The organism is Sulfuricurvum sp. (genome assembly GCF_041651515.1).
Classification (GTDB): Bacteria; Campylobacterota; Campylobacteria; order Campylobacterales; family Sulfurimonadaceae; genus Sulfuricurvum.
In genome coordinates this window covers 1-115,343 of the sequence record NZ_JBAZJF010000002.1, presented here as the reverse complement: position 1 = coordinate 115,343, position 115,343 = coordinate 1, and the positions used below count along the sequence as shown (strand labels likewise).

Sequence of the window (115,343 nt, the reverse complement as noted above, 5' to 3'; positions counted from 1 at the left end):
TAATTTCAACCTCTACGAAAACCTTGGTGAAAAAGGTGCTGTATTGTTCTTCTATCCATTGGACTTTACCTTCGTATGCCCTTCTGAATTGATCGCGTTTGATCACCGTTTAGAGTCATTCACAGAACGCGGAATCAACGTTATCGGTGTATCCGTTGACTCACAATTCAGCCACTTTGCATGGAAAAACACTCCGGTAAAAGAGGGGGGCATCGGTCAAGTTCGTTACCCATTGGTCGCTGACCTTAACAAACAAATTTCACGTGATTACGATGTATTGCTCGGTGATTCGGTAGCACTTCGCGGGTCATTCTTGATCGACAAAGACGGAACAGTACGTCACGCGGTAATCAACGACCTTCCACTTGGACGTAACATCGATGAAATGCTCCGTATGATCGATGCGATGTTGTTCACCAACGAGCATGGTGAAGTTTGTCCGGCTGGCTGGGCAAAAGGTGACGCAGGTATGAAAGCAAGCACTGAGGGTGTTGCTGAGTATCTTGCTGCTCACGCTGAAGAATTATAATCCTTCTTTCCCCTTCTTGGGGAAGCCTCTTCTTAATCAAAAATACTCTATTCTTTCTCCATGCAATACTCTTTTTTAGCCTCCTATCTCCTCATTATCTTTGCTCTGTGGTATTCGCGCCGTGAACAACTCGGCATGGAAAACATGATCCTCACCAATTCGATACTCGCAATGGTTCAGCTCGGACTCCTCGGATACGCCCTCGTCTATCTTTTTCAGATGAAGCACCCTGCCCTGCTCTTTTTTGTACTGCTGGGAATGATAACATTCGGTGCCTATACCGCCAAAAAACGCTCTCCGCTGGGAGAGCACAGCTTTAAAATTGCTTTTTTCACCCTCGGTGCGTCGTCGGGAATTGTTTTTTTATCGATGATGGCATTCGGAGTGATCCACATGGTTCCCCATGAGATGATCCCTATTGGAGGAATGATTATCGGCAATGCCCTCAACGTTTATACCCAAAGTACCGAACGATTCCGAGCAGAAGTCAAAAATACGATTGAGACAATCGAGGGGATGATAGCACTGGGAGCACCGCTCAAAGAAGCCCTATCGTTTGCCTCAAAAGCCTCCGTCAAAGCCTCGATGATTCCGACGCTCAATATGCTCCAGACGGTCGGAATTATCCATATCCCCGGAATCACAACGGGGATGCTCCTCGCCGGTGCCGATCCGCTCCAAGCGATCTCGTATCAGCTCGCCGTGATGTATATGATGGTGGCAGTAGCCCTTCTCGCAGCAGTGTTTAGCACGATGTTTTCGTATCGGGTGATAATCGGAGCAGCGTTTACAGCCCCTCGCTGAATCGTTTCGCTTTAGGATGAACGAAACAGAGTTTTTCCCATCCTCGATTCGGACGAATCAGCGTAACTCGATGCGCCGATACGGAACGGGAAAGTGCCACATAAAACTGCGACGGGGCGAAAATTTCGTTGGTCTCGATGACATAATCGGCCAAGCTCATCCCCTGCGATTTATGGATTGTAATAGCAAAAGCTAACGTGATTGGAAACTGACTGAGCGTGATAAGCTTCTCTTCACTCGCAGTACTCCCCTTTTCTACCCACCGTGTTTTAGTGGTATCAACCCGCTCTACTTTAACACTCACCCCATCCTCTTTTTTGACCCAAACCACATCCTCTTCGATGGAGATGATTCGTCCCCGCTCCCCGTTGTAGTAGTTCCACGCGTTGCGGGTAAAGAGGATCGGAGCACCTACTTTTAATGCTAGTGTAGGCTCGATACGGCTTTCACTCATAAATCGCTCTACCTCACGCTCCTGCATCTTTTTATCATGGATCGTGACATAGGTAGAAATGCCGAGAACCTCACCGTTAAGATGTTCCAACTGAGCGCGATTATGATTTTGAGCACTGATATTTTTCCCGTACAACAGTGTAATCGTAGATTTATCTTCATTAAGCGGTTTTACCAATGCGTCCAACGCTTCATGAGCCTCTTCATCGAGACGGGCATGACGTACTTTTTGGAGCAAGCTCAAAAACTCCGCTTCATGGGTTCGGTATGACCCTTCCAAATGCAAGGTTTCAAATCCAAGTCGCTCCCACGACGGAGATTCAAACGCGAAATAGATCGGTTCATTTCCCCGCACGACAGGGGGAAGCTGTAAAAAATCCCCCACTACGATCACTCGCCCAGTAAACTCTGATTGCAACAATCTCAGGCGAATCATATCGAGCAGCGGTGCCCCCACCATAGAAATCTCATCGATGACAATGAGCTGCATCGAGCGGATCAGTTTGATGATCTTTTTGGAGGGGTCGAGTTTACCGTTTCGCTCCAACTCTTCTTGGGACGAAGCAATCCCCAAATCAAAAAAACTGTGTAGTGTCTGTCCCCCGATCAGAGTTGCCGCCATCCCCGTCGAAGCGAGACGAGCAACCGATTTACCCTTTTGTACCGCATCCTCTATGAGCGCACGGGTGAGGGTCGTTTTTCCCGATCCCGCACCGCCGGTGATAAAGAGATTCGAATGTTCCAAAATCTTTAATGCGTTTTTAACCATTCTCATCCTTTAGTGGTATTACCCGCCCAAACGGTACTTCACCCTTCAACGGTGCAATCCATAACGTCTCGTAGTGAGGCTCATACAGCGGAAATTTGCCGTCCAAATCGGTGAAATAGAGCAACATTTTCGGTGGGGTCAATTGATTTTCTAAAACATCAAAAACAGGATTAAAATCGGTTCCCCCGCCGCCGATGAGGATATACGCGATCGATTCTCCGTTGGTAAAGCTCTGATGCGAGCGCACTCGATCATCGCATACGATCACATTAATCGTATAGGAGCCGAAAATCTCGGTGATCGACTCCACCTCGGCAATAAACTGCGCCAAAAGAGCCTCATCCACCGATCCCGAACTGTCGATCGCAATGACGAGTTCCAAATGACGCGATGTGGCACTGGGGAGATAGATACCGCTGTAAAGAAGCTTTTTGGAAGGGGGCATCATCGTGTAATCGCTGATGTAATATCCGCCAATGCAATCGCGCAATTCGCTGCGCCAGTCGATTTGGCCGCGACCGACCATAGGGATAAGCCTCTCCAGCCCTTCGGGGAGACTATCCATGCTTTGTGCTTTTTCAAGTGCGCTTTGGGCTATTTGCTCATTTTGTGCGTCTTGGAGTTTCTGATCCAGGCTCTCATCACTGCGGCGTGAATCGCTGTCTTTATCGTTCAACTCTTCACGGGTGATCGTATCTTTTAGAAACTCATAAATCTCTTCGGCATATTGCCCCCGAAAGCGGGGATCGTAGGTTATTTTACTGGGAGGGGTGAAATCGTTATCAATCAGCATATTATTGATAGCATGTTCACATGCGGTATACCACAACCACGGAGAGCGATTTCCGATACGGGAGGGGTGGGAAAGTACCGTGTGAAGCGCAGCATTGGAGAGGGAAAATGCTACCTGATCATCGCTAAGGGTATTAAAAAAGTCTTCTCGATACTCAAAACGGTTCCCCTGCAGGGTAAAGCTCTCAATGTTATCATTTACCACGATTTCAAGAGCACTGCAGAGTGTTCCGAAATAGGGATGTTCCACCAAAAGCTTGGATTTAACCCGCGAAAAATCTAACATAACAAATAGGCGTAGGCGTTGACCCATTCGCCATAACCACTCAAATGGTCCATACGGATCCCCTGACGCTGTAGATCTTGGACGATCATTACAGCAAACTCGCTTTGCAGATTTAGTGTATAGCGCAGTAAATGATCGATTTTCACCTCATCCGGATCGCTCAAAATCCGCCCGACCAGAGTCGATGAGAGGGCATACAACGCTGAAATATCACTCGGGTATTCTGCACTTTCTCCGTGTAAAATGGCATCAATATCGGGCAAAAGGTTCATCACTTTGCAAAATCCCAAAAAATCCACTGCGTTAGCTTTCCCTACTGCACCCGCAATGGTATCGAGTAATAACAGTTGTGGAATCGTACTTTGGAAAATATTATGAACCGCTTCCCAGCTTCGCGGTGTTGCAAAACTCCGCTCATTAGCGGTCGGATCAAACGTAAAAAGTGCCTCATTCTTAAATCCGATGTACGCGACAATCCGCGTATCCACTCCCCGTTTTATCGCCCATTCGCGCCAATCTTGGACATTCACCTCCATCTCGACATGGACAAAACGATTCGCCAGTGGGGAGGGGAGACGATACACTACCCCCCGATCCCCCTCACGATTTCCGGCTGCGACAATCGCCCACCCCTCAGGAAGAGTGTATTCACCGACACGACGATCCAAGATCAATTGATATGCCGAGGCTTGTACAGCGGGGGCAGCAGAATTGAGTTCATCGAGAAACAGTATCCCACGTCCCTCTCTCGGCAAAAACGACGGCGGAGCCCACAGCGCACTGTGCGATTCACGCTCGTAAAAAGGGATCCCTTTAAGATCGGTCGGGTCCATCAGGGATAAGCGCAAGTCGATACACTCTACGCCAGCATCACGGGCGATTTGTTTAACGATAGAGGATTTTCCGATCCCCGGAGGGCCCCATAAAAAGGTGGGAATTTTTGCACTGATCATTGCGCTCATCGTCGCAACGGTTTGGGAAGTTCTCACGATTGCCATCCTATGTTGTGGGTTTGAATATGATTTCCGAACGTCGGATTGGTTTTGACACTCCGTTCATAGCGACGATCGAGTGAAAGCTGATAGAGTATATCGATCGAAGTAGCAGGATTTGCCGCGAGTGCACCCAAAACAGCAGGTTCATCGCTTCGGTACAGTTTTTCGAGGATTTCGTCAGTCAATGAAGGATTTGCTGCAAGTTGCGTATTGTACTCTCCTAAATCATAGAGATATTGACACCGTTGCGGGCTCAAAACAGCGTTAGAAGCCAACGCACGATAGACCTCTTTATTTTCCATACCCATCAACTTCTCCTGCATTGCCTCGGTAAGGGTGGGGTTGGACGCAAGTTCGACAGGGTAGGCTCCAAAGAGCCGATCAAACCACTCTTCATTCAACCCTATATGTGCGGCAAGAATATGACCCTGCTTTGTTTCCAAAAGCGATGCTCCCGCATAGGAGAGACTCTCATTTTGGGCCAAAAGAGGGTGCAATTGTTCCTCTTTTAAAAGCTCTGATTCAAGGGAAAGGGGGACACGATGAACCAAAAGTTCGGAACGCTGCGCCATTAATAACCGTAAAATAGCCTCAGGGGTATCCGGATGCAGAGCAATCGCATCCAAAACTCCGTTTAGAGAACTGTTCAGAGGATGTTTAATCTCACGAGACAATGGAGAGAGCTCCGCAATCGCCCGGATTAGTTCACTGTTTCCATACCGCTCGATCAAATGCGCCAAACCGCTCATAGCGTACTGAACGTTATGATTCCGTGCCAAATCTTCATAAAAGCGTCCGATGATAGCGGCAGTAACATCACGGTTACTGTCATTATCAAAGAACCCCTCCCCTTTCCAATCGTAGAGTTTGAGCAGCTTGAAAAAGAGTTCATCGGTAATGTAGGGATTTCGGATAAAGTCGACGAGGCGTTCCTGATCACGTGAAAGTTTGAGACTCATCAAGAGACGATTGGGTTCGATGGAGCTGCACAGCCACTTCTCGATAGGGTCCATAGAGACAATCGGTGCGGCATCCATCGTATACAAACGCTCAGCCTCTTGCGATTCAAGCGGATTCATCATCCGACCCTCAATAATGAGTGCGACCCTCTCTTCATACACTTTACACAGTTCTATACCGTGAAGTTTCAAAAGTGTTTCAAACTCTTCCGTATTTAATGAGCGGGTTTTACCCAACAGCAGCACCGATTTTCCATTAAGATCACCATAATTCATACGCACATTATAATCCATCAGGCTAAAAAAACACAGCGGAGGTATAATGTCATCAATTGTTTAAAAGGATTTTAACCATGGACGAACTGTATGCTGGAATAGCTGCCTATGATGCGCAAGACTTCACAAAAGCCTATGAGCTGCTCTATCCTCTAGCCGCCTATAAACGTAATGCTGAAGCACAATTTCATCTGGGAATGATCTATTTTTATGGAGAAGGGGTAGAAAAAGATATCCCTCAAGCAATGGAATGGTGGAAAAAAGCGATGCGATCAGGCCATACCGATGCAGCCTATCGTCTCAGTGAAATTGCCACCTCGACGAAAACAACATTTTAACCTAATAGCAAAACGTACACGAAAGAATAATAAAAGGTATTATGCATGATTAATTATCTGGACACTCAACGCAAAGTATTGCAAGATAAACTTCTTGAAGAAATCGGAGACTTTGACTATCGATGTACTCGCTATAAAGTCAACTATTCAATCGCCCTCGCCTGTACAAAGGGACCGATTGATTTAACCCCCTTGTGCATCTATATTCGTAAAAGCGATCGGCATATCCCCTTGGGAGAAAATATTCATGCCGTCGTTTTTGATTGCACCGATACGGAAAAAGGGATTAAAGCAGCCAATAAGCTGTTAACCTATTTTCAGCATACCTATTTTTCACAATCTGCATTTTCCAGTGTCGTTACGGCCAGCGATTGCGGAAACCCGACACAAACCGTTTCTGAACTGTTTGATTTACTCGATTACGCACTGCGCCACAATATGGATAATCATGTGATCGATAAATCACAAATCATGAAACGAATATGATCTCTAAAAATTATTCCGCCATTTTCAAAACGGTCGAAATGGAATAGCGCATATCCTCATCGAGATTTTCCATATTGCCAAGCATCCAGGTTAGATAACCTTTATCCGTTTCGGCAATCTCCGTAAGGGTCTTTCCTTTATACTTTCCAAATTTCAAAGGCCGAGTATAAAAAACAGGGGTTTGGGTCAACTCAACCATTTTATCGATTGGATTTACCCCCTCAAACCGCTCCTGCAATCGTTTGCGCAATTCAGTCAAAAAAAGTTTTAAAACCAAAACATCTCCGATTGCATCGTGCGCTTTCACTTCGATGCCCAATGCATCGGCTTCGGCTTTCTCTATTTTATAGAGCCCCAAACGATAACGAAAATATTGTAACCGATGCGCCTCTTCATCTTCAAACAAATGCCGAGCACAACGGAGCGTATCAATCAAACGCATCTGAGAGGTAAAATTTTCTTTAGTGAGCATCCCCAAATCAAAAGGGGCATTATGGATAATTAAGACATTATCCGACGTATTAAGATCACAGAGTGCTTGAAATGCTGCTGTTTGTGTACACTCCGGCTTACCCTCGATCATATCGGGAGTAATTCCGTGTACCTCCATCGCACCATAACCGATGGGAACTTCAGAAGAACACATATCGTTATAAACATCAACTTTTTTTCCGTCCAAAACGATAAATCCAAGCTGTATGATCCGATCATTATCCCCAGCACCGGTCGTTTCAGTATCGAGTAAAACGTATTTAGCCATTAATACTGATCATCTTCATCTTCGAGATCAAATTCATCGTAATCGTCCTCGTCTTCTTCCTCTTCGTCATCATACGGAAGATCCTCTTCATCCCCTTCTCCCTCACGCATCGCGGTGAGTTCAGTATAAAGCTGTTCAGCCTCTTCTTCATCAATATCACCGCTGTTAAGTTCTCCAAGGAGCTCTTTATACTCGTCGCGAAGCGCTTGCATATCTTCAAGCTGTGCACGTTCCTGCACAGTGGCATCTTTTGCCGAAGCAATCCCTTCGAAAATATCATCAATATGCTCTTCGACATCAGGAATCAACTCGTTTTGAATCAAATGTTTTAGTTGTGCGATATAGGCCATTTTAAATCCTTTGAATGTAATACCATCATTGTAGCAAAAGTATTTATCCTAGGGATAGAGTAAATGCAAGTTTTTATTATGAACTTGATTCATTTTATAGAATTTAATTTCAAATTTATAATTACCGTTCTATACTTTAGCTTTAGCAAAGGATACTCGTATGTCTCTACCCTTACAAACCAAGATTCAAAATCTCAAACGCGATACGATTCTTGAAAAAGCTGCCATACTGTTTGAAGAACATGGTTTTCAAGCTATGAAAATAACGGACTTGGCAAAAGAGGTCGGTATCTCAATCGGAAGTATTTATGCCCTCTTTGAATCCAAAGACCAACTCTATATGGCCTACATTCATCAAAAAATCGATCTTTTTTTGGAACAGCTTATAGCAGTATCAAAAGATTCCTCACCCGAAGAGACTCTTTTGCTCTTCATCACCATGCGGTTTGAAGTGTGCGCTCAAATGCGGAAAGCTTTTGATAACCGTTTAGTCAATAATCCCGTATTTGATTCCATTCTCACCTCGGGGTTAGAAGATCCTATTGAAAAAGTGTATATTTATCTCGCATCCATTATTGCGTTAATACAACCTTCTGCACCTTCACGAACATCGATCGAACAGGCCTATCTTCTCGAAGGACTTTGCGATGCACAAATCAAACATTGGAATAACCATCCCGAAATTGATCTGATGTCCAAAATTATCCCCTTGCATCACCTCTTTATCACTCTGACAAAGGAAAATCTATGAGACGATTATGGCTGATTGCCACAGCATCCGCACTTTATGCCCAACCGCTCTCCTCTCTTATCGATTCTGCCCATACTAATGAGAAAATCATTAGCCTCAATCAGCGGGTTAATGCTGCGGGATTAAACCATGATGCCATTGAGCACTCTTATCTCCCGCGTATTGATGCGTTTACCAATGGAACCTTTGTCGATCATACCGGAGGGTTTGATGCCAAGCGTAGTGTTGCCGCCGGTCTAAAGGGGGAAGTGACCCTCTTTGACGGTTTCAAACGTGAACATGCCCTGCAACAAAGCGATGCCCTCGAAAATTCGGCCCGCTACAATCTATCAAGCGGTAAAAAAGAGATAACGCTTGACGTCATACGTCAATATTTTGAGCTTCAAAACACCCTCGATGAAATTCAGACCCAAACCCGCATGTACGATCACCTCTCGGCACAATTAACGCGCCTTGAGAAATTTCGCAGTGTCGGTCTTGCCAGTGAAGATGCTCTGATGCGGATACGTTCAGAACTTTCCCATGCACAATATCAACTTGAGGATTTACGCTACCAAAGCGACCGACAAAAAGGGGATTTGGAGACAATTTCCAATCAAAAAATCACGGATTTACAACCCTCGACTCTAATGGAGCCGAAACTCACTCAAGCCCAACAACTTGATTCACTCAAAGCACTCCAATATTCTCGCGATGCCAAACGGTATGAAGCCGAAAAAGCGGATGCCGGTTTTCTCCCTACTATCAAGATAGAAGACCAACTTGCCTATTTTGATTACTATCAAGATCCCATGGCAAGCTATCGTGTCAATACTCAAAATAAAGTGATCGCTTCACTGAGTATGAATTTACTCGATTTCTCGACCGCTTCCACAACAAAACAAGCTCTCATGGCGCAAGCGCAAGCACAGAGCTCTGAATTGGCCTATGCGTCTAAAGAGGCAAACCAGAATTTTGTTATGGCGATGCGCTACATCGAGCGTTCACGTGCACTGATCGATGCGGCGCAAAGTGCGTTTGATGCCGCTACCCAAACTTTCGATGCCGTTACCCACAAATACGAAGCACGCATCGTCGATTACGTCACCTATCTCGATGCACTTCACTCTCTTACCGATGCCACCAATCGACTCAGCCGCGCTAAACGATCGCTTCATTATGCGTATGCAACCTATTATTATTATGCAGGGCAAGACCCGAAGGAGTTTATTCAATGAACTATTTATTTTTCCTCTTTTTCCTTATAACCTCACTTATGGGGGAAGAAATTTATGCTACCTTTGACGTAGTCGCCGCAAGAGAGGCGAATCTGGCCCTCACCGCTTCAGGGGTTGTCAAAACGCTCCGAGCGGATGTCGGAAGTCATGTGCAAAAAGGGGCTATTCTCCTTGAAATCGATAACGATGATCTCGTTGCCGGAGTCGCATTAGCCGAGCAAAGTCTCAAAAAAGCGCAAGTCGAAGAACAATTCGCGCGCCAAACGTATGATCGATACAAAAAAGTCGAAAACGTCATCGATGCCGAATTGATGGATCAACAAACGTTAGGCTACCAAAAAGCATCGGCCGCTCTTGGTGAAGCAAAAGCACAGGTGCGCTACAAAAATACCCTTGTTGAAAAAACACGCTTGCGTGCCCCTTTTAGCGGTGTTATATCCGAACGAAACGTCCAACTGGGCGATGGTGTCGGAGGGGGAACCATGAGTCTGTTTAAACTGATCAGCTCACCCGATGCCAAACTGATGATCCGATTTGACGAAAAATACATCCCATCCGTAAAAAAAGGATCTGTTCTCCGCTATCGTGTCGATGGCGAAAGCGGATATCGCCGTGGAACGATCAACAAGCTCTACCCCTCTGTTGACCCCAAAACCCGCAAAGCGACTGCCGAAGTTCTCGTATCTGGAATTTCCCCCGGCCTCTTCGGTGAGGCCTATATATCATCAGAGAACGCCAAATGAGTAAAACCCATTTGTCTACGCTCGCCGCGATGGCACTAAAGCTTGTCCCAGAGGGGACAGATAGAATAGAGGGTCTAAACTAATGTACAAATTTGCCATTAACCGTCCCATCACCACTTTAATGATGGTGATGACCCTTATTGTTTTCGGGCTTCTCTCCTTTAAATCCATGCCGGTTGCCCTCTTCCCGAATATTGATTTTCCTATCGTTACGATACAGACTTATTACCACGGTGCCGATCCCGAAACGGTTGAATCGAAAGTGACCGATAAAATCGAAGAGGCAGTTTCAGGGATCGACGGAATAGATAAATTGATTTCTACCAGCTACGATGGGCTCAGTGTCGTTACCGTACAGTTCAAATTAACCAAAGATATCGAAGAAGCGGCAAATGATGTCCGTGATAAAGTCGGGACGCTCAAACTCGACAGCGACATTGAAACCCCCACCGTTAAAAAGGTGAGTGTTTCGGGAGCCGCATCCATCAAACTCTTTGTGAGTACCAAGACCGGAGATACAATTGCCCTTATGCGGCTAGCCGATGAAAAAATCAAACCGAAACTCCAACGGATACAAGGGGTAGCAAACGTTAAAATTTCCGGATACCGCAACCGTGAAATCCGTATTTTTGCCGATCCGTTTCTCTTGGGTAAATACGGCATCTCTTCTAACGAGCTCCAAAATCTCATCGCACGTGAAAATGTTCGCTCCGGCGGGGGTAAGCTGATTTCGAAAAATAATGAATTTGTCCTCAAAACACGCGGCGATGCTCAGAGTATTCAGGAGCTTAGAGAACTAATCATCCGTCCCGGATTACGGCTTGGAGAGATTGCCAAAGTTGAAGACGGCCTCAAAGACGCAAAAAGCTACTCTTCGTACAACGGCGAAGAGGGGGTACTGCTTGAAGTACAAAAAATATCGGGAGAAAATGATCTCGAAGTGATTAAAGGGGTAAAAGCAGTAATGCCGAGCCTTGTCGCCCTTTCCGGTAAAGGGTACTCACTGAAATTGATCGAAGACCAATCCGACAAGATTTTGACCAATATCGAAAATGTAAAATTCGACCTCATCTACGGTTCACTCTTAGCGGTTTTAATCGTCTTTTTCTTTTTGCGCAATCTTACTGCCACCATCATCTCCGCCCTTGCCATCCCCACCTCAATCATCGGAACCTTTGCCATGATCGATATGCTGGGCTACGATCTCAATCGGCTCACCTTGATCGGTCTTACCCTGGCCATCGGGATATTTATCGATGATGCCATCGTCGTGATTGAAAATATTTCCAAAAAGATGGAACAGGGGATGGATCGGTTTCAAGCATCCTTTGAAGGGGTTAAAGAGATTGCATTCTCCATTTTGGCTATTTCAGCGATGTTGCTTGCCGTCTTTATCCCCGTAGCCTTTATGGGGGGGATTGTCGGAAAGTTTTTTAATTCGTTCGCCATGACGGTTGCCTCTGGAGTCATCATTTCGTATTTTGTAGCGGTGATGTTCATCCCTACATTGGGTGCGCGACTTCTCAATGGGAGCGAAAGTGCCTTTTGGCATAAAACCGAACCGATATTTCAAAAAGTCGATCGCTTCTATCGTCGCCTTTTGTCCTTTTTGCTCCGATTCAAAGGGAGCGCACTTTTAGTGACGGTCGCTCTCCTTCTCTTCTCTTTTTCGCTAGCAGGCAAAGTGGGAGGAACGTTTGTCCCGATGGAAGATATGTCTGAGATGCGGGTACTCGTTAAAGCTCCCGTAGGGATATCCCTAGAAGCGATGAAACAGGAGATGAAACCTTTGGTTAGCGCACTGCAGCAAGACAAGAGGATCGAAACCGTGGTCCTCACCATCGGTTACAATGCAGCGCAAGAGTCCCATAAAGCGATGATTTATGCCAAACTTCTCCCCGTTGAACAGCGTGAAGGGCTCAATGAGATCATCCGCTTCTATCGTCAAAAGTTCAAACCCTATTCGCACCTCACTATCAGTGTCGAAAATGTCCCCCCTATCGACACGGGTGAGAGTAATTCTCCTATTCAGGTCGTTCTGACAGGGGCTGATCTTAAAATACTCGAAGCTAAATCGTTTCAACTCGTCAAACTGCTTAAAAGTAACGGCGGGACGATCGATATCGACAGTGATTTTGAACCCGGCAAGCCGGAAGTACGTATCAGTATCAACCGCGAGAGTGCACAACGCTTCGGTATAACGGCTCAGCAAATATCCGCTGCAATTAATTCAGCCTATTCGAGCGACAGCGCTATCTCCAATTTTGAACAAGAGGGGCGGCAATTCAATATTACGCTGCGCGTTTCCGATGAATATCGAACCATGACTTCGGACCTCAAAAGAATGCAAATTCAAAGCCGTTCCGGAGAGATGATATCACTGGATGGACTGGTAAAACTTGAAACCACTAAAGGGGCGGCATCAATCAATCGATTTGACCGCGAACGCAAAATTTTAATCACATCCAATCTTAACGGGGCACCGCTTGATTCGATCGTTTCCATGATCGATGAAAAACTCCCCCCTTTGTTGGACGGGGGATATCGTTACCGCTATACCGGTGATATTGAACGGATGCAGGAGACAATGCAGGCTTTCGGGTTTACCGTAGGATTAGCAGTTATTTTGATCTACCTCATCCTTGCCGCCCTCTATGAGTCACTTGTCCAACCGCTTATTATCATGGTGGCAATGCCGCTAAGTTTTACCGGAGTTATTTTTGCCTTATATCTCACCGGAAATCCTTTTAGCATCTTTGTCATGATCGGGATTATCTTATTGCTGGGGATGGTCGGAAAAAATGCCGTCTTGGTCGTCGATTTCGCGAACCAAGCGATCAAAAAAGGGTCCAATGTTCATGAAGCGCTCTTGGAAGCGGGAGAAAAACGGCTTCGTCCTATTTTGATGACGACGTTTGCGATGATCTTTGCTATGTTGCCGCTTGCTCTAGGTCAGGGGGCAGGTCATGAGAGTAATTCCCCAATGGCCATCGCGATTATCGGAGGGTTGATAAGTTCAACACTGCTTGCTTTGTTTGTCGTTCCGGTACTCTATCGAATCCTGTACCCACTTGATGCATGGTTACGACGCCATTATGAGAGGGAAATACTATAACATAGCAGCGAGTGAAGTTATCGGAACATGTTCCGATGGCGTTTCTTTCTAATTGCCAATTTTTTTATATACCGTCTCTATTCCCATCATACTACTTTTCATGGTATGCCTATCGATTATCTCGTAAACGGTTCCTGACCCTTTTTCATCCATTACTATCACTTTTTTATTTTGGATATCATAATGGACTTTATAGACAATCCCTTCCATTTCGACACTCTCTTTTTTAAATTCAATAATATTAGTAACTTTCCCCATCGCCGGAAACATGGTTTCACTTTTCCATTTCCCTATAATCGGATTTTTGGGACTATCATCCATCAAAAGCATAATGATCACCACCATCATGGAACCTATTAACATGGTCGCCAGTTTTTTTACATCCATAATTATTACTCCCGTGTGCAGCATTTAATAAATGATAGAGTTGATTACAATTTAGAGACAAAGGAAAAAGTTTCTTGAAGAAGTGCCTGAAATAGGCGTTTATAAAAGGATGGTGCGGTCGGGGGGATTTGAAAAAATACATCCCGTTTTAACCCTATTTTTCTTCCAAAAATCTTTTTAATTAATGAATTATAACATACTGCTTTTATATCCTTAAAACATTTTTCTTTGCCTCCGGGGGCTGGGGGCTGGCCCTCCAGTAAAGCGGAGCGCTGATCTCTTAACGCAATTACTCAAACACGATCAGCTCTTTCGTGGGGCCGATCACTTCGCAACTTTGGCAGATTAACCCCTCGTGCTCAATGATAAAAAAAAATAATCTAAACTTCTAAACACTATCCGCAGCGCATGGGTCAAGCCAAAATATATTTGCTTCATTTTCTTCAATTACAATTCCAAAAAGGGATTCGAACTCATGGCAAGATATTCGATTGATCGTTCCGCACGTCCCCACGACGCAGGCGTTGACTGAGTGAGGAGCGCATTAGCGACGAGCGAAGGTTCGCGTCGTAGTCGCCGCTACGCGGTGACGTCAGACGGGGGCTTCGCCCCCGTCCTTGTCAACTTATCAAAAGTTTTCAGACATTCTATGAATAGGTCATTATTTTTATTTCTCTAAATTTCTGATATACTTTCATTGTGAACAAGTTGGAAGTCTCTTTCCGATTAGCTACCGGATAAAAGATACAAGGCAGGGGCTTTATTGCCCTTGCCTTTTTTTTTGCCTATAAAATGGCAGGAAGGGTGGAAGAGGGTAGTGTCTTTGAAAGGAGACTCCAATTTGTTTCACTCACTAATGGTAGCTTTTTTGGTGTTGATGGTATTCGTACCCGCTCTGCATTAATCAAAAACGGAGAGAGTAGCTACTCTCCGGGCTATCATCTTTATGGATATTGAATATTCACATTACATGTTTCTTTCGTCTGCATTAACAATTTGTATTTTCCTTTTGGCACTCCTTGATATATCCCATATCCTGTGTAAGTCAAACTTCTTACTTTTTCATTTTGTTCTGTAAGTAAATCTATCCATCCGCATGTTGGAGGATTTAGATTTGCATTTACAAAGCCATCTTTTGTTGTTTCAAATTGTCTTATTTGTTGATCTGCTGAATAATTAAAGCGTGTTGTTCCTCTTGGTATTGTCTGAATGTATTCTCCGTTAGCTTTTTGTTGCTCGCTTCCTCTTTGACTTCCTAAATTCATTTTTCCAACTTTGTATTCAAACACCATTCTTATTGGTGTCGGCTCTTTCGGTAATGGATATTTTTTTACCGCTGCTTCACATACTCTTTTTGATAAACCATCATATCGGTTCTCATCGCTTTTCATCAAATATTTAAAATTGCTCATTGTTCCATCAGGATTTAAAATAAATTCGACTGCATTACTCTCATCGATCATCTTCGCTTTTTGTAAATCTTTGCTCTCTGCTCTCAATACATTATTTGTTTGATCTTTGATTGTGTCCATGTTGTCATTGATATAGTTTTGTTGTTGATCGGATAGCTTCTCGAATATTTCTCTGTACAATGCTTTTGTATTCATTTTCACTTCAATATCTGCATTTGCACCAGCTGCTAAGATCATCAGTCCTAAAATCAATTTCAACATGGTTATCACTCCTATTTTAATTTAAATTTTCCATTACTTGCTTCTTTTCTTATATCTTCTAGCTTTTGTAAATGTCTTTTTGTTTCTTCAATACTATCTTCAAGTGCTAGTCCTTGATTTATTAATCTTACTAAATCAGGTTTTTCTTTTTCCCAATTATCTAGAGATCGTAATGATATTCCTAACATTTCTGCCAGTTCTTTTCTTGTCATTTCATATTTCCTAATTTATTTATGCAATATTTGCATATTTTAAGCTTTTCTTTATCTATTTGCGTATATAGTTTTAAATATCTGCAAATATTGCATATCGGAGTGATAGCCATGAAACAAAATAACCGCCAAACCTTACCTCTCGGTAGATCGACTAAAGAAGAAAAAGTAGGTCTATCACTCCCAATATCTCCCTTATTTACAGTTTCGGGAAACACGTTTATCTATTATAACGAATCTTCGTTTATTGCTAATCTCAAACGAATCAAATTTAAATTTGTTCGTTTTGTTCAACCTCTCCATTTTGTTATCAATCTCGGACGTTTTCCAAAAATTGTTAGACATAACGGAATGACTGCATTTGTCTCCCGTTCAACTCATCAACTGAGTTTTAATTTCTGAATTTGAACCCCCTATTATCGGGGGGGATATAAATACGATGTCCCCGGCTGGCTATCACTCCCCGGGGTTAAAAAAGAGGAACAGATAGAAAAATTTTTCCTAAATAGGAGTGATTCAAATGGCAGTAATTAGTAAAGGTTTTTCAACCAGTTACGAAATTGTTCAAGTAGCAAGCATCAAACCCGGTGCAGCAGGTTCTATGGAAAATGGGCAATTGTATTCAGCTTCCATCAAATTCATCTCTCGTAACACAGAAGAACGAATGAACAAAGATGTTGGGCTTCAAGAAGTTGAGGAAACTATCGAATTCATCATCCCTTGCGCTTCAAACGATGAAGCTGCACTCGTCGGTGAGGCTGTTCGTAAACTTCGAGATCTTAAATCACCGTTTTACATTTTCGGTGGTCTCCCTAAAAAATACGACAAAAACCCTTATCCATTCGTCCGCTCATACGATAGTGGCTCTGAGTTTCTCAATAGGGTTGAGTCAATCACTAAAATTAAACCGGTAATAAATCCAAATCTTCCATCTGTGAAATTACCTTAAAGGCTTAATGATGAATTTGGCAGCACGTGGATCACTGAACGAACTCCGTGACGTAAGCCCAAAAATATCTTATCCTAAGGGGTTTCCCATGAATCGTATGATTAAACGTGCTGCTGAAAAAGCACAACGTGTTTCAAAAAAAGTTGCCGTAGCTACTGGTGTAGCTGTTTTCGGTGGTGCTCAAGCTTTCGCCGGTACTGGTCTTTTGACCACTGTTGATACATCTAGTGCAACTGCTGACGTTACGCTCGTAATCGTTGCTCTTGTCGGTTTTGCTCTTCTTATTATGGGCGGACGTAAAGTTCTCTCTTTGTTGGGTCACTAATATGCGGCTGATCATCTCTATTATTTTTATTTTAGGGATGATCGCCTCTAATGCTTTTGCATTGGTTCCGTCTGACGTCGATATGACTCCCGCTGTCTCTGATATTACCGTCGTTATTGTTGCTGTCGTTAGTTTGCTCGTTCTTATTATGGGCGGTCGTAAAGTTCTTTCTTTGTTAGGATATTAAAATGAGTGTTACTTTCTTTGCAGTTTTATTGATTTTAATCTCTACAAACGCCTCTGCTTCTGCTTTGGCTGACGCTGTGACTCAATCTACTGGGAGTATCCTTTCGGATCATTATCTAGTTATTACCGCGCTTGTTGCTTTGTCTATTGTACTTTTATCATTTGATAAAATTCTCTATTTAATTAGTGAAGAGGGCAAAGTAGATAAGGCTTATAAAGAAGCTTTTCCTAAAGATTCTCGCTCTCATGTTGTCAAGCTCACAAAACAAGAAAGAGCAAAACGTGTATTAGAATATAAAAAAGAGCGTTTAGCTTCTGTCGGCAAAACTGAATTTGCTCCAAAAAAAGAAAATGTTTCTTCTCTCAAATCTATTCATAAACAACAAAAACAACAACGTCAAAAAATACAACGAAAAAACCGTAATTTTCGCAAACTTTCAAAAGATCAAAAATTCAAACGACTTGATGATTTTAAATCTAAAAAAACTTCTTATGAAGATAAACATAGTCGACTATCTTCATCCCTTCAAACAGAAGAACATCAACAAAGAGTTGACGCATTTTTAGAAAGTCGTCAAGCCAAACGACAAACTCAATCCGAAAATCGCCATAACTCTGATTGGCTTAAAATTCCTGAACCTACTGCTATGGAGCAATACTTAATCGATTCACATGAGCGTAAACGTATTCAACGTGAAATGGAGGGCTCTTTTGAATGAAAACCTCCCTTTTATTCTTGCTCTTAATCAGCGCCGTTTTTATCCCTGACGCTTCGGCTTATGCTGATATGACACAGCAAGCCACAAACGCTGCTGCTCTTAATATGACGTTAAATGATTATACGTTTTCTATGGCGAACGCGGGTTTATTAACTGGTTTCATGTTTGGTATGTTTTTATGGAAGGCTAGATAATGCCTACTTTTTTAAATTTCACCATGACGGGTGATCCTACATTCGACTTCTTTTTCTCTCTTCCGGCGTCTTTGAGTATTTTGTTTTTCCTCGCGTTCTCTGCAACTGCTATGTTTAGAGGTCGTGTCTAAAATGAAAACCAAACTCATATCTATTATCCTCTCATTGGTTTTAACCTCTAACCTTTTTGCTATTTCATACCCCGCAACATCAGGCTTTTATGGTAATAGTCATTATACTATACAATCTTCTTGGCGTTATGCTACACTTCAATCTAGTCAAGTCTCAATATATCCTTATGTTTATAATGGTATTTATTACAGTGCTACTATTCTCGGTGCTGATCCTGTTTACGCTGATACATTCGATGCTTATTTAGCTACATTTGTTCCCGATTCTTCTTATCCTACTTGTTCCACTGGTCAAATTTATAATACTTCGGGAACGTGTACTACTTGTTCCTCTCCAAACGTGGTTGATCCAGTTCAAAACTTATGTACCACTCCTGACGCTCTTTGTACTGCTAGCGGTGGCGTTATGCAATCCGATGGTACGTGTTTAAATAAAGTTCAAGCTGCTAATTCTACTTTGAATTCTGTTACCGCCCGTATTGGCGCAGGTATTTTTTTATCCGGTGTTATGATTACTGCTGCGGGTTTAGTTCCTACTCCTTTTTCTCCCGCTTTGCTTGCTACTGGTTTAACTGCTATGATTCCCGGTACTTTGTCTTCGTTTTTTTGGTACTCTAACAATACTAATCTTGACGTTGGTTCTTCTACTTCTCCTTCCAATACGGTTACTGTTGACCTATCTACTTTTAAAGAATCTACTAATCCTTCAACGGGTGACACTCAAGTTACAAAAACCGATAATTCATCCGGTAAGGTTACTGAAGCTACTATTGTTCCCGAAAAAGTTGTTCAAAATTTAGAAAACGGTCAACCTCAAATGGTTAATAATGCTGGAGCTGGTCAACCACTCCCCCCCGTTGACTTGACCGGAACAACTCATACCACTTATGACTACCCTAACAACACTGCTACAACACAAACCGTTAATCCCGATCAAACCATTACCACTACAACAACACCTATCGTCGTTACTAATAACCCTGACGGCTCTACAACTGCCGCACCCTCTACCCCTAATTCTTCTGTTCCTGTTGTAAATTCAGGCGGTGGCGGTCAAGTTGTTAATAAAACCCCCGGCACTGCTCAATTGGGCGGCGGTGTTCAGGGTGGTGCTTCTTTGGATGATATTTACAATCAATTACATATGGGAGGCGATCCAGCCGGAACTTTACAAGGTACTCCCGATAACGGTTTAGATAAAGCCAATTCACTCATGGGCGATGTTCAAAACTCTTTCACTTCTTTTCAAATGGTCGATCCCCTTGGTCTTAGTGCTGTTGCTCCTCCTATCGATACTATTTCTCTTGATCTTTACGGACATCATTTCGTTGTCTTTGATCAAAACACACTCAACCAATTGCCCCTCGCAATGATCCGTTCACTGCTTTTATTTATTGCCGCTCTTATTGGGTTGCAGAATGTATTAACTGGAGGAATGTAAAATGCCCATTTTAACCGCCATTCTTAACGCCTTATTCTCATTTCTCGGTATTCTCGTTAAAAACCCTTTCGTCATAAAAATGGCTATATTTTCTCTTTTTGTCGGTTTGGTTTTAGCGGCTCTTACCTTTTTTTTCGGTCTTGTAACCCCTTATGTCGTTAATCTGCCTTTGTTGGGTATTGCCTATGCTCTTGGAATTATGGATGCGCTCAAACTTTATTTCACTATCATTATTGCGGGCTTTGGCGTTAAACAAGTCGTTGGCTTTGTGAAGGCTACCGGATGATTACTATATTAACCGGTCTTCCTCGCTCTGGTAAATCATATCGCGCGGTATGGCAAATTCAACAAACGTTCATTGATCCTAAATCTAAAGATTACGCTAAACATCGTTATCTTTATACGAATATCGGCGGCTTTAAACATGACGTTGTAAACGAAACTCTTTCTCAAAACCCTATTGTCACGGATGATGATGTAATCGTTAAAGAATCCATCTATCTCGATTGGGATGTTTTCTACTCGCATATAGAAAAGCTTTTTATGATGGCTCTCGATGATAAACCGGATGAAGAGCTTTTAAGATACGCCGCTTATCATAAACTCACTCCCGCGTATATCGTGATCGATGAGGCTTATCGGTTTTATTCTAAACGTTCCGATCCGGTTCTCGTATGGCTTAACGGTTATCACGGTCATTTAGGTCTTGATCTAGTAATTATTATCCACCGTCCCACTCTTATGCATTCCGATTATAAAGCTCACACAGAAGAGTTTATCGACGCTCAACCTAAATCGAAATCCCTCACCAATAATCAATTCCGCTATTTCTTTTATTCAACCGATTACTACACTAAAGCGGATCGATACGAAACGGATCGCCTCACCGCTAAACCTGAAATTTTTGCCCTGTATAAATCAGGAGATTTGCATAAACCTAAAAAGGTTCTTTACAAATTTATTGGTTTAGCTCTGTTTGCTGCTTTGTGCGTTTTTCTATTATTTAAATTCTTGTTCCATCGCTTTGATTCTCGCGTTAATCCAAACGGTGAAACTCCCTCTGCTTCAACTTCTCAAACCGCATCTGCTCCCGTCCCTTCGCATCCTAATTTATCCGGTAAATCTTTGCTCCGTGTTCGTTGTGACGCTACTTCATGCGCTCGTATTGATTCGTCGTTAGAGCTCCATTTTATCCCTCGTCCATTTTTTGAGGAGCTTTTAAAACTCACCGATTATAAAATGATTACCGTCTCGGAAGTTTCCGTTTTTCAGAATAAATATTTTGATTTTCTATATTTTGTGGATTCTGATTTTATAAAGCTTTTTCCCTCTTGGTCTATCCCTATTAAGTTTAAAAGTGATCCTCTCATCGGATCGGTATCCGTTAATCCCACCAATCCCATAGAATCAGGAGTAGCCCCGAAATGAAACGTATAATCTTAGCTCTAGCGTTTTCGCTTAATCTTTTTGCCTCTGCACCGCTTTTATTACCCCCTCCGAATAAGACGGTTATTGACAATCAGTTGGCTCTAAATAAGCCAGATTCCTCCCTTAATCAAATGAGCCTTAACGAGTTTGTGAAATATGCTGCCAAAGCTCTTAACAAAAATATTCTCGTATCCGGTACGCTCACCGGTTCAATTGATTTTCTCTCAAACACCGATTTAAAAAAGAAGGACATCATGCCGCTGCTAAGTGCTGCACTTGAGCTTAACAATTATGCTCTTGTCTCTTCCGGTGCTTTTCTCTCGGTCGTTCCCGCTTCTGATTTGTCAAAGTACGATTCTGCATACCTCGGTAAACGCTCGGCCGCTTCTTTTGGCTCTAAAGTAATCTCTATCCGCTATTCAAATGTGCTTCCAATACTTGACGCTATCAAACATTTACTCTCCCCCGCTGGGTCTGCTTTTGGTGTTCCCGATTCCGGTGCATTGGTTATTTCTGATTTACCCGATAATATCAAAGTGATCGCCTCTCTCGTTTCGGATATTGACAAAAAGCCTATTCCTAAAGCCTCGGCATTTAAATCGTTTCATCTTGTCAATTCTACGGCTTCCTCGGTTTTAGAGACTCTAAAAGCTATTTATAAAACCGGTGGACAATCGGATAATCATTCCGATCATAACGGTACTTCGACTTTCGTATCTTCTCCATCCGTTTCGAGTCCGCTTACCCTCTCGATCAATTCCGAATCAAACACCCTTTTAGCTATGGGAGATCCGGCATTAATTGATAAGCTTCCCTCTATCATTGATGATCTTGATCGCGAACAATATCAAGTATATATTCAAGTCCGTATCATTGAATTAAACACCGATTTATCAACACAGATCGGTTTAAAATTCGGCCTCGATGGCGGTATCGTTTCCTCATCAGATTTTTTCACCTTTACTTCTAATCTCGGCGGTGCTTCTATCGCTCCGATTGCTCCGGCTACGCTTACAAAGCTCACGGCTTCACTGGGTAACATTAAGCAGCTTATCTCTATCGGTGCCGCTCTTGATCTGCTTCACAGTTCGGGAGTGTCTAAAACAATCTCTGATCCCTCCGTTCTTTGTCTTAACAACAAAGAATCGAAAATTGTGGTCGGTAAATCTATCTCATTTTTAAAGGGTTCTACCACCGGAGCCGCCGGAACGACAAACAGTCTTGATCGCTCTGATATAGGTTTAAATCTCTCATTAAAACCCCTCGTTGCGTCTAAAGATAAATTGACGCTCTCCATCGATGCCGTTTTACAAAACATTCTCCCCTCTCTTGATTCAAACAATCAACCCATAACCTCTAAGCAGCAGATCACCACTGATTCGATTCTGCATCATGGTGAAACGATTGTTCTCGGCGGTTTTGTGAAGTCTTACGACACGGTTGTTGATGATAGCCCCGCGTTGCTCTCTGATCTGCCGTATATAGGCTCTTTTTTCAAACATTCCTCTAAATCCACACAGCAAGATAATTTGCTTCTCGTTATCACGCCTTACATCGTTGATAACTCTCAAACGCTTTCAAAGCTTCAAACCGATCTCGGAATACTCGGACAATACCAAAGAATCTACAATCGTGAACTTTCCAAAAAATGATTGATAGATTTTAAATTTAAAAAATGGAGTGATAGACCAATGACTAAATATGCAATTACCCCTCACGATCTGAAATACTGTCGAGAAAAAATCAACGGCCAAAGATCGTATCTTTCAAACAACCATTTCTCTACATCAACGGGACAAGTAAAAAGCCTCCTCGATGTTTCGTTCTCTGCGAACATATCTGAAAGATACTATTCGCAACTCTCAAATAAAATCAACACCATGCACTCTCTATCGATCTCTCAAAGCCTTAAACCCGTTTTCCTGACAATTACCCTCGATGGCTTCTTTCGTGGCTTCCTGACCGCTAATTATCGAAAATGGCACCGTCTCACCGATGTTGAAAAGTTCCAATACCTAAAACACATTCCTAATAATGAAGTTCACGGCTACCTACACGATAAGATCAATTCCGAATCAAAGTTCACAATCAAAGATTGCTACAACGTCCTCGCGTATCAATGGTATAGATATTCCTCCGGGTACTCATTCAAAAAGATCAAAAAAGACGCTAAACAATTCATGTACCTCAAAGCAGCTGAACCACACAAAGACGGTGTACCTCACTTCCATGTTCTCCTATGGATTCCTCAAGGATATTTTGAAACATTCAAAAAAGACTTCGAACGCTACTTCCCTGCACCGCAAAACCATGTTCCCATCAAAGACGGTAACGAAGGTGACACAAAAGGCTTCCAAACGGCTATACACAATCCAGTAGGCTACATTATGAAATATGCGACTAAGTCATTCATGGACTTACGTACTGGTGAGGATTTAAACCATCTTCAAGCATGGTACGTCAAACATAAAATCCGACGTATTACAACCTCTCACAGTACCGTTCCGCAATGGGTCTATCAAAAAGTTTTTGCACTCGAAAAAGATTGGTATCACCTCACAGATTTAACGATACGTGAACCTATGCTCTGCGAATGGAATAAAGAAGATGATTATTTTATCCTCATGGAAGATAACGGCCGCGTTCTTGAATACGATCAAGGGCTTTTAACTCTAAGATACATTGATGGCCCGATATTAAAACAACTCGGTGAAAAATCAGATCGACCGAAAACACAACCTCGAATCATGGAGCGTGTTCCATTAAAATGGGTTAATCAACACCTAAAACCATTTATCCCGGTTTACATAGATCAAAAATACTTCATCTTCAAAAATAATCAATTACTCTCACCAAAACCGCAACCAATGAAAATGAAAAACTACGCTTTGGTCAATTATTACAATGAGATCGATGTCGAAACCGTCAATCCTCATCATTACGCTCATGTTCGTAATGAGATGATCAAACGCAATCTTATCGACGGGGAAATTATCCCTCTCGATCAAAACACTAAATCTGAAATGTGGGGGTATTCAGAATATGACCTTTGAATACTACGCCGAAACATTCCTGAAAATCAAAAAGGCGGAATTAAAGCCCTCTACATATTATCGCTATGAGGGAACGATCCGCACAAAGATTCTTCCCTTTTTTCAGGGTCGTAATATTTCGGAAGTAAAGGCTAGTGAACTTCGTTTATGGTTGCTCAATTACCAATGCTCAAATAAGACATTAACGCATTATATTTCTATGCTCACGGGTATATTTGATGAAGCAATTTACGACGAAGTAATCTCTTCTAATCCTTGCCGTTTTTTACGTAAACCTCGAATTATGAAAAAAGACATACAACCTTTTAGCGTTTCCGAAATGCACCGTATCATCGATTATGTTGATAACTTCAATTTCAAAAGCTACTTGTACATTGCTTTTTATACTGGTATGCGTTCCGGAGAGATAATGGGATTAAAAAAAGAGGATGTTGATTTTGAGAAAAACATAATCAAGGTCAAACGTACTCGCGGTCGACATGGGGAAAACTCACCGAAAACTCAAAGCGGTTTTCGATCTGTTCCAATCCTCGATCTACTTCGTCCTCATCTTCAAGAACTATACGGTCAACATGATCACGAATATCTCTTTGTTACTCAATACGGAAAACCCTATAATCATAATGAGACGTTTTATAATAAATTTTGGCTTCCTATTTTCCCGATACTTGGAATCACATATCGACGGCTTTACAATACACGCCATACATTCGCTACGATGATGCTTTCCGGTGGCTATACCACTCCTCACAATCTCGCTCAAATACTCGGCCATAGAGATTCACAAATGGTTCATCAGGTCTACGCTAGATTTATAAACGATGGGAAGTTTGATTTTAAATTGGACATAAATCCGTATTAGGGGTGTATGCGGGTTTTTAGTGATTTTCTTTTAATGCTTTGAAAGTGGCTATTTTAGGGGTTTAAAGGGATAAATTGGTGCGGTCGGGGGGATTTGAACCCCCACACCCGTAAGGCACTACCACCTCAAGGTAGCGTGTCTACCGTTCCACCACGACCGCATAAAAAAGGTGATCAGCCGAAGCTGATCGGAAGGAAAAGTCGAACTTACGCAGCCAAATATGGGTTAGCGTAAAGAGCGATAAGAGCAATAACAAGTGTATAGATAACTTGTGCTTCGATCATAGCAAGAGCGATGAACATAGTGGTCATCAATTTTCCGCCAAGACCTGGGTTACGTGCAGTACCAGCAATAGTTGCAGCAGCAGTGCTACCCATACCGATAGCTCCACCAAGTGCAGCCAAACCAAGACCAACACCTGCAGCGATCATAGAATACGCTTTCAATGTTTGGTTAGCAACGTCTGCAGTAGCAGCAGCTACAGCAGGTGCAGCGTCAACAGCAGTTTCAACAACTGCTGCTGCTTCGTCAGCACCGAATACAGAAGCTACAAGAGCGAGCATAAGAAAAAATACTTTTTTCATGAGTAATCTCCATGATTAATATCAAAGTCCGTTCGGATAGTGTCCCTACTTATCACTTTGTGGGTGGAAGTATAGTGATGATGAGCTAAAAAATTACTTAGCTCGCCCCAAACCGATCTTATTTCCTTTGAATTCTACAATCTCAACCATAATCTCATCCCCCTCGGCAATGACGTCACTGACACGACTGATATGACCGTCGGAAAGTTTTGAAATATGGATCAATCCGTCGGTTCCACCGGGAAGTTCAATAAATGCGCCGAAATCGACGATTTTTTTCACTTTCCCTTTAACAACATCACCCACTTTATATTCAATTTTTTCTGCTGCATTAGAACCGCTGACAATCCCTTCGATATGATCACGCGCCCCTTTGAGTCCTTCACGGTTTTTACCGGTAAGTTTAACCGATCCTTTTTTCTTATCGATATCGATTGCCACATCAAAACGTTCAATTATTTCACGAATCGTTTTTCCCGCTTGTCCGATAATATCACCGATAAAACTCGGATCAATATGAAATAAATCAGTACTCGGTAATGTTCCCTCATTTAATTCAATACTATCTTCCGCCCCAAGCATAATATCAATAATATGGGCTCGTGCTTGAGCAGCTTGATAAAGAGCTTCTTTTAAAACATCCAAATGGATGCCGCCCAGTTTAATATCCATCTGCATTGCAGTAATCCCTGTTTTCGATCCTGCAACTTTAAAATCCAAATCGCCGTCATGGTCTTCCAACCCCATAATATCGGTTAGGATCGCATGGGTATCTCCTTCGGAGACCATTCCCATCGCAACACCTGCAATCGGATCACACACTTCGATATCTCCTGCGCGTAGCGCCATGTATCCGCCGCATACCGTCGCCATTGACGAAGAACCGTTTGACTCTAAAATTTCTGAAACCAAACGGATCGTTTGTCCGTTTCGGACAGTCGAACCTTCCAATGCGCGTTTGGCTAAATTACCGTGCCCCAATTCACGACGACGCGGTGCACCGATCGGGGAAGGCTCTCCGACACTGAATCCCGGAAAATTATAATGAACCATGAACCCTTCATTTTGGGTACCGTTATCGGTAAGATTTTCAAACATTTGCGCATCTTTCGGTCCACCAAGCGTCAATACTACTAAGGCCTGTGTCTGACCACGTGTAAAGAGTGCGGATGCATGGGCACTTGGCAATACATTGGTCTCAATACTGATAGGACGAACTTCGGTAAGTGCACGACCGTCAGCTCGTACTTTGTCATTCAAAATTTGCGCTCGAACCATGGAACGTTTGACTAATTCAATCGCTTTTTTAAGCTCATGCTCATTCCACTCCGGCTTCTCTGCCAAGATTGTTTTACGAATCGTCCGCAAAGCAGTGCTTCGCTCGGTTTTTGCCATTTGGCTGATCCCTCGCTTGAGATCGTCCGTGTGATTGTTGCGTACATATTCAATCATTTCCGCACTTACTTCACTGATTACCTTTTGCAACTCAAAAGGAGCTTTGGCATATGGTTTGAAGGATTCTTCATACGTTGTATTAGCCTCTTTAAGTACTTCTTGCGCCAATGCTAAAACACCGATCAGTTCATCTTCACCCATTGCATTAGAACGGCGTGTAGAGATCGATTGAGAGACCAGTGCCGGATCTACCAGCGGATCAATCATTCCAACATCGATAAATTCAACTTCATCGCTCCCGATACTTTGCATCTCAATCATCAGCATATCGTCTTTGCTTCCTGCGAGATAAAGGTCCAACGTGCTTTCTGCCATTTGACTCAATGTCGGGTTAATAACAATCTCACCCTCGATTTTACCGATACGTACGGCACTGACCGAGGTGAAGATATCAACATCCGAAAGGTACAATGCGGCTGAAGCAGCATTAAGTGCTAATACCTGCATGTCAGATTCACTGTCCGCACTCAGTACCAGAATACTGATTTGAATTGGATTGGCAAACCCTTTTGGAAAAAGGGGGCGAAGCGATCGGTCAACGATACGGGATGTAAGGGTTTCAAAATCACTCGGCTTAGTCTCTCGTTTGATAAATCCGCCCGGAAATTTCCCTGCTGCATAACTTTTTTCAATATACTGTACGGTTAATGGAAGAAAATCTTCATCCACAAAATCGGTTTCATCAATCACCACGGTAGCTAAAATAACCGTATTACCTGACTTAAGCCATACAGCTCCATTAGCTTGCGCCGCCACTTGATTTAGAGCATAAGACTCATTTCTATTGTGCAATGCACACTCAACCGTATATTTCATTTTTTCTCCATTTTTATCGTCTCATTGATGACGCGCTGCCAAAAATATATTTCAAATCATTGTCAATAAACCGAACGCCCAATCCAAAAAAGATATTTTGTGATTGTGAATTAAGGAAATTATCCCATCCGGCATAAAGTTCAAGATGTTTTAGCATCTGATAGCGAACTTGCGCTTTGAGATGCGCAGAATTCGATCGTAAATCATTTCTTGCATTCCAATCAAAAGCCTCAGCTGAAAATTTCAGCCGGTCGTGATCCATAAAATAATCGATCCCCATCCCTCCAGTAGATTCAATCGCTCCAAACCGCAGTAAAAGATCATCAAAACGTTTACCGTATTGAAGCGAGTAATAGGTTGTCCCTTTATCATGCAGTTTCGGAGGGTATTTAGTAATGTCCGAATAATCGTCCGTACTGATCAAATCAAGCATATAATAGGTCTCTGGATTTGGAAGATAGGTAACTCCCAAATAAATCTTACTGTATTGATCGCGCATCATATAGTCCGTGTGCATTGCGACTTGCAGCTCACTAGAAGAAAGAGGCGTTAGCAAAGCATCGATTTTACCTACAGCTTGATCTGCATGTTTGAAAAAAGAGTCTACCGATGTAATAGTCTCTTTAAGCGGCGTTCTGCTTTCAGCCAAAATAACGCTCACGTTATCTTCAATCGTATTAAATTTATCGACCGCATTGGGCAATGTATGCTCGACAGATCCGCTAATATTATCCAATCGCGTCGAAAGTGACGTTATACGTGCCATAATATCCGGCAAATCTTTATTGACGGTGTCTGCAGTAGTACCGAATCCGGCACTCATCTCTTTGAAATTAGCAATAGCCGCATGCAAATCTTCACGATTATCAACGATAACCCCGTTGAGATTGGTTCCTACATTTCGGAATGCAATTATGGCATCTTGAATCGCAGCCCGATGCTCTGCATCAAGTGTTGAGCGAAAATCATGAAGAAGCAATTGCAGCTCTTTGGCTGCGGCATTCACGGAATCACTCGTTTGATCAAACGATGCAAATTGTTTAGATTGTGACAATGATGTACCGCTACGAAGGGATTGGGGCGAATCCCCTACAACTATATTGAGAACTTTTGTCCCCAAAAGAGACTCTTGTGCTACCAATACCGATGAGTCATCGGGAATCTTCACCCCCTCATCAATCGAGAGATCCAGTCTTACTCGCTTCCCTTCAATGGTAATCAGTTCCACCTCTCCAATACTCACACCGTTCATAAGAACATGAGTATGCTTCTCGATGCCCGAGGCATCATTGATATACGCTTGAATGGGGTAGCCGCTGCGTCCCCATTTGCCTAATGACGTCACCTGAGTAGATAAAAACAATAAAGCGACCAAAGCCATCATGACAAAAAGACCGATTTTCGCTTCAAGTTTCATAGCTACCCCTCTAATTATTCGTTAATTTTTCAATAAATGCAGATCCGCCAAGTGGCTTGAGAATGATTGTAACATAAATGTACGAGTCACTTATCGAACCATTAAGATTAGCATTGGTCACTATCGGAAGAATAGTCTGAACGTATTTTAATCCAAAATCAAGACATCGCGTCGAGTACAAAAATCCGACTTGAGCCCATTTAACTAAATCCGCTTTATAGTCATATGCCACGAGAGTAGAGAACTTTAAATTCGGATTGTACTGATACGTTGCATCAGCCGTCCAATAGCTGGTATAAACCGGGACGTTATTGAATAAAACATCCGTATAATAATGACCCAAATTGGCCGTTACAACTCCGCCATTATAGCGCACTGTATTTTGCTCTTTTGTAACACGGTCACGATCATGGTTAAAAGCAGTCTGATTGTAATAAGATACTGCACTTGATACCTGCCATTCCAGCTCGTTTTGAAGTTCTCCATACGAATTTCCCTGTTGGTCATGGCGGAAATTTTGGGACAATCTATCTGCTACTATCTGTTTTCCATCTTTGATGAGATAGTTGTTAAGTGCCAATGCTAACGTATCACTTGGCTCATTTAAAGAGTAAAAATCACATGCCGGGTTCGTACTTCCTGCCACACATGAACCGTGATAAGTTTTGTAATAGCCGCTATAAAGACGGCTTCCCGCATTGGAATAACTCACTTCCGGTGTAATAACATGGGTCACTGTTTCATAAGGATGAACTAGCGTTGAGCTTAACTTAAAAATATGGTCAAGCTGGGCATACATCCCTTTCTCATACGTACTTCCCACTTCGTCAGTTCGTTCATTTCCGTAAAATCCGATCATTCGGACAGAACTGTTCGCTGTATAACTCGCATCAATATAATCGTCAAAAAGTGATGTCTGCAACGTCAAAGGTACATTAAAGTCACTTTGAACTGCCCTTTTTCCGTCCGGACGGTAAAAGTTACTGACACTCATATCAGCGTTAACAAGGAGATGGTCACCTAAAAAATTTTCCAAATAACGATGATACTGCAGGGTAGGCAAGGTTTGTATGGTTTGTCTGTTGCTGGCTAAATTAAGATATTGATAATATTTCACATATGCACCGAAATAATTATCTTCATCGCTGTAGTAGCTATTCACACGAGACAAAACCTGATTGGCCATTATATTGTACATTTGATCCGTATGCTGAAGGTTGAGATAATCAACATCGCTCATCCCGCCACCGGAAATGTATAATCCTGATTGACCCTTTAAATTAAGTCCAAACCATTCATTTAAAAAAGCGCTGTTACGATAGTCAATATTGTACCCGTAGTGTTTATTAAAAGCCAAGTCGTGTTTCGCCACATAGTCACTCTGTTCTTTGAAATATCCTATCTTCACAGAACCTTTCGAATAAGGGCTATCGACAAATCGAAAATCGCCGTACATTCCTGTTCCTCGTGAGGTGCGAATCTGAGGACGAAGCTCCAAATCCCACCAATTTTGAGGCGCAATATAAATCGGCTGCAGATAATAAAATCCTTCTCCGCTTGAAAAACCGAAAGTTGGCATCAACAATCCGCTACGGCGCGTTGTATCCGTCGGATATCCAAAATACGGAAGATAAAAAACAGGGGCATCTTTGATATACAAACGGGCATTAAAAAGATTCACCCACTGTTTATCCGTATCGTAATTAGCACTGCTAAAACGGATTTTCCATAAAGGATCAACCGAGTTACACCCGGAAAGAGCTCCGCTTTTTAAATCAATCACATTGGCACAACTATCCGATTCTGTCGTACTCATCCATGCACTGCTATTTTGGTCAAACATATAAAGAGGTTCAGAGTGCCGAGTATCTGTCTCTAAGTTTAACTTGGTGTAGTTACTAATCGCATGATATTGCCCAGCTTGAAAGAGATTTACATTTCCACGCGCTTCCACAATGCTTGTATTCTGGTCATAAAAAAGTTCATCCGCATTCATAATTTTATCTTGATACATCATGATAGGTTGCCCTGAGGAATGAGCCTTTGAACCGTTTGCATCAACTTGCGTTCCAATAAGTTCTACCCGTTCTTCAGCTAACAAACATCCCGAAGCAACTACACTTATGAAAAAAAGTCTACGCATCTATCACCAACGTTTTTGCACTAAGGTCATGCCAGCTACGCCGATAAGGGTCCATCATCGCCCATGCAAATCCCAAGTAAAAAAGTACTTCACTCACGACTCGAAAAACGCTTCGGTTAAATGCACTTAAAAAACGAGGATGAGAGAGGGTTGCGATTTCAATAACACGGATTTTCATCACAATTTTACCTATGGTTGCCCCATACTGCATTGTAAAAAAGGTTTGGTAAGCAATTTTAATCGCCAGATATTCCAACAAAAAGCTATTGGTCAGATTCAGAACATCTTCGATCGTTTTAGTATGCTGCATTGAATCCCATAAAATGATCAACAATAAGGTCGAAATCAGTACCTCATCAATCCCGAATGCCGCTGCACGCTTACGTATCGATGCAAGTGAAAGGTGTTCGCGCATCAGAAGCGAGTCGAGTTTTTCATCCATTATCGAAGGGCTTGATACGCTATATCGGTGCGAAGTTTTTTCCCCGCGAAATGAACCTGTCCGCAGAGCATATAGGCACGATCTCTCGCTTCTTTAATACTGCTCCCGACCCCAACACATACCAATACACGACCGCCGGAAGCATAGAGTTTTCCCTCTTCTTCAATTACTCCGGCATACGCGATATGAGTATTTTGAGCAATCTCTTCATGATGAATTTCATCAACGATAATTTCGGCAGGCTCAGAATTGTCATAGGGGTAATTACGACTTGCCATCACCACGCCGACGGCATATTTATCGTGGAATTCGACATTGAGTGTATCGAGCTGTTTGGTTGCGGCTTTGTAAAATAGTTCACTCGCCGGTGTTTTTAGAAGCGGCATCAAAATTTCGCACTCCGGATCACCGAATCGGACATTGAATTCCAAGGTGATGGGTTCACCGTTGACAATCATCAGCCCAATAAAGAGAACCCCCTCAAACGGTGCCCCCTCTTCCTGCATCCCTCTAAGAGTAGGACGGACAATTCGATCTTTTACTTTTTCGTATATCACATCATCGACCAATGGAGTTGGTGCATAAGCTCCCATTCCACCGGTATTGGGACCTTCATCATTATCGAGGAGACGTTTGTGATCTTGTGCCGCCGGAAGAAGGATAAAATCTTTTCCGTCGCAGAGGGCAAACATTGAAAGTTCGTATCCGTCCAAAAATTCTTCAACGACAACGCGTTTACCTGCATCCCCGAACGATTTGCCGCTGAGCATCTCAGAGACGGCTATCTTGGCTTCCTCATGACTAGCGGCAATAATAACACCCTTGCCTGCACACAAACCGTCAGCCTTGACCACGATCGGAGCGGTTAATGACTCTATAAATTTAAATGCGTCTCCGATGTGATCGGTTTCGATGTAGCGAGCGGTAGGGATGTTGTATTTAGCCAAAAAGTTTTTCATATAGACTTTTGAGCCTTCAAGCTGCGCCGCCGCTTTGGATGGTCCGAAAATAACCAACCCTTTGGCTTTGAATACATCAACTATACCGTCGCTTAGCGGTCCTTCCGGTCCGACTATCGTTAAATCAATCGCGTTATCCACAGCAAACTGTGCAAGTTCTTTATAATCTTGAATGGCAACATTTTCACCGAGCATTGTCGTTGCACCGTTACCCGGCGCAAAATAAAGTTTCGATACCGCATTGTCTTGGGTTAAAACTCGTCCGATTGAAAACTCGCGTCCACCGCTACCGATTACCATTACTCGCATACGTTACCTTGTAGAAAATTTTTAATTGCCTTATCTGAAATCCGCAAACGTTTCTCAAATAAAATAAAAGGCCCGGGCGGGCGTTTCGCAGTAGCTTTGGTTCTTCAAAGCTGTAATTGCGCCACAACGAGCGTCTCTTCCGGCGGCAATCTCTCACGCGTTAGCATTCAAACGAGACCACCGACACACCGAAACGACTACAGTTGTGACTAGTTGTATATGTAGAACCCTCATAGTGCGATTACTCGCTCCACCCAGAATTAATAATTATAGCCCTAAAAGCTTAAAAGGGTGATGAAATCTTGGCTAATTCATACGCTTTCTCTACTACAGAAGCGATACTAGTCTCGGTACTTACATAAGATTCAACCCCTTTTGGTAGTGCATTTTGGGTTGTTTTTCCGATTACTACAATGGTTTGTGTCTCTACTAACTCATGATGGCGCATAAAACACGCTATAGATGAGGGGGATGTAAAAATTAAAACGGCATTTTTCGCAATGTGTTCTCCCTCAATTTCCTCATTGCACTCCGTCTCATAAAGTACCGCTTCATCGATATCGACACCGGCCAATGCGATCTCTTTGACCCAAGGGGTTGCAACAAGACTTGGTCGTAAATAAAGCCATCGATATTCTCGAAATTGTTCCAAAACAATCGGTATAACCCCATTACCATATCCATTTGCTACTCCGACAACATTACACCCTGCAGAGCGAAATATCTCAGCCGTTTGCTCGGATACAGCAATGATTGGAAGTTTTTTCCAACTTTGTGGATAAGGTTCTAGTGCCTTGAAAATTTGTTTTGAGGTGACAACAAGTCCATCATAGCGGTCAAAATGAATATCGGGGGTAAAAAAACGGGTTTTAAGGATAGGGATATGGTTAACCCCGGGATAAGGGGTTTTAGAGATGAGATAGATGGGGCGCAAGACGCGTGCCCTTTATTCCCACTCGATGGTTGCAGGCGGTTTGGAGCTGATATCATAGACAACACGGTTGATTCCGTTTACCTCATTGATAATACGACGGCTGATACGTTCAAGAAGGGTATGAGGAAGATGGGCAAACGTTGCCGTCATACCGTCCACCGCTTCGACGACACGGACACATACCGTATTGTCATAGGTGCGATTATCACCCATAACTCCAACCGATTTTACGTTAAGAAGAACTGCGAATGCCTGCCATGTTTTCGTATAATAGCCGCTCGCTTTTAGCTCATCAAGCAAAATAGCATCTGCCTCACGAAGAAGATTCAAATCCGGTTTGTTCACTTCACCCATGATACGAATACCAAGACCTGGACCTGGGAACGGATGGCGATTAACCAATCCATCCGGAAGCCCAAGTTCGAGTCCGAGTTTACGTACTTCGTCTTTAAAAAGATCACGTAACGGTTCAATCAACTCGAAATCCATCCAATCGGGTAGTCCCCCGACATTATGGTGCGATTTGATCGTAACCGATGGACCGTTGACCGAAACCGATTCAATAACGTCGGGATACAATGTCCCCTGCGCCAAAAATTTAATTCCATCGTGCTTTTTCGCTTCCGCTTCAAACACTTCGATGAACGTATGACCAATGATTTTGCGTTTGGTCTCAGGATCGGTCACACCTGCAAGTTTGCCCAAGAAGTTTTCGGATGCATCCGCAACAACAAGAGGAACTTTGAGGTGAACTTTGAAAATATTCTCAACCGATTCACGCTCCCCCTTACGAAGTAACCCGTTATCGACGAATACCGGAATCAACTGATTTCCAATTGCTTCATACAACAATGCGGCAACAACGGAAGAGTCAACTCCACCGCTGAGGGCACAGAGCACTTTGCCCTCGCCTACTTGCGCACGAATTTTAATGATTTGCTCTTTGAGGAAATGTCCCATATCCCACTTTTCAGTGATGCCGCAAATTTTGCGGGCAAAGTTACGGAGCATTAAATACCCCTCTTCGGAGTGGTTAACTTCTGGGTGATACTGCATCGCATAAATACGTCGAGTTTCGTCAGCAACTGCCGCATACGGAGAGTTCGCCGAATAGGCGATCGGGGTAAAACCTTCAGGAAGAATATCCACTTTGTCCGAATGGCTCATCCATACAGTCCGCTCATCTTCACAATTATCAAATAACGGAGAATTTTTCGTCATATCGATGGTCAGTTCCGCTTTGCCGTATTCGTGATGATCGCTTCGGATAACCGAGCCGCCGAAATCGACAGCAATACGCTGCATACCGTAACAAATACCCAGCACAGGAATACCAAGAGTATAGACCCCTTGATCGACTTCGTAGGCATCTTTATTATAAACGGATGAAGGACCGCCACTGAGGATAATCCCTTTAGGATTTTTCGCTTTGATCGCGTCGATTTTAGTGTGGTACGGGAGCACTTCACAATAAACTTTATCTTCGCGCAAACGGCGAGCGATCAGCTGAGTGTACTGAGAACCGAAATCAAGGACGATAATATTGACATCTTTCACGGATAAGCCTTTAAGTGCAAGATTGGATAGCTTTAAATGTAAAAGGATACTCTAAACTTGTTTAAGATTTAATACATAAGCTATAGATAAATACGAATCCGCATAAGGAACTGTCGTAATGATCAATATTCAGGAACATCGTTTTTGGTTGAATGCCAAGGAGATAATGCGCGAACGTTTAAGCCTCACCCATGACAAAGCTAATGATAACCTCATCGATGAGCGGATACGTGGCGATGTTCAAATGCAAGGGAGCAATCTTTGGATTTTGATGTTTGCCATTCTTGTCGCATCGATCGGTCTAAATGTCAATTCGACTGCCGTTATCATCGGTGCAATGTTGATCTCCCCACTCATGGGACCGATTATGGGAATCGGGTACGGTGCCGGGATTAATGATTTTGCTTTGATTCGCAGCGCGTTTAAAAATCTGGCAATTGCAACGCTTATCGGACTTCTCACCTCCACCCTTTATTTTTTAATCTCCCCTCTCGATACGGTGCAATCAGAATTATTATCCCGTACTACACCGACGGTGTGGGATGTATTGATCGGATTCTTTGGCGGATTTGCCGGAATCGTTGCCGTTACTCGTAAAGAAAAGACCAATGTTATCCCAGGGGTTGCCATCGCGACAGCACTAATGCCACCTTTATGTACTGCTGGATTTGGGTTAGCCACGGGGCATTGGAACTACTTCTTTGGAGCCTTTTATCTTTATACCATCAACTTTGTCTTTATTGCTCTCGCTTCATTTTTAATTGTTCGTATATTCAATGTGAGTGAAAAAAAATATATTGACCCGGAAATTGCAAAACGTACACAACGATACATTGCTATCGTTGTTATTCTAATGGTTCTTCCCAGCTCCTATCTGGCATATCAGCTTGTCGGAAATGAAGTATTTAAGGCCAAAGCGACCAATTTTATAAATGAACAACTCAAATTTAAAGGCACCGATGTTGCTCAGGTAAGAATTGATCCAAAAACCCATACAATCAAAGTTTTTTTGATCGGGGATCACGTTTCCCAAGATAACCTGAATAAGACAAGGGAACACCTCATAGATACTGGATTGAAAAATACTCAGCTCGTAATCTACCAAAACGGTGAGAACGAAGAGGTCGATGTAACAACGCTTAAGGCCGAAATCATTGCTGATCTATATCAAAACACTAAAGCCGATTTGGAAATTAAGGTGAAAGAAGTTGCAAAGCTCCGAGAACAGATTCGTCTGCTCTCAAGCGGCCGTGAATACTATACGGCCATTCCCAACGAGCTGGAAACACTTTTTCCGAAAGTTAAAGATGTTATTCTTTCTCGAAGCTATGATCCGGCCGCTGTTGAACACAACCTCAGCGTTAATCGCCTGATTCTTAATGCAAATGCACAAAAACAACTTACCGCCAATGAGCGTCAAAAAATCGAAGCGTGGCTGAAAATGAGAACGAAATCGGATAATGTGAAACTGATTGTTCGTTAATTTGTTTAAGGAGAAAAATACATCATGGTAGAATCAGCAGAAGCTCCTCATTCAAAATCACCTGAAGAGCTCTACCTTTTACTTCACAGTTCCCCCTCAGGGATTGAAGCTACTTCAGTGCTAAGCCGCCAGCGTCTCTATGGACGTAATCTTTTAACAGATGAACAACGCTCATTCTTAGCGATTTTTATAAGCCAGTTTAAGAGTCCTATCGTCGCGATCCTAATTGCAGCGGCACTGTTATCTTTGGCGATGGGACACACTACTGACAGTATGATTATCATAGGAATATTGGTAATTAATAGCCTGCTTGGATTTTTTCAGGAATTCAGAGCTGAAACATCGATACGTGCCCTTAAAAAGCTGACTGAAACCCATGTACGTGTCCTGCGGATGGGAATAGAAGCGCTAATCCCCTCAGATGAACTAGTCCCTGGAGACCTGGTATTTTTAGGGGAAGGTGATCTTGTTTCAGCCGATATCAGGCTCATCGAATCGCATGGATTACAGGTAGATGAGGCAATGCTTACAGGAGAATCAATCCCAAGTAACAAACAGTCTCTCCAAATACTTCCCATGGAAGCTCTTCCGTATGAAAGAAGCAATATGCTCTTCTCTGGGACTCACATACTTAAAGGTATAGCTACTGGTATTGTCACTGCAATAGGCGAAAAAACCTATTTGGCATCTATCGCTAAAAGTGCACAGGAACAATCCCCGCATTCACCTCTTACCCGTTCCTTGGCCATTTTTTCAAAACGGTTGATTGTCCTTTTAATCGGGATTTTGATTTTTGTGGGGATTGTCGGGCTCTTACAGGGGCGAAGCGCCGAAGAGATGGCTTCAATCTTGATTGCAGAGCTTGTTTCAGCCGTTCCTGAGGGACTTCCCATCGTCGTAACCCTCATTTTGGCATTGGGTGCATACCGTCTTAGCCGCCACAAAGTGCTCGTACGACATCTGCCTAGCGTGGAATCATTGGGAAGCGCTTCGGTGATTGCTACGGATAAAACAGGGACGATCACCGAGGGATTTCTATCGGTCTCTCAGATAGAAGCGCTGGATGAAGATGGCTTAAAAATGTGCGCCGCTTTGTGCAACGATGCTACCGAAATACGCGGGGATTCGCTTGATATGGCATTGGCACAATGGGTAGGATCCGATTATCCTTTATTTCGTGAACGCAATCCCCGTATATTTTATCATCCTTTTGATCCGCAACTTCGCTTGATGGCCACCGTAAATAAAAACAGTAACATGGAGCATCTCTATATCAAAGGAGCTTACGAAGCGCTCAAAGAGATAGCTCTCAATACACCCGAAGAATTGGAAAAACTCAACAATGCACATGATACGATGGCCTTGCAGGGACTGCGGGTTTTGGCTTTTGGAATCAGTGATGGAAAGTGGGAAGATCCAAAAATATGGAAAACACGGATTGTCGGACTGATCGGGTTTGCCGATGCGGCAAAAAAAGGCGCTGCAGAGGCTGTCCGCCAAGCTAAAAAAGCAGGGATACGGGTTATTATGATAACCGGAGATAATGCGATAACCGCACAAGTCATCGCCAAAGATGTTGGAGTATGGAAGAAGGGAGATAGCGTTCTAAACGGAATAGAAATCATAACGATGGACGATGAACAGCTGCATCATGCGCTAAAAGCGTCTACCGTAGTCGCACGCGCCCTCCCTGAACATAAATACCGAATCGTCAAACTTCTCCAAGCAACGGGCGAGATTGTGGCGGTCACGGGAGATGGAGTCAATGACGTTCCCGCACTCAAAGCAGCTGATTTGGGGATCGCCATGGGAAGCGGGAGTGAAGCCGCAAAATCGACGGCAAAAATGGTGATTACCGATAATAATCTGAACGTCATCGTCGATGCGATAAGGCAGGGAAGAATCATCACCGCTAACTTGCGAAAAGTCATTTTTTATCTCGTTGCCACCTGTTTCGATGAAATTATTGTGATTACCGGAGCCCTCATCATGGGGCTTCCCCTCCCGATTCATCCTACACAGATTTTATGGATCAACATTGTGACCGACGGCGTCACCGATAAAACCTTTCCGATGTGCCGCGAAGAAGGGGATGTGATGAAAAATAGACCGCGACGACTCGAAACACAGTTTTTTGACCGTTGGCAGATGGCACGAATCGGCTGGGTTTCGCTGGTGAATGCATCGGTGACATTGGCGGTTTTTATCCATCTTCTCAACAGCGGACACAGCTATGACGTTGCCCTCACCGTCTCCTTTTGTATTATTGTCACCGCACAGTGGGTTAACGGTATCCTTGCCCAAAAAGAGGAAGAACCATTTTTTCACAATATCCGAACCAGTCTGACCATCAATCCGTGGATTTGGGTCGGCTTGAGCGTCGGTATCGTATTACAATCCATCGCTTTATATGTCGTACCTCATTGGTTCCATGCGACTCCTCCGACTCTGGAAATGCTCGGGTATATCGGCAGTGCTACAGCAATCGTTTTTATACTGATCGAAAGTTACAAATGGGGAGAGTGGAGATTAAAGAGATCTTTACGTGTCTCAAGGATAACCAACATCAATGAGGGTTAATGCCCGCCCATCACCTTCTCAATCTCTTCAGGCTTGTCATGCACCCCGAAACGGTCGATAATCGTTTGAGTCGCTTCATTATGCCCGATCACTTCGACCTCTTTACCCATTTTACGCAATTTAATCACCGATTTATCGAGAGCATATACGGCTGAAACATCCCAAAAGTGGGCACGGGTTACGTCGATGACGACATGTTTGACATCTTCTTTGTAGTCGAACGCATCCGCGAAACGGTCGGCCGAGTTGAAGAAAATCTGACCGACAAATTTATAGATACGGATATCACTCGTCTCTTCATACGATTTGTCCCAGTACATAAAGTGACTGATTTTGTTAGCAAAGAAAAGAGACGCAAGGAGCACCCCCGTTAAAACACCGAGGGCGAGGTTATGCGTTCCTACAACAACGATCACGGTGGAGAGCATCACAATATTGGTTGTAAGCGGCAAGGTTTTTAGCCCCTTGATTGATCCCCAGTTAAATGTCCCGATAGAGACCATAATCATAACCGCTACGAGTGCCGCCATTGGGATAATTTTAATTAAATCGGACATAAATACGACCATAATAAGGAGCAAAATTCCTGCCGTAAACGTTGAAAGACGACCGCGACCACCTGATTTGATGTTAATAACCGATTGACCGATCATTGCGCATCCTGCCATCCCTCCGATACATCCTGCGGCGATATTAGCGATCCCCTGCCCTTTGGCCTCACGGTTTTTGTCACTATCCGTATCGGTCATATCATCGATGATGGTGGCAGTCATAAACGACTCAAGCAATCCCACCGCCGCCAATGCAGCTGAGTAGGGAAAAATAATCTTGAGTGTCTCCAGATTCAACGGTACTTCAGGCCACAAAAAGATCGGCAAGGTATCGGGCATAGCTCCCATATCACCGACGGTACGAACATCAATCCCCATACCGACGGTCACGACAGTCAATACCACAATCGTCACCAAGGGAGATGGGATCAATTTTCCAATCTTGGGAAGATAAGGAAACAGATAGATAATCGCCAAACCTGCTGCCGTCAAAGCATACACATGCCACGTAACATCAGTCAGTTCAGGCAGCTGTGCCATAAAGATTAAAATCGCCAAAGCATTCACAAATCCGATCACAACATGACGCGCAACGAAGCTCATCAAAGAGCCAAGTTTTAAATATCCGGCAATAATCTGCAATACCCCTGTCAAAATCGTTGCAGCGAGCAAATACTGTAATCCGTGATCTTTAACCAGCGTTACCATGAGCAATGCCATCGCTCCCGTCGCTGCCGAGATCATCCCGGCACGACCTCCGACAAACGCGATGACCACAGCGATACAAAAAGCGGCATAAATCCCTATTTTTGGATCAACTCCTGCGATAATCGAAAAGGCAATCGCTTCAGGAATGAGGGCTAGGGCAACAACGATACCGGCAAGAATATCCCCTCGGATATTGCCGAACCACTCTTGTTTGGTTGATAATAGTAACAATAAATACCCTCAAATAGATTATTTTGACACGTAGTCTAGTAAAACTCTAAAACCGTAAACTGGAAATACCACACACACAAAGAGACAATATATCCGACCAGCACTGTCCATGCGAACTTCATGTGAGATGAAAAGGTATAGATTCCGTGCATTTTCCCCATTACTCCGACCCCCGCCGCACTTCCAAAGCTGATCAATGATCCGCCAATCCCTGCAGTCATTGTCACAAGCATCCATTGCGCTTGATCGATAGCCGGATTTGCTTTGAGAACTGCTGACATGACCGGCACATTATCGACAATGGCAGATAAAAATCCTATTCCGATGTTGACTATGGTTGGATTGAATATTTCATACAATTTCGCTGCATATTCCAAAAATCCAATAAAGTGTAATGCTCCCACTGCGGCCAAAATACCGAAGAAAAATAGTAATGTATTATTCTCAATCTTGCTCATTGATTGAAAAATACTGACGTCTTGGTTATATTTTTTCTTCAAAAAATACATATAAATTTGTAAAATCGATAATCCAAAAAGCATGCCCCACATCGGTGGCAGATGCATTACTTGTTTTCCGATAACCGCCAATGCGATCGTGAGGGCACCGAAAGCAATGATGACTCGTCCTCCTTTGAGGATTTTAATTTTTCCCGCCGCTTCGGGATCACCCTCTTTATTCGGATCCAAATCGGGAACATACCGACTCAAAAGATACGCCGTTACCACCCATCCCATAAAAGCCGCCGGGAAAAGATACAAAAACTCACTGAACGCCCCTTTTTCAGCTGCCCATACCATTAGTGTCGTAATATCACCGAACGGACTCCACGCTCCTCCGGCATTTGCCGCCACAACAACGTTGATCGCACTTGGAACCAAAAACTTTTTATTTTTGTCATCTATTGTCAATAAAACAGTTGAGAGGATTAATGCCGTTGTCAGATTATCGGCTACTGGAGAGATGAAAAATGCCAATAAACCTGTGATCCAAAACAGCTCCCGATAGCTGTAACCTTTGGCAATCAATTTCGCCCGTAAAGCACTGAAAACTCCACGCTCGATCAATGCTTCGATATAGGTCATCGCGACAAACAAAAAGAAAAATATTTCGGCAATTTCCAAAATTAAATGGTCGATTGCTTGTTCAAACGGAGCGAAATCGGCACCGATCCAAGCATAATAAAACCCGATCAACACAAACATAAACGTTCCGACAAAAAGGGCAGGTTTGGCTTTATCAATGTGATATTTTTCTTCCATCGCGATAAAGTAATATCCCACAATAAAAATGGCTAATAGAAACCATCCAAAAGGATGTGTTACAAAATCAATTGCCGTATGCTCTGCTGCTATTTGGGCGGTCATTTTCTAAATACCTTGCGTAATATAATGGACACCCAGCGGTTCGGTTCTCTTTAAAGCGGATTCAACAATAGATCGGGCACAAAGCAAACGTAACCGAAGTAATCTTCCTACGTCATCCTGCATCATCGCATTAATTGCGTCCAAAGCCTCCTTTAATCCTTCCGGAGTACGGACAATCGACACATGATCCCACATGATATGGCGTAGGGCATCTTTTTTCTCTTTGTCCCCCTCAACCTCTAACACTTCCGTTGAAAGTTCAAATGTTCTTTCACACCTTTTAATTGCTGTTTTTTGGATGGATTCTACTGCTTTAAGGGCGAATACAAGCCCCTCCAAGAGCGAATTACTGGCAAGACGGTTCGCTCCGTGTACGCCGGTACACGCAGCTTCACCGGCAACATAAAGCCCTTCAATTCCGGGGACATGTGCATCCAAATCGCTTTTGATTCCCCCAATAGCATAATGAAATGCCGGCGAGATAGGGACACGCTCTTTGGGCAGATGAAACCCAAGCTCGTTCAGAGATTTATAGATATTTGGGAAACGATCTTTAAAATAATCAACTTCAAAATCCTCGCACGAGAGATAGACCTGTTTCGATGTCCGTTTTTTATACTCAAAAATAGCACGACTCACAATATCTCTCGGAGCCAATTCGCCTCGTGCATCGTATTCAAATAAAAACCGGTAACCGTGTTCATCCACAACATGCGCCCCTTCACCGCGAAGTGCCTCCGTAAGGAGAAGTTTACGAGCAAACGTATTCGCTACAAATACCGTCGGGTGAAACTGCATCATCTCCATTGATTCGAGTTCAATCCCTTTTTCGATACAAATCCCGTGAATATCTCCACTGATCGTCGAGGCATTGGTATGATATTCAAACAGCGATCCGACACCGCCGCTGGCGATAATGACATTATCCGCATAGATAAGACGCCGTTTCCCCTCTGCAATCACCTCTACGCCGCAACATTGAGCGTTTTCAATTAATAAATCGCTTACCGTTGCATCACTTAACATCGGATGGGGATTTTGAGTCAGCAAAAAATAGTGCAAATGACGCCCCGTTGCATCACCGCCTGCATGTAAAATCCGGCTACGAGAATGGGCGGCTTCTCTCGTATAAAGAAGATTTCCTTCCTCATCGGAGTCGAATAAAAATCCGCGCGCTATCAAATCACGAATCACCCCTTGAGAGTTTTGACTCATGAGCTTTACCGCATTCTTATCACACAATCCGGCACCGGCATCAATCGTATCACTAATGTGTAACGAAATATCCGCATCGTTGTACGCCGTTGTCACTCCCCCTTGGGCATAATAGGTATTACACTCCCAGGGATGTGATTTATTGATAACCAATACTTTTTTGGTTTTAGGAAGATTTAGGGCTGCATACAATCCTGCAATCCCCGAACCAATTATGACAACATCATAACGCAACGGAAGAGCCTTCGACCTTGGTCGGTTTTTCATAATACGGAGGTGCTTTATAGCCGCATCCACTCATACTAATCATTACTGCAGCACTCATTAAAGCCATTATTAGCACTCTTGCCATTTTTTCCCCTGTCACGTTTTCATTGGGGATGTTATAATAGCTACCATAAATTATTGATTAAGTGCAGATTATATGATTGAACACATTCGCTCTTTACCGCAACAAGCCGGAATATATCAGTACCTCGATGCAAAAGGGAGAATCCTCTACATCGGCAAAGCCAAAAACCTCTCCAAACGGGTTAAAAGCTATTTTAACCTTACCCCATCTCTAAGCCCGAAACCGACCCTTTCGTTACGTATTCAAAAAATGCTCTCCGAAACGGTTGCCCTACACACCATTATCGTAGAAAATGAACACGATGCTCTGATTTTAGAAAACTCCCTGATCAAACAGCTCAAGCCCAAATACAATATTCTCCTGCGAGATGATAAAACCTACCCCTATCTGTACGTTGACATGGACGAAAAATATCCCCGTTTTGAACTGACGCGCAAAATTATAAAAGGAAAGGCAATCCGCTATTTCGGTCCCTATTCCAGCGGCGCACGCGACATCCTCGATTCACTGTACGAATTACTGACACTGGTACAAAAGAAGAGTTGTTTACATTCCAAAAAAGCGTGTCTGTATTATCAGATGAATCAATGCCTTGCTCCGTGTGAGTTTGATGTTGCACGTGAAAAATACCTCGAATTCGTGACACAGGGGATAGGATTCATTAACAATAAAAAGCTCCTTATCCGTACCTTGGAAAAAAAGATGGAGGAGTACAGCGAACATCTTAGATTCGAAGAGGCTTTGGTGCTACGGGATCGGATTGAACGGATCGGAAAAAGTGAACTCAAATCCCAAATTGATCTTGCATCCACTGAAGCATTTGATATTTTTGCGATTGCCACCGATGAGAGCCGAGGATGTGTTGTCCGAATTTTTATTCGAGAAGGTAAAATTGTCTCGGGCACACACGATTTTTTTACCCTTAACGATACATTTTCACAGGATGAAGCTTACGAACGTGCACTTATGGGATTTTACGGTACTCAGAAACCACCCATTGTAGCCCCGATTTTAGTCGCCCACCCGTTTGAATCACGTGAATGGATTCAAGAACATCTTACCCTCTTGTTTGAGAAAAAAAGTTCCATTGATATTCCGCAAAAAGGGAAGAAAAAAGAGCTTGTCGAATTGGCATTGGCTAATGCGCGTGAATTATTACGTACACCGAAACCGTATAATGAGACTCTTTTAGAAAATATCAAAACCCTTTGCCAACTCCAATCTCTCCCTTCCCGAATCGAAGTATTCGACAACTCACATCATGGAGGTTCCGCTACCGTTGGAGCAATGGTTGTCTATGACAACGGTTCCTTTGATAAAACATCTTACCGTACCTATCATCTGCATGAGAAAGATGAATACGGTCAAATGAGAGAGATGCTCACTCGACGCATTAATGCATTTGAATCAAATCCTCCTCCTGATTTGTGGATCCTTGACGGTGGCGAAACATTACGTTCCCTAGCCCTTGATCTTCTCGCTTCCAATGGCGTAAATATGGAGGTTATCGCCATCAGTAAAGAAAAAATCGATGCTAAATCGCACCGCGCCAAAGGTGCGGCACGAGATATCCTCCATACCGATCAGGAAACTTTGCGATTGGAAAGCAGCGATAAACGGCTGCAGTGGTTTCAACTTTTACGTGACGAAGCACACCGAAGTGCCATTACGTTTCACAAAAAAAGTAAAATCAAACTCGACCAACACTCCAAACTCTTACATATAGACGGTATCACAACACCCAAGATTCATAAACTTCTCGACTACTTCGGAACATTTGAAGCAATTGCACACAGTGATTTTGAGACGCTTCGGGATCTTATCGGGACAAAAGATGCGAAAAATATCCAAAATTTTTATACTAATGGGGAATCTAAGTAATCTTTTATAGAGTTTATGCCATATTCCACTGATTATGTTTTCAGTAGTTTTTTAGAAAAGGGGTCAGTTTCTATGGAAAAGCCTATTCCAGTTGACGAAGAGTATTTTTTCGAAGGGCGGGCCATCGTTAGTGAAACCGACCTAAAAGGGATCATCACTTTCGCAAACCGCAAGTTTTGTGAAATTTCAGGCTATACGGTTGAAGAGTTGGTTGGAAAGCCGCATAATATTATCCGTCATCCCGATATGCCAAAAGCAGGATTTGCACAAATGTGGAAAACCATTCAATCAGGTACCATCTGGCACGGATTGGTCAAAAATTTACGCAAAGACGGTAAATACTACTGGGTTGATACCGAAGTAAGCCCTAGCTATGATGAGAATGGAAAACTAAAAGGGTATATAGCAGCACGAAAACCGGCGTCACGTAAGAATATCGAAGAGACCGCTGCGCTTTATCAAAAAATGCTTGAACAAGAAAAATAGGGGGGGCGAGTGCTATTTTATAATCATAAACAAGAATTTATAGGGATCGATGAGGAGGGGCTCAGGCTTCTCAATTATGCCTCAATGGAGGAGTTGCTAAGCGTATGCGGTGATGTTGCTGATTTATTCGCCAAAGAACCCGGCTATATCCACAATTTTAAAAACTTTGGATGGATTGACTTTTTGCTCCATGCCGATTCGGATGCAAGCTCCGCAATCGTTCACGGCAATGGCCGAACTTTTACCTGCACATTAAGTGTGCAAAAGCTATTCTTATCCGAAAACCTTTCCGAAAATGGTTATATCATCGATATGACTCACGTGAAATCGTTAAGCGGTGAAGAGGTTAAACCCCATATTATTACACCGTCTCCCTATACAGCAAAAACATCTCCTGTTCCTGAAAGCTTTCCGGAGGTCCCTTCTCCTGAGGTTTCTATTCCGTCAAGTTTACCCGATTACGGACATATCACTCCTACCGTATTAAGCGAACCCGATACGTTGGATGTTCCATTATTTGAGGAAAAAGAGCTTATATCCGAAGATGATTTATACGCAAATTTATCACTTCCTTTGAGTCATGAAGAACTTTTACAAGAAGAGGGACATTTACCGATTGTTCCAAAACCTGCAGAGCGCCCTATGCTTGGAGATTCTCACTACAGCCATAGCGAGCAAGCCTTTATTAATAATCTCAAAACCGATAAATCCTATCAATTTGATCCTAAGGTAGCAGCCAGTGAACTTGGATTACCCGTTGATCTCATTGAAGAGTTTATTGGGGATTTTATTCAGCAAGCCAATGAATTTAAAGAAGAACTGTTTGAAGCCGTTCTTAAAGGGGATATGAATAACCTAAAAATTCTTTCTCACAAACTTAAAGGGGTTGCTGCCAATCTTCGTATTGAAGATGCATTTGAAACATTAAGCATCATCAACACTTCCGATGATTCAGCTGAAATAGAGGCCAATCTCAAATATTTTTATGCCATTATCCGTAAACTTGAAGGAAAAGAACCCGACTCTTTCCCTGAGACGGAATCCCTAGAAAGAGAAGAGACAGTTACCCCTTCTGTAACGCAATCGACGGATACGTATCCGAAACAAACCCTTCAAGATGATGATATTTATGAATTCTCCCTCAAACAACACGACAATGAACCTGTTTTGGTTCACGAAGAAGATTTATACCCATTACCGATTATTCCAGAGGAACCTCCTGTTGAACCTTCGGATGAGATTCTAGAAAATGTCTCTGAAAAAAATGATACAAAAATAGATCTCTCGCCCGTACCGGAAGAAACCCTCTCCGAAGAAGTGGAAGTAACCCTTCATTATGATGGCAGTTCCATTGCAGGTTCCCTCGGAATAAGCCCCCAATTTATGAAAGAACTTCTGAATGACTATAAAAGTGAAGCTCAAAATGCTTCAGAACGGATAAGCGGTGCAATCGGAGCTTTTGATACCCATTCTTGGAAGAGAATAGCAAGTGAATTAAAAGGGATCAGCGATAACCTTCGTTTAGCCGAAATATCCGAAGAACTTGCCATTTTATCTCAGACCAACGATGCTCAAGAAGCCAACAAAGCCTCCAAACGACTTGTTGGCTATATCGCGCAATTATAAGAGGAAATACCCATGCAATTAGGACTTAGAAATCGACTCCGCCTGATCAGTCTCTTACCCATTCTGATCCTCTTTACATTAGCCAGCTACTACGTTTACAATGCGTATATTAGTTATCAAGGAGCTCAACAGCTTCAAGTCAGACTTGAGGGAAATAAGCAGCTTAATGAATTAATCAACAATCTTTCTCGCGAGCGGGGAATGACCGTTATGTACATGGGAAGTGCATCCCCTGCAACGCTCAAATCGCTTCACGCTCAACGTGCTATTGTAGATCAAAAAATCACCGATTACCAAACCTACCTTAATTCCATTAAACAAAGCAATACGTCTGAAAGCGCAAAAGCTACCGCACTGAGTGAAATTGTTAGCAATCTCCAAAAAGGGATAAATCAATCTCGCCCACTTGTCGATAGCAAAACGGCAAATTTCGATAAAGTTTTTACCGACTTGTACAGTAAGTCCCAAGAGACACTGATAAATGAACTTGCCGCACTGGCAACGCTTCAGTTTGACGGAGAAATCAACTCCCTCTCTTCAACCTATCTCTCATTGGTACGTGCGAATGAGTACAGCAGTATCGAACGCGATTACATCACCTACGTTCTTGCACGCGCGACACCGCTTGCTGAAGAAGAACTCAACAAATGGATCTCTCTGATTGCCAAAGCCGACTCTTTCAATATCGAGGGAATGAGTAACAAACCGATCCAAGCGGAACTTCAGAACCTACTGTTTAATGAAGACAATACTGAACTTTTCCTCGATATCACAACTGAGCGAACCGGTATCTTGCAAGCCAGTTCAAACGGATCGTACCAAACGCAATCAGGTATTTGGTTCGCTATGATTTCAGAAAAAATCGATGCTATCAATGAAGCGGAAAAAGTCTTAATCAATGCGATGGATGAACGCGCTTCACTGGTTCAGAAACAAGCGGTGCAGCTTCTTATCATCGCAATTGTTGTTTGGATATTAGGAGTTTTAGTTGCTGTTCTAGGGTACTTATTCTCTGCAGAGATCACCACAAATATCAAAAACCTTGAATCGGTCCTTAAACGTGTTGCCGAAGATACACATGATAATGAAGCTGAAGCTCTTAGTCATACCATTAACCTTGATACAGCAGACGGCACCGCGATGGCCTATGCCCTTTTGGAGCGTATTATTGAGCAAACTCTCAATGATAAACAATACGCACTTGAAGCATCTGAAGCCAAATCTATGTTCTTGGCCAATATGTCACATGAAATTCGCACACCGCTTAACGGTATCGTTGGATTTACCGAATTGCTTAAAGATACTGAACTCCACGATGAACAGCGCGAATTCATCGATATTATCGAAAAAAGTTCTGAAAATCTTCTTGAGATTATCAATAATATTCTTGACCTCTCTAAAATTGAAAGCAATAAACTTGAAATTGAAGAGATCGTCTTTAATCCGATGGATGAATTTGAAAGTGCCGTTGAAGTATACGCCGTACGCGCCTCTGAAAAGCACATTGACCTTGCATGTTACGTCGACCCAAGTCTTGAGCGTCCGCTCAAAGGGGATCCGACCAAGATTAAAGAAGTTATTATCAATCTCCTTAGCAATGCAGTTAAATTTACCAACAGCGGTGGTTCGGTCAGCGTCGATATCCGCCGTGAAGAGTGTGAGCAACTTAATCGTGCACGCATCCGTTTCCAAGTCAAAGACAACGGTATCGGAGTTACCAGTGAACAACGATCCCGTATTTTTGAAGCCTTTTCGCAAGCGGATACCTCCATTACACGTAAATACGGCGGTACTGGCCTAGGGCTAACCATCTCTAGCCGATTTGTCGAATTGATGGGGTCACGATTGGATCTTGTCAGTGAACCGGGAAGTGGTACCACGTTCTTCTTTACCCTTGAATTTGAAGAGATTGAGACCCTTAATGAACCGTTGAAAGGATCCTTTTCTAATATCAATGCCGTCATATTAGAAAGTAATGTAAAGAAAAAGCTCCAAACGACCTATCTTAAGGAGTATTTAGATTATTTTGGCGTCAGCTACACCACCTTTCATGAGAAAGATGAGCTCAAACTCTTGGAGCGACAAGTTAACTACGATCTGCTCTTCATTGACAATGATTATTCTGATGATGAATCATTACTAGAATATGCAGCCTCACAAGAACAACTCGTACTGATTACCAAATCGTACTATATGAAGAAAATCGATTCCATGGGAATCGACATTTTTAAAGTTCTTTACGAACCTCTTAACAGTTCAAAAATACGTTCCACATTGGAAGCATATGACGCAGAAGCATTTAGCAACCGTAAGCAAAAAGCAACTCGTCGTAAAAAATTCGATGAAAAAAGCTCTAAATTTTCTGCAACAGCCTTAGTTGCTGAAGACAATGTTATTAACCAAAAACTGATCCGCCGTACCCTAGAAGACTTAGGGCTTGAAATCACGATTGCCAATAATGGTCTTGAAGCATTCGAAAAACGTAAAAACGGCAACTATGATATTATTTTTATGGATATCCAAATGCCGGTACTTGACGGTATCGAAGCAACCCAAGAGATTCTCGACTTTGAAGAGGATTACAATCAACACCATATTCCGATCATTGCGTTAACGGCGAATGCACTCAAGGGAGATCGTGAACGGTTTATTGCGGCCGGTATGGATGAGTATACGACAAAACCTTTGGTTCGTTCCGAATTGGTTTCTTTACTCAACAATTTCCTCTCCCATAAAATTGTTGATATTAAAGTTATACCAAAATCGGCACATGAAATTAACACGCTACAGAGCGAAGAAATACTTACTAATGATGGATCCGATGATCTTGAAGTCAATGAACCAATCGTAGAGGATATTCTACCGTCTGCAGCAAATGAGGTATTACCTGCCGATCCAATAATATCTGATGCTTTTGAATTACCGCCACTTATGGAAGATATCGAAGAAAAAGAAGTGACTATAGAAGAGCCTATCAAAGAAACTGAAGCAGTGAGCGTCGAAGAAAATCACCGTTCAGCCTATGATGCCGATATTTTGATTGCAAAACAAAATATTCTTGAAATGAAACTCTTTACCAAGATTTTTGACGATTTAGGATACACATACAAAGGGGTTACAACGGCAGATCAATTAGGTGAAGAAATTTCAAATCATCGCTATAAACTTGCTTTATTTGATAAGACACTTCGCGAATTAAATCTCAAGGAACTGCATGATATAATTCACTCACAAAACAGTGATATCTCACTTGTCATGCTGACAGACCCTAATGCAAGTGACAATTCTGAAGACGCCTTGTACGTGCATGAGATCCTGAAGAATATTGTAAACAAAGACTTATTACGTCTTGTTCTTGAAAAATTTATCTAAAGCAGGGAAATTAAATGATTGAGAAAAAACTAAAAGTGCTTGCGGTTGATGATGATATGATAAACCTCAAGCTTCTCAAAACAATGCTGATGAAGGCCCCCAATGTTTCCCAAGTTGTAGAGGCAAAAAATGGTGCCGATGCAATCGGTGTACTCAAGACTCAAGATGATATTGATATTATCTTGCTTGATATCATTATGCCCGTTATGGGTGGTATCGAAATGCTCAAGGTCATTCGTGCCGATGAATCGCTTCGACAACTCCCCGTCATTGTTCTTACGACCGATGAAACAAAAAAAGGGGAAGCACTGGAGTGTGGAGCTAATGGATTTTTAATGAAACCGGTACGTGAAAAAGATGTTCTCTCTAAGATTGCACAACTAGCGCTCTAACCTTTTATTTTCTCTTCTCCCAATCAACAGGGGGAAAAAGCTTTCTTATCAAAAAGCCTGCCAACTCCGTTGATGTATCTGTATTGGATCAGTCGAAAGATTATGATCCACTACAGTGGTGTCTATCAGTACACGAGTATCTTGTGAAGTATTTTCATCCAAAACATTACATGTTCCACCCGTAGGATGTGCACCTCTAAAGGAATAGTGCATCGATACAGCTATATCAAACATTGTAGTAGTTCCACTTGCATCTTTGACAGTAATATTGAGTTGATTAAGACAACCAGGTTGATCAAACCCCTGTACTCGCATCACCGCGTATTCTGTCGCACTTTGAGCTAAAAGCTCTGCCTGAGCCCTTAAATAGTTATCACCTACCGATTTGTTACTCTGAGCCGCATTGCTAAGCAGCATAACACCACCCAAAGCGACCAATAAAATCACCAAAATGGCTAAAATCATTGCAAATCCATAACGTTTAGTAGCGTACATGCACTCTTCTTTCACGGCAAATATCATTCGAACTCGCACTGCTTTCACTCAAATTTGAATCGATTCCACGCATACACACTTTTAATCGCCATACTAATCCACGATCGTTAAGATTGATTTGATTTTGAAAATCTTGCGCATCATAATCAGCATAAAAATGGGCAACATTTTCTGCTAAAAGGTTCTTATTACCTGAAGTATACCGTATCGATTGCCATGGCATAAAATTATTATACATCCAAAAACTACCATTATCGTCAACCCTAAACGCGTATCCTGTACGAAGCAAATAAGCTCTTTTACCCTCCACTGGCGGTCGATCTACGGTGATCGTTGATGATGTTAAATTATTTACAGGAATAAAATATTTTTCAAGTGTTCCCCCTGTATTATCCCAATTAAATGCTCTACATGTCGTCCCGATTCCTGAATTATTGTAAATTGCTGCATCATAAAAACTCAATCCACTTAATGTTCCAATAATACTATTAGCAATCGTATAGTCTCCCCCTCGCATCGTAATCGTAGAGCCTGAAATATTCACATCTTCATTCCATCCTGGGACTATTGTCCCATTGCCCAATAAACTGTCCTGATCCACCGATACAAACGCTACCGTATAGTCATTTAGATCATTTAATACCGGCGTTCCATTACATCCTGTTGTAGCTCCTCGATCCAAATTGACGATCGAAGTACTAATTGCATTTTCAAAATATTTGGAGAGTTGTTCAAGAACCTGGTCGGCAGTTGCAACTCTCTTGGTATACTCGGCAGTACGAAAAATACCTTCATAATAACTTCGAATCGCTTCAAGAGCAAATCCCGCAACGATTCCTAAAATTACAATAACAAAAAGAAGTTCAATCATAGTAAAGGCACTGCGTTTAAAAAAATGATTCATTTAATTGCCTTTATTCGATTTAAAAAAGGTGAGTGTCGTATCAACACCCAGCGTTGCATCAGTGAACTGGGTCACCACCCGTTTTAGATGACTTGTCCCTGTTGCTGCGGGACTCATAGAACCCGATTTACCTAAAATCCAGGTAGCCGTTGCCGTATTGCCGTTCGTTGTTAGATCTGAGCTCACATAACTAACAGCGTACGTAGCAGAGACACTATAGGGGGCTCCGCCACCGGTAGGGGTGATGCTAATCGTCTCAGTTCCGCCATTAAGTTTTTCAATCCCTTTTGAAGTATTCCCATCAGCTTCTCCAACTCCATTGCCCACAACTGTAGGAATATTCGATGGTGTGCTATTTAAATCGTTACACTGCACATTCGAATCACTATTTACTCTATACCAAATCATACCACTACCACGAGAACAATTTAAATCGATTGCGCTAATCCATAACGGACCTGAATCCGATGCATTGTAATTTCCATCCCAACGCGCTTGTGATTTATCAATCAACCACCCTTTCAAACGAGAGAGTACATCATCATCAATCATTGATATTTTTGAGGCTTGAGCAGCAATACTCATCATTGAAGGGATAGACAATACACTAATGGCAATGATCACAATAGCAAAAATAAGCTCGATCATCGAAAAGGCATGCCGCATCACCCCACTCCTCATTATCGCACCGCCGGAGCGTAATCGCTGGTACTATGCCATAAACCGCTATTACTGGAAGCTTTATTTGATTTATTCAATGTCGCATCACTCTTCGCACTCCCTGTCACCCCCATAGCCGGTACAACGTTGATGTTAAAACACGGATGAGTCATGCAATCAAGATTTGCCGCTGATGGATCGGAATATGTCAATGCGTTAACTCCGTACCACAACCATGAATCCGTATCAATATGGGCTTTGGCACTGTACGGAGGCGTTTGGGATGTAAAAGTATACGTCTCGACACCACTCCCTATCGAAGGGCTGGAAGCATTGGTACTCGTAGAAGTTGTCCCCTGCTGGAGTCGTGTGACGTTTGCATCCCCGTCGGTTGTATCGTTGTGTAATGTATTGCTGTACCATACACTTTCATTTTTGCTTGGCGCAAGTGTCACTCCGGCTATGATGGGAGCATTATACACCTCATACCACGCATACGCGACCGGCTGTACTGATGATCCAAATACCCGAATATCTTTTGGAATAATCCGGCCATACACGAACGTAGCGTTACCGTCGGCATTTTGAACACGCGATCCGGTAATATCTCGAGCTGCGATAGCAGCTGCTCCCGTATAATGTGAACTCACCGTAATATTGGTCTCGTTGCCATCTATCCGAAACGGATTGATAGGAACATTGGGGGACATATTATAATTAAACCGGAGCATTTTGGAGGTATTGCTCTCATTCCAGCTTAGCGTTTTGGTCCCGTTGGCATCTGTCCCCGTTCCAAATCCCAGAAGAACATTGGAAATCGATGTTTCGTTTGCATCTCCCATAACGGTATCAAATACGGATGCCGTTACCGAAAGCGGATTTTCCCATGCACCGCTGCGGAAATTTTGGGTAACCGCATTATTGTTATTAAAGGCATTGATAGTGAGATTAAACCGACCTGACATCGTCTGAAGCGTTGATAACGGATCCCCTTGTCGGATCATGTAGGTGAAACTTCCGGGAACTCTGTTATTGGTCACCGTTGCGATCGATATATTAAAATCAAACGGAATAAAGGTTGCATTCACATCACCGCAGATATACGTTCCGCTGCAATCCAGCGAAGTATCGTCATTGTCCACAGCGGCCCATAGTTTATCCATCACCCGAAGCCCCATTTTACCCACATCCGAAAAGTTAATCGGAGCGACTTCATTTGAACCCGTACTGCTTTGCACAGAGATGCCGTTACTCATATTAAAGTCATTGGCACCCATTGCATATACCCCGACCAAGCCGCCTGTCGTATCGAGTGTTCCGCTCGGATAGTAGCGAGCAGTAGTATTGAGTTCAAAAACGGAGCGGGCACCGGTCACATTATAATCAACGGTTAAATTTCCAATTGCATCCAATGCCTGAATTGTAGTATTGTAATCCAATGCTGATGTGAGCAAATCGGGCCAGTGCGACGAAGTCGAGGTTATTTGAAACGAATTTGGACGTATTGCAAAATTGTCTCTTGAACAGTTGCTGGTGCCATTGACAGCATCTGACAGACACATCAAACATCCATACGTATTATTATATTGCGCAGGTGAAATATTTCCTTTACTTCCGTTTGCATTGTACGCATTCGAATCGCATGCAGCGTCATATCCATTCACGGCAGTGACACACGTTGAAACATTGTAATTTGGAAATAATGGAGAAATTTTATCTTTATTTCCATTGAGACATTGCGGAACCCCTTTAAGATTACCTGTTATCCCACTCTGTTGAACACAGTTATTGCCCTGAAAACTGCTAAAAGAAATTTTGTTCCAATCGATAAAATGGACTTTTACTCTTCCAATTTGCTTCGCATTGGCTGCCATTGAAAATACATTAGAGACTGCTGAATATTGATTGGCATTATGAACAAACGTTGCCGTTACATCTCCTGAGCCGCTACTAATAGCCTTATCTTGCGAACACGCATCATCCGATAAACGAAACAAAACCAGCATATCATAGGTACTGCCACTATATATTGTCGGCTGATACGTTGGACCGCTACCCAAATATACTGCGGTTACTTGGGTATTACTTTTAGCTGCAATTTTAGTTTTTAACCCTACTAAATTATTATAACTGTAGGTATTGTCAAAAAAATCCACAGCATCGATTAGACCACCATAAGGGATTGCCCCTCCGACAGTACCAGCCGTATTGATATTACTTTGACCTGTCACGGTAACATGTTCGCCTGTTTCAGCATTGTAATAATCCGAATAAGCGATATTTGTCACATTAGCTTCTGCAGCCGATTGGTTATAATCGCTTCGAACGGTAATCGAAAACTGCATTAAATAACGATCACTGACTGCCATATAAGGGATATTACACCACAGTTTTGTTGCTTGTGCCGGATTGTTGTTTGCATAGTCTACGGAACAATTCGCATCTCTTGGCAAACTTGCACAGGCTGGATCGGTGGAACCGATCGCACAATGATAATTTGCTTCATTTATTGATTTGAGACGAAGACTATTTTTGAGTGTCGTTGCATTGCGATCAATAATATTGAGGAGCATATCCCCCCCCACCGTGGAAGAGAATGTGTCGTAAATCGTAATATTTTTAGCGGCTTCAGTACCTGAGTTATTAAAATCAAGGGTATATTGAACGCTGTCGCCCGGATGAAGTTGTTGGTTATAACTGGTATTGGAATCTTTACGAAAGGCGCTGATGTCAGGCGTATAAATATCAAGTGACAGCGCGATCATACCCGGAAAAGATTGATCACTACTATTGTTTCCGGCTTGAATACCAAGGCGAAGTGTCGTACTGGTTTGATTTTTATCAATACATGCTACAACTGCACCACCGTTTGTTTTACAACTGGTCGATACTTCAAATGTATCTAAATCAATTCCGGGATTAAAATCCCTACCTGAAGTTATCAGTGCACTATTTATCGTGATAGTATCATTTAGTTGTTTCCCAACAAGGTTAGCACTATTAGTGAGATTATTCATCGTGCCACTTTTATTGGAAATTTGAACCTTTTCTCCCGTTAATTGTCTTTCTGACCCCATTGTGTAAAATGCCATAGTACCTGTTGGTATCTGGCTAAGTGGAGTTAAAAAACCACTCACATTGATATCAATACTCTGAAACGTACCAAAATTAGGGGTTAATGGCTTAAATCCATCGTATATTGAAACATTTTTATATTTTTGTCCTGACGCGATAGGACGCGTATATTCAACAATAAGTGACCATCCACCCATTGGACCCCACGCAACGTTATTGGTAGCTATATGTGGGTCATACAGGTAATCGTCCGTACCGGGTGTCACCTTAAGATTTCCAACGGTAAACGTTTGTTTATTTGAAGCGTAGCCTCCATTTTGCACGATGTTAGTAACATCCACCATTGCTTGGTACATGAGACGAAATCCTTTTGTACCGGTTGTATTATTCATAAAAGCATATCTATCCACTTGTGTAGCTGTTACATTATGATTAGTTCCATCGGGAGTACGAAGAATGACACTGTCGTATCCTGCTGTAGCAGCATCATATGCAGCTTGAGTACCGGTAGTGCCATGAATGTGTCCACTCCAATATAGATAAGCTTTCGTTACTGTTGCGTCTGAGGGAATCACTAAGTTGGCACTAGAAGAATCGAGTGAAATTTTTGATGTAGGTATATCGGTTAATAATGTACTATTTGCTGAATAAAGATAACCTGTATATCCCCAATCACACTGCCCGTTAGACTTTGTAACACACGTTATAGGTGCTCCGGTGACATTGAAATCACCGTAAATATTATCACCAGTTGTTCCGTTAGTATTGCGTAAAGTAAAAGGACGGTTGTCTTCTACCACCCATCCAGCATATAAGGTTGTATTTAAAATCAAACTAACCATGACCAAATAGATCAATATATGCAATCGATTACCGGTTTTCATATCATCCTCCTTGGGATTTTAAGGTGCATAATAGAAATGGGCTCGGTAGCACTTCGATATGAACCCAGTTTTTCCAATCCGATAGTATCGGTTATAATGCCCTTTTTCTAAAATATCTTTAGAGAGCACGCCATTCTTTTGATTGTAATCTCTATACTATTAAAAAGCGATTAATGGGCGTTAATAATTATTGTATTTTTATTCTCTTTTGTTTTCTTCCAAAATTATTGACGTTTTATATTCCTGTGCTATAATCAAAATTCAACCCAATACAAGGTGGACATTATGAATATATCTCTCGTCGGACGCCATATCGAGCTAAGCGATACCATCAAAGAGCATTTGATGCATTCGATCGATACTCTCACCAAATATCATCTCGACCTTATCAGTGTCAGTGCAATCGCATCTACCAATGAACGAAAAAAAGGGGTGAGCATCGAATTTACGATCAATGTCGCCGGTAAAAACACGGTTGTCATCACCCAGCGTGATAACGATCTTTATGCCGCTATTGACATTGCAATCGAGCGTGCTCAGAAAGCACTTCGCCGTCTGCACGATCGTCTAAGCGATCATAAAAATGAGGGGATGAATGAGGCGAAAAATGCCGCTGCCCATACCGTCGATCTGCATGCAGTCGGTGAAGCGATGGAAGATGAGATTATTCCAATGGAGCTTGAGTTATATAAGCCGCAAGAAGTAGGCGAAATTCTCGATAAACTCAAAGAGAGCAACAAACAATTTGATGTGTTTTACGATATCGAAGGGAAAATGCGCGTTTTATTCAAACGCAATGACGGGAAATTCGGGTTATATTAACCTTTTAGAGGTCAAGGTACCCCTTGACCTCCCGCACGATCTCTTCATCCTCTCCAATATCCGCCCATCGAAATTTTTTACCGCTTTGAATACTCCCCTCTAACAAATCACCCGATGAGCGAAACTTCAAATCCAGTGCCGCGATCTCAAATCCGCTCGTGCAGGTACTAAATGCTGCTAAGCGCTCATTCTTAGCGGTCGCATTGGTATAAAGATAGCAATATCCCTGCAATCCCGTTCGGCTTACCCGCCCGCGCAGCTGATGCAGTGTCGATAAACCTAACCGCTCCGCCCCGACGATAATGACCGTAGAGAGGCGCGGCAAGGATATCCCCACCTCGACTACTGTCGTGGCAAGGAGAATGGATCCTGAAGTACGAAAAGCTAAAAGAACGGCCTCTTTTTCTTTGTCTTTTCCGTGAGTTACGTAAACATTTTCAAATTTTCCCTCCCAAAATCCCCGTGCTTCGTCGATACTTTGGTAATTGATACTCTCGCTCTGTTCTACAAGCGGATAGACGATCAAAACTTGATGTTCTTGGGCAATTTCGGAACGGATATGTTCCAGTAATGCCGGGAAATCGGTACGGGTGATGAGACTCGTCGCAATATTTTTAGTAAAGGGGGTCTGGACGATCAAACTGACGTCGATATGAGCCGACTCAATCATCGCAAGGGTGCGTGGGATGGGTGTCGCGGAGAACTGTAGGTAATGGGGAGAAGTATCGTTGTCGGTGAGCTTGGTCAGCCCATGGCGCTGAGCTGTGCCGAAACGGTGCTGTTCATCCACCATCACCAATCCCGCTTCGGGGAGAGAGCGGTGCAAAAGAGCGTGGGTTCCGATAATAAAATCGTACCCCTCCAAAGACCCTTTTTTCGTCGCATTGGTGACAAGGGCAATTTTGAGATCGGGCAAAAACTTCTGAGCCTCTTCATAGAGCTGTGCCGCAAGGATCGTGGTCGGTGCCATCAAAATAGAGCGATACGGTCGCATCAGTACCACCGAAGCCAATATCACCATCGTCTTACCCGATCCGACATCCCCTACAATCATTCGGCGTGCAGCACTCTCTCTACGCAAATCGGCAGCTATCTCATCAATCGCCTTTTTCTGATCCTCCGTCAGTTCAAAGGGGAGCATTTTCATCCACCCCTTTACATTCCCATTTGCTTTGTACCGGGTCGGATGGAACCGCCGTTTGAGGCGGAGGCGACGCATATAATCATACAATTCGGCAAATTTTAGGGCATGGAGCTGGGATTGACTAAGAGGTTTAGGGGCTTGAGGAAAATGGAGTCCGTACAGCTCTTGGGCAATCGATTCAGGGAGACCGTCCGCCATAAGATTTTGAACAGTAATCATTTTCTCAACCAAACGGCGCATCACATCGGCACGAAGAGGCGTTTTATAGATTGGGACGAGCAACCCCACCGAAGTGATTTTAAGGGGCTGAATTATCTGCCATCGGCCCAACTCCAATGCCGCTTTACCGCTAAAAAAACTCCGCTCGTTTTTAGGAAACTGATGAATCATATAGGGCTTTGGATGAAAGATTATCCCCTCTATTACCCTCTCAAGATTATGGGCAAAAAAGGTAATTTTGAGAGTTTTTGGGGTACGGACAACGTGTTCAACCGTCGCATCTATAACACAGGTAGTATTGTCGGTAAGTTCCTGACTTAGGTGGCGATCTTCAAAGGAAACAGGAGTGATCAGAGAAAGAGCAGTAACACTCCCTACCCCTAATCGGTGAAATTTATCACTCTCTTCACTTGGTAACAATAGCATAGCTTAGATTGCGAATTTCACCGTGACGTTTAATGAAATCATTGAGCTCATCCAACGTCAAGTGCCGGATAAGTTCCAACTCTTGAAGCGAGTAGCCCAGAGGTTTGCCTTGATAATATTCACTAAACGTGCGCCCCAAACGCTGAGAAAGCGTTTCCACGCGAAGCGGTTCTGAACCCAGTAAAAATTTTCGTGCTTGATCGAGCTCTGCTTGAGTGACGCCATCACGAACAAACGAATCGATAACTTCGATAACCGTTTTTTTTGCTTCTGCTTGCGATTCAAGCTTGGTTTGGAGATAGCCGCTGAAGTAGGTATTCGTTTTGGCAACACTAAGCCGTGAATAGGCTGAATAGGCCAATCCGCGCTTAACCCGAATCTCTTCCATAAGACGGCTGCCAAATCCGCTGGAGCCCAAAACAAACATCGCAACGCGAGCTTTATAAAACTCCGAGTCCCCCTCGTTCATCGCAAAAGGAGAACCGAAATAGAGATAGGCCTGCTCGGTTGAAGGGCGCTTTAAAATCGACTCTTTAGGTGTGGTTCGTGGTTGGAAATGGCGTTCAGGGGTAGCATGCCCCACGGCAAGAGGAGCAAGAAGAACGCTTGCTTTGTGTTTGGCTTCCTCCATCCCGATATCACCGCCCATAACGATCAAAACATTGGAGAGAACCAAATGGTGGGAAGCAAACGATTTGATGTCGTCTAATGTAATGGATTTGACACTTGCTTTTGTCCCTATATTTGGAGTTGCCAGTACCGTTCCCTCAAATAAAACGGCTTTAAGTTCATCGGATGCAACCGAGTCAAAATCGGCCTCTTTGCGAGAGATATCACTCAACGTCATGGTTTTAACTTTGTCGAGCGATTTGGCGGTGAAATTAGGTTCTTTAAGCTGTTCGGATAACAAAGAAAGTCCTGTATCAAACTCCTCTTTTAGACTCCCAAGTTCAATAACAAATGTCTCGCTTCCCGCATTGGCGCTTAGCTGAATCGCCCGTGCATCCAAAGCATCGGCAAAACCGACGGAACCTTTTTTAAGAGACCCTTCGTTCAACATTTTTGCCGTACTTTTCGCAAGACCCGCTTTCTTTCCTTCGTCAACACTTCCGCTGCCGGTAAAAATCAGCTGCATTGACACTATCGGAAGACGTTTGTCCTCTTCAAAAATAAAAGGGATTTTTACCCCGTTGACTTCAATAAAATCCAATGTGCTTGCCATAAGTGCTTGCCCTAATAATAAAATCGCTATAAAAAATTTACTCACGCAAACTTTTCCAAAATGTCGTAGGCAGTATTCCGAATTGCCGGAGTTTCGCCGATATCGCGGATAAGACGGACCATTTCATCCTTCGCCATCCGGAATCCGGCACCTGCGCTTCGTACTACGTTCTCCTCCATCATTGTCGAACCCAGATCGTTCGCCCCGTAGAGCAATGCCATCTGACCGATGTAGGGTCCCTGCGTCACCCATGAGCTTTGGATATTAGGAAAGTTATCCAAAAAGAGGCGCGATACCGCCAACAGCCGCAAGTAACGGTTAGAGGATTGTTTCTCGATTTCAGGATGTTCTTCGAGGAGCTGGGTATTCATCCCCTGAAATGACCACATGATAAAGGCGCGAAAACCGCCCGTCTCATCTTGAAGGTCTCGAATAAGATTCCAATGCTCGATAATCTCTTCATCGGTCTCTACCGTGCCGTACATCATCGTAGCCGTCGATTTGATACCGAGCTTGTGCGCTTCGCGGTGGACATGGAGCCACACTTCACTGTCAATTTTTTTCGGGGCAATAATGTCGCGGACGCGGTCACTCAAAATCTCGGCACCCGCACCGGGGATCGAAGCAAGCCCTTTGGCGTGGAGCCGTGAAAGGCACTCTTGAATGGTGATATGGGACACTTTGGCAATATAATCGAGCTCGATAGACGAAAAACCGTGAATAGTGATCATCGGGTATTTGGTATGAATATGCTCCACCAAATCCTCATACCACTCGATTTTGAGTTTGGGGTGGACCCCACCTTGGAATAAAATCTGTGTTCCGCCGATCTCAAGGAGTTCATCAATCTTTTGGTCGATCTCTTCAAAGCTCAACACATACGCATCATCGTTTTTGCCGTGACGGTAAAAAGCGCAGAATTTGCAATCGACCCAGCAGACATTCGTGTAATTGATATTGCGATCGACAACGAATGTCGTGATCCCTTCGGGATGAAGCTCCCGTTTCCGAGCCGTCGCCATACGGCCGAGTTCTATAAGATCTCCGTTGCGAAGCAAATCGAGAGCTTGTTCTTTGGTAAGACGCATCGTACGTTATTTATCTCTGGAAATGGCATCTAAAACGCCATTGATAAATTTAGGCGATTGCTCACTTCCGAATGCTTTCATTACTTCAATCGCTTCATTGATAATCACAGCAGAATCGAGCTCGCCAAACATAATTTCATAGGCGCCAAGGCGCAATGTCGCACGCTCAATGGAACCAAGACGGTCAAAATCCCAATCTTTGAGATGCTTCTCAATCGCCTCATCCACTTGCAACAAATGGTCAATCACCCCTTTAAACAAATCGAGGGCGAAATCACGCTGCTTATTACGAATCTTTTTCTCTTCGAGAATCTCATCGCTGAAATCGGCGATGCTTTGGTTCCCCAAATCATACGCGTACAAAAGACTGACTACCGCCATGCGGGCTTGATGTCGTGTCGCCATTATGCGCCGATCGCTTCATACAGATCAAGCATTTCGATCACAACGGTCATTGCTTCAAAACCTTTGTTCCCCGCTTTTGTCCCTGCACGTTCAATCGCTTGTTCAATGGTATCGGTGGTCAATAATCCAAAAGATACCGGTTTTTTATGTTTTAAACTTACGGTTGCAATCCCTTTGGTCGCTTCAGCCGACACATAATCAAAATGGGGAGTTGAGCCACGAATAACGGCACCCAATGCACACACGGCGTCAAATTTTCCACTGCTTAGAAGCTGCTCAATCACCATTGGAAGTTCAAATGCACCCGGAGCCAAGACATGGGTCAAATCATCAGCATTTCCCCCGTGACGTGCATACGCGTCTTTTGCCCCTTCTACAAGGCGGTCAACGATAAAGTGGTTCCATCGTGTACTTACGATAGCTACCCTTTTCTCTTTACGAACACTCAGTTGTCCTTCGATAATTTTCATAAATTAATTTCCTTTGACTGAATTGATTTTTAAGAGCGTCTCACTTAACGCTTCAAGTTGTTCTAATTTTAGCATATTTGGCCCATCACTCAAAGCGATAGAAGGATCGAAATGGGTTTCGAAGAAAAATCCGTCTACGCCAACCGCTGCAGCAGCGCGTGCGAGATGGGGAACCATAGAGCTGTCCCCCCCCGTTTTTCCTGTTCCGTTGCCGGGCATTTGTACCGAGTGGGTCGCATCAAAAATAACAGGGGCAAATTGCCGCATAATGACCAACGAGCGCATATCAACGACAAGATTTCCGTATCCGAAAGAAGACCCTCTTTCACACAAAAAGACCCCGTTTTTTTGCGCCGCTTCATAGCTGAGTTCATCACATCCGCGTGTTTTTAACACTTTCATAACGGAGTATTGCATATCGCCAGGAGTCATAAACTGCCCTTTTTTGATATTAACGATTTTGTCTGTTTTAGCCGCTGCCACAAGCAAATCCGTCTGACGACACAGGAAAGCGGGGATCTGAATCATGTCGATCACTTCCGCCGCGATAGGAACCTGATAGCTTTCATGCACGTCCGTGACGATCTTGTAACCGAAATCGTCTTTTACTTTTTGCAAAATTCGAAGCCCCTCTTCGATCCCAGGCCCACGATAGCTGTCCAGCGAAGTACGGTTGGCTTTGTCAAAACTCGATTTGAAATAAAAATCAAAACGAGGGTCATTTTGGTAGCGTTCTAATGATTTGGCGATTTTAAAAATCGACTCTTCGCTCTCGATCACGCAGGGTCCGGCTAAAAGTATCATCCACACTCCTATAAGTTAATCTTCATATTGTACTCAAATTCGTTTAAAAGACATTGAGCTGATCGCATTGGCAGCTACAACAGCAGAACTGAATGCCCATTGAAAATTGTATCCACCTAACTCTCCGGTCACATCAACCGTCTCGCCAATAAAATAGAGCCCTTTAATTTTTGTACTTTCCATCGTTTCCGGATTAATCTCATCGCATGCTACCCCTCCGCGACACGCTTCAGCTTTAGAGAAACCGAATGTTCCAGACGGAGACAATGCATACGCGCGGATACGCGAAACTTTCTCCCATTCATCCGTGGTTAAACGGCTGCACGGTTTATCTTCGACCCCGACAGATTCAAAAAATGCTTTTAAAAATCGTTTGGGCAACGGCAATGCGGTGCTAAGTAGTTTTTTCTCTTTTTGGATGGTATTCAGGTTAAAATCAGGGAGGAAATCAATCACTATCTCCCCTCGATGCCAATACAGTGATGCGGAAAGGACAACCAAACCGCTGATCCCTTTGTGGGCAAACAATAGATCCTCATCCAATGTTTTCCCTGCCACTCTAATGCGGGCAGGGAAACTGATTCCACTAAGTTCTTTCATCCAAAACTCACGTGGTTGTAATGTCAAACCCACCAATGCAGGGGAAAATGGTACGGTATGAAGTTCATAGTGTTGGGCGATTTTAAGACCTATATCACTTGCACCGAGTTCTTTATAACTTGCCCCTCCGGTTGCCACGACGATTTTTTCCGCTTGGAATTTTCCTTTATCGGTCAATACGCTAAAGCGCTTTTCTCCCTCAACAGAGAGGATCTTGTGATTTAAAAGCATCTCAGCTCCCTGCGCACGTCCGAGCAAAATCGAAATAACCTCATCGCTGCTTTTCGGGCAAAAGTAATATCGATCTTTTCGGATAACCGGGCGAAGCCCACCGGTATGAAAATACTCTAGCAATCCCTTTTTCGAGAAAACATTCAGGGCATGAGAAACCAGCGATTCATCTCCCAAAAAGTGGCTGCTGTCTACTTCCACATTGGTAAGATTACACTTCCCTCCGCCGGACGCTTTGAGTTTAAGTGCCGGACGGCTATTCCCCTCAATAACGGCAACACTCAATGAGGTGTGTTCCCGAAGCTGTGCGGCACACATGAGACCGCTCGCTCCGCCCCCTAAAATGATAACATCGAAGTGTTTCATTTATCGTTTGACCAACCGAAGAGCCAATCCCATACTTAAAAGTGACACGGCAACAATATGGGTAGTATCCAGTGTCCGATATCCGAGTAGCAGATGAATTATTACCAATACAACGGCAATATAGAGCAATCGATACCATGCCCTCACCCATGGAGCAACTGAAAAAATCACCAATGCCCCGGCTCCCGCGGCTAAAAAGGGATAACTAAAAAATAATTTTCCCAAATATGCCACTGAAAAATGGTGCGAAGCTGCAAAAAAGATCACATGCAAAAAGGCGTACCCTATTGCAAATCCTCCGATAAGTTTTTTAAAAGGTACTAAATCAAACCGTACAAACGTATGCATCGGATTGATCCAAAAGGCCAAGATCAGAAGCCACAAAGCACTAAGAGAAGCCATAATGGAGAGAAAATAGAGACGACTCTGCGGATGCGGAACGCTGTAGGCAAAGGTATGTTCACCCCATCCTATCAGAGCTTCACACCATCCGATCCCTTCTCCGTGTAAATACACAACCCCCATCGCCACCATAGGAATCAAAGCTAAAAAAATAATTACATATCGCATAATGAAAGTGTAGCCAAAAATCGATTGGCTATAATAACGTTATTATTTTGATCAAGGCTTTTTATGTCCAAAAAACTTCATATTGTGTCACTCGGTTGCACCAAAAATCTCGTCGATACCGAGGTGATGCTGGGACGGCTCAAAAACTACGAGATGACCCAAACTTCCGAAGAGGCCGATGTCATTATCGTAAACACCTGCGGATTCATCGATGCAGCAAAACAAGAGTCGCTCAATACCATTTTCAATCTCGATGCAGGGCGTAAAAAAGACTCCGTCCTTGTGATGGCTGGGTGTTTGAGCGAGCGATACAAAGAGGAGCTTTCCAAAGAACTGAGTGAAGTGGATATTTTCACCGGTGTCGGCGATTATGACAAAATTGATGAACTTCTCGCCGCGAAACAAAGCCGCTTTTCTCCCGACGTCTATCTGATAGACGGAGCAGAACGGGTAGTAACGGGATCAACGTATCACGCCTACATCAAACTCTCCGAGGGGTGCAATCAGCAGTGCAGTTTCTGCGCCATCCCCTCATTCAAAGGGAAGCTTAACTCACGTGACTTGGAGAGTATTGCCCGTGAAGTCGAAGGGCTCGTCGCCAAAGGGTATTACGATTTCAGCTTCGTTTCCCAAGACTCAAGTTCCTACCTGCGTGACCAAAATATCAATGACGGCCTCATCCATCTCATCAAGCGGATTGAGCTGATTGACGGAGTGAAAAGTGCCCGTATTTTGTACCTTTATCCTTCCACAACGACCTTGAAACTGATCAAAACGATCGGCGATTCTAAACTGTTCCATAACTATTTTGATATGCCGATCCAACACATCAACGACGAAATGCTCCGCATTATGAAACGGGGTTTCGGAAAAGCCAAAACACTCGAACTGCTTAATGCGATGAAGGCACTGCCGAACGCTTTCATCCGTACCAGCTTCATCGTGGGGCATCCGCTTGAGTCTGAGGCGATGTTCGACGAGATGGCGGAGTTTGCCGGATCATTCGGATTTGACCGTATCAATGTCTTCAGCTACTCTGACGAAGAGGGGACAAGTGCGTACACGATGGAAGATAAAATCCCTTCAAAGACGATCAATGCCCGCGCTAAAAAACTGGGAAAAATCGCCTCAAATGTAGAAGAGTCCAGTCTGCAAAAATTGGTTGGTACAGAGATTCTTCTCGTCATTGACGGGGAGAGCGATGAACACGAGTTTTTGCTCAGTGCACGCGCGCTTCTCTGGGCACCCGATGTAGACGGTGAAATCTATGTCAATGACCGCGAAATCGAAGGGGAACTGACTTTCGGAAAAATTTACCGTGCCCGTATCACCGAAATCGCCGAAAAACGTCCTCTAGCGACTATTACGGGCGATGCTTAATCTCGCCCATCTTGATCGTCTACAAGAGGGGAGAGTTCTCCTTGCCTTCTCCGGGGGCGTCGATTCAAGTGCCCTTTTCCATCTCCTCCTAGAAAATCATATCGCTTTTGATATTGCCCATGTCAATTACCATACCCGCCCTTCCAGCGATGCAGAAGCAGAAAATGCGGAAGAGCTTGCGAAAAAAAACAATTTAATTTGCCATACCCACTCATGCCATCTGGCAGGTGGCAATTTCGAGCACCGTGCCCGTGAAGAGAGATATCGTTTTTTCAGCTATCTGATGAACAAATACTCCTACCGCTATCTCCTCACTGCCCATCAGCTTAACGACCGTCTAGAGTGGCTCATGATGCAGTTTTGCCGTGGTTCCGGTCTGCCTGAGTTACTGGGTATCCGCTCTATCGACTTACGCGACGGGATAACGATAGTACGCCCTTTGCTCGAACATGACCGACAAAGTATTGAGGAGTATTTACACGAGCATTCAATCTCCTACTATACGGATGAAAGCAATGTCGATGAGCGCTATACCCGTAATTTTTTCCGCCACCGCTACAGTGCACCCCTTATGCGCGACTACCGTGATGCAATCCGCCGAAGTTTCCGTTATCTCGAAGAGGACAATGAATCGCTGATTGAGCATATTGATTTTGAAGAATCCGATGGACTTTATTACGTACGTAATCCACTCAATAGCCGCTCTTTGATCGTAGGGATGGATACGCTCCTGAAATCCTTAGGATATGTACTGAGCGGAAGCGAAAAAGAACTTTTAAAAAGTGATAAATGTTGTGTGATCGGTAGAGTTTATGTCGTGTGGATAGATGAAGAATATACGTTTATTGCCCCTTACCATCCCAATGTAGTGATGGATAAGGGGTTCAAAGAAGAGTGCCGACGATTGAAGATAGAACCCAAACTGCGCGGCTTCCTTTACGGATCAGGAAAAGCATGGGCGACTATTCGTCGATTAAAAGACGCTCCAACACCTCTTCGATTCGACTGACACCGACGATCTCAATCGCCGCTTTCACTTCATCAGGGATATCGCTCAAATCGCGATCATAGTTTTTCTGAGGGATCAAGGCCAATTTCATCCCTGCACGATGTGCCGCGATCAATTTTTCTTTTAGCCCGCCGATGGGTAAAACATTCCCGGTCAATGATACTTCACCCGTCATAGCAATATCGGCTCTCACTTTTTTATTGGTCAAAATCGATGCAATAACGGTTGACATAGCGATCCCCGCACTTGGTCCGTCTTTTGGGGTGGCTCCGTCCGGGACATGAAGATGCAGATCAAAGCGTTTATACACCTCACTCGCTTCCAGCGGTATATCGCTTTCGCGCTCGGCAGGGGAATGGGGGATAATCGAGTGGTCTACCGTCAGTTTCCCCTCATCGATCAACGTTTTCACCACCGAGAGGGCGATACGAGCCGATTCTTTCATCACATCCCCCAAACTTCCGGTGAGTTGTAACACCCCTTTACCGTTGATACGGATCGCTTCGATTTTGAGGACATCACCGCCCACGGACGTCCAGGCAAGCCCATTGACAACCCCGACACGGTCGATATGGTCGGTTCGGTCAATCTCGAAAATCGTTTTTTCCAAGAAATCTTTGAGATTTTTCAGACTCACCGTCACTTTTTGGGTGCTCGGCTCTTCGAGAATCTTTTTTGCCGCTTTACGGACAATGTCGGCAACACGGCGGCGAAGGTTACGAACCCCCGCTTCACGGGTATGCTTTTCGATCACTTCCGCTAACGCTGTTTTAGAAATCGAAAGCTCCGCCGTTTTAAGACCGTGTTTTTTGAGCTCTTGAGGGATCAGATACTGTTTAGCGATCTGAAACTTCTCCTGCGGCGTGTATGAACTCACCGAGATAAACTCCATACGGTCACGCAACGGCCCCGGAATCTGCCCCACATCGTTCGCCGTCGCGATAAAAATTGCTTTAGAAAGATCAAGATTAAAATTGAGATAATAATCTCTAAAATGGGTATTTTGCTCCGGATCAAGAATCTCAAGCAATACTGCCGTCGGATCGCCCCGATGCGATTTTGCCACTTTATCAATCTCATCGAGAACGATAACGGGGTTCATCTTTTTCGCTTCAATCACCCCCTGCACAATGCGACCCGGCATTGCACCGATATAAGTACGGCGATGTCCGCGCAGTTCGTTGACATCTTCTAAACCGCCCAATGCAATTCGAACTAACGGACGTTTAAGCGCTGTTGCAATCGAATTTGCCAAAGAGGTTTTACCCACACCCGGAGGACCTGCAAAACAAAGAATCGCACCACGTCCCTCTTTATCGGCAATACCGCGTAATTCAAGAAGCTCTTTAACTGAAAAATACTCCAATATCCGCTCTTTCGGTTTTTTAAGAGAGAAATGGTCTTTGTTGAGCTGATTTTCGACATCATGAATATTAAGCGCTTTTTTCGCCTCTTCCCCATACGGTATCTCTAATACCCATTCGAGATAAGTCTGGATCATCCCCGCATCAGCGCTGTCGGGATGCATCCGGGCGAAACGTTCGAGTTGCTTATTAATCTCTTTATACGCATCGGCGTGCATCTTATCTTTTTTGGCATCAAGTTTTTTACGGAACTCTTCGATCTCTTCATCTCGGTGGGTATCGGTACCCAGCTCTTTTTGGATCTGTTTGAGCTGCTCTTTGAGGAAATACTCTTTATTCACTTTTTCGATACGGGTATGCACTTTTGAGCGAATCTCTTTTTGGAGTTTATTCGCTTCCGTCTCTTCGATCAGTTCATCGATTAACATCAAAAACCGTTTCTCAGGGTCGCGTTCGATAAAAAGATTGTAGGCATTCTCTTTTTTCATCTTAATTGAACTGCTGATTAAATCGACAATACGGTTGTATTCGTGGTTCTCTTCGATGGTTCGGAGTAAATCGGGTGGGAAATAGTTACTCACTTGTGAAAGTGCTCGAACTTTTTCACGTAATACTTCTAAAATTGCATCCATCTTAAGCTCATTGACACTCTCCGACTGGATCAAATCGACATGCGCACGCAAAGGATTCTCATGTACCATATTAACAATTCGACCACGAGCTAGCCCTTGGAATAACACTTTGATTCTCCCATCAGGAAGAACCACTTTACGCATGATTGAGCCGATAACTCCTGCATCGTAAATAGCATTTCCCTCACGCTCTCCTTCATGTTCCGGCTTGATGGGACAAACGATTACAAGGGAATTGTGTTCGATTGCCTCTGCCGCTGCCGCAATATTTTTCTCATCGTTCAAAAAAAGCGGGGAAATCATAAACGGGTATAAAAAAAGTTCGTCCTCCGCAATTACCGGTAAGTCGGTAGGGAAGGAAGCATAATTACTCAGTTGCATTAATCAAAATCCTCTTATTTGCTTTCATTGTCGTCCATCGAAATAACACTTCGCGTTTTAGGAATCATAAACGCATACCAACTACTGCTTCCGTCACCCTCAAATATTTCACGATACCAAGGTACTTTAGCGACTGCAATCTCTTTTGGATCAATCCAGGTAACCGGAGCAATAGAGCGATAGAATATTGCCCCTTTCGGTTTATCTAAACGCTCATACAATTGTGCGATCTGTTCATTGAGAACCCCTTTTGCAAGTTGCAATTGCGTTTCCATGCTATTAACAAGCGGCATATAGGTTGAGTAAGGATAATTCATTTTAAATTCTCCTACCCCTTTGAGGGTATCATCAATCAATCCTTGATCACGTCCAGGATTAGGCAAAGCCAAAAATTTCGCTTTAATTTTCATAAATTCTGCATATTCACGCCCCTCAGGAGTAGCGTAACGGCGAATATACTCACCTAAAAAATGCTCCGAGAGCAAATACTCTTCATGCGCCATATGCGCTTGAGCCATAATCATTGTCGCTTCCGGTAAAAACGGGGAACTGACATGTTCACTCTGGAGCGAACTGTAATAACTGTCTGCTTTTTCAAGACTTCCATTTGAAACGGCTGTAACCATTTTTTCATACCAATACTCAGCAGGCTTATTAAACTCTTCGACCTCTTTACCACAACCGCTTAATAATACAAGGGTCATTACCGCTAAAATCCATGTCCGAATCATCATTAATTAAGGTCCATTTCGTTTTAAGTTGGAGCTATTTTACCAAAAAGAGATTAAACACGACTGCAAGACATTGAAACTTTTTAGATTGGTGTGTTAAAATCAGGATAATTTTACGATAGAGGTGCTCATGCAATTTGATTTAAAACTCCCCTTGCTCGGTTTCGAATCGGTAGAGAAAATGGAACTCAAAAAAATAGATGATATTTTCATGAGATTAGAAAGTATCGGAGAGGGGCCTTCGTTCACCCTTATCAATCCGTTTGCATTACGAGAGTATTCATTCGATATCCCCTCATCTGTTCAAGCCTTAATGGACATCACGTCTGAAAGTAATATTCTGATTTACAACATCGTAATTCTTTATAAGCCGATCGAAAAATCAACCATTAATTTTGTTGCTCCACTCATTTTCAATACCGACAATCAAACGATGGCACAAATTATAATCGATAACCGTGCCGATTTTTCAATTGCCGAAACGATTCAAACGTATCTCCACGGAACTGAAAATGGCTAATTCGATTACGTTTATCGGTAACGGAAAAATGGCTTTAGCTCTGGCTAAAGGGCTACAAGAAACTCATACTATTGAAGTGATCGGACGGAGTCATGAAGCACTGGAACGTTTCGAAGCCCTTTTAGGTTCCCCTGTCGAAAAAACCCTCTATACCGATGCCACGATAACCGAAAAAAAAATCATTCTTTGTGTCAAGCCCGCGAATCTGAGCGAAGTTGCCCCTTATTTAAAAGGTCAAGCCGATGTTCTCTATTCCGTCCTTGCAGGAACACCTTTGACCGCTTTGCATCTCATCGACGCGCGCCACTACTGCCGCGCGATGCCAAATTTGGCAGCAGAAGTGGGCGCATCTATGACCTCTTTGGTGGGCGACTCAACGCTACAGCCCTCTGCCATTGCACTCTTCAGCACTATCGGTTCTGTTTTATGGCTCAACAGTGAAAAAGAGCTCGATATTGCTACCGCACTCGCAGGAAGCGGTCCGGCATATCTCGCACTGATTGCAGAAAGCTTGTGTGACGGTGCCGTACGCGAAGGACTAAAGCGTGACGATGCCATGAATTTAATGCGCGGTCTTTTTAAAGGGTTTGGTGAACTGATCCAAACAACCCATCCCGCTTTACTGAAAGATGGTGTTATGAGTCCAGGAGGAACAACCGCTGCCGGATACGGTGCTCTCGAAAAAGCAGGTGTTAGGGAAGGGTGTATGGAGGCTATACGTCTAGCCCATGAGAGAGCAAAAAAGTTATGAAATTATTTCTCTTTTAGAGAACTATTATGAACTTTCATGGTAAAACTTGAACGGATTTTGTCATCATCGCGTTCAAAATGGATGGGAAAATTCACCCCAATGACCCAACTGCTTTTATTCACCTTCTCTAAAAAATGGTAAAAACTCTGCGGTGAGGTAATCTTCGAGGTTGCATTCACCTCATAAATTTTAAATGTTCCATTCGTATCTTGTGCGGTTATTTCAGTCAAATAAAGATCTTGAAACTCTTGTTTATTTTCCCGGGTAAAACGCTCTGCATCAAAAGGGGTATTAAATGCTTTAATCGTATGATGATTACGAGAGGTGAGATCTTTGAGTTTTTCATGGGTCTGGTCGTATCGTCTTTGAGCAAGCTCAAGTGCGAGAAACTCTTTTTTGCTCTCCAAACGAAGCGATCGGTACTCTTTTCCTTTGGGAATTAACAATAAAAATGAAAATGCAATGACACCCAAGAGCAATAAAGAGGAGAGGATAACCATCGTAAGCGTTTGGCGATTCATTCGACCACCTCCGTTTCATTATCATCGTCGTCTAAATAGTTGGTAGATACAAATCGGTACCATCCATTTTCAATCGGATAGAAGCTACTGTACGTACGATTAAAAATTGAGCGTAACGGTGCATGAAGAATATACTCATACGTCTCTTTATTCGGGGTCATACCGTATAAAACCAATGATTTTTCATCCAATTCCGCACGAGACAACGTGATCGTATCAGGGACAAGATCAAACAGATTACGGATACTCTCTTTCATCACCGTATTGTCGGTCATAACTTGATCGGAAATTTTTACCTCGCCGTCAATATGGATAATATCTGCCTCTATTTTTTTAGTCGCGTATTCCAAAGCAACCATTTTTTCAGTAATTGCAGCGCGTTCTTGAATAAAATCATACGTTTTGTACAATAAAAAAGAATAGGTTCCTACGAGCATCACAATGGTAACGGTGAAGAAAAAAAGTACCATCCGTAATTCGGTACTAATAAGACGCTTAAGACGAGGGGCAATAAAACTGTGCTTCATCCCCCCACCTCTTCTTGTGCTAAAGCGATTACTGCATCACCCAGATCAATTTTTCGGATCAAAACATTTAAAAATAACTCTTCTTCAAGATATCGTTTGAAATCGGCACCGCTGCCATATGCATCGGCAATATAGACCGTCTCGATAAAGCGGTTGTGACAATGTTCTCCTGCATAAAATTTAGAAAGCGTTTTTTGGATTAGTTCAAACCGCATAAAATCATCGTTAAATTGATCCATCTGCTCTTTGAGCTCTCCACCTTGAGGTTCGTGAGCCCGTTCTTCTTCCAATGTCGGTGCATCTTCACTAAATTCAGCAATCTCTTCTAACGCATCCAAATCTTCTATATCGCTCAAATCATCCAGTTCATCGATGATATCCAAATCGTCCAAACTTTCAATGTCATCGAGACGAATTCCTTTCTCTTCCTCTTCATGAACGGTATCGATAGCAAATCCTGCTACTGAGCTCTCTTCCATCATCATAAACGATGGATTTAAAGGATAATGATGCGCAAATTCAAGCTTTCCGTTGCCAAAAAAAGCTACCGAAAGTGAGTCTTTCTGAGCTAGCGCAAACATCGCAAAATCTCCACCGATTTTATCCGCAAAAAAATATTCAATTATCGAAAAAGGGGAAAAAATAAAATCTAATCCTACGGTTGCATAACGCGTTTTTAAAATATCAAGCTCTCGATAGGACGTATAAAGGGTCCACTTATCCTTTCGACAAAGTGCTTTTATACTGCTTTCATCACCATTTTCATGGATATCATACGAGATGCATCCCTCAATTGCCCCTTGATTTGGGTCCGGATTAAGCAATGCAATGTAATACAGAGGAGATTGTTCCGCGAATTTTTGTATGCAATTAAAAAATGCTTTAGAAGGTTCAGAATCTTCAAATCGTTTCTGCTCTTTTAAAAAAACTTTTTTATTTTTTATCCCGACTACACTTAGCTCATGTCCGTTTTCTGTCGGAAGAATAGCAATAAAAAATTTAGTATAAAAACGTTCTAACACTTAACGTCTCTTGCGCATAAAGGGTGGGATTTAAGGTAATTATCCATTTTTAGCGCACTTCCCAATTTGGTATAAATCTGCGTCGTTGCCATACTGGCATGTCCGAGTAATTCGCTAACATCGGCAATCCGAGCATGGTTGTTTAACAACTCCGTAGCATAGGAATGGCGCAACTGATGCGGGGTAACTTTTAGCCCCCTATTGTCGAATGCCTTAGTGATGATATATCTTAGACTATTTTCGCTTAATTTTTTGCCTTTCTCTTCGAAAACAAACTCATTCACGGGATGTCCGCTGTGATAATCACTCATCAAACGATAAACGTGTTCTATCATTGGTATATCACGTTCTTTTGACCCTTTACCGCTTACTCTGCACCATTGCACCGAAATATTTTCTACTCTCAAATTAGACAGCTCTGATATTCGAAGTCCAAGGGTATATAGAAGGGTTATTGCTAAGGCTGCCATTGGGGTAGCATGCAGAAGCGTTTGTGCTATGTGCTCATGAGATATAGGCTTAGGAAGTGTTTTAGGGATCTTGACACTCTCATCACCTCGCAAAAGAAACAGCTCTCCTTGCAGTGCACAATATTTAATAAAGCTCCGTATCGTACTGAGTTTTCGGGCAATGGTTTTAGGGCGGTGGGGGGAAATATGGAGTCGCAAAGGCATCAGATTAATTTCTTTTGTCTCTAAATCAATTTCGGCATAGGAAAGCATCTCATCAATCGACTCATCATAGCTTAATATGGTCAAGGGAGAATACCCTTTTATCCCCTCAAGATATTTTAGAAATTCCTCTTTTGAACGGGCTAAATGGTTCATGGCAGTGCATGCAGCATCAAAGCTTTTTTGATTTGTTCTTTCGCCTGATCCATATCTAATCCTTCTAAATCAATCGGTTCAGAAGCATAAAAATCAAGCGTACCGAAAGGCTTAGGTACAACAAATTTATCCCAGCTCGAAAGTTGCCAATAGCACGATGGCACACAGTGGTAAATAATTACTTTTGTCTGCCGCTTTTGTGCCATCACGACAACCCCATCATTTACTTCGTAACGCGGTCCTTTAGGGCCATCAGGAGTTATACCGATATCATACCCTTCCGAAAGCGCTTTAAGCCCTTGTAGTAATACTTTTGCTCCTCCACGCGTTGTGGAACCATGGATAGATCCAAGTGCAAAAAAACGTATAATACGAGCCATGATTTGACCGTCAAAATGTTCGCTGATAAGGACTTTTGCTTTGGGAAAACGACGGAATCGGTAATATAAATACGGTTGCATAAGTAAATCCCCATGCCAGCATGCAAAAATAACCGGTTCTTGGGGAATGGTCTGCGGAAGATGAAAACGTTTTTTGTTTGTAACATAAAGCAGGCGAATGAGAAGAGACCCAATCAAAGGGATGCTCCAAAGAGCAAAAGTACGCAATATCTTCTTACGCAATAATCTCTCCGTATTGGACGAGTCTGGATACCTCCGTAATTTTCACACGAGCTATTTTACCAAGCCACTCTTCGGACCCTTTGACTTTAACAGAGACGTTGTTGTCACTTCGTCCGGCAATAGTGCCGTCACTGCGGAGTTCTTCAAAATAGACCTCGACCTCTTTACCCAAAAGTTCCGCCTTGAATGAGTCAAGAATTGTGTCCTGATAAGCCTGTAACACGCTTAAACGATGAGATCCTATCTCAGGGTCAACTGCATTGGCGAATCCTTCCGCTTCGGTTAAAGGGCGAGGTGAGTATTTAAAACTAAAAATCTGCTCGAATCGTACTTGACGTAAAACATCCATCGTGTCGGCAAAATCTTCATCACTCTCTCCGGGAAATGCTACGATTATATCGGTACTGATGCTCACATCCGGGACCATCTCCCGAAGTTTCGCGGCACGGTTTAAAAACCACTCTTTCGTATAACCGCGCTTCATCGCTTTTAAAATAGCACTTGAACCGCTTTGAAGCGGCATATGCATTGATTTGCATATTTTAGGATTGCGGGCAAACTCTTCAATAAATTCATCGTCCATATGAAGCGGATGAGGAGAAGTAAATCGGATTCTCTCAACTCCTTCCACCGCACTTACACGGCGAAGCAATTCGGTAAAATTCACTTTCCCCTGATCTTCGGAGAAACGACGACCGTAGTTATTGACATTTTGACCGAGTAAGAAAATCTCTTTGGCTCCACTCATCGCCGCTTTTCGCGCTTCAGCAACAATCAAATCTGCCGGAATCGAGATTTCATCACCACGTGTTTTTGGGACAATACAAAAGGTACACTGCTTATCACATCCAATCGAAATATTGATATAGGCTTTATAGGGGCTGGTGCGAAAATCTTTAAACGCGAATTGAGATTCGTCATAATCAATCTCGATTTCAACCGCTTTATCGCGATGTAAAACATCACCGATTTTAGAAACATTACGTGCCCCTAAAACAAAATTGACATAGGGCGCGCGTTTAATAATCTCTTTACCTAAATGAGAGGCAGTACATCCGCATACACCGATTTTTGCACCCTCTTTTTTGAGCTTATTAAAAACACCCAGTTCGGAAAAAAGTTTATGAACCGGTTTTTCACGGACAGAGCAGGTATTGACAAGGATAAGATCGGCTTCCTGAGCATTATCGGTAAGTTCATACCCTTCCTGCGCATTCAGCTCAGCGATCATATGCTCCGAGTCGCGCACATTCATCGCGCACCCGAGCGTTTCGATAAAGAGCTTTTTGGACATTAGAGGATATGAACCTCATACATGTACTCATTCGCAGAAAGGCCAAAACGGACTTCGCGCATATAAAAACTCTTCCCTTCCCCTTCGAAGTGGTCTTGGAGGGCAAGAAGATCTTTATGTGAATTTTCACGATCGAAATAGAGAATAAGAGAATTGGTTTTCTCTACCATCTCTGTAATTTTTTTAAGATCGATTTTTTTAGGTTTAGTGTCGTGCTCGCTTCGGGCAATTTTCAATTCCATCGTGCATCCCTTTCTTCATCTTTTTTAGAGTTCTTGATATTGGGGGCATTGTATCTATGTTTCGATAAATATCCTATTAAGAGATTTTTTTGTATAATACTAACCCTTCATAAAAAAGACTTCCCTCCAATACCATTTTTTTATGAGTTATACCGAATAAGGATTTTATTGTGGAAAATATTTTAGATATTATAGATTCGATTGCCAATGAAAAAGGTCTCAGCAGAGACAACGTCAAAGAGGCCATTAAAACCTCATTCATCCAAACCGCTAAACGTTTGATCAATCCTACATTTGCTTTTGAGGCAGATATTGATGATCAATCCAAACAGGTTCAATTGCGCCAAATCATCACCGTTGTAGCAGATGATGCTCCTGAAGTCGAAGGAAATGATGCGGGTGCGTATATGACACTAACTGCCGCAAAAGAGATTGATGATGAAGCAGAAATCGGAGATCAACTCCAAATGGAACATGACATTGAGACCTATGGACGCAGCGCATTTGCAACCCTCCACCGCGAAATCGAATTTCATATCCAACGACTGGTGGAAAATGAACTCTATGACAAATACAAAAGCAAAATAAATCAAATCGTTTCAGGGCGTGTGACACGTGTAGATAACGATCAAAACACCGTTATCGAGATTGATGAGATCCGTGCAGTTCTCCCGATGAAAAGCCGTATCAAAGGGGAAAAATTCAAAGTCGGTGATGTTGTCAGTGCCATCGTTCGCCGCGTGAATGTTGACAAAGCAGCCGGCATTTCCATGGAACTCTCTCGTACTGCCCCTAAATTTCTCGAAGAACTTCTTGCACTCGAAGTGCCTGAGATCAAAGACGGTATCGTTGTAATCGAGAAATGTGCCCGTATTCCAGGTGAGCGTGCAAAAATTGCCCTTTATTCCAATCGTCCTCAGATCGATCCGATCGGTGCCACGGTCGGAGTACGGGGTGTACGTATTAACTCAGTCAGTGAAGAGCTTTGCGGTGAAAATATCGACTGTGTCGAGTACAGTGCCTCCCCAGAACTTTTTATCTCTCGTGCCATGTCACCGGCCATTATCAGTGCGGTTGTCGTTGAAGAGGGTGAAAACGGCGAGAAAAAAGCCATCGTAACGTTGCCAAGTGACCAAAAATCAAAAGCCATCGGAAAAAGCGGTATCAATATTCGTCTTGCCTCTATGCTTACCGGCTATGCGATCGAGCTCAACGAGCAAGGCGGTTCCGCACACGGTGAAGCCAAAGAAGAGAAAAAAGAGGGACTCAGTTCTCTCGAAGCACTTTTTGGAAATTAATTTTTACCGTTTCACAAATGGATTTAACTTCAACAATATCGCATCGGCAATTTGATTGCCGATCAGCGTTAAAAATGCACTCATCATCAAAATCCCCAATATCACCGGATAATCTCTGCTCATCGCACTGAGATAAAACAGCTGTCCCATCCCCTCAATCCCGAAAATGGATTCCAATATTACCGATCCGCCGATCAGTCCCGGCAATGAGAGTCCCAAGATGGTTATAACCGGAGGGAGAAGATTCGGAAGAATGTAACGACGAATCACAATCGATTCCCTGATTCCACGCGCTCGCGCGAAATAAATATAATCACTTTTTAGAATCTCTAAGGTTAAAGAGCGGATATACAGTACCAAACTCCCTACTCCGATAAATACCATCACAAAAATAGGTAAACACAAATGCCAGAGCATATCGAGATAATACCCTATCCCCGACGGAGGCTCAAGTGAGTGCAGTCCGTTAATAGGAAACCACCCTAACATAACGCTGAGGCTCATCATAAGGATCAAAGCAAGGTAATATGATGGCATCGCAAAACTGATCAATGAGAGTTGGGTTATTATCCTGTCCGCAGACGTTTCATAACGTAAAGCGGCTCTAATTCCCAACCATAATGAGACAACAAACGTCAAAAGAAGAGCAATACTATTCATCCATAATGTTACAGGCAGACGATCTTGTACCACCGTACTGACTTGCTCACCGCTCACAAATGAAATACCAAAATTCAAATGGGCAAGGTTGGCCGTCCAATCACGGTATTGCAGTAAAAGCGGTTTATCCAGACCATATATCGCTTTGAGCTGTGCTATCGTCTCCGGGGTCATATTCGGATTGAGTTCGCCCCCCATAAAGCTGTTGGGTGCTGCATGAATCGCCCCAAAAGAGATCAACGAAATGAGAAAAAGCATGAGCAGTGTATATAAAAAAGAGCGTAATAAAGATTTCATACAGCGATTATATCGGAAGAAAAAAGAAAGGGGAAGTGAAATCCACCCCAAGGAGGGGTGAAAGAAAAGAGAAAATTAGAACTTAAGTTTCAACATTGCAAGAACGCTGTCATAACGAGAGCCTGTTGTATTTCCTACTTTGATGTTTTGATCTTTAGCATCAGTGCTAATATATGCCAATGTCGCATTCAACGGTCCGAAATCTTTAGAAGCGGTCAATGCTGCTTCTTTCAAATCATGGTCATTAGCTCCACCCCAGCTGTTAGCTACATTTCCGCTAACCTGAGTGTAATATGCACCCAAGCTTACAACATCTTTGATCGCATATTCGCCTGTGACATTAAATGATTCAGCGCTTGGTGCACCTACATAACCGTAGTTCCAGTAAGCTTCAGTATACAATTTAGACTGAGATGTCCCATTAGCCGTTGCAACGTTAGCAATTTTCAAAGCACCGTCACGGTCAGCTTTTGAATACGCAGCTGAAACTTTTAGGTTTTCTACCCCTTCATATCCAAGTTTAAATGCATATGCTGAAGAATTGCTTGTTGCTGCATACAAATGACCTTTTTGATCCATTTGAGCGTATTGTGCTCCAATTTTAACCCCTTTTACAAGTGAACAAGCGATGTCACCTTGTAACCAGAAAGCATCCGCAACATTAGTAACATTGTAATACCATGCTTGCGCTGTAAGTGGTTTGAATGAGTTGTTAACAATCGCTGCTGCATATGCACCATCACTCATAAAAGTATTGAAATTTGCAGCACCTGCAACTACATTATCTATCCCAACAGGACCATTATATGCAGGATGAAGTGTGTTTGTACCGTTCCCTTTGCCAACCCATGCACCGACTAAAGTGGTATCAGGAATATCTTGGTTAATAAGAACAGCAGCTTCGAATGTATTTGGAACAATAGACCATTTTTCAGAAAATGCAAGTGGTGTATCAAGCTCCATACGTCCAATTTTAGCGGTTGTTTTACCAAGAGTTGCAGCTACCCATGCTTCACCGATCCATGATGCGTCATTTACTTGAACACCAACGCTTGCAGCTGTATTCGCAGCAGCACCATGGGCACCTGTCCATGTATTAGAAACAAGATTATTTTCAAGTCCAAGGGTACTCACTGCATAACCGGTTACACCGAAAGAAACACCTTTCATCAAATCACCAGTTACACCAACACGAACTGCAGTATCTGCGAAACTAGTCGTTTTATCAAAAAGACCACTTTTCGCTGTACCACCTACCGGAGTGTATTGCTTATTGTTTGTGCCATAATAAACACTTGCATCACCGTCTACTTTCATATTATCGATTGCAAATGCGCTTGCTCCGAGCAATACTGCTGCTGCAAGACTCATTTTTACTAACTTCATTGATTCTCCTTAAGTTTAGCTTGACCTGTGTTTTTGTTTCGTCGGAGACAATTCTAACGCCACTATTCTTAAACACAGCTGTGAAAAAAATATTTCATTTACTGCCCGTTTACTCGTTCACAATACCGTAAATTAGGGATATTACATTTTTGTCACATTTTTATTTAACCTAAAATCGAGCAATAATCCTCCACTTTATGGTATAGTTTGAGTTAGTACATATAAGTCAATAAAATCAAAGGAATCTATTATGATAACGCGTTATGCTCTCTTCGGCTCCGCTGTGTGCGCCCTTTTGCTCAGCGGATGTGCTGCTAACCGCATGGGCGTTACCCCGTCTCAAAATACCAATTTACAAGCGGTATCGCCAAGTGTCACTGCCGCATCGCAAGGGGGAGCTATGCAGCACAGTTTGGATAGCTGGCTCAAAGAAGAGTGGCTACCGATTAGCAAAGCGACCCCGATTGTAACCACAAAAACCGCTCCGGATGGGTCTGTTGTCGTTACAAAAACAAAAGAGACCCAGGTAGTTACTACTACAACCGCTCCGGACGGAAAAATGGTCACTACAACCGCCCAAATTGCCCCAGAACCAGAGAATGAAGAGCCTTTTACCCTGCAAAAATACGTTGATAAATGGAAAGTTTATAATGAGAATAAAGCAAAAATGAATGAAGGTAAACCGAAAGAGCCTTCTACTATTGATAAAGTCAACAGCTTACCGGTGATTGGAAAGTAACTTTTCGTAACGAAGATGTTTAATTTGGAAGATAATTCCGAATCTGCAATTGCGGATCATATCCGCAATAACCCAATTTATTCTCTAGAGTCCCAAATAAAGACACTTTTGCCTTCGCTGTTCTTCTCGACTGCCGCCATCCCCATAATATTATACCCGGCATCCACATAGTGAACTTCACCCGTTACACCGCTGGAGAGATCACTAAGAAGATACATTGCCGAGTTTCCGACCTCTTCGATTGTGACGTTTTTACGCAACGGAGCATTGGACTCGTTCCAATTGAGGATTTGTTTAAAATCACCGATGCCACTTGCCGCCAATGTTTTAATCGGACCGGCACTGATCGCGTTAACCCGTTGACCTTTCGATGCACCTAACTCGACTGCCATATAACGGACAGTAGACTCCAATGCCGCTTTTGCAACTCCCATAACATTATAGTTCGGGATATATTTTGGTCCGCCGAGGTAGCTCAACGTAATGATCGATGCACCCGGAGCCAAAACACTCTCAAGACGGTTCGTCAAATCGATTAATGAATAGACGGAAATATCCATCGCGATTTGAAATGCACTTTTAGATGTTTTCATAAACCCTTCGGTAAGTGCTTCTTTCGGAGCAAACGCTACCGAATGGACTAAAAAATCGATTTGGCCGAAATCTGCAGCCACCAAAGCGGCGATAGCTTCCATATCGGTTTCGTCAGAAACGTCCAGTTTATAAACCGGAGAGTTATTAAAACTCTCCGCAATCGGCTCAACCCGTTTTTTAAGAGGGTCATTCAGATAGGTAAACGCCATTTGCGCACCTTGCGCATGCAACGCCTGTGCAATACCGTATGCAATCGATTTATCATTAGCCAATCCGACGATAAGCCCTTTTTTACCATTCATCAACATATTATTTTATTCTCCTGTAGTAATATTTAATTCTGCCGCTTGAGCAACCATTGTGCAGAAATCGGATGCACTGAGTGCGGCAGAACCGACCAAGACTCCATCGACATTCTCAAGTGCCATAATTTCACCGGCATTCTCCACTTTGACACTTCCGCCATACAGTAGCGGTGCAGATGTCTTAGCCCGTAATGCGCTGTGCATCGCAACAATCTGATCATTGGTTGGAGTGAGCCCTGTTCCGATCGCCCATACCGGCTCATAAGCGATGATAAGATCAGGATATGCCGTATCGATACCTACCAGCTGCGTATCAATATAGTTCATCAAAGCATCATCACCCTGCTCTCGAATGGCTATTGGCTCACCAACACAATATATAATAACAAATCCACGCTCAGCAAAAAAACGAAATTTTGCCGTGACGCTCTCTTGCGTCTCTCCAAGAATATGACGACGTTCGCTATGTCCGATCAAAATGCTTTTAATACCAAACTCTTCAAGCTGTTCGAGTGCAATTTCACCGGTATAAGCACCATTTTGAACCGGATACGCATTTTGTACTCCAATCAAAACATTACGTGAAAGATGCTCCAATGCCGTGAATGGAGGAAATACCATAATGGTATCCGAGATATCGTTAGCAGTAACAAACGATTCAACTACCGCCATATAGGCTTGGGTCTCTTGACGCGTTTTATTAGCTTTAAAATTGGCGCATAAAATCATAATTTACCCTTTTTTTAGGAGAGGTTTAACCCCCGGCAAGATTTTACCTTCCAAAAGTTCCAGCGACGCACCGCCCCCGGTAGAGATAAAGGAAATTTCCTCATCTAAGCCGATTCGTTGTACCAAATCCGCCGTATCACCACCGCCAACAACTGTTGTGGCATAGGAATCGGCAACAAAATGGGCAATTTTGTTAGATCCACGTGCAAAACGATCCATCTCATAAACACCCATAGGACCATTCCAGAGGATCGTTTGGACATCGTTTAATACTTGACGATACAAACGTACCGTTGCCGGTCCGATATCCAAGCCCATCCAACCAGAAGGAATCTCCTGCACCGTACAAAGACGGCTAGCCGCATCCGGAGCAAATTTTTCTGCGGCAACAACATCGACCGGAAGATAAAATTTAACCCCTAGCCGTTTTGCCTCGGCCATAATATTAAGTGCTTCCTCTAACAAATCATCTTCAACGAGTGAATTACCCACATTATATCCCAGTGCCTTTAGAAACGTAAACGCCATTCCGCCACCGATAAGAACCTTATCCACTCTCGGCAGGAGGTTGATTAATGCTTCGAGTTTACCCGATACCTTTGAACCACCCACAATCGCCGCAAACGGTCGAACGGGACGTTCTAAAAGGGTACTGAAAAATTGGATCTCTTTTTGGAGTAAAAAGCCTGCTGCCTTATGTGCATCATCAAAATGTGCTGTTATCCCTTCTACCGAAGAGTGTGCACGATGGCTAACACCGAATGCATCATTAATATATACTTCTGCCATAGAAGCGAGAGATGCGCTTAGCGCAGGGTCATTTTTCGTCTCCCCTTTTTCAAAGCGTAAATTTTCCAATAACAATATCTCTCCGCTTTTAAGCGCTTTGGCAAGGCTCATCGCACTCGTCCCTACAACATCTTCAGCCATCTTAACATCAACTCTAAGCAGTTGGTTTAAACGGCGGGCAATAGGTGCAAGAGAATATTTTGGGTCCACTTCCCCTTTGGGACGGCCGAAATGGGATGCCAAAATAATGGCACAACCTTGATCCAAACAAAATTGAATCGTCGCAATTGCAGAACGGATACGGCGATCGTCGTTAATATTGCCGTAATCGTCTATAGGGACATTAAAATCACATCGGATAAATACTTTTTTATTTTTGATGTCACAATCTTTGATACTGAGTAGCTGCATATTTTCCTCTTACTGTAAGATTAAAATTTTATCTTTTTTTATTGTTTACTTATAAACAATGCCATCTCTACGATTCGATTGGAATAACCCCATTCATTATCGTACCATGCCATTACTTTGATGAGATTTCCGTCAATCACTTGAATCAGATCATCGGCTACTGTAGCACTGAAAGATGATCCTACAAAATCTTGTGAAACACGAAAACGCTCATCCACTTCTAAAAGTCCTCTCAACTCCCCGGTTGCGGCAGATTTGAAAAGATCACTTACCTCTTGAACACTCGTATTGCGCCCTACCAGAACATTAAGATCCACCATCGAAACATCAGGGGTGGGAACACGGACACTTTGTCCATGCAATTTCCCCTCTAAGTTCGGAAGGACCAAGGCAAGTGCTTTTGCCGCTCCTGTCGTGGTAGGGATCATATTTATCGCCGCCGCGCGTGATCTGCGTATATCTTTGGTGTGGGCAACATCCAAAATATTTTGATCATTCGTATAGGCATGAATCGTTGTCATCAACCCTTTTTCAATCCCAAACGCCTCATCCAATACTTTTGCAATCGGCCCGAGACAATTGGTCGTGCATGATGCATTCGAGATGATACTCTCACCTGCGTATAAATGCTCATTAACTCCCAATACGAATGTCGGGATTTTAGGATCTTGCGTCGGGGCGGAAAGAATCACCTTCTTCACCCCTTTATTCAAATGATGACGCGTTGTCTCACCGGTCAAAAATAATCCGCTGCATTCAAATACAATATCTGCACCGCATGCACCGAAATCAAGATTCTCAGGATTTTTTTCACAAAAAATCGGCACTATCGAAGAACCGATTTGCAAACAATTTCCCTCCACAATTTTGACATCCGCATCAAATGCGCCATGTACTGAATCATTTTGTAATAAATAAAGAATCATATCGATGGAGGCCATGTCGTTAATCCCAACCAGCTCGACATCCGAGCGTGCAGAGATAACGCGGGTGACACAACGACCGATTCTTCCGAAACCGTTAATAGCGATCTTTAATGCCATACCTTTTGTCCTACAACCATAATAGGGGGGATTTTACCAAAAATCGGTTATAATTTCGATTAAAAGAGGCACGGAGTATGAATATTGCGCTTTACGGCGGCAGTTTTGATCCTCCTCATATCGGTCATGTACGCGTTGTAGAGGCTGCTTTGGCAGTTTTGCCAATCGATCGGCTCATCATCGTTCCGGCGTATAAAAATCCGTTTAAACAGAGCATTTATGCCCCTGCAAATAAACGATTGGAATGGCTGAGAAAGCTCTTCGCGGATATCCCTAAAGTCGAGATCAGCGATTTTGAGATCCGTCAAAATCGAAGTGTCACTACCATCGAAACGGTAGAGCATTTTCACCATTTTTACGAGATAATTTACCTCATAATCGGGGCAGATAATCTCGAAAAACTCTCTCAATGGCACCGTTATGAAGAGCTAACAACTCTTGTCCATTGGGTTGTGGCAACGCGGGGAGAGAGTATTATCCCAGATGGGATGATACGGCTTGAGGTAAATGCACCGATCAGCTCAACCGAGTGCAGAGCGTTGACCCGCTCATCTGGATTACATCCGGCAATCGACCAAGATATTATTACCACCTATAAGGAAAATTATGAACCCAAGAATTGAAAAAATCAGTGCGGTTTTAGACCAAAATAAAGCCGAAGCCATCGAAGTCTTTGACTTAGCCGGAAGTGATTACTTCGCAGATTATGTCATTCTCGCCTCATCATTGGGAGAGCGTCACACTATCGCCCTGCTCGATCACTTGAAAAGAGGGCTTAAGCCTGAAGAACAATTTTTGTATGTTGATGAAAGCGGCGATTGGGTTGCTATTGATTTGGGAGACATCCTTATCCATATTCTCACACCGCAATACCGTGTTAAATACGATTTGGAAAGTTTTTTAACGGAACTTACAGAACGTAAAAACAAGAAATAATCATCTTAGAAATAGTGCTAAGCTGATAAATACTTCATGTTTTTAATCAAAAAGAGTATTGCACTTTTTTTAATGCCTTTTCCTATCTTTCTTATGTTAGTGGGAGTAGGATTGTATTATTGGCATCGAAATAATCAAAGATACGCGAAAAGAACACTCCTTTTTGCAATAATGTGGATTAGCTTACTCTCTTATGCCCCTTTTTCAGCTCTTCTATTATCCCCCTTAGAACATTCAAACACAAAGATCTCTTTTCCCCTAATGCAGCCGGTTCCAAAATATATTCACGTACTGGGAAATGCTCACGTCGAAAACAGTGCACTTCCGCTTTCCTCACAGTTAAGTTATGCCTCTTTGACCCGTGTTATCGAAGGAGTATCCATTTACAACACCTATCCAAAGATGAAAATTATTTTTAGCGGATATGGTGGTGATGAACCGGTATCCAATGCTCGGAAAAACAGTCAATTGGCGATCCGACTAGGGGTTAATGCTAATGATATTATTCTGTTGGAAAATGCCAAAGATACTGAAGAAGAAGCAGTTCAGTCCAAAAAGATTGTAGGAAACGAAAAAGTTATTTTAGTGACTTCGGCTTCACATATGCCTCGTGCTTCCACTCTTTTTAAAAATGCAGGTGTGGAGACTATTAATGCACCAACAGACTTTCAAGTAAAAAAACAAGATACACTATGGCAACTCCCTTCTGCTGAGGGGTTAATGCGTTCAGAAGCAGCGTTTCATGAATATTTAGGAATGGCTTGGGCTAAGATACAAAGAATCGTATCTCCTGAGAATTAATGCAATATAGGAGTACTTGGCATTAACTCATGCATACGTACCGGTTTTTGAGAAAACGCTTGATTCATCATATCGGCATCAGGGTTATTGGTATACACACTCTCAGGATAATATGCAATATGATGAACACCTAAAGTGTATAAATGTCTTATAGTCTGATCCAATTCTTGAGAAGAAATCGGCTCATTAGCTTTTCTCCAATTCACCGTCTGCAGCTCGATTACCGTACGTTCCAGTCCGCACTGTTCTTCTTTTACGTGTTTGACTATTTCATCATAAAACTTTTGGGCATCAGGGGCTTCTTCCATATAGGGCATTGCCATAATAGCGGTATAGTCATAATTCTTTATCGACTCGTGCAAGCTTTGGGCATACCACTCTTCAGAGTTGTTATTGAGTGCAACTTGCGCATACAGGTTTCGTGCTGTTTTGAGCCCCGGTTGCTCGTCTCTTAGAATTTGCGCTAATTGCATTGCAAACGCATCCAAATAGTGTGTTTTCAGTTTAGTCCATTGCTGAAATTGTTGTCGATCCGTTCTGATTTGAGTAACACTTGGCGCCAATCCCCACTTCTTATATTGCTTATGGGCAAATACACTGTCATCTTCAAAATCGGATAACGTTACGTCATCATGAAATAATATTCCGTCAATATAGGCTGACTTTGCCAAATCTTCATAAATTTCTTTAATGACTTTGCGCGCTTTAGGTGAAAATGGGGATAATCTCGGATATCCCATATTGAGATGAGTCGGATCAACTTGCAACGTCACGACCATATCTTTGGCCGCCGGATTGTTTTTCGGTAATTGCCAGGCGATCATGGGCATCCATGCATAAAGGCGTTTTACTTGTGTCTGTGTTGCAATTTGCCAAGCTACTCGATTAAATAAATCTGCACGCATGGGTATATGTCGATTGGGAAAATAGACATAGTCCGCAGCACCATTGGCATCAGGATCGGCAAACGCTTGCAGATAAACCGTATTGACCCCCAGTTTTTTAATGCGCTCTAGCAATAAGGCAATATTTTTTTCCTGTTGGATCGGATCGGCATCATAAAGATAATCCATATCGATATGAGCCGCTTTGGTCGTGCGATCATCGTCAGTCAAATTGGCATTTCGCGACCACATATTGTGTTGCAAATCTTTAAGACTCATTTGTCCCTCTACCAATATACGCCGAAATCCCCATAAGGGGGTAATGCGGGTATTGCTCCCATCATCTAACGTTAATCCTATGGGCATACCTAAGCGCTCTGCAATGCGACGCACCTCGATATTGTAATGTCCGTACGGCCACACCATGACGCGAGGTTTTTGTCCCGTATAGCGCTCTAAAAAAACATTATTTTCCAATAGGTCATTATAAATGCGTTGCTGATAACTTTTTTCATCTTCATATGTTTTAGTATCACGAAACCACAGACGCGTGGTAAGGGCCGGTTCCATATTGCCTTGCGGATTACCTTGTATTCCTTCATGAAATAAATAGCTATGACTGGCGACCTCTACGAGGCCGCTACCAACCATCTCTTTGATATGAGCTTGACTTAAAAACTTATTACGTGCAATTATATGCCCACTAAAATCTACTTTCTTTTCGTTCTGTAGCCAACTACCGACGAGGGCAATGACACTCGGGATTCTGTATTTTTTCAAAATCGGATAGGCATTGGTATAAACCGACTCATAGCCATCATCGAATGTAATCAAAACAGCATTAGTGGGCAACGGCTTTCCAGCTTTACGATAGGCTAAAATATCATCTATTCCGATAAAGTGATACCCGTTATCCATTAACCAATGTATCTGCCGATCAAAATTCGACGGAGTTACCGCATACGTTGAATCAAGCGTTTCACTTTTATCTGCTATTTCATGATAACTTAGGATGGTAAACTCGTTAACATTTTGATCTCGACTACACATGTTAGGCAGATTATTTGCTATAGCATAACTGTTTGCAACAGTGATTAATGCAAAAATTATTTTCAATATTGATTTGAGCATAAATTTATCCCTATATAAACCTTCACAGTAAGCTCGTAAAAGCTAGGCTACAGTAAAAATCGAGTTTTAGATGGGCATCATACTATGTGATGTGTGAAGTAAGCGTGAAGTGAAGAAGGGTATTAAATGGGAATAATAATTACGGTGTTTGTAAGTGGTGCGCCCGAAGGAATTTGAATCCCTGACCACCGGTACCGCAAACCTAACAGCTATTATTTCTTAAGATTCATATCACTTCCTTTAAGCCCTATTTACTAGCTGCGAGGATTGTTTTCCATATTGCTTCGGTCTCCGACCTGTCGGTGCAACAACCCCTTATTTGACGAACAAGCAAAGCTTGTCCGCCAAACAAGGAAACCTTTCCACCTCGGCTCTACGCCTACACAATATGGAGGTGGGTTTGTTTTTTATTTGACAGGTATCAACTACAGAGATATGATGATACGGATTTATCGCGGAACATATAGGGGTGGTTCTTCACACCCCACCGAGATGTCCTGCGGTCCCAGAAATTAAGTCGCAGCTTGTCTGCGACTTAATTTGGTTCAAGAGCAGGACTGCAAGCTCAATGCATGTGGAGATACATACCCTAAGAGCCTATTGGATACAATACCATCATAATACAGATAGGTGAGATATTGGGTTCAAAAAATAGAATTTTCTTAGGATTTGTAGCCGCATTGATCCTGCACCATCATCGTAACACGTTTCAAAAAACGATCTATATGAGTAAACGTGTACAGCAGAAAATCAAGCTCAAACATACTGAGATGTTTATTTTTACCGATCAAATCAATTTTGTCCGTTTAATGGAAGCGACGGTTGGATATTGCGAATACGATGAACATACGATCAACTTCATAGCTCATATTGAAGAGAGCGACAAATACATCCTATATTCATTGAAACAAGAAAAATTCCATACGATATGCAATACAATCTTTTCTCTTAGACCAGATACATTAAAACATTACTACAAACAAGATGATTTTAAATTGTTGAAAAGTGGATATGGGAAAGTAATCGAGGAGTATATAAAAGCTTAAGTCCAGTGACCAAACTGGAATCTCTTAACCGTATCACTACTATCCCTAGCAGCGGGTATCTATCAATCATGGCTTTAGCTGTGTTCTACTTCTAAAGCTGTAATCGTATGGAAGGTCAATCTCCACCTCTTAAGCTCCGTGTTCGTTATTGTATCAGAAGATCGATTAAAAAGTGAATAATTTCAACACTTCAACCTCACTACAGATACCTAAGCCTTTAATGACATATTGGAATTCCATGATACTTCCTATGGAAGAATTGCCGCATACACGTGGTTCTCATAAATTTTTAGAGCCACAAACAAGTGAATTTCTCAAAGTATGGAACTTCAGTCTGCGACGATTATATTTATGTGATAATGGTTCAACTGCTGACGTCGGAGTATTCGGAAGGGTGAAGCGGTGTGAAACCGTCTGAGTGAGTATTAGAATGTTTATGCGAAATCGTTAGTCAGGGCTTTAGCTTTTCGCATAGAATCACCTTCTATTTCGATACGGTGAGACGAGTGAACAATACGGTCCAACAGTGCATCGGCGATGGTGGGATTATTGAGGATGTCGTACCACTCTTTAACGGGAAGCTGAGAGGTGATGATGGTCGAATTGATTTCCGTTCGATCTTTGATGATCTCAAACAGTGATGCCGCTTCATCACCTGATAACGGCGTCATAGCAAAGTCATCTAAGATGAGCAGATGAAACCGTGAAAACTTTTTGAGTAGATTGGTATAGGTGCCGCTGTGCTTGGCTATACGGATCTCTTCGAGTAGTGTACCCGTACGGATGTAAAAAGCTTTGAATCCCTGACGAACGGCTTTATTGGCGAAAGCCTGTGCGATATAAGATTTGCCGGTGCCGGTTTTTCCGGTAATGATAATATTCTGACGATGTGCAATAAAGTCGAGTGATGCAAGTGAAAGTATCTGTGCACGATTGAGCTTACGCTTGGGATTATAGTTAATCAGCTCAATAGTGGCTTGTTTGTCTTTGATACGGGAGAACTTGAGATTAAGGGTGGTCCGTTTGTTGTTGAGATACATCTCCTGCGCATCCAGTAAAAGTGAAATACGATCTTCGAAACTAAGTCCAGAATAATTGACATCTTCGCTCTGAGCCATATAGGCTTGTTTCATCCCCTGCAATGCAAGGTTCTCAAATTTATGGGTGACGGCAACATGTACCATCAAAAAGACTTTCGAAAATTAATGAAAGGAGGTGATTCAATATGATAAAAGTGATTTTGATAGCATTATTTGCTTTAGCAGTTAATGCTAATGCTTACATGTGTAAAGAAGTTTTTGTTTCTGATCCAAATGGCGGTTCTCGTTGGGTAACTGTTTGTAATTAATAAATAGTTACGTATGGTATCTTCATTTATGAAGGTACCGTGGCAACCGTGATAAATGTAATCAAAAGAGCCCTTAAGCTTTATAACTGCACTATCTCTCGCATACTTTTACTTTGAAATATTTTTTCACTCATCAATTCGATCTCACTACAATATCTTCATATGTATAAACACCGAAGAAAATCAATATCATATATCCCTAACCCTTTCAATCCGAAAGGGGACTGTTGATCGTCATGTACTATTGATTAGATTCAGTCAATGGCTCTAACGGGGTAGATTCGAAGAATTGAGCTATAGGGATGTCGAGTACAGCAGATATTTTATATAGGTGTTCGAGATTAAAGTGTTTACGATTGTAATATAGCTCCGCAACAGAAACGAGTCCAACAGATTTAAGACCCATTTCAGTCGCTAATTTGAGCTGACTGTACCCTTTGGCTTTTCTGAATTTTTAAATTCTTTCCTTCATTAGTTCTAAAATTCCATATGTAAACGAATACCGTAAATGTTAATAGGACCGCGGTCACTATTGTATGCAGGATTTATAATATGCTGATAATCGAGTGACATCCAAATATTTTTATTGATGCGAGCACTATAATAAGTTTCAAGAATTTGTTCTTGATGATAGTTGATTTTTCCATCTCCAATCATAAAATCCATTCCGCCTTGCGCAAGATATTCACGATGAATTTTTGATAAATTATTCAAAGCGACTGCAATACCGAAGGTATCATCTTTCCGCTTCCAGTTTGTTCCTTGAATAGAAACACCTCCGGAAAGTGATTCATCTATCTCTGCGAATGAGTACATTTCTGTTTTACCGTCACACCAGCTATAACGCCCAAAAACTCCTATATCATCCGATAACGACTGTTCAAATCCGACTTCGTAACCAGATTTTGTATGTTCATTCCGTACTAAAGTTTGATCCGGAGTTTCTGAAGAAGCTTGTCCCAAGATAATAGCATCTGAATAAGATCCCATTTGCATTTTATTGAGAAATACCAAGGCGCGAATCTTTCCTGGCTGAGAAGCAATACTATGTGCATGCTCAACTTCTATTTGATCTCCATAATGTGTCAAAAAATGTGAATCCAATGCAAGGCCGTTAGGAATTATAGGCTCTTTAAAGCGCCCAATCCGATAAACCCAGTCATAATCATAATACTCGAGTGCCATACCTTGATCATAGCCACGAATATCAGCGGCATAATCGTATGCACCGCCCGACATTAATGACCAATTCATAAATTGAGTGCGAGGATTGTGTGAATATTTATTATTGTCAAAGATATCCGGAAGAGCCAATTTACCGACTGTTAAGACTATTCGTTGACTTGATACGCTTCCAGCAAGTTGCCCGGCTCCAGAAGCTACAGTTGTAGAGTCTCCCTCTAAATTCCATGTTTGTCTAAAAAACAACTTTGCAATATAAGATTTAGGTTTTTCACTTCCGCCTCTTTGGTTTTCACCGTTTGACAATCCACCAAGACCTGTCATACCAGACATCATCTTTGTTGAAAACATCTCAGGAGTAAAGTATATTTCACCGCCATCCCAAGCTCTAACACCAAATGTCGGAGAGATACTAACAGAGTATGTACTTTCGCTCTCAGGCAATATACTGTGAATATTATCACCATAAACGCCATAAGGTGCATTAATAGATGGCTTATATTGCCAAATGGAAGTCGTCTGAAGACTTGCATTCCATGGCTCAAGTGTTGTTGCATAATCCTGAGCATAAAGACTTCCAGTAAGTATCATGCTCACTAGAGAATATAGAGGGATATTTTTCACTTATTTTCCTATTGATAATAATTATTGATTGCAATAGTATAGGAAAGCAGTGCATTTGTCAATAACAATAACTATTATCATATTAAAAGTATCTAAAAAATACTGCTAATTGTTCTTTCTTTTGATGGTATCTTTAGTAGATGTAGTTTCAGCAGTTCAAAAAGACTCACATCGAGTTGGAGGTTATAATAGTCATGGTAAAGGTAGTCACTATATTAGTGGAGGCTAATGCTATTACACAGGGAAAGTAGCTTTTACGCTACTCTTCCGACCTCTACAGCCTCAAATAATCAATCATACCAACTTCGCGTCTCGTCTAAACTATATTCGTCCTCTATAAGGCATATATGGAGCATTCGGTGACGATTTCACACCTATCTGATATTTAGAGCCACTGCAATACACAATCTTCTACAATTCAGGATATGGATATTTGAATTGTAGTACGTAAACATAAGAAAAGTATCTTGCTAAACTATCTTTGCTCTTTTCGTCCAAAAGAAAATGAGTTTGAAAAAGTATGATATTATCTATGCATCACGATAAGATACTTATACTTTGGACATACTATGCACAGCTTTACCAAACTCCTAGATGAATGCACAACTTTTACCCTTGAAACTTTGAGAGAGACAAACGAGCAAACAATTGAGGCACTGCAAACGAGCGGTGCCACTTCCCTAGTAAAAACTCTTCAGATGATACAGCTCCAAAAAGCGATCTTAGCAGTTGGTATGTTCTCCATTTTTGAAGCCAACCTGCAAGATGGTCTAAATTGTCGCGATGGATTTGGTGAGGCCAAGACAATTTTAGATGCCCAAGGAGAGCTATATATGAAAGAACGTTTTGAAAATCTTTCTTCAGCTGTCAACGTACTCAAGCATGGACCTGGCCGCAGTTACGATGCTCTGATTGCGAAAGTTGAAACACTACCTTTCAGAATTAAACTACCCGACGAATCTTTCTTCTTCGAGGGTGACGTATCAGAAGTATTTACTTTGGTTGAGGTAAACGATGCATTTGTACAGCATTGTGGCAATGTAATTAGCGATGTGTCCGGAGTAATACGTCGAGTACGTCCCGAGTTCGCCTAGGATATGGATCATTTGGATGCAAAAAGTGGGAGTGGTAGAATTCTTAAGCAATTTTAGTGTTTTGATTTTGGTTAAGGAAAGTTCGATGATTACGGTGTTTGTAAGTGGTGCGCCCGAAGGAATTCGAATCCCTGACCGCCGGTACCGCAAACCGGTGCTCTATCCAGCTGAGCTACGGACGCATTTTAAAGAGAACGAAATTATAGCGGATCAAGCTTATAACTATCTGAGTTGGTTAATTTTCAAAACGAACTCTACTTCCGGTTTCGATAATCGGAGTTCTTTTGCAATGGCATCGACATCAAGCCCTTGACTGTAGCGACTTATTACTTTCTCATCGTCTAGGCCGCTGATCGACGTAGGAAGGGAGAGGTTACGTATACGCTCTTCAAGGTATCTAAGACGGTTTTCCGTCTTGTCCTTATATGCACTAAACGTCCCTTCAATATGAGCCAACGATTCCATGATCGGCACCGATATCTCATTGACCTCTCGTCCGAGTTCGGCATGTAGAGAATGCTGTTCACGAGGGACACTCTCCTGCAGCGATGTTATTATTTCCAATTCTTGTTTAAGCCGTTTGTCCATCATAAAAAGTTCACGATGTACATCGTCAATGGCTTTTGCAACAGAGCGGATATGAGAAGTGGTTTCACCCTCTTTGGTTATCACATAATAGATGAGACCTGCCACAAGGACGGCGAGTGCTACCACTGCGATTTCAATACCGTAATTCATTCGCGCCCTTTAAGGTGGCGGATCATAATGCGCTCCCGTGATCTCATATACCTCGCCCATTCATCTTCATCACGAGGATGTATTCGGACAATTTTAGCAAGGCAAGAGTCAACCGCCTCAAAATAGAGAGCTGTTTCACGCTTAGGGTGGACAGGAAGCTCAATACGCCCATAATAGCGTTCACCTTCGCTCAATATCGGCTCATTGAGTTTAAAATGCTCAATACCAATACTCTCTATCGAACTTTTATACCCCAAAGATTCCCGTTTGGGTGCATTTTCCAGCAAGAGATTCTCTAAACGATCAATCTTTCGATACAGCTCCATCATCAAGTGCAACACAACCGGATCGGTATCCCCTACTTCACCTCGCGCTTTTGCTGTGCGTAGCCATTGCCCTATTGCGTCATCATCGCTTTCACTTAATGTTGCGTATTCGTGCTCATAGCTTTTTTGATCTGTACTTTCCCGATCAAATGCTATTTCCAAAACGGCCTCAATAAGTCTAATCGTCTCCATCACACTACCTTGTCCAAAATAATAAATGTTATAAAAACAAATCCTAAATACCCGTTAACGGTAAAAAAAGCTCGATTGATCTGAGTAAAATCACGCCGTACCAAATAGTGTTCATATCCTAGCATAAGAATTGAAAATAAAACAGCACATTGTGCCAAGATACCCAATCCTGCTGAGATAACAAATAATTCCCAAAACACTATTGCAAGAATGTGAAAGAGGGCTGAAATTTTCATCGTCGTCGCGCTGCCATAGCGAGAGGGGATAGAGTGGAGGTTATTGGTTACATCGAAATCAATGTCTTGCAGTGAATAGAGCAAATCAAACCCGGCTACCCAAAACATTACCCCTATACTGAGCCAGATAGACCACATCGATATCTCACCGCTCACAGCAATAACACCTGCTATCGGCGCCAATCCCAATGATATTCCCAATACGATATGTGCCATTGAGCTAAATCGCTTGAAATACGAATAACTTCCCAAAACGATTAATATTGGTAGACTAAGAGCTAATGCCAAGTCATTAACAAAATACGAAACTCCCATAAAAACCAGTCCGTTTACCCCTGTAAAAATAGCAATCGATGTCGCATCGAGTCTTCCGTCTACACTGGGACGATTTGCGGTACGCGGGTTAAATGCATCAAAACGGCGGTCCACGAATCGGTTAAATCCCATGGCAAAATTTCGAGCCGTAATGGCTGCCAATGCCCCTAATATCAATAGGCGGAAGCCAAACCATCCCTCCGCCGCAACAATCATCGCAATAAAAATAAAGGGGAGGGAAAAAACAGAGTGCTGAAACATAACCAGCTCATTGAAATATTGGAGTTTCTTCGCTAATCGTTTCACGCATCACCTTTTGCATATATTCTTTTATTTTATCGTAAATTCTCTTTGACGGTACCTTATCAAAGGTTCTCGTACCCTTCAGGGTATAATAGCATTTATGAAACAGTTAGCAATTATCGGTTCTACCGCTTCAGGCAAAAGCGACCTTGCCCTTTCCCTGGCATTGGCCCATAACGCGGTTATACTCTCTATCGATTCGCTGAGTATCTACAAAGAGATCGATATCGCCTCCGCTAAACCTTCCCAAGAAGAACGAGATGCGGTATTGCATTTTGGCATTGATACCCTCTCTCCCGATCAGAATGCCAGTGTATTTACCTTTATCGAGGAATATCACCGTGCCCTCGCCTATGCCCGAGAACATCAAAAAAATATTGTGATCGTCGGCGGAAGCAGCTTTTACCTCAAAAGTATGCTTGAGGGGTTATCGTATATTCCATCCATCAGTGAAGAGACTCATCAGGTAGCCAATATGATGCTCCAAAATATCGAATCCGCACACGCTTTTTTAGCCGACATCGACCCGATTACTATGGCTAAAATTCAAGCTACCGATCGTTATAGAATAGAAAAGATGTTGCATCTTTATTTGCAAACGTCTACTCCCCCATCCGAGTGGTTTTCAGCACACACCCCTAAGCCGGTTATAGAAACATGTCCTGTACTGGATCTGGGTGTAGAACGAACTGTGTTACGTGAACGTATTGCTCTACGAACCGAAAAAATGTTTCGTATGGGATTGATCGATGAAGTTGCACATCTAGAACATTGCTATGGCCGTCTGCCCAACAGTATGAAAGCCATAGGTCTTATTGAAACGTTAGCGTATTTAGACGGAAAAATATCCAAAGCCGTTCTCAAAGAGCAAATTACGACCCATACCGCACAGCTTGCTAAACGGCAGCAAACCTTTAACAGCCATCAATTTACCCTTACAGCCAGCAGTTCAGCACATCAATTAGAGCAAATTGCCAAAAATATTTTACAATAGCCCAAGTGCGTCTTTAGCTAATTTCCCCCATGCAGAAGTTGGGTCCGTTTTAATGCTGGCATTAAAAGCCGTTCGTGCTTCTGCTTTTCGCCCCAATCTTTGTGAAAGCGAACCGATCAAATATTGTTGACGTGCACGTTTTTCTTTGTCTAATTTGCGACTGTCAAGACTTTTAAGTATCTCTAACGCATCTCTATCTCGCCCAAGCTTTTGATACGATTGTCCTAAAGTAAACTCGATATAAGGGCTTTGCGTATAGGTTTTCGTTCTCTCTTGTAACGCTACTACTTTACGCCCATACGTTTGTGTCATTGCTTCGTCTTTGCGCGCTGTTGCCAATACTACCATCTGGGTATAGCGCTCAATGTCTTTGAAATCATTGCCGAATACCGTTTCGATATTTTTTATGTGGCGTATCATCCCCTCGGCATTCCCGCTACGCTGCATAGCGTCAAAAAGGGTTCGGTATATATCATTTAGAGGAGGATTCTTTTCTGCATTTAACAAGGTAGCAAGCTCTTCTCCCCCTTGAATAGCACTTTTGTATTCCCCTAATGCAAACTGGGTTTTAACCATGCGTGATAGCCAAACTTGACGTTCAGCCATTGATTTTGATTGTAAATGTCTTTGCGCTATTCTTTTGGCTTCCGGATATTGTGTCGTTTTAAGAGCACACTCAAATAAAAGTCCATCCCATTCAGGAAGTAATTTGATTTTGTACATTTTTTGTAATGTAACGACTTCACTGCATTTTCCCTCTTTGAGATACTCTTTACTCAACCCAATAGCGCTTTTTGAAATCATGGAGTTCACATCCGGGTATTCCGCCGTGTCCAGCTGATGAAGTTGGCTCTCTAAATCTAATATCTCTTTATAACGGCTCTCTTTTAGCAATAATTGTACTTTTTTGTACAATGCCTTTCGCCCGACGCTGTCATTGCCGTAACGCTCGATCAGCTCATCATACTGCTTGATCCCCTCACTTGCATTGGTATCACCTTTATCAAAAAACAACCCATCTTTAGCACGACGTACTTCATCCGTATAATCGCCATATTTATAGTTCTCCAAATATTCATTAAACCGCTTCAATGCCTCTTCACGTTTACCCGCTTGTGCCAGTTGTATCCCTAAATCTTTAAGAAGCATCTCACGATCCGGAGATTTCTCTTCACTATTTTTATAAAGACTTTCGGTTATTTTTGCCGCCGTTTTCGACTCATGACGATCTACCAATGCCTTGGCAACCGCTACCGCTTCTGCACGTACTTGTAAAAAATATTTTGGATTTGCTTTCGCTATTTTATCGATATAGGGTTTTGCGTCCTTCGTATTACCCGAACTAAGCTCAATTTGCGCCAGTTTGAATGCCGCTTGTGAAGCAATGTCAATATCTTTACTCGTATCCAGTGCTTTTTGATAAAACTGCATCGCTTTTTTAGGACTTTCTCCTTCAAGCTCTTGAGCTTTATAAAGCATTCCCAAAGATGCATACGGGCTATCCAACTGCTCATCAAACAGCCTATCAAAAAAGTAATCAGCATCAACATTCTGTCCTATTTTCACATAGGCGTGCGCCGTATATGCCAATACCTCTGCAACACTCGGATCCCCTGAATAATCGCGTAAAAATCGCTTAGAAACTTCAAGAAGCTTTTCCGACTCCTCATTTTCATGCAGAGCTCGAATCTGATAGAGCATCAACTCATTTTTAAAAATGGTTTTAGGATATTTATTCAACGTATAGGTTGCCAACTCAAGCACTTTGTCAAATTTTTTGTCACTGTACGCTTTTTTTAGATTCATATAGTCCGTGACATCCTGAACACGCGCAATTTTAATCGGATTTCCTTTTAAATCAAGTCCACCTACGTACGGATAAACATTACTGTGCATCTTAATCGGAAAATTCATGCTGGTCTCAGCACTCCTCTTCTCATCCAGCATAGGCGCGCGTTTGGCATACCCTACCACGATCCAATGCATTGCCGTTTTAACCTCATGTTGATAGAGTTGAGAGGTCTTGGTGAGATCAAAAAAAATCGGAATCAATTTCATTTTTAACGCTGGAGTAATGATAATGGAGTAGCTGCTTTTGTTAGATGAGGGAGTTACCGTTAAAAAAGTATTATGAATCGGGGGAAACGAGCGTTGCGGTGGATGGGCAAAGGTACAATCGATTCGTCGAGTTTCGCCAAATTCATCTTTGTGTGCTTCACACCCAAATGAACTGCTGTCTTGGAGATGGAGGATGCTATAAGCATCCCCATTTTCCTTGCCACTTTCGATTGAAAGGTCCAAAGCACTGAGAGGTAACCAGAGACACAATAATAACCAGCGCCCCATACCTACTCCTCAAAGTTCCTCATCAAGAGGATTAATAGCCGCTATTATACACGAAACGGGTTATAACTTCCAAGAGTGGATTAACCGCAAATACGGCAAATATGGTTCCGATAACCGCAATCCCGATAATGGTTTTAAGGGACAATGATGCATTCATTAAATAGTATTTTTCATACCCTACCATTGGTTCTTTCATAAACATAAAAACGATCAGTTTAAGGTAATAATATCCGGCAATGGCCGAATTTAATGCCATGACAAGGGCAAGTACCGTATACCCTGCACTTACTGCTGAACCTATCATATACATTTTACCCCAGAACAGACCAAAGGGAGGAATACCGGCTAAGGAAAGCATAAACAACGCCATTACGACAGCCGCCATAGGCATTGTTTTTACCATCCCTGAAAATTTTTCATACGGATGATCCGAACTTTGCCCCGGAAGGAGATTTTTCTGACGGTTTACCCACAACATGGTAAAGGCACCAAGGTTGGTAAAGCTAAACAGTGCCCAATATAAAAAGAGGCCCGTGTTTGCCTGCGTTGTCCCAATCAAAATCGCTGCCATTACAAAACCGGCATGAGAGATCGAACTGTATGCCAACATTCGTTTGACATCCGTTTGGACCAAAGCCCAGATGTTTGAAGCTGTCATTGTAATAACAACTCCGATGTACAAAATCACTTGCAACCATACAACGCCGCTGTGAATCAAAAACTCAAACAGGCGCATTGCAACCACAAATGCCGCAATTTTTGGAACAATTGACATGTAGCCGGCAAGCGCTGCAGATGATCCCTCATAGACATCGGGAGTCCACGTATGAAACGGTACCATGGATAATTTAAATCCAAAAGCCGCAATCATAAATGCCATTGCAACAAGAACATACCCTATGTTACTGTAGTGATCTTCAGCTAAAACCGTCGCGATTTGATTGATCTCGACTGAACCGCTGATTGCATATAAAATCATTGATCCAAATGCATAAAAGCCTGCTGCCAAAGCACCCATTGTAAAATATTTCACAGCCGCTTCAAATGATTTTGAGCGGTTGTGCAATGCTATAAGAGTATACAGTGCTAATGAGGCTGTCTCTAATCCGACAAAAATCAAGATAAGATTATCGCTAGCAACCATAAATTGGAAGCCAGCATTCATAAACAAAAACAGGGCAAAGTACTCAGGATAATTGTACTCATGGAACCGTTTTGACGTAAGGGCCAAAGGAATAAAGAGCATTGAACCTATGACAATGATTATTTGGGACATAATTGCAATGCCGTCCATCAGCATCACATCAAAAAATCCCAATATCGTTCCGTTTTTAAGAAAAACACCGCCAAAGTCAATCAATGCTCCCAAATCAAGGAGTAAAAATAATAAAGCAACCATAACGTAGAAAGATTTGTGCAACCCCTCTTTAAGCATGTCAATGACTAAAATACTGAGAGCACCCACAATCGCGATCAGCATCGGAGAGAGCGTCGCAATGTTAAGCGACGCTAGTGAAACATTAATTGGCTCCAACATTAGTGCGCCTCCTGAATAGAATTCAATTCATCTGCATGTGCAAGATTCGGAATACGCGCTTTTGCTTCAGAGCTTTGCGCTTTATCGTGCATAAGTTGTATAACACCCTCTACGCTGTTGCTGATCGGGCCTAAAACAGGCTTTGGATATACACCCAACCAAATTGCAACAATAACTAGGGGAATAAGTCCCATCAGTTCTGTCGCATTGATATCTTTTAGATTTTTGTTTGCTTCATTCGTAACCGTTCCAAAAAATGCTTTTTTATACGCTGTGAGCATATAAATTGCACCAACAATAATCGCTGTACCGGCTAGAAGGGTAAACATATGAGACTGTTTGTAAAAACCGAGCAAACTCAAAAATTCTCCCACAAAATTAATTGTTAGAGGCAATCCGACTGAAGCCATCATCATAATCCCAAAAATCGTCGCATAGCGCGGCATGACCGATGCTAATCCTCCGAATTCCGACATCAGTTTGGTGTGACGGCGATCATAAATAACCCCCACAAGCAAAAACAGTCCACCCGACACAACTCCATGCGCAATCATCAAGAATACCGAACCGCTTACCCCCTCAACATTGAGAGCGAAAATACCAAGGATAATAACACCCATATGTGAAATTGAGCTGTAGGCTACAACTTGTTTGATATCCTCTTGTGCATAGGCTACCATTGCCGTATATATAATCATTATAATCGCAATAACAGCTATCGGAAACATAAAATAAACCGATGCGTCCGGAAACAACGGAAGCGAAAATCGTACAAACGCATATGTTCCCATTTTAAGCAAAATGGCTGCCAATATTACCGAACCGATAGTCGGTGCTTGCCCGTGAGCATATGGGAGCCAAGTATGAAACGGAAACATTGGTACTTTGATAGCAAACCCGATAAAGAAGGCCAGAAATAACCATATTTGATAATTGCCTAACCACCAAATTTCACCCGTTTCTTTTGCAAAAGGGAGCAACAATCTGTACCACTCTAAAATAGAGAAGCTCCACATCCCCGTCGCTAAAGAGTAAAAATAGGCCATAAAAAGTATACCCACAAGCATTACCAGTGATCCGGTAAAGGTATAAAGGAAAAATTTAATCGATGCATAGATACGAAGCGGTCCGCCCCATGCGCCGATGATGTAAAGCATCGGGACAAGAGAGAGTTCCCAAAATACATAAAATACAATTGCATCTAGTGCCGCAAAAACGCCTACCATTGTCATTTCCAAGAACAATAGAGTAATAACAAGATCTTTAATACGGCGCGTTTCCGTCAACGATGCAATACCGATAAGGGTGAAAAACGTTGACAAAATAATAATAAAGAGTGAAATACCATCAATCCCCAGTAAATAACTAACACCAAATGCAGGGATTAGAGGAGCCGATTCCATAAATTGCATTCCCGATGTCATCGGATCGTATGCATGCCATAGCCACAGTGAAAGGGCAAATTCGATCGCTGCTACAGTAATACCGTATGCTCGTGCGCTGTCTTTTGTAACTACAAATCCAAGCATTGCAGCCAATGCCGGAAAGAAAATTAAAATCGATAAAATATGATCTAGCATCATTACTCCTTAAGCATTTACCGCGTTATACCCGATGGTAAACGCGACGGCAAGTGCCATTAAAACCACTAAACCGATAACCATCCATCGCAGCATTGAGGACAGATTTCCATTTTGAATATCACGTGTACTTTCACCTGTTTTATAAATTGTATTGGCAATCATATCAACGGTTGCATCTACAATTTTAACATCGATCTCTTTCCATGCTAAACGTGAAAGCTCTTTATACGGTTTAGAAAAAACTTCTTCGTAAAATTTTGGAATATAGTACTGGTTAATAAGTACTTTATAGCAAAAGCGTTCTTCCCATTTTCTACTCAACGGGCCATTACGGTACATTATAATTGCAGTAGCAATACCACCTAATGCCATCAATGATGTCACGGCGATTAAAATCAATTCAACATGATGCGTGTGAAAATGAAATCCCGGTAATAACGTCGTTACAAGGCGAATAAAATCATTTTCAAACCATCCGGCGATCAGAGCGAGAACGGCTAAAGGCGACATCGCTATGAGCATAAAACGGTATGCTTCATGAGGATGGAATCCAAAGTTTTTATAACGTGCTTCTCCGAAAAAGGCGAGCATAATCAAACGGAATGAATAAAATGCCGTCAATCCGGCAGTAATCCATAATGTTCCCCACAAAATATAGTGTTCTGAACTAAATGCAACTTCTAAAATTTTATCTTTTGAAAAGAATCCTGCAAATGGCCAGATACCGGCAAGGGCTACAGAGGCAAGGATCATTAGTACCGCTGTCCCTTTCATCACTTTATGAAGTCCGCCCATTTTAACCGGGTCAAGTTCATCGCTCATTGCGTGCATAACGTTACCGGCACCCAAGAACAGCAACGCTTTGAAAAAGGCGTGTGCCATGAGGTGAAAAAGTGCCACCCAATAGGCACCCAAACCGGCCGCAACAAACATATATCCGAGCTGTGACAAGGTAGAGTAAGCAATAATTCGTTTCATATCACGGTTGACCAAAGCCATTGTCCCCGCAAACATTGCAACAAATGCACCCAATGAAGCAATAAAGTACCCTACATCCGGAATCAGATCATAAATCGGATGAGCACGAATCACGAGGTAAACCCCAGCGGTAACCATAGTTGCAGCATGAATCAATGCCGAAACAGGGGTAGGACCTTCCATCGCATCGGCAAGCCATGTATGAAGAGGAAATTGAGCCGATTTACCCATTGCACCGATGAAGAGAAAAATCCCGATCCATGTCACAATGTTTAAAGGAAGATTTCCGATTTCAGAAAATACCACATCGTACTGCAAAGAACCGACATTCCAGTAAAGGAGGAAGATACCGATCAGCATTCCAAGGTCGGCAATACGGTTCATAATAAACGCTTCGTTTGCTGCCCACGTTGCTGATTCTTTATGGTACCAGAATCCGATTAGACCCCAAGAACATAGACCAACCCCTTCCCATCCGATAAAAAGACCCGCAAAGTTGTCACTCATCACCAATATCATCATTGAGAAGACGAATGCTGAAAGCCATGCGAAGAAACGGTTAAATCCTTTATCGTGATCCATATATCCGATAGAGTATACATGAACAACGGTTGAAACGATGGTAACCACCATCATCATGACGACACTCACTTGATCAACAACAAATCCAAACGGAATGTAAAGATCTCCTGTAGCCATCCATGTCATCATCTCAACATGAACGGTATGCCCACCCGTGACGTAACTCAGCAAAATTGCACTGCTCACAAACGACGTAAACAACAACCCTGAGGCAACGTATCCTGTGATGCTTGCTTTAGGTGTCGCTGTGAACAATGCCGAAAATAATGATCCGACCAACGGAGCGAAGAGTGCAATATATAAATAAAGTTCCATAGCCTATCCTCGCATTGAATTCATTTGATCTAAGTCGATTTTACCGGTACGTTTGTACCATACGATGAGTAGCCCAAGTCCGATTGCCACTTCTGATGCCGCAATCGCAATAATGAAAAATGCAAACATTTGACCGCTCAAATCACCAATGTAATGTGAAATAGCTGCGAATGCAATATTCGTAGCATTAAGCAAAATCTCTGTCGCAAAAAAGAGCATTAACAAATTTTTCCGTCGCATTACTCCGATTAAACCGATTGCAAACAATACACTCGATAAAACAAGATAATGGGTAAGTGTAATTTCCATTAGTGTTCCCCCTTCTCTTGATGTCGATTGTGGATTCGTTGCATCATAGCAATCTCTTCTTCGTCCATAAGGGTTAACGATTTGTCCATTTTCTTCCCGGCTAGAACGATTCCCCCGATCATAGCGACGAGCAACATGACCGCCGCAACTTCAAACGGTACAAGATACTTGGTAAAAAGAACCATCCCCACCGCTTGAGAGTTTCCAACGGTAGGATTGATCGGATACAGCGCTTCTATGTTATTGGATACGATCGGAGCAACAAAAATTGCAACTACCATAACAGCAGCCAATACCCCTAGTACAAATACAATTTGCGGATTGGTCCGTTTTTCGACAACATTTCGTGTTGTGTCAAAAAACATCATACCAAACGCATACAATGCCATAACGGCTCCCGTATAGACAATAATTTGGATGGCACCTAAAAAATCAGCACCCAAAATAAAGAAAAATGCCGAAATAAAAATCATCCCTGCCGCCATTGCGGTAATGGCATAAAGCGCTTGAGACGTCATTACGGTAATGGTAAACATACCGATCGTGAGGGCGGCAAACAGATAAAAAGCAACTGCTTCAAACATTCTATTACTCCTTAATAGGCGAGCGGGGTCTTTTTGACCAACGCATCGCTTCCTGGGATGATGGCACCGAAACCAGGGTATTCGGCTTGCTCACCGGCTTTGAGTAAATCAAGCGGGGTGAGCATATCGTCTTTAATCACAAAATGGGCACGTTGTTCAGAAGCGTTTTCATAACGACCTCCGTGAACAATCGCAAGTTCCGGACACACTTCGGCACAATAGCCGCAGAAGATACAGCGGCCAAGATTGATACTGTATTCGGTAACCTCTTTACGGCTGTTTTCATCGATGCGTGTATCCATACGGATACAATCAGAAATACAAATTTTTTCGCACAATCCGCATCCGATACAGCGTTCATATCCTGACTCCCAAAGTCGAAGCAATTTGTGAACGGCACGGTAACGCGGACCAATCGGCAATTTCTCTTTCGGGTATTGAACGGTATGGATCTCAAATTTGATCATCTCACGCAATACTACCCACAAACCGACAAAGAGTTCACCTTTGAATGTTCGATCCACTACTCGTTTGAATCGATCCCATCCACTGGTTGGATAGTCCTCGATATCAACATGAAAATACGCACTCTGTGGTGCAACGTTGCGGTCTTTAAACGGCTCTAAATGCATCACTTTCTCCTTAAAACATCATCACGATGCCGGTTACAACAACGTTGAGAACCGCTATCGGCATTAATACTTTCCAACATAACCACATCAATTGGTCAGGTCGCACATCCGGCCATGCGGCACGTGTCCAGAGGAAAAAGAAAAAGAAAAACGCAACTTTCAACAGAAGCTGAAATGCCCCTGCGATCGTGCCGTCACCAAAACCGCCCAAGAAAATAATTGCGATTACAAACGAGATAAAGAACATATTCGCGTATTCACCGATGAAGAAAAGACCCCAACGCATACCCGAATACTCCGTACCGAAACCATCGATAATTTCGTGATCGTTGGCCACTAAGTGAAACGGAGTACGTCCCGTCTCAGCAAATGCGGCAATCCAAAAAAGGATAAACGCGACCGGCTGTGACCAAACAAGCCAATGGGTAATTCCACCCACTTGATAGTTATTGATATCAACAAGCGACAATGAACCCACCATCATAAGCGGTGCCAACAACGAAAGACCACTGATGACCTCATACGAGATAAAGACTGCCGCACTTCTTGCCGCAGAGATCAGTGACCATTTATTCGCCGATGCCATACCCCCAAGCAACGGTCCATAAAGTCCAATTGCCATAACCCCAAGAACATAGAGGATACCGACATTAATATCCGCAACAATAGGATGAACCGTATAACCCATAACCGTAAATTGCGGCCAGAACGGAATAGCGGCTGCCGCCATAAATGCCGTTGCCGCTGTAATAACCGGAGCAATTTTAAAGATCGGCTTTACCACATTTTGAGGGATAATATCCTCTTTGGTAAAAAGTTTAATCCCGTCCGCTGCAACTTGGAGCAATCCAAAAGGTCCAACGTGCATCGGCCCGAGACGACGTTGCATGAATGCCAATACTTTTCGTTCAAAGTACGTACCCAACCCTGCAAGTGCCGAAAAAACCAACAAGATAACGACGATTTTCGCAATCGTCTCAATGATAAATGCTATATCCATGATTTACACCTTTTGAATTGATACACCGCTAAAGCGATACGCTTCACACAGTGACTCAAAGTTGATATTAGAATCAAACGTCGGAAGATACGGGATCATTCCATCGATTTTACCGTCCACAATCACCGTTGTTACCAGTTCGCCTTTTGAACTTTTTAAGCGTACTGTGTCCCCCTCACTTAACCCTTTTGCTTCGCAATACGCCACAGAAGCATATAAACCTCCCGTACTTGCAAGCTGATGGGCACGTGCGGTAAATGCTGAAAATTGCAGTACCGGATTCGCGATATATACTGTTTCCTCTTTCATTGCAGATGCAATGTCAAAAGGTTGAATGCTCTCATCTACTCCGGTACTCACACTCTGTACGTCAAGGAGATATCCGCGTACTTCTTCACCACTGTTGGTATAGTAGTTTGGCAAATCGTCAAACTTCAATGCTTTAAATCCGGCACTCACCGGTAATATAGCGGTGTAATCAATTGTGTATTTACTTGTTACATCAAGAGCATTAGCAATGTCGTTTAGAACATATCCCTCATAACCAAGAGCCGCATTGGTCGGATTAACCCGTTTGTCAATTCCTGTTAGCGTCCCCTCTTGTTGATTAAGAGCCGGCATATCCAGATCACCGCCGCCTAGAGCACTAAGGGTGAAATCACCTACCGTGTTGTAGCCGATAGTGCTACTGCCGCGCGCGCTGTCCAAATCACAAATCAGTGCCACACCGAGTGTATTCGCGAGATTTGGAATCATCGTCACACTGAATGCAGTGTATTTTTCGATCATTGCAACCAAGCGTGCGCAGTTTTGTCTATTCGGATGGGTATAAAGATCAGGTCCTACCATCAGCGCAAACGTCTCTTTTTTAGCCAAATACTTAGTAAGAGTATCGCTAAATCCTGAGGGAGCGTTCAAAAGCTCAAAGAGAGCATTTTCGTCAACCTCGACCTCTTTGGAAACTTTTTTCTTGATCGTCTTGACGACCTCTTCACTCACCTCTTCTTCGATACCGCTCTCTTCATTGAGTACTTTTTTAATGACCGTTTCGGTCACTTTCTCATCAACCGTCTCTTCAACCGTTACCGTTTTGGTCGAATGGAAGGTTGCAAGATACGCTACTACGGACGATGGCATTGCCGATTTATCCCCGAAAAGGTCGAGCATTAAATAGAGTGCTGCCTCTTCCATCATCGGTGCATGATTGAACTGCGTGACATTTTTCGACATATCTGCAATAACCGGATCGTTAATTGGATGAAAATACAGCCCGGCCCCTTTGTTCATTGACAACGCATTATTCATCGCAAAACGGGCATTCGGGTTATCGGTTTTCAATGCACTTCCGATAGAGACAACAAAATCAGCTTCATGTACGTGTTTAAGATCGCCGCCGTAAAGCGATTTTCCACTTACATCGCTGTAATTGCTCAAAAAGTTTTTCAGTGCTAACGCTTCGTTATTCACTAAACGGTAACCGTATTTCTCTTTGAGGCGCTGTAAAATCATTGCCTCTTCATTCGTAATCGTCGATGTAAAGGCTATCGTATCGGCTTTTTTGAAGGCGGCTACCGCAGCATCAAAAGCTTCTGCATTTTTTACTACACCACGATTTTCAAAATCGTACCCATAACGTCCTGCACCGCAGAGAGATACATAGTTCCACTCATTCTTAACACGGTAAATTTTATCTTCCGGATTTGTGATACTGGTATGTTTGATATCATAGCTAAGCTGACATCCCGCACTACAATGGGCACATGTTGCCGGAATTTGAGTATGTTCCCACGCGTTTGAAGTGTATTGATAATCCGAGCTCACCAGCGCTCCAACCGGACATACCGCACTACACTCTCCACAATTGGTACAATCGAGAGTATCACCGCCGTTTGGAGCAATCAACGATTTGTTGAGTTTGTTCCACATGGCGTATGCGTCTTTTGGCATGGACTCTTTAAATGCTGCTTCAATTCCTTCTGATCCACGGGCGACCGTAGAGAGCGCCGCATCACCGATCATATCTTTACAGACGGTAATACAACGTTCGCACATAATACATAATGCCGGATCGTAATGGATCAATCCCCAATCTTGCGCCGGCTTGTGGGTATCTTTGATCGAGTAGGTTTGTGCATCAACACCCACCTCTAACGTATAGTTTTGAAGTTCACATTCACCCGATTGGTCACACACGCCGCACTCTAGAGGATGGTTAACGTCATATACTTCCATAATGGCACGTCGCTCAGCTTCAATGTTAGGGGTAGTGGTGCTAATCTCCATCCCCTGTTTGGCTTTTGCGTTACACGCATAGACTTGTTTGCCATCTGCTTCAACTAAACAGATACGACACGCCAATGTCGGTGAACATCGTGTCAGGTAACAGATGGCAGGGATAAAAATCCCATTCGCTCTCGCCGCATTCAGGATGTATTCACCCTCTTGCGTAACAACAGCGCGACCGTCTATGGTAATCGTTATTTCATTCATGATTTAACTCCCTACCCTTGTAATTTTTACTTTTTCAAAACGATAGGTTTCGTTCATCGCTCCAAAGACTCCATCATATGTCGGTATCAAGGCAATAGTCCCTTTCAGCGCTGTATCTAAAGTAAATACTCGCTCTTCCACACGTCCGGAAGAGTCGATTTGAACTCTATCCCCATCTCCAATACGTGCAGCAGCCGCAAACTGAGCCGATCCCCGAAGAGATGTATCTTGTTCAAGTTGAGAGACACGTGCACTGTAACTATTAAACTGATTCACCGGATTGCAACGATACGCAACCGTACCGTTAAACTCCGGAAGATCTGCAATGGCTTCAAGCGTTCCATTGATCTCAACCTCACAGTTTTCAAGCATATATCCTCGGTTATCTTCACCCAACTGTGAATAAAAATTTCCAAGCTCATCAAAGGACACCGATTTAAACCCTTGAGAAGTTGGAAGCTTAGCGGTGTAATCAACCGTATATTGTGTTTCAATGCCAAGTGCCGATGCTACGTCATTAAGGGTGTATCCCTCAAATCCTACTGCGACGTTCGTCGGCAAGAGCTGATGATTGATACTGACAAATGTCCCTTCTTGGGAATTGAGTGCCGGAAGCGGTAAATCAACTTCACCCACCGATCCAATAACATAACTGCCTGAAGCATTATAGCCTACTACCTCTGAGCCCCCTTTATCTTCATCCAAATCACAAATGAGCGATACACCGATAGTGTTCACCATAGATGCTGCAACCACCAGCGAAAAATCGGTGTTGCTTTCGATTACCGCTGCCAAACGAGCGATATTTTCCGCTCTTACATGGCTTAAAAGGTCTGCACCGATTACCAGTGTTTTACGTTTTGCTCGACGGATTGAACGATCAATGCGCTCAAATTCTTCATCTCCGACATTGGTTTCGGCACATAAATACCCCTCATCCAATTCATCGAAAAACACCCGAAGATCATCGCTGATATCCGTATCCGATATAAGTGTTTTAGCCAACATAGCCATAACACCCTCTTCCGTTCCCACTTCATACTTCACAAATTGGGTCACCGTGTTTTGCAAAAGGGTATCCTCAATCGGGTGCATATAGACTATTTTTGCACCGTTATGACGAGCCGCAGTCGTCATCGCATAACGAAGTGCCGGATTATCGGTGCTCACTCGTCCGCCGACAATAATGATGGCATCGCTCTGAGCAATTGCATCCAATGTTCCGCCAAACGCTCTTTTCCCGCTGATAGAGCTATACGCAGTCATGAAACTCTGATACGCACGTGCCTCTTCATTATAAAGTTTAACACCAAGTTTCTCTTTGAGCCGCTGTAAAATAAACGCTTCTTCATTTGTAATGAGGGAACTAAAACGGATCGCTTGTGCATTGTTAAGAGCATCAACAGCACGAGCAAATTCCGCAGCATCTTTTTTAGCCACTGTTGCAAAATCAAACCCAAAACGTCCTGCTCCACACAACGTTGTGTGTTCAAAATCATTCGTTACTCGGTAAATTTTATCTGCAGGATTCGTTATAGATGCGTGTTTTACCTCGTAGGTAAGCGAACATCCCGCAGAACAGTGTACGCACGTAGCAGGGACTTGAGAAAGTTCCCATGCATTCGCACTGTATTTAAAATCGGAGCTTACCAGTGCACCCACTGGACATACGGCGATACATTCACCGCAGAACGTACAATCGAGTTTCTCGCTGTTTTTTGGAATAACAGACGATTTGTATCCGCCGAATTGGAGTTCAATCGCATCATCTCCGATAATCTCATTACACACATGGACACATTTTTCGCACAAAATACATAATGAAGGATCATAGTTAATTACTCCCCAATGCTCAATGTTCCGCTGCTGATCTTTGGCGCTGAAATGCTGTGAAGCAATTCCGAATTCAAGCGTTTTGTTTTGAAGATCACATGCACCTGATTTGTCACATACACCGCATTCAAGAGGATGGTTGACATCGTACAAACGCATTATATTCGTCCGTTCCTGCTCAAGACGCTCCGAATTGATCGTAACCCCAAGCCCTTCTGTCGGAGGGGTTTGACAACTTAGGATAAATCCATCGGTTTTATCGGTTTCCACTACACACAAACGGCACGATGCACACGGGGTCGTTTTTTCCAAATAACACATCGTCGGAATATAAAATCCCGCTTTACGTGCCGCTTGGAGAATTGTCTCACCCTTTTGTGCTGTTACGGGTTGATCGTTAATCGTAAAGTTAATCATCCATCCCCCCTTAATGTGCGACCATCGCAATGTAATAACAGCGCATACAACGCTCTGCTTCGCTCATAGCCTCTTCTTGTGTAAAGCCGTATTTTACTTCCCGATTGTTATCACGACGCTCTTCCACTGTGAGCACTTCACTGTGTTGACGCGGTAATCCCGGAAGCCACCCTTGGATTTTTTCTTTTTTGTCGTACACTTTGAGTTTACGGAGGTGATCTTCCATAATCTCATCATCAATCAAAGTAATTTCACCCGTTTGAACATAACGAGATATGACGGATGCGGCACGCTTTGCCTGACCAACCGCATTGACGATTGTCATCGGACCGTATTCACAATCCCCCGCAGCAAAAATCCCTTTGCGTGAGGTCATGTAATCTTTGCCATTGGTTTTGATCGTTGCCCATGAAGTCCGCTCGATCTCCCACTCTTCGGGGATCAATTTCAAATCGGCGCTTTGAGATACGGCAGGGATTAAAAAATCACATTCCATATCAAACGATGCTCCTTCGATTTTCTCCAAATTTGGACGCCCGCCGTTCGGGTCAGGAACCAACTCATATCGATCGATTGTGAGCGATTTAAGAACATCGTTTTCATCATTCATTCGGGCAACGGCTGAGTGGAAAATAAACTCCACACCTTCTTCGACCGCTTCGTGATACTCTTCGTACGTTGTATTTTTAATAATCGTTTTTTCGTCACGGCGATACAACATCACCACTTTCGCCGCATTAGCACGGATTGAACAACGAACCACGTCCATCGAGGTAAATCCACCCCCGACACATACGACGGTTTTACCGCTCAAATCGAGATCTTCCCCGATTCCGTATTTGACAAAAAGGTTTACTTCATCGAGCATATCGATAGCACCCCAGTATCCCGCTATCTCTTTGCGTTCATTGTCACAATACACTTTTTTCGAGATACGGGTTCCGGTTGCAACCAAAATAGCATCATAATCGTTTTCAAACTGACGCATCATATCAGCAGTTACTTTGGTGTTGGTGATAAAATTTACCCCAAGAGAGCGAACCGCTTCGATGTCTTGATTGTATTTATCGATCGGCATACGGTATTCGGGAACCCCGACCGCAACCTCACCACCAAGAACCGGAAGCTCTTCATACACATCTACATCTATTCCATCAAGCGCTAAATAGTAGGCACCCGTAAGTCCCGCTGGCCCCGCGCCGATGATTGCCACTTTTTTGCCGATAGAAGCCTTTTTATCACTTGGGTGAAAGAAGCCGAAGCCGTGATCCGTTTCGTAATCGGCACCCAAACGTTTAAGTTCCATGATCGAAATCGGCTCATCCAGGTTTGTACGGCGACACTCCGTCTCACACGGATGGGGACAAACACGTCCGCATGTATGAGCAAGGGGCATCGTCTGACGTGTTGCCATCAAGGAATCGTCAAAACGTAAATCGCGTACACCCTCAATATATGCCGGAATATCGACGTGAGCAGGACAGGCATCCATACACGGTGCCGTGATTTTGGCAATATAATTGGTATCTTCCATATGGTAATGCTTGGAAGGTTTTTGCCCTTCAATACACGCTAAAAACTCCGACTCAAAATGCTCCATTAAGTCAAGCAACGGATTCGGAACCGTTTTACCGATCTCACATTTTGACGTTTCCTGCATCGTCTTGGAAACCTCTTTAAGGTGCTCCATATCCGATACTGTACCTTCGCCTCGAGCGATTTTATCGAGCAAGTCGTACAAAATACGTCCGCCCCATCGACCCGGTGCACATCGGCCGCACGCTTCGGAATAGACCTGATATTGCGCCGCGTATTCCGTCGCTAAACGAACCACGTCGACATCGGGGTTAAACAGTGCTACACCGTCCCAGCCGATAAACGCTTTTGAATGGGCGTGTTCGTTGTATTCCAACGGAAGGTTATAAGCAGAATTTTCCCAAGCATCGTCACTTTTGCCGATGTTGTTGATCTGCTCGCCCCGCCACGTGGAGAAATAGACTTTACTCACTACCGAATCCTTATTTTCTGACCACAATGGTCCAATCGGCCTCATTGAACTTGAGTGAGTTCATTAGCTCACACCC

At 42.9% G+C, this 115,343-nt stretch carries 109 protein-coding genes, 2 tRNA genes and 2 pseudogenes (1 of these 113 running past the window's edge); 44 read left to right on the top strand and 69 right to left on the bottom strand.

Going from position 1 to position 115,343, the window contains the following annotated elements:
• A protein-coding gene (locus WC407_RS03680) for a peroxiredoxin (RefSeq protein WP_373021208.1) crosses the window boundary here: on the top strand, positions 1–529 show its 3' portion. 68 nt of this gene lie to the left of the window's left edge; the window shows 529 of its 597 coding nt (coding positions 69–597); its start codon lies beyond the left edge, outside the window; it ends in the stop codon at positions 527–529.
• Positions 530–589: 60 nt separating this feature from the next.
• Positions 590–1,333: an iron export ABC transporter permease subunit FetB gene (fetB, locus tag WC407_RS03675; protein WP_373021207.1), complete on the top strand. Its 744-nt coding sequence runs from the start codon at positions 590–592 to the stop codon at positions 1,331–1,333.
• Here fetB and WC407_RS03670 read toward each other — a convergent pair.
• From WC407_RS03670 to WC407_RS03655, 4 genes are read right to left on the bottom strand one after another with little or no spacing between them, the layout of a single operon-like run.
• Positions 1,317–2,555 (bottom strand): ATP-dependent RecD-like DNA helicase, encoded by a 1,239-nt coding sequence (locus WC407_RS03670; RefSeq protein WP_373021206.1) that lies wholly within the window; start codon positions 2,553–2,555, stop codon positions 1,317–1,319. The genes fetB and WC407_RS03670 overlap by 17 nt on opposite strands.
• Positions 2,548–3,633: a VWA-like domain-containing protein gene (locus tag WC407_RS03665; protein WP_373021205.1), complete on the bottom strand. Its 1,086-nt coding sequence runs from the start codon at positions 3,631–3,633 to the stop codon at positions 2,548–2,550. Before WC407_RS03665 ends, WC407_RS03670 begins: the two co-directional genes overlap by 8 nt.
• On the bottom strand, positions 3,627–4,631 hold the full coding sequence (locus tag WC407_RS03660; RefSeq protein ID WP_373021204.1) for an AAA family ATPase: 1,005 nt from the start codon (positions 4,629–4,631) through the stop codon (positions 3,627–3,629). Before WC407_RS03660 ends, WC407_RS03665 begins: the two co-directional genes overlap by 7 nt.
• The gene (locus tag WC407_RS03655) at positions 4,619–5,863 is read right to left on the bottom strand and encodes a hypothetical protein (RefSeq protein ID WP_373021203.1); all 1,245 of its coding nucleotides are present in this window, start codon (positions 5,861–5,863) and stop codon (positions 4,619–4,621) included. Before WC407_RS03655 ends, WC407_RS03660 begins: the two co-directional genes overlap by 13 nt.
• Positions 5,864–5,940: 77 nt before the next feature.
• Between WC407_RS03655 and WC407_RS03650 the strand changes: the two genes are divergently transcribed.
• Both WC407_RS03650 and WC407_RS03645 read left to right on the top strand, forming a co-directional pair.
• Positions 5,941–6,201: a tetratricopeptide repeat protein gene (locus WC407_RS03650; RefSeq protein WP_373021202.1), complete on the top strand. Its 261-nt coding sequence runs from the start codon at positions 5,941–5,943 to the stop codon at positions 6,199–6,201.
• A 45-nt stretch (positions 6,202–6,246) separates the two neighbouring features.
• Positions 6,247–6,687, top strand: coding sequence for a hypothetical protein (locus WC407_RS03645; RefSeq protein WP_373021201.1), 441 nt, complete (start codon positions 6,247–6,249; stop codon positions 6,685–6,687).
• A gap of 10 nt (positions 6,688–6,697) precedes the next feature.
• Here the strand turns inward: WC407_RS03645 and WC407_RS03640 are convergent, their stop codons facing one another.
• On the bottom strand, positions 6,698–7,447 hold the full coding sequence (locus WC407_RS03640; RefSeq protein ID WP_373021200.1) for an exonuclease domain-containing protein: 750 nt from the start codon (positions 7,445–7,447) through the stop codon (positions 6,698–6,700).
• A complete protein-coding gene (locus tag WC407_RS03635; RefSeq protein WP_373021199.1) occupies positions 7,447–7,797 on the bottom strand; it encodes a hypothetical protein in 351 nt (116 codons plus the stop codon). Before WC407_RS03635 ends, WC407_RS03640 begins: the two co-directional genes overlap by 1 nt.
• A 160-nt stretch (positions 7,798–7,957) precedes the next feature.
• On the opposite strand from WC407_RS03635, the gene WC407_RS03630 reads away from it, so the two are divergent.
• From WC407_RS03630 to WC407_RS03615, 4 genes are all read left to right on the top strand, one after another.
• On the top strand, positions 7,958–8,548 hold the full coding sequence (locus WC407_RS03630) for a TetR/AcrR family transcriptional regulator (protein WP_373021198.1): 591 nt from the start codon (positions 7,958–7,960) through the stop codon (positions 8,546–8,548).
• Complete coding sequence (locus WC407_RS03625; RefSeq protein WP_373021197.1) at positions 8,545–9,765, top strand: TolC family protein; 1,221 nt, start codon at positions 8,545–8,547, stop codon at positions 9,763–9,765. The genes WC407_RS03630 and WC407_RS03625 overlap by 4 nt, the downstream gene beginning before the upstream one ends.
• Positions 9,762–10,508, top strand: a complete 747-nt coding sequence (locus WC407_RS03620; RefSeq protein WP_373021196.1) for an efflux RND transporter periplasmic adaptor subunit — start codon at positions 9,762–9,764, stop codon at positions 10,506–10,508. Before WC407_RS03625 ends, WC407_RS03620 begins: the two co-directional genes overlap by 4 nt.
• 82 nt (positions 10,509–10,590) lie before the next feature.
• On the top strand, positions 10,591–13,623 hold the full coding sequence (locus WC407_RS03615) for an efflux RND transporter permease subunit (RefSeq protein WP_373021195.1): 3,033 nt from the start codon (positions 10,591–10,593) through the stop codon (positions 13,621–13,623).
• Positions 13,624–13,671: 48 nt separating this feature from the next.
• On the opposite strand, the gene WC407_RS03610 is transcribed toward WC407_RS03615, so the two are convergent.
• The 3 genes from WC407_RS03610 to WC407_RS03600 all read right to left on the bottom strand — a co-directional run bounded on the left by WC407_RS03610 (position 13,672) and on the right by WC407_RS03600 (position 15,895).
• Positions 13,672–14,010 carry a hypothetical protein gene (locus WC407_RS03610; RefSeq protein ID WP_373021194.1) on the bottom strand — a complete coding sequence of 113 codons (339 nt, stop codon included), beginning with the start codon at positions 14,008–14,010 and terminating at the stop codon, positions 13,672–13,674.
• 944 nt (positions 14,011–14,954) lie between these two features.
• Positions 14,955–15,683 carry a hypothetical protein gene (locus tag WC407_RS03605; RefSeq protein WP_373021193.1) on the bottom strand — a complete coding sequence of 243 codons (729 nt, stop codon included), beginning with the start codon at positions 15,681–15,683 and terminating at the stop codon, positions 14,955–14,957.
• A gap of 11 nt (positions 15,684–15,694) precedes the next feature.
• Positions 15,695–15,895: a hypothetical protein gene (locus tag WC407_RS03600; RefSeq protein ID WP_373021192.1), complete on the bottom strand. Its 201-nt coding sequence runs from the start codon at positions 15,893–15,895 to the stop codon at positions 15,695–15,697.
• Positions 15,896–16,006: 111 nt separating this feature from the next.
• On the opposite strand from WC407_RS03600, the gene WC407_RS03595 reads away from it, so the two are divergent.
• The 14 genes and pseudogenes from WC407_RS03595 (at position 16,007) to WC407_RS03530 (ending at position 25,183) form a co-directional block, all read left to right on the top strand.
• Positions 16,007–16,297, top strand: a complete 291-nt coding sequence (locus tag WC407_RS03595) for a hypothetical protein (RefSeq protein ID WP_373021191.1) — start codon at positions 16,007–16,009, stop codon at positions 16,295–16,297.
• A gap of 118 nt (positions 16,298–16,415) precedes the next feature.
• Entirely contained in the window at positions 16,416–16,844 is a 429-nt protein-coding gene (locus WC407_RS03590) for a hypothetical protein (RefSeq protein WP_373021190.1), read from the top strand.
• An 88-nt stretch (positions 16,845–16,932) separates the two neighbouring features.
• Complete coding sequence (locus WC407_RS03585) at positions 16,933–17,169, top strand: hypothetical protein (protein ID WP_373021189.1); 237 nt, start codon at positions 16,933–16,935, stop codon at positions 17,167–17,169.
• Position 17,170: 1 nt separating this feature from the next.
• On the top strand, positions 17,171–17,356 hold the full coding sequence (locus WC407_RS03580; protein WP_373021188.1) for a hypothetical protein: 186 nt from the start codon (positions 17,171–17,173) through the stop codon (positions 17,354–17,356).
• A gap of 1 nt (position 17,357) precedes the next feature.
• Positions 17,358–18,074, top strand: coding sequence for a hypothetical protein (locus WC407_RS03575; RefSeq protein ID WP_373021187.1), 717 nt, complete (start codon positions 17,358–17,360; stop codon positions 18,072–18,074).
• Positions 18,071–18,268 (top strand): hypothetical protein, encoded by a 198-nt coding sequence (locus WC407_RS03570; protein WP_373021186.1) that lies wholly within the window; start codon positions 18,071–18,073, stop codon positions 18,266–18,268. The genes WC407_RS03575 and WC407_RS03570 overlap by 4 nt, the downstream gene beginning before the upstream one ends.
• Entirely contained in the window at positions 18,268–18,399 is a 132-nt protein-coding gene (locus WC407_RS03565; RefSeq protein ID WP_373021185.1) for a hypothetical protein, read from the top strand. Before WC407_RS03570 ends, WC407_RS03565 begins: the two co-directional genes overlap by 1 nt.
• 1 nt (position 18,400) lies before the next feature.
• The gene (locus tag WC407_RS03560) at positions 18,401–19,840 is read left to right on the top strand and encodes a hypothetical protein (RefSeq protein ID WP_373021184.1); all 1,440 of its coding nucleotides are present in this window, start codon (positions 18,401–18,403) and stop codon (positions 19,838–19,840) included.
• A gap of 1 nt (position 19,841) precedes the next feature.
• Entirely contained in the window at positions 19,842–20,126 is a 285-nt protein-coding gene (locus WC407_RS03555) for a hypothetical protein (protein ID WP_373021183.1), read from the top strand.
• Positions 20,123–21,268, top strand: coding sequence for a zonular occludens toxin domain-containing protein (locus tag WC407_RS03550; protein ID WP_373021181.1), 1,146 nt, complete (start codon positions 20,123–20,125; stop codon positions 21,266–21,268). The genes WC407_RS03555 and WC407_RS03550 overlap by 4 nt, the downstream gene beginning before the upstream one ends.
• Complete coding sequence (locus WC407_RS03545; protein WP_373021180.1) at positions 21,265–22,920, top strand: secretin N-terminal domain-containing protein; 1,656 nt, start codon at positions 21,265–21,267, stop codon at positions 22,918–22,920. The genes WC407_RS03550 and WC407_RS03545 overlap by 4 nt, the downstream gene beginning before the upstream one ends.
• Before the next feature lie 39 nt (positions 22,921–22,959).
• On the top strand, positions 22,960–24,321 hold the full coding sequence (locus tag WC407_RS03540) for a hypothetical protein (protein WP_373021179.1): 1,362 nt from the start codon (positions 22,960–22,962) through the stop codon (positions 24,319–24,321).
• Positions 24,311–24,412, top strand: a pseudogene (locus WC407_RS03535) (hypothetical protein); the annotation flags it as partial. The gene WC407_RS03540 and the pseudogene WC407_RS03535, both read left to right, overlap by 11 nt.
• A gap of 108 nt (positions 24,413–24,520) precedes the next feature.
• Positions 24,521–25,183, top strand: a complete 663-nt coding sequence (locus WC407_RS03530; RefSeq protein ID WP_373021583.1) for a tyrosine-type recombinase/integrase — start codon at positions 24,521–24,523, stop codon at positions 25,181–25,183.
• Positions 25,184–25,258: 75 nt separating this feature from the next.
• On the opposite strand, the gene WC407_RS03525 is transcribed toward WC407_RS03530, so the two are convergent.
• The 9 genes from WC407_RS03525 to guaA all read right to left on the bottom strand — a co-directional run bounded on the left by WC407_RS03525 (position 25,259) and on the right by guaA (position 35,799).
• Positions 25,259–25,343: transfer RNA gene (locus WC407_RS03525), tRNA-Leu, on the bottom strand.
• Between the two features lie 46 nt (positions 25,344–25,389).
• Positions 25,390–25,767: a F0F1 ATP synthase subunit C gene (locus WC407_RS03520; protein ID WP_373021178.1), complete on the bottom strand. Its 378-nt coding sequence runs from the start codon at positions 25,765–25,767 to the stop codon at positions 25,390–25,392.
• A gap of 93 nt (positions 25,768–25,860) precedes the next feature.
• A complete protein-coding gene (locus tag WC407_RS03515) occupies positions 25,861–28,038 on the bottom strand; it encodes a polyribonucleotide nucleotidyltransferase (RefSeq protein WP_373021177.1) in 2,178 nt (725 codons plus the stop codon).
• A gap of 13 nt (positions 28,039–28,051) precedes the next feature.
• Positions 28,052–29,455, bottom strand: a complete 1,404-nt coding sequence (locus WC407_RS03510) for an MlaD family protein (RefSeq protein ID WP_373021175.1) — start codon at positions 29,453–29,455, stop codon at positions 28,052–28,054.
• A 10-nt stretch (positions 29,456–29,465) separates the two neighbouring features.
• Positions 29,466–31,598 (bottom strand): LPS-assembly protein LptD, encoded by a 2,133-nt coding sequence (locus WC407_RS03505; RefSeq protein ID WP_373021174.1) that lies wholly within the window; start codon positions 31,596–31,598, stop codon positions 29,466–29,468.
• Positions 31,591–32,040, bottom strand: a complete 450-nt coding sequence (locus WC407_RS03500; RefSeq protein ID WP_373021173.1) for an RDD family protein — start codon at positions 32,038–32,040, stop codon at positions 31,591–31,593. The genes WC407_RS03505 and WC407_RS03500 overlap by 8 nt, the downstream gene beginning before the upstream one ends.
• Positions 32,040–33,308, bottom strand: coding sequence for a phosphoribosylamine--glycine ligase (gene purD / locus WC407_RS03495; protein ID WP_373021172.1), 1,269 nt, complete (start codon positions 33,306–33,308; stop codon positions 32,040–32,042). Before purD ends, WC407_RS03500 begins: the two co-directional genes overlap by 1 nt.
• Positions 33,309–33,591: 283 nt before the next feature.
• The gene (locus tag WC407_RS03490) at positions 33,592–34,242 is read right to left on the bottom strand and encodes a uroporphyrinogen-III synthase (protein ID WP_373021171.1); all 651 of its coding nucleotides are present in this window, start codon (positions 34,240–34,242) and stop codon (positions 33,592–33,594) included.
• A 12-nt stretch (positions 34,243–34,254) separates the two neighbouring features.
• Positions 34,255–35,799 carry a glutamine-hydrolyzing GMP synthase gene (gene guaA / locus WC407_RS03485; RefSeq protein WP_373021170.1) on the bottom strand — a complete coding sequence of 515 codons (1,545 nt, stop codon included), beginning with the start codon at positions 35,797–35,799 and terminating at the stop codon, positions 34,255–34,257.
• A 118-nt stretch (positions 35,800–35,917) separates the two neighbouring features.
• Here guaA and WC407_RS03480 point away from each other — a divergent pair, with 118 nt between their 5' ends.
• Both WC407_RS03480 and WC407_RS03475 read left to right on the top strand, forming a co-directional pair.
• On the top strand, positions 35,918–37,282 hold the full coding sequence (locus WC407_RS03480; protein WP_373021169.1) for a TIGR00341 family protein: 1,365 nt from the start codon (positions 35,918–35,920) through the stop codon (positions 37,280–37,282).
• Between the two features lie 24 nt (positions 37,283–37,306).
• On the top strand, positions 37,307–39,862 hold the full coding sequence (locus WC407_RS03475) for a cation-translocating P-type ATPase (RefSeq protein WP_373021168.1): 2,556 nt from the start codon (positions 37,307–37,309) through the stop codon (positions 39,860–39,862).
• On the opposite strand, the gene WC407_RS03470 is transcribed toward WC407_RS03475, so the two are convergent.
• Genes WC407_RS03470 through WC407_RS03455 form a run of 4 tightly spaced genes read right to left on the bottom strand, consistent with a single transcriptional unit; the run spans position 39,859 to position 44,286 of the window.
• Positions 39,859–41,352, bottom strand: coding sequence for a SulP family inorganic anion transporter (locus WC407_RS03470; protein ID WP_373021167.1), 1,494 nt, complete (start codon positions 41,350–41,352; stop codon positions 39,859–39,861). The two genes, WC407_RS03475 and WC407_RS03470, sit on opposite strands and share 4 nt — an antisense overlap.
• Positions 41,353–41,387: 35 nt before the next feature.
• Positions 41,388–42,719, bottom strand: a complete 1,332-nt coding sequence (gene nhaD / locus WC407_RS03465; protein ID WP_373021166.1) for a sodium:proton antiporter NhaD — start codon at positions 42,717–42,719, stop codon at positions 41,388–41,390.
• Between the two features lie 3 nt (positions 42,720–42,722).
• Positions 42,723–44,201 carry an L-aspartate oxidase gene (gene nadB, locus WC407_RS03460; protein WP_373021165.1) on the bottom strand — a complete coding sequence of 493 codons (1,479 nt, stop codon included), beginning with the start codon at positions 44,199–44,201 and terminating at the stop codon, positions 42,723–42,725.
• Entirely contained in the window at positions 44,158–44,286 is a 129-nt protein-coding gene (locus WC407_RS03455) for a hypothetical protein (protein ID WP_373021164.1), read from the bottom strand. The genes nadB and WC407_RS03455 overlap by 44 nt, the downstream gene beginning before the upstream one ends.
• 72 nt (positions 44,287–44,358) lie before the next feature.
• On the opposite strand from WC407_RS03455, the gene uvrC reads away from it, so the two are divergent.
• From uvrC to WC407_RS03430, 5 genes are all read left to right on the top strand, one after another.
• On the top strand, positions 44,359–46,167 hold the full coding sequence (gene uvrC / locus WC407_RS03450) for an excinuclease ABC subunit UvrC (protein ID WP_373021163.1): 1,809 nt from the start codon (positions 44,359–44,361) through the stop codon (positions 46,165–46,167).
• Positions 46,168–46,239: 72 nt separating this feature from the next.
• Entirely contained in the window at positions 46,240–46,653 is a 414-nt protein-coding gene (locus WC407_RS03445) for a PAS domain-containing protein (protein WP_373021162.1), read from the top strand.
• A gap of 9 nt (positions 46,654–46,662) precedes the next feature.
• Positions 46,663–48,279: a hypothetical protein gene (locus WC407_RS03440; RefSeq protein ID WP_373021161.1), complete on the top strand. Its 1,617-nt coding sequence runs from the start codon at positions 46,663–46,665 to the stop codon at positions 48,277–48,279.
• Between the two features lie 12 nt (positions 48,280–48,291).
• Entirely contained in the window at positions 48,292–51,651 is a 3,360-nt protein-coding gene (locus WC407_RS03435) for a nitrate- and nitrite sensing domain-containing protein (protein ID WP_373021160.1), read from the top strand.
• Between the two features lie 14 nt (positions 51,652–51,665).
• A complete protein-coding gene (locus WC407_RS03430; RefSeq protein WP_373021159.1) occupies positions 51,666–52,043 on the top strand; it encodes a response regulator in 378 nt (125 codons plus the stop codon).
• A gap of 48 nt (positions 52,044–52,091) precedes the next feature.
• Here WC407_RS03430 and WC407_RS03425 read toward each other — a convergent pair whose 3' ends face one another.
• From WC407_RS03425 to WC407_RS03410, 4 genes are read right to left on the bottom strand one after another with little or no spacing between them, the layout of a single operon-like run.
• A complete protein-coding gene (locus WC407_RS03425) occupies positions 52,092–52,538 on the bottom strand; it encodes a type II secretion system protein (protein ID WP_373021158.1) in 447 nt (148 codons plus the stop codon).
• Positions 52,525–53,442 (bottom strand): type II secretion system protein, encoded by a 918-nt coding sequence (locus WC407_RS03420; protein ID WP_373021157.1) that lies wholly within the window; start codon positions 53,440–53,442, stop codon positions 52,525–52,527. Before WC407_RS03420 ends, WC407_RS03425 begins: the two co-directional genes overlap by 14 nt.
• On the bottom strand, positions 53,443–54,108 hold the full coding sequence (locus WC407_RS03415; RefSeq protein ID WP_373021156.1) for a type II secretion system protein: 666 nt from the start codon (positions 54,106–54,108) through the stop codon (positions 53,443–53,445). It lies immediately after the preceding gene.
• A gap of 14 nt (positions 54,109–54,122) precedes the next feature.
• A complete protein-coding gene (locus tag WC407_RS03410) occupies positions 54,123–58,061 on the bottom strand; it encodes a hypothetical protein (RefSeq protein ID WP_373021155.1) in 3,939 nt (1,312 codons plus the stop codon).
• Between the two features lie 285 nt (positions 58,062–58,346).
• On the opposite strand from WC407_RS03410, the gene hpf reads away from it, so the two are divergent.
• On the top strand, positions 58,347–58,883 hold the full coding sequence (gene hpf / locus WC407_RS03405; protein ID WP_373021154.1) for a ribosome hibernation-promoting factor, HPF/YfiA family: 537 nt from the start codon (positions 58,347–58,349) through the stop codon (positions 58,881–58,883).
• Positions 58,884–58,887: 4 nt separating this feature from the next.
• Here hpf and recG read toward each other — a convergent pair whose 3' ends face one another.
• Genes recG through WC407_RS03365 form a run of 8 tightly spaced genes read right to left on the bottom strand, consistent with a single transcriptional unit; the run spans position 58,888 to position 66,428 of the window.
• Positions 58,888–60,672: an ATP-dependent DNA helicase RecG gene (gene recG / locus WC407_RS03400; RefSeq protein WP_373021153.1), complete on the bottom strand. Its 1,785-nt coding sequence runs from the start codon at positions 60,670–60,672 to the stop codon at positions 58,888–58,890.
• Positions 60,653–61,894 (bottom strand): M16 family metallopeptidase, encoded by a 1,242-nt coding sequence (locus WC407_RS03395; protein WP_373021152.1) that lies wholly within the window; start codon positions 61,892–61,894, stop codon positions 60,653–60,655. Before WC407_RS03395 ends, recG begins: the two co-directional genes overlap by 20 nt.
• A 41-nt stretch (positions 61,895–61,935) precedes the next feature.
• On the bottom strand, positions 61,936–62,982 hold the full coding sequence (locus tag WC407_RS03390; protein ID WP_373021151.1) for a dehypoxanthine futalosine cyclase: 1,047 nt from the start codon (positions 62,980–62,982) through the stop codon (positions 61,936–61,938).
• 6 nt (positions 62,983–62,988) lie between these two features.
• Positions 62,989–63,387: a transcription antitermination factor NusB gene (gene nusB / locus WC407_RS03385; RefSeq protein WP_373021149.1), complete on the bottom strand. Its 399-nt coding sequence runs from the start codon at positions 63,385–63,387 to the stop codon at positions 62,989–62,991.
• Positions 63,387–63,857, bottom strand: a complete 471-nt coding sequence (ribE, locus tag WC407_RS03380) for a 6,7-dimethyl-8-ribityllumazine synthase (RefSeq protein WP_373021148.1) — start codon at positions 63,855–63,857, stop codon at positions 63,387–63,389. Before ribE ends, nusB begins: the two co-directional genes overlap by 1 nt.
• A 3-nt stretch (positions 63,858–63,860) precedes the next feature.
• Positions 63,861–64,661, bottom strand: coding sequence for a 3-deoxy-8-phosphooctulonate synthase (gene kdsA / locus WC407_RS03375; RefSeq protein WP_373021147.1), 801 nt, complete (start codon positions 64,659–64,661; stop codon positions 63,861–63,863).
• Positions 64,662–64,694: 33 nt separating this feature from the next.
• Positions 64,695–65,858: an NAD(P)/FAD-dependent oxidoreductase gene (locus WC407_RS03370; RefSeq protein ID WP_373021146.1), complete on the bottom strand. Its 1,164-nt coding sequence runs from the start codon at positions 65,856–65,858 to the stop codon at positions 64,695–64,697.
• Positions 65,859–66,428: a hypothetical protein gene (locus tag WC407_RS03365; RefSeq protein WP_373021145.1), complete on the bottom strand. Its 570-nt coding sequence runs from the start codon at positions 66,426–66,428 to the stop codon at positions 65,859–65,861.
• A 63-nt stretch (positions 66,429–66,491) separates the two neighbouring features.
• On the opposite strand from WC407_RS03365, the gene rimO reads away from it, so the two are divergent.
• Both rimO and tilS read left to right on the top strand, forming a co-directional pair.
• Entirely contained in the window at positions 66,492–67,808 is a 1,317-nt protein-coding gene (gene rimO / locus WC407_RS03360; protein ID WP_373021144.1) for a 30S ribosomal protein S12 methylthiotransferase RimO, read from the top strand.
• Entirely contained in the window at positions 67,801–68,817 is a 1,017-nt protein-coding gene (gene tilS / locus WC407_RS03355; RefSeq protein ID WP_373021143.1) for a tRNA lysidine(34) synthetase TilS, read from the top strand. The genes rimO and tilS overlap by 8 nt, the downstream gene beginning before the upstream one ends.
• On the opposite strand, the gene lon is transcribed toward tilS, so the two are convergent.
• Positions 68,771–71,194, bottom strand: a complete 2,424-nt coding sequence (gene lon, locus WC407_RS03350) for an endopeptidase La (protein WP_373021142.1) — start codon at positions 71,192–71,194, stop codon at positions 68,771–68,773. The two genes, tilS and lon, sit on opposite strands and share 47 nt — an antisense overlap.
• 14 nt (positions 71,195–71,208) lie before the next feature.
• A complete protein-coding gene (locus tag WC407_RS03345) occupies positions 71,209–71,928 on the bottom strand; it encodes an outer membrane protein assembly factor BamD (protein WP_373021140.1) in 720 nt (239 codons plus the stop codon).
• Positions 71,929–72,055: 127 nt separating this feature from the next.
• Here WC407_RS03345 and fliW point away from each other — a divergent pair, with 127 nt between their 5' ends.
• Together fliW and WC407_RS03335 are read left to right on the top strand one after the other, a co-directional pair.
• Complete coding sequence (gene fliW / locus WC407_RS03340) at positions 72,056–72,445, top strand: flagellar assembly protein FliW (protein ID WP_373021139.1); 390 nt, start codon at positions 72,056–72,058, stop codon at positions 72,443–72,445.
• Positions 72,438–73,196, top strand: a complete 759-nt coding sequence (locus tag WC407_RS03335; protein WP_373021138.1) for a pyrroline-5-carboxylate reductase — start codon at positions 72,438–72,440, stop codon at positions 73,194–73,196. The genes fliW and WC407_RS03335 overlap by 8 nt, the downstream gene beginning before the upstream one ends.
• Before the next feature lie 2 nt (positions 73,197–73,198).
• Here WC407_RS03335 and WC407_RS03330 read toward each other — a convergent pair whose 3' ends face one another.
• The 7 genes from WC407_RS03330 to WC407_RS03300 all read right to left on the bottom strand — a co-directional run bounded on the left by WC407_RS03330 (position 73,199) and on the right by WC407_RS03300 (position 78,252).
• Complete coding sequence (locus WC407_RS03330) at positions 73,199–73,717, bottom strand: hypothetical protein (protein WP_373021137.1); 519 nt, start codon at positions 73,715–73,717, stop codon at positions 73,199–73,201.
• Complete coding sequence (locus WC407_RS03325) at positions 73,714–74,244, bottom strand: hypothetical protein (RefSeq protein WP_373021136.1); 531 nt, start codon at positions 74,242–74,244, stop codon at positions 73,714–73,716. The genes WC407_RS03330 and WC407_RS03325 overlap by 4 nt, the downstream gene beginning before the upstream one ends.
• Positions 74,241–75,266: a hypothetical protein gene (locus WC407_RS03320; RefSeq protein WP_373021135.1), complete on the bottom strand. Its 1,026-nt coding sequence runs from the start codon at positions 75,264–75,266 to the stop codon at positions 74,241–74,243. The genes WC407_RS03325 and WC407_RS03320 overlap by 4 nt, the downstream gene beginning before the upstream one ends.
• A complete protein-coding gene (locus tag WC407_RS03315; protein WP_373021134.1) occupies positions 75,260–76,093 on the bottom strand; it encodes a tyrosine-type recombinase/integrase in 834 nt (277 codons plus the stop codon). Before WC407_RS03315 ends, WC407_RS03320 begins: the two co-directional genes overlap by 7 nt.
• On the bottom strand, positions 76,090–76,554 hold the full coding sequence (locus WC407_RS03310) for a DUF374 domain-containing protein (protein WP_373021133.1): 465 nt from the start codon (positions 76,552–76,554) through the stop codon (positions 76,090–76,092). Before WC407_RS03310 ends, WC407_RS03315 begins: the two co-directional genes overlap by 4 nt.
• Before the next feature lie 154 nt (positions 76,555–76,708).
• Positions 76,709–78,010: a tRNA (N6-isopentenyl adenosine(37)-C2)-methylthiotransferase MiaB gene (miaB, locus tag WC407_RS03305; protein WP_373021132.1), complete on the bottom strand. Its 1,302-nt coding sequence runs from the start codon at positions 78,008–78,010 to the stop codon at positions 76,709–76,711.
• Entirely contained in the window at positions 78,010–78,252 is a 243-nt protein-coding gene (locus WC407_RS03300) for an HP0268 family nuclease (protein ID WP_373021131.1), read from the bottom strand. The genes miaB and WC407_RS03300 overlap by 1 nt, the downstream gene beginning before the upstream one ends.
• A gap of 170 nt (positions 78,253–78,422) precedes the next feature.
• Here WC407_RS03300 and nusA point away from each other — a divergent pair, with 170 nt between their 5' ends.
• Entirely contained in the window at positions 78,423–79,550 is a 1,128-nt protein-coding gene (gene nusA, locus WC407_RS03295; protein ID WP_373021130.1) for a transcription termination factor NusA, read from the top strand.
• A gap of 3 nt (positions 79,551–79,553) precedes the next feature.
• Here the strand turns inward: nusA and WC407_RS03290 are convergent, their stop codons facing one another.
• Both WC407_RS03290 and WC407_RS03285 read right to left on the bottom strand, forming a co-directional pair.
• Positions 79,554–80,507 (bottom strand): ABC transporter permease, encoded by a 954-nt coding sequence (locus tag WC407_RS03290; protein ID WP_373021128.1) that lies wholly within the window; start codon positions 80,505–80,507, stop codon positions 79,554–79,556.
• 75 nt (positions 80,508–80,582) lie between these two features.
• The gene (locus WC407_RS03285; protein ID WP_373021127.1) at positions 80,583–81,893 is read right to left on the bottom strand and encodes an OprD family outer membrane porin; all 1,311 of its coding nucleotides are present in this window, start codon (positions 81,891–81,893) and stop codon (positions 80,583–80,585) included.
• 250 nt (positions 81,894–82,143) lie between these two features.
• On the opposite strand from WC407_RS03285, the gene WC407_RS03280 reads away from it, so the two are divergent.
• Positions 82,144–82,632: a hypothetical protein gene (locus WC407_RS03280; RefSeq protein ID WP_373021126.1), complete on the top strand. Its 489-nt coding sequence runs from the start codon at positions 82,144–82,146 to the stop codon at positions 82,630–82,632.
• Positions 82,633–82,709: 77 nt separating this feature from the next.
• On the opposite strand, the gene fabI is transcribed toward WC407_RS03280, so the two are convergent.
• Genes fabI through gap form a run of 4 tightly spaced genes read right to left on the bottom strand, consistent with a single transcriptional unit; the run spans position 82,710 to position 86,503 of the window.
• Entirely contained in the window at positions 82,710–83,534 is an 825-nt protein-coding gene (gene fabI / locus WC407_RS03275) for an enoyl-ACP reductase FabI (RefSeq protein WP_373021125.1), read from the bottom strand.
• 6 nt (positions 83,535–83,540) lie between these two features.
• On the bottom strand, positions 83,541–84,260 hold the full coding sequence (locus WC407_RS03270; protein ID WP_373021124.1) for a triose-phosphate isomerase: 720 nt from the start codon (positions 84,258–84,260) through the stop codon (positions 83,541–83,543).
• 3 nt (positions 84,261–84,263) lie between these two features.
• On the bottom strand, positions 84,264–85,460 hold the full coding sequence (pgk, locus tag WC407_RS03265; protein ID WP_373021123.1) for a phosphoglycerate kinase: 1,197 nt from the start codon (positions 85,458–85,460) through the stop codon (positions 84,264–84,266).
• A gap of 38 nt (positions 85,461–85,498) precedes the next feature.
• The gene (gene gap, locus WC407_RS03260; protein ID WP_373021122.1) at positions 85,499–86,503 is read right to left on the bottom strand and encodes a type I glyceraldehyde-3-phosphate dehydrogenase; all 1,005 of its coding nucleotides are present in this window, start codon (positions 86,501–86,503) and stop codon (positions 85,499–85,501) included.
• 77 nt (positions 86,504–86,580) lie between these two features.
• Here gap and nadD point away from each other — a divergent pair, with 77 nt between their 5' ends.
• The 3 genes from nadD to WC407_RS03245 all read left to right on the top strand — a co-directional run bounded on the left by nadD (position 86,581) and on the right by WC407_RS03245 (position 88,240).
• Positions 86,581–87,126, top strand: coding sequence for a nicotinate (nicotinamide) nucleotide adenylyltransferase (gene nadD / locus WC407_RS03255; protein ID WP_373021121.1), 546 nt, complete (start codon positions 86,581–86,583; stop codon positions 87,124–87,126).
• Entirely contained in the window at positions 87,110–87,439 is a 330-nt protein-coding gene (gene rsfS / locus WC407_RS03250; protein ID WP_373021120.1) for a ribosome silencing factor, read from the top strand. Before nadD ends, rsfS begins: the two co-directional genes overlap by 17 nt.
• A gap of 261 nt (positions 87,440–87,700) precedes the next feature.
• Complete coding sequence (locus WC407_RS03245) at positions 87,701–88,240, top strand: YdcF family protein (protein ID WP_373021119.1); 540 nt, start codon at positions 87,701–87,703, stop codon at positions 88,238–88,240.
• Here the strand turns inward: WC407_RS03245 and pgaB are convergent.
• Positions 88,237–90,174: a poly-beta-1,6-N-acetyl-D-glucosamine N-deacetylase PgaB gene (gene pgaB, locus WC407_RS03240; protein WP_373021118.1), complete on the bottom strand. Its 1,938-nt coding sequence runs from the start codon at positions 90,172–90,174 to the stop codon at positions 88,237–88,239. The two genes, WC407_RS03245 and pgaB, sit on opposite strands and share 4 nt — an antisense overlap.
• A gap of 719 nt (positions 90,175–90,893) precedes the next feature.
• Here pgaB and WC407_RS03235 point away from each other — a divergent pair.
• Both WC407_RS03235 and WC407_RS03230 read left to right on the top strand, forming a co-directional pair.
• Positions 90,894–91,301, top strand: coding sequence for a hypothetical protein (locus WC407_RS03235; protein WP_373021117.1), 408 nt, complete (start codon positions 90,894–90,896; stop codon positions 91,299–91,301).
• 220 nt (positions 91,302–91,521) lie between these two features.
• Complete coding sequence (locus WC407_RS03230; RefSeq protein WP_373021116.1) at positions 91,522–91,719, top strand: hypothetical protein; 198 nt, start codon at positions 91,522–91,524, stop codon at positions 91,717–91,719.
• A gap of 16 nt (positions 91,720–91,735) precedes the next feature.
• Here WC407_RS03230 and istB read toward each other — a convergent pair whose 3' ends face one another.
• Positions 91,736–92,485, bottom strand: a complete 750-nt coding sequence (istB, locus tag WC407_RS03225; protein ID WP_373021115.1) for an IS21-like element helper ATPase IstB — start codon at positions 92,483–92,485, stop codon at positions 91,736–91,738.
• A gap of 41 nt (positions 92,486–92,526) precedes the next feature.
• On the opposite strand from istB, the gene WC407_RS03220 reads away from it, so the two are divergent.
• Positions 92,527–92,649, top strand: a complete 123-nt coding sequence (locus WC407_RS03220) for a hypothetical protein (protein ID WP_373021114.1) — start codon at positions 92,527–92,529, stop codon at positions 92,647–92,649.
• 241 nt (positions 92,650–92,890) lie between these two features.
• Here WC407_RS03220 and WC407_RS03215 read toward each other — a convergent pair.
• Positions 92,891–93,091 (bottom strand): annotated as a pseudogene (locus tag WC407_RS03215) (hypothetical protein); the annotation flags it as partial.
• A gap of 35 nt (positions 93,092–93,126) precedes the next feature.
• Positions 93,127–94,455 (bottom strand): carbohydrate porin, encoded by a 1,329-nt coding sequence (locus WC407_RS03210; protein WP_373021113.1) that lies wholly within the window; start codon positions 94,453–94,455, stop codon positions 93,127–93,129.
• 569 nt (positions 94,456–95,024) lie between these two features.
• On the opposite strand from WC407_RS03210, the gene WC407_RS03205 reads away from it, so the two are divergent.
• Entirely contained in the window at positions 95,025–95,549 is a 525-nt protein-coding gene (locus WC407_RS03205) for a hypothetical protein (RefSeq protein ID WP_373021112.1), read from the top strand.
• Positions 95,550–95,654: 105 nt separating this feature from the next.
• Here the strand turns inward: WC407_RS03205 and WC407_RS03200 are convergent.
• From WC407_RS03200 to mqnP, 4 genes are all read right to left on the bottom strand, one after another.
• A tRNA-Arg gene (locus WC407_RS03200) sits at positions 95,655–95,731 on the bottom strand.
• A 40-nt stretch (positions 95,732–95,771) separates the two neighbouring features.
• A complete protein-coding gene (locus tag WC407_RS03195; RefSeq protein WP_373021111.1) occupies positions 95,772–96,287 on the bottom strand; it encodes a hypothetical protein in 516 nt (171 codons plus the stop codon).
• Positions 96,284–96,805 (bottom strand): hypothetical protein, encoded by a 522-nt coding sequence (locus WC407_RS03190; protein ID WP_373021110.1) that lies wholly within the window; start codon positions 96,803–96,805, stop codon positions 96,284–96,286. Before WC407_RS03190 ends, WC407_RS03195 begins: the two co-directional genes overlap by 4 nt.
• Positions 96,805–97,662 carry a menaquinone biosynthesis prenyltransferase MqnP gene (mqnP, locus tag WC407_RS03185; protein WP_373021109.1) on the bottom strand — a complete coding sequence of 286 codons (858 nt, stop codon included), beginning with the start codon at positions 97,660–97,662 and terminating at the stop codon, positions 96,805–96,807. The genes WC407_RS03190 and mqnP overlap by 1 nt, the downstream gene beginning before the upstream one ends.
• Before the next feature lie 97 nt (positions 97,663–97,759).
• On the opposite strand from mqnP, the gene miaA reads away from it, so the two are divergent.
• A complete protein-coding gene (gene miaA / locus WC407_RS03180; protein WP_373021108.1) occupies positions 97,760–98,653 on the top strand; it encodes a tRNA (adenosine(37)-N6)-dimethylallyltransferase MiaA in 894 nt (297 codons plus the stop codon).
• Here the strand turns inward: miaA and WC407_RS03175 are convergent.
• From WC407_RS03175 to WC407_RS03120, 12 genes are all read right to left on the bottom strand, one after another.
• Positions 98,645–100,999, bottom strand: coding sequence for a hypothetical protein (locus tag WC407_RS03175; protein WP_373021107.1), 2,355 nt, complete (start codon positions 100,997–100,999; stop codon positions 98,645–98,647). The two genes, miaA and WC407_RS03175, sit on opposite strands and share 9 nt — an antisense overlap.
• A 31-nt stretch (positions 101,000–101,030) precedes the next feature.
• Positions 101,031–102,536 carry an NADH-quinone oxidoreductase subunit NuoN gene (gene nuoN / locus WC407_RS03170; protein WP_373021106.1) on the bottom strand — a complete coding sequence of 502 codons (1,506 nt, stop codon included), beginning with the start codon at positions 102,534–102,536 and terminating at the stop codon, positions 101,031–101,033.
• Positions 102,536–104,116, bottom strand: a complete 1,581-nt coding sequence (locus WC407_RS03165) for an NADH-quinone oxidoreductase subunit M (RefSeq protein ID WP_373021105.1) — start codon at positions 104,114–104,116, stop codon at positions 102,536–102,538. Before WC407_RS03165 ends, nuoN begins: the two co-directional genes overlap by 1 nt.
• A 9-nt stretch (positions 104,117–104,125) precedes the next feature.
• Positions 104,126–105,994 carry an NADH-quinone oxidoreductase subunit L gene (gene nuoL / locus WC407_RS03160; protein ID WP_373021104.1) on the bottom strand — a complete coding sequence of 623 codons (1,869 nt, stop codon included), beginning with the start codon at positions 105,992–105,994 and terminating at the stop codon, positions 104,126–104,128.
• A 3-nt stretch (positions 105,995–105,997) separates the two neighbouring features.
• Positions 105,998–106,303: an NADH-quinone oxidoreductase subunit NuoK gene (gene nuoK / locus WC407_RS03155; protein ID WP_373021103.1), complete on the bottom strand. Its 306-nt coding sequence runs from the start codon at positions 106,301–106,303 to the stop codon at positions 105,998–106,000.
• Positions 106,303–106,887, bottom strand: a complete 585-nt coding sequence (locus WC407_RS03150) for an NADH-quinone oxidoreductase subunit J (RefSeq protein ID WP_373021102.1) — start codon at positions 106,885–106,887, stop codon at positions 106,303–106,305. Before WC407_RS03150 ends, nuoK begins: the two co-directional genes overlap by 1 nt.
• Positions 106,888–106,898: 11 nt before the next feature.
• A complete protein-coding gene (gene nuoI / locus WC407_RS03145) occupies positions 106,899–107,519 on the bottom strand; it encodes an NADH-quinone oxidoreductase subunit NuoI (protein WP_373021100.1) in 621 nt (206 codons plus the stop codon).
• Positions 107,520–107,529: 10 nt separating this feature from the next.
• Positions 107,530–108,519, bottom strand: a complete 990-nt coding sequence (gene nuoH / locus WC407_RS03140; RefSeq protein WP_373021099.1) for an NADH-quinone oxidoreductase subunit NuoH — start codon at positions 108,517–108,519, stop codon at positions 107,530–107,532.
• A gap of 3 nt (positions 108,520–108,522) precedes the next feature.
• Complete coding sequence (locus tag WC407_RS03135) at positions 108,523–111,009, bottom strand: NADH-quinone oxidoreductase subunit G (RefSeq protein ID WP_373021098.1); 2,487 nt, start codon at positions 111,007–111,009, stop codon at positions 108,523–108,525.
• A 3-nt stretch (positions 111,010–111,012) separates the two neighbouring features.
• Complete coding sequence (locus WC407_RS03130) at positions 111,013–113,259, bottom strand: 2Fe-2S iron-sulfur cluster-binding protein (RefSeq protein ID WP_373021097.1); 2,247 nt, start codon at positions 113,257–113,259, stop codon at positions 111,013–111,015.
• 10 nt (positions 113,260–113,269) lie between these two features.
• Positions 113,270–115,267 (bottom strand): FAD-dependent oxidoreductase, encoded by a 1,998-nt coding sequence (locus WC407_RS03125; RefSeq protein WP_373021096.1) that lies wholly within the window; start codon positions 115,265–115,267, stop codon positions 113,270–113,272.
• 10 nt (positions 115,268–115,277) lie between these two features.
• Positions 115,278–115,343: NADH-ubiquinone oxidoreductase subunit E family protein (locus WC407_RS03120; RefSeq protein ID WP_373021582.1), on the bottom strand; the 66-nt coding region annotated here is incomplete at its 5' end.

Bases quoted from the DNA above. Each gene is read 5' to 3' on its own strand.
- fetB (WP_373021207.1), top strand. From the start codon at position 590: ATGCAATACTCTTTTTTAGCCTCCTATCTCCTCATTATCTTTGCTCTG.
- WC407_RS03670 (WP_373021206.1), bottom strand. From the start codon at position 2,555: ATGGTTAAAAACGCATTAAAGATTTTGGAACATTCGAATCTCTTTATC.
- WC407_RS03665 (WP_373021205.1), bottom strand. From the start codon at position 3,633: ATGTTAGATTTTTCGCGGGTTAAATCCAAGCTTTTGGTGGAACATCCC.
- WC407_RS03660 (WP_373021204.1), bottom strand. From the start codon at position 4,631: ATGGCAATCGTGAGAACTTCCCAAACCGTTGCGACGATGAGCGCAATG.
- WC407_RS03655 (WP_373021203.1), bottom strand. From the start codon at position 5,863: ATGAATTATGGTGATCTTAATGGAAAATCGGTGCTGCTGTTGGGTAAA.
- WC407_RS03650 (WP_373021202.1), top strand. From the start codon at position 5,941: ATGGACGAACTGTATGCTGGAATAGCTGCCTATGATGCGCAAGACTTC.
- WC407_RS03645 (WP_373021201.1), top strand. From the start codon at position 6,247: ATGATTAATTATCTGGACACTCAACGCAAAGTATTGCAAGATAAACTT.
- WC407_RS03640 (WP_373021200.1), bottom strand. From the start codon at position 7,447: ATGGCTAAATACGTTTTACTCGATACTGAAACGACCGGTGCTGGGGAT.
- WC407_RS03635 (WP_373021199.1), bottom strand. From the start codon at position 7,797: ATGGCCTATATCGCACAACTAAAACATTTGATTCAAAACGAGTTGATT.
- WC407_RS03630 (WP_373021198.1), top strand. From the start codon at position 7,958: ATGTCTCTACCCTTACAAACCAAGATTCAAAATCTCAAACGCGATACG.
- WC407_RS03625 (WP_373021197.1), top strand. From the start codon at position 8,545: ATGAGACGATTATGGCTGATTGCCACAGCATCCGCACTTTATGCCCAA.
- WC407_RS03620 (WP_373021196.1), top strand. From the start codon at position 9,762: ATGAACTATTTATTTTTCCTCTTTTTCCTTATAACCTCACTTATGGGG.
- WC407_RS03615 (WP_373021195.1), top strand. From the start codon at position 10,591: ATGTACAAATTTGCCATTAACCGTCCCATCACCACTTTAATGATGGTG.
- WC407_RS03610 (WP_373021194.1), bottom strand. From the start codon at position 14,010: ATGGATGTAAAAAAACTGGCGACCATGTTAATAGGTTCCATGATGGTG.
- WC407_RS03605 (WP_373021193.1), bottom strand. From the start codon at position 15,683: ATGTTGAAATTGATTTTAGGACTGATGATCTTAGCAGCTGGTGCAAAT.
- WC407_RS03600 (WP_373021192.1), bottom strand. From the start codon at position 15,895: ATGACAAGAAAAGAACTGGCAGAAATGTTAGGAATATCATTACGATCT.
- WC407_RS03595 (WP_373021191.1), top strand. From the start codon at position 16,007: ATGAAACAAAATAACCGCCAAACCTTACCTCTCGGTAGATCGACTAAA.
- WC407_RS03590 (WP_373021190.1), top strand. From the start codon at position 16,416: ATGGCAGTAATTAGTAAAGGTTTTTCAACCAGTTACGAAATTGTTCAA.
- WC407_RS03585 (WP_373021189.1), top strand. From the start codon at position 16,933: ATGAATCGTATGATTAAACGTGCTGCTGAAAAAGCACAACGTGTTTCA.
- WC407_RS03580 (WP_373021188.1), top strand. From the start codon at position 17,171: ATGCGGCTGATCATCTCTATTATTTTTATTTTAGGGATGATCGCCTCT.
- WC407_RS03575 (WP_373021187.1), top strand. From the start codon at position 17,358: ATGAGTGTTACTTTCTTTGCAGTTTTATTGATTTTAATCTCTACAAAC.
- WC407_RS03570 (WP_373021186.1), top strand. From the start codon at position 18,071: ATGAAAACCTCCCTTTTATTCTTGCTCTTAATCAGCGCCGTTTTTATC.
- WC407_RS03565 (WP_373021185.1), top strand. From the start codon at position 18,268: ATGCCTACTTTTTTAAATTTCACCATGACGGGTGATCCTACATTCGAC.
- WC407_RS03560 (WP_373021184.1), top strand. From the start codon at position 18,401: ATGAAAACCAAACTCATATCTATTATCCTCTCATTGGTTTTAACCTCT.
- WC407_RS03555 (WP_373021183.1), top strand. From the start codon at position 19,842: ATGCCCATTTTAACCGCCATTCTTAACGCCTTATTCTCATTTCTCGGT.
- WC407_RS03550 (WP_373021181.1), top strand. From the start codon at position 20,123: ATGATTACTATATTAACCGGTCTTCCTCGCTCTGGTAAATCATATCGC.
- WC407_RS03545 (WP_373021180.1), top strand. From the start codon at position 21,265: ATGAAACGTATAATCTTAGCTCTAGCGTTTTCGCTTAATCTTTTTGCC.
- WC407_RS03540 (WP_373021179.1), top strand. From the start codon at position 22,960: ATGACTAAATATGCAATTACCCCTCACGATCTGAAATACTGTCGAGAA.
- WC407_RS03530 (WP_373021583.1), top strand. From the start codon at position 24,521: ATGCTCACGGGTATATTTGATGAAGCAATTTACGACGAAGTAATCTCT.
- WC407_RS03520 (WP_373021178.1), bottom strand. From the start codon at position 25,767: ATGAAAAAAGTATTTTTTCTTATGCTCGCTCTTGTAGCTTCTGTATTC.
- WC407_RS03515 (WP_373021177.1), bottom strand. From the start codon at position 28,038: ATGAAATATACGGTTGAGTGTGCATTGCACAATAGAAATGAGTCTTAT.
- WC407_RS03510 (WP_373021175.1), bottom strand. From the start codon at position 29,455: ATGAAACTTGAAGCGAAAATCGGTCTTTTTGTCATGATGGCTTTGGTC.
- WC407_RS03505 (WP_373021174.1), bottom strand. From the start codon at position 31,598: ATGCGTAGACTTTTTTTCATAAGTGTAGTTGCTTCGGGATGTTTGTTA.
- WC407_RS03500 (WP_373021173.1), bottom strand. From the start codon at position 32,040: ATGGATGAAAAACTCGACTCGCTTCTGATGCGCGAACACCTTTCACTT.
- purD (WP_373021172.1), bottom strand. From the start codon at position 33,308: ATGCGAGTAATGGTAATCGGTAGCGGTGGACGCGAGTTTTCAATCGGA.
- WC407_RS03480 (WP_373021169.1), top strand. From the start codon at position 35,918: ATGATCAATATTCAGGAACATCGTTTTTGGTTGAATGCCAAGGAGATA.
- WC407_RS03475 (WP_373021168.1), top strand. From the start codon at position 37,307: ATGGTAGAATCAGCAGAAGCTCCTCATTCAAAATCACCTGAAGAGCTC.
- nhaD (WP_373021166.1), bottom strand. From the start codon at position 42,719: ATGACCGCCCAAATAGCAGCAGAGCATACGGCAATTGATTTTGTAACA.
- nadB (WP_373021165.1), bottom strand. From the start codon at position 44,201: ATGAAAAACCGACCAAGGTCGAAGGCTCTTCCGTTGCGTTATGATGTT.
- WC407_RS03455 (WP_373021164.1), bottom strand. From the start codon at position 44,286: ATGGCAAGAGTGCTAATAATGGCTTTAATGAGTGCTGCAGTAATGATT.
- uvrC (WP_373021163.1), top strand. From the start codon at position 44,359: ATGATTGAACACATTCGCTCTTTACCGCAACAAGCCGGAATATATCAG.
- WC407_RS03445 (WP_373021162.1), top strand. From the start codon at position 46,240: ATGGAAAAGCCTATTCCAGTTGACGAAGAGTATTTTTTCGAAGGGCGG.
- WC407_RS03435 (WP_373021160.1), top strand. From the start codon at position 48,292: ATGCAATTAGGACTTAGAAATCGACTCCGCCTGATCAGTCTCTTACCC.
- WC407_RS03430 (WP_373021159.1), top strand. From the start codon at position 51,666: ATGATTGAGAAAAAACTAAAAGTGCTTGCGGTTGATGATGATATGATA.
- WC407_RS03425 (WP_373021158.1), bottom strand. From the start codon at position 52,538: ATGTACGCTACTAAACGTTATGGATTTGCAATGATTTTAGCCATTTTG.
- WC407_RS03420 (WP_373021157.1), bottom strand. From the start codon at position 53,442: ATGAATCATTTTTTTAAACGCAGTGCCTTTACTATGATTGAACTTCTT.
- WC407_RS03415 (WP_373021156.1), bottom strand. From the start codon at position 54,108: ATGCGGCATGCCTTTTCGATGATCGAGCTTATTTTTGCTATTGTGATC.
- WC407_RS03410 (WP_373021155.1), bottom strand. From the start codon at position 58,061: ATGAAAACCGGTAATCGATTGCATATATTGATCTATTTGGTCATGGTT.
- hpf (WP_373021154.1), top strand. From the start codon at position 58,347: ATGAATATATCTCTCGTCGGACGCCATATCGAGCTAAGCGATACCATC.
- recG (WP_373021153.1), bottom strand. From the start codon at position 60,672: ATGCTATTGTTACCAAGTGAAGAGAGTGATAAATTTCACCGATTAGGG.
- WC407_RS03395 (WP_373021152.1), bottom strand. From the start codon at position 61,894: ATGGCAAGCACATTGGATTTTATTGAAGTCAACGGGGTAAAAATCCCT.
- WC407_RS03390 (WP_373021151.1), bottom strand. From the start codon at position 62,982: ATGCGTCTTACCAAAGAACAAGCTCTCGATTTGCTTCGCAACGGAGAT.
- nusB (WP_373021149.1), bottom strand. From the start codon at position 63,387: ATGGCGACACGACATCAAGCCCGCATGGCGGTAGTCAGTCTTTTGTAC.
- ribE (WP_373021148.1), bottom strand. From the start codon at position 63,857: ATGAAAATTATCGAAGGACAACTGAGTGTTCGTAAAGAGAAAAGGGTA.
- kdsA (WP_373021147.1), bottom strand. From the start codon at position 64,661: ATGATACTTTTAGCCGGACCCTGCGTGATCGAGAGCGAAGAGTCGATT.
- WC407_RS03370 (WP_373021146.1), bottom strand. From the start codon at position 65,858: ATGAAACACTTCGATGTTATCATTTTAGGGGGCGGAGCGAGCGGTCTC.
- WC407_RS03365 (WP_373021145.1), bottom strand. From the start codon at position 66,428: ATGCGATATGTAATTATTTTTTTAGCTTTGATTCCTATGGTGGCGATG.
- rimO (WP_373021144.1), top strand. From the start codon at position 66,492: ATGTCCAAAAAACTTCATATTGTGTCACTCGGTTGCACCAAAAATCTC.
- tilS (WP_373021143.1), top strand. From the start codon at position 67,801: ATGCTTAATCTCGCCCATCTTGATCGTCTACAAGAGGGGAGAGTTCTC.
- lon (WP_373021142.1), bottom strand. From the start codon at position 71,194: ATGCAACTGAGTAATTATGCTTCCTTCCCTACCGACTTACCGGTAATT.
- WC407_RS03345 (WP_373021140.1), bottom strand. From the start codon at position 71,928: ATGATGATTCGGACATGGATTTTAGCGGTAATGACCCTTGTATTATTA.
- fliW (WP_373021139.1), top strand. From the start codon at position 72,056: ATGCAATTTGATTTAAAACTCCCCTTGCTCGGTTTCGAATCGGTAGAG.
- WC407_RS03335 (WP_373021138.1), top strand. From the start codon at position 72,438: ATGGCTAATTCGATTACGTTTATCGGTAACGGAAAAATGGCTTTAGCT.
- WC407_RS03330 (WP_373021137.1), bottom strand. From the start codon at position 73,717: ATGAATCGCCAAACGCTTACGATGGTTATCCTCTCCTCTTTATTGCTC.
- WC407_RS03325 (WP_373021136.1), bottom strand. From the start codon at position 74,244: ATGAAGCACAGTTTTATTGCCCCTCGTCTTAAGCGTCTTATTAGTACC.
- WC407_RS03315 (WP_373021134.1), bottom strand. From the start codon at position 76,093: ATGAACCATTTAGCCCGTTCAAAAGAGGAATTTCTAAAATATCTTGAG.
- WC407_RS03310 (WP_373021133.1), bottom strand. From the start codon at position 76,554: ATGCAACCGTATTTATATTACCGATTCCGTCGTTTTCCCAAAGCAAAA.
- miaB (WP_373021132.1), bottom strand. From the start codon at position 78,010: ATGTCCAAAAAGCTCTTTATCGAAACGCTCGGGTGCGCGATGAATGTG.
- WC407_RS03300 (WP_373021131.1), bottom strand. From the start codon at position 78,252: ATGGAATTGAAAATTGCCCGAAGCGAGCACGACACTAAACCTAAAAAA.
- WC407_RS03290 (WP_373021128.1), bottom strand. From the start codon at position 80,507: ATGAAATCTTTATTACGCTCTTTTTTATATACACTGCTCATGCTTTTT.
- WC407_RS03285 (WP_373021127.1), bottom strand. From the start codon at position 81,893: ATGAAGTTAGTAAAAATGAGTCTTGCAGCAGCAGTATTGCTCGGAGCA.
- WC407_RS03280 (WP_373021126.1), top strand. From the start codon at position 82,144: ATGATAACGCGTTATGCTCTCTTCGGCTCCGCTGTGTGCGCCCTTTTG.
- fabI (WP_373021125.1), bottom strand. From the start codon at position 83,534: ATGTTGATGAATGGTAAAAAAGGGCTTATCGTCGGATTGGCTAATGAT.
- WC407_RS03270 (WP_373021124.1), bottom strand. From the start codon at position 84,260: ATGATTTTATGCGCCAATTTTAAAGCTAATAAAACGCGTCAAGAGACC.
- pgk (WP_373021123.1), bottom strand. From the start codon at position 85,460: ATGCAGCTACTCAGTATCAAAGATTGTGACATCAAAAATAAAAAAGTA.
- gap (WP_373021122.1), bottom strand. From the start codon at position 86,503: ATGGCATTAAAGATCGCTATTAACGGTTTCGGAAGAATCGGTCGTTGT.
- nadD (WP_373021121.1), top strand. From the start codon at position 86,581: ATGAATATTGCGCTTTACGGCGGCAGTTTTGATCCTCCTCATATCGGT.
- rsfS (WP_373021120.1), top strand. From the start codon at position 87,110: ATGAACCCAAGAATTGAAAAAATCAGTGCGGTTTTAGACCAAAATAAA.
- WC407_RS03245 (WP_373021119.1), top strand. From the start codon at position 87,701: ATGCAGCCGGTTCCAAAATATATTCACGTACTGGGAAATGCTCACGTC.
- pgaB (WP_373021118.1), bottom strand. From the start codon at position 90,174: ATGTGTAGTCGAGATCAAAATGTTAACGAGTTTACCATCCTAAGTTAT.
- WC407_RS03230 (WP_373021116.1), top strand. From the start codon at position 91,522: ATGACATATTGGAATTCCATGATACTTCCTATGGAAGAATTGCCGCAT.
- istB (WP_373021115.1), bottom strand. From the start codon at position 92,485: ATGGTACATGTTGCCGTCACCCATAAATTTGAGAACCTTGCATTGCAG.
- WC407_RS03220 (WP_373021114.1), top strand. From the start codon at position 92,527: ATGATAAAAGTGATTTTGATAGCATTATTTGCTTTAGCAGTTAATGCT.
- WC407_RS03205 (WP_373021112.1), top strand. From the start codon at position 95,025: ATGCACAGCTTTACCAAACTCCTAGATGAATGCACAACTTTTACCCTT.
- WC407_RS03195 (WP_373021111.1), bottom strand. From the start codon at position 96,287: ATGAATTACGGTATTGAAATCGCAGTGGTAGCACTCGCCGTCCTTGTG.
- WC407_RS03190 (WP_373021110.1), bottom strand. From the start codon at position 96,805: ATGGAGACGATTAGACTTATTGAGGCCGTTTTGGAAATAGCATTTGAT.
- miaA (WP_373021108.1), top strand. From the start codon at position 97,760: ATGAAACAGTTAGCAATTATCGGTTCTACCGCTTCAGGCAAAAGCGAC.
- WC407_RS03175 (WP_373021107.1), bottom strand. From the start codon at position 100,999: ATGGGGCGCTGGTTATTATTGTGTCTCTGGTTACCTCTCAGTGCTTTG.
- nuoN (WP_373021106.1), bottom strand. From the start codon at position 102,536: ATGTTGGAGCCAATTAATGTTTCACTAGCGTCGCTTAACATTGCGACG.
- WC407_RS03165 (WP_373021105.1), bottom strand. From the start codon at position 104,116: ATGCTAGATCATATTTTATCGATTTTAATTTTCTTTCCGGCATTGGCT.
- nuoL (WP_373021104.1), bottom strand. From the start codon at position 105,994: ATGGAACTTTATTTATATATTGCACTCTTCGCTCCGTTGGTCGGATCA.
- nuoK (WP_373021103.1), bottom strand. From the start codon at position 106,303: ATGGAAATTACACTTACCCATTATCTTGTTTTATCGAGTGTATTGTTT.
- WC407_RS03150 (WP_373021102.1), bottom strand. From the start codon at position 106,887: ATGTTTGAAGCAGTTGCTTTTTATCTGTTTGCCGCCCTCACGATCGGT.
- nuoI (WP_373021100.1), bottom strand. From the start codon at position 107,519: ATGCATTTAGAGCCGTTTAAAGACCGCAACGTTGCACCACAGAGTGCG.
- nuoH (WP_373021099.1), bottom strand. From the start codon at position 108,519: ATGGATATAGCATTTATCATTGAGACGATTGCGAAAATCGTCGTTATC.
- WC407_RS03135 (WP_373021098.1), bottom strand. From the start codon at position 111,009: ATGAATGAAATAACGATTACCATAGACGGTCGCGCTGTTGTTACGCAA.
- WC407_RS03130 (WP_373021097.1), bottom strand. From the start codon at position 113,259: ATGATTAACTTTACGATTAACGATCAACCCGTAACAGCACAAAAGGGT.